The organism is Alcaligenes sp. CHO6 (assembly GCF_037120595.1).
GTDB classification, from domain to species: Bacteria; Pseudomonadota; Gammaproteobacteria; order Burkholderiales; family Burkholderiaceae_B; genus Alcaligenes; species Alcaligenes ammonioxydans.
Map to the genome: position 1 here is coordinate 443,482 of NZ_JBANCI010000001.1, position 113,538 is coordinate 557,019.

Genomic DNA, 113,538 nt, shown 5'->3' on the forward strand with positions numbered 1-113,538 from the left:
GCCCGTCAATGCCAACACGGCCGAGAGCGCGAGACCGACCGTGGCGGTCGCAGCCGCAACAACTTGGATGGAGTCCCGTCCACGCGTCAACTTTTCGATACCTACGCCGATTGCTACGGGCACGCCCAACACCACGGCGAGCGCTGCGGCAACCAGTAGAGCCAGCACCTTAAGCGCGAAAGGAAGTACTTTGCCCAGCAGCGCCAGGACAAGGCACAGGATGAAAAAACCAAGGATGATTTGTAGCATATGTGACTTCTTACTGTAGCTTCGTCAAAGCGTGGGAGCGGACGAGTTGGTGATGAGTTTGTTGATCAGCGTCCGTTGCTCCAAGAACGTGACCTCGCGTCGCTGCAGATCAGTGCGCATCCGCTCGAGCTCCTTCTGTTCCTGCGCCTGCTTTCGGACACCCGCATGACGCTCGTCCTGTCGTTGCTGTAGCCGTACATTCAATGCCGCTTCGCGATTGTCCAAGTCTTCCCGGACCTGCGCTTCGATAGCGCCGCCGAGCTGGGCGCGGCGCTGTTCCCACTCCCGTTGAAACTCGGCCAAATCACTTTTGTAGCGCACGAATGCCTGATCCAGTGCGTTGCGATACTCGCGCTCCAGCGCCCGCTCTTCGTCGTAGGAAGGGCGGGTTCTCTGATTGAACTCTGGCCGGGAGACACTCTTGCGCAATGCTTCGATACGAGTGCGATACGCCTCGCGCAACGCGGCGTTTTGGTCATCTAGTTCCTTTTGATATGCATTTCTTTTTTGCCAGTTCTCGAGCTGAAGCGCACGGTCGGCTTCATTTATTCTCTGCGATACTAGCAACGACATGTTTATGCGATCCATGCGTAGTGTTTGTTGCTCCTGAGCTAGTGCCTGATCGGTATGGCTGGCAGCATCCTCGGCCTCTCGCTCCGCCTTCCACTTCTGCGACCTCGCGTTGTACAGGCGCTGGGCCTCCAACAACTGATCTTGTTGCAGAACTAGGTCCTGCTGCGCCGCTTTCAAGAACGTCTCGAAACGGGGCGTTCCGACGACTATGCGTTCGGCCGGAAATTCGGATAGCGCCTTGCCGTCAGCGACAGCAAGTACGCGGCCATAGCCGAAATCTGTATCCCAACCTTTGGTTCGCAACGCGGCGAGAGCACGTCCTTTGATGACGTGATAGCTGTTTTTATGCTCGCTACGCGTCACGATGGTTTGACCGGAAAGTGTGCCCAGTTCTCGATACAGGTCCTCGGTCGCGGCGATTTGGGCGGTATAGTGATAGCTCCAGTGGTCGGCTGCCCAATTGATGACTTCCCATTCGTCGATTTGGAAGCGCTCGACGTGCCAACCTGCAGGCAAGGCTTTGCCGAGCTCCGCCCGCATATCGGGACCGTAGTCTCCGCAGGCGGACAGCGCGGCCGTTATCCCTAATAGGGCAAGCCATCGCTGCAGCCTGCGGCGTGCTCGTCGTTCAGTCATTCATGCCCCTCTCGTCCGTTTTAAGTTACGGATCATACCCCAAGATGCACCAAACGTATCTATTAGTATCTAAATTAAAACAACCGGTTTTGATGCTTTCCTGAACGTGCAATGTGGCACCGGGATGTCATGACTCAAATCTTGCTAAACAAATGTGCTCGTAGACTGCATCTGTCTGAGGCCTTTATCGCACAGTCATTGCATCCATTAATTTCTTTTCAGCCATGTTTAGCACCCACACATTCAATATCCCAGCTCTGGGTCACCATTTATGTTGCCGCGCAAGGTCTAGAGGGCCGCAGTTTTAGGATCGACGGACCAAAACTGTCAATGAAATCGCTATCGCCAATCGACCGTTCATAGCTGATTCTAGCCAAAGCCGGATGGCCGAATTCGGCCTTGGACTCAACCGGTCAATGCAACAGATTGATGAAATCGTTCTGCTGGCGTTTCGTAGTTCATGTCGTTAGGCGTAGAGTTTGCATGCTTGGCGGGCAAAGTTTTATTGTGCTGCAAGGGCCCACTTCACCCCTAAGAGTTTCAGCACTACGGGTAATTATCCTTCATACATTCGGCCGTACTGGGCCTGCATGCTTCGCTTGCCAGGGCCGTATTGCGGCCTAGTTAGTGTGCTGCGCACAAAAGGCGCTCGCCGCGCGGCTGTGGTGCGTCCTCTCATCACTGGGCTACCGCGAATCTGGTCTCGTCAGTCCGTCGCCCCAACAACGCCGACCGTACCACTCCAGGCCCGCACTCCAAGGGCTTTCGCGGCATAAACCGCTCGCTTCGCTCCCTATTTATTCCACGATCCCTTTCCGTTTGTCCTTGCATGGTTCGGCACAGCAAGGGCGACGAACTAACGAGACCGGCGGCACACACCGCAAGCCGACATGTAGAACGCAACACATATCTACAAATCGGGCTCGGAATCTTCGATCCCGGTCAGCGGTAAATCCTTGGAATGTTTATAGGGGTGATTCATGCCAGCACAGAAAACTCGGCTTAAGGGGTACAGCGTAACCGTGAAAGACGGTGATGAAATTACCGAAATTCACTATGTAGTCAATCCAAATGGAACTGTTCTTTCTAGTTCTGGCCATGACTGGCAAGACTCTCGTTTCGGTCCAAAAAACAGTGACGATTGGGGCCAGTCATCAACCTTGCCCGAATGCGCTGTGTTCGTTGGGTTTTTCTATATACACATTGCATAAAGAAGCCCCTGTTCGGGTACGACCGAAGCAGGGGCAGGCATCACACAACCTTGAAGGAGTTCACGTAATGCAAGTTGATCTTATCAAATTAGCCCAGGAGTGGCGAGAGGCCCATGCGACCGCAACACCCTTTCGTTTACCAGCGTTGACCGTTGCCCAGTTGGGACGATTGTCCGCGCTTCTTTCTGAGTCATTGCCTGTAGCTGGCAATTCGACTGTTCATTGATTCAGAGGGAGTAAGCACCATGAAACATAAGGCTATTGAGCTCGACCCGCGCAAACTGATCGTTTCGGAGCAGTATCAAGCTCGCAAAACTGCAAGTCAGACACCGTTGCCTCAACTGGCTGACTCGATTGCGGCTATCGGCTTGCTTCATGCCCTGGCTGTGGTCAAAAGCAAAAAACGTGGTTTCCATGAGGTTATTGCAGGGGGACGGCGTTTGCAGGCAATCCATCATTTGTTGGACGATGGGCGTTGGCCGGAAGGGCAGTTAGTCGCTGGCAATCTCTACGATGAAGAAAATGCCCTGCTTGTGTCGATTACTGAGAACGTGCAGCGTGAGCAGATGCACCCGGCAGACGAGTTTGAAGCGTTCGCTGAACTGATTAGTCAAGGTAAAACCATTGAAGATGTGGCTGCCGCATTCGGTGTCACGGCAACCGTTGTGCGACGTCGCTTGCAGTTGGGTCTAGTGGCGCCAATATTGATGCAGGCATATCGTGACAATGAATTGCCACTGGATGCGTTGATGGCGTATGCAATGACGGACAATCAAGAGCGTCAAGTGCAGGTGTATTCCAATCTGGATATGTGGGACAGAAAAAATCCCCGTGTTATCCGCAGCATGATTGAAGAGGCCATGAAAGCGAATCACCGGCTTGTGCATTTTATCGGCCTAGACACTTATCAAGCGGCTGGCGGCGGCGTTACGCGAGATTTGTTTGCCGATGAAAATGACCTGAACGGCATCTATTTAACTGATAGAGCGTTAGTCGATCAACTGGCGCTCAGCAAGTTGCAAGAAACAGCGGCTAGTTTGACAACAGAGGGTTGGGCTTGGGCAGAAGTGACGCTTGATACTGAGCCAGTCAGCAGTCGCTATGGTCGTGTTTATCCAGAGCCGGTTGATCTGACTCCGGAGCAGCAGGCGACGGTTGCCAAGTTGCAAACCCAAGAAAAATTGCTGATGCATGACATAGCGATTCTTGAAGACGAGGAAGAAAAGGCTGATGAAGATGAATGGGAAGCATTGAATCAGCAGCTTGACGAGCTGCAAGAGCAAATCCGCGCGGTTGAAGACCAGTGTGAAGCCTATACCGACAGCCAGAAAAAAGTAGCAGGTTGCATTGTTCGTCTGGATTATCAAGGTGTACTGGACATAGTTGAAGGCTTGATTCGTCCAGAAGATCGTGCGCAAGTTCAGGAGCAGCAACAAGACGCTGAGGGAGTAGGGCGTGTTTCCCTGCCAGCAGTGAAGACCCGCCCAACGCATTCTGAACGCTTAGTACGCCAGTTGACTGCTAACAAAACGGCCATTGTGCAAGCCGCCCTGGCCAACAATCCTAATGTGGCTTTGGCTGTACTGGTCGCTCAACTGGCGCGTCGTCATTATGGCGCTGGCTATTACCGTCACGGTGGTTTTGGTTTGGGTATTTCGACCAGTTGCGAGCCCTTGGCAGCAGACGCGCCAGACTTTCAGGAGAGCCGCGCTGGTCAAGAGTTAGCGCGTACCGAACAGCATTGGGGTGATGTGATTACTCCAGGTAGCGATGGTGGCGAATTGGCCTGGGCGCTGAGCCAGGATACCGAGACACTGCTTGAACTCTTGGCCTACTTGGTGGCGACCACTGTACAGGGTATCCAGCACCAAGAGTCCAGCAAGGCGAACGCGCTTGATCAACTGGCCGAATTGTTGAACATCCAGATGCCTGAGTGGTGGCGTGCTACGGGGGAAGCCTACTTAAGCCACGTTTCAAAAGACCGGTTGGTGGAAGTGGTATCAGAAGGGGCTTCGCCCGAGCAAGCCGCACCATTGGTGCGGATGAAGAAAAAAGAGGCGATTGACGCGGCAGAGAAAGCTCTTGCAGGGACTGATTGGCTCCCATCAATTATGGTGATTAAACAAAATTGATTACAGGAGATGCTACCCCACTATGGGGTAGCACCTGGGCGATGAAACAGCTTATCTAAGTTCTTACCGCTTTATTTTTAACTGCTTAAAGGAAGGGATATGACTTTTGATGATTTTGCCGATCAAGTTGAAAGCCACTTTAAAAGCCTTGGTTGGACTGAAATTCAGGTGGCTGAATTTATTTGGTCCCGACTTGAGGTTACAGTTAAGGGTTGAGTTCAGCCATCAGCAGTCATTCAATCATCGGTCGTAGCACTACTCTCAACAAGCTTTTATCCCAAAAATTTTGGTTTGCCTAAGAAGTTTGCTTGTGATTGCTTACTCTCAAAATTGCAGATAGATTCATTTTTATAAGAACAACGAACATTTTTTTGTTGTCGTATAAATCTAGTTATGCCGCAAGGAGGCTTCATGCTCGCTCCATCTAGTATTATTGATGAAGTCGTAGGATGCGCAGAGTGGGCAGATCGCCTGGTTCGTGCAGACTTAATCAATGGATTTGTAGTCACTGAAAACGACTACACATCGAATTTTACCGGCGCGCTCCGTCGCGAGATCAATAGCAGGGCTATTCCAGATTTGGTGGCGCACACGCAAGTTCTTACACCTGCAGTTGAACGCAGTACCGGAACGGACGCCTGTATAATTTTCCGCAATAGAGATATCTTCAAAGTGGGCCTTTTTGAAGCAAAGTGGCCACGCTTAAGCACTCACGCGAACTGCTGGGATTCGCTGCAAAAAAGCACCGGAAAATCTCACTTTGATAGTCAGCTAAATCGACAAAACGCCCTCTCTGGATCAGCAGTCTGGGAGATGTTCTACTCGGAAGAGCCTTATGGCCCTAATCCGTACTTCCCAGAGTACGGTTCATCATGTGTTTGGCACGCAGACGCTTTCGCCATTTCGTCTGCAAGAACTCAGACAGCGCCATGGGCTGACACCGAGTTAACGACTTTACTGGCAGCCCAGAAGCAAGGTATAGGTGAGGTAGTTCGTTCTATTTGCGAGTGCCGCAAAGGCCAGCCGCTCCCTGTAGGGGGGATGCAGAACCATCTAACGGAGCTAGGAATCAAGGGCAAGGTTCTTGTCATTAACCTTTCTAATTTGCAGGGCTAACGGCATAACAATTTATGCAAGCCGACGCGGCTCAACTCAGGCGTTATCAAATGACTGCAAGGAGTCGAACTGCGACATTCATGATCTGACACATGCTGTCGGGTTAAATTGAAACCTATACAAATCAAACGATTGCGCCAGCTATCGAAGCGGCGCGGTCAGCCATCATTGCCTGAGCTGATCGCGGGGCATAGCAGGCATCCCGCTTGGCGTATCAATGTGCCTGGGCGAGAGGATGTCTATATGCGTAGCCCATATTCCACGGGCGATGGCTATGTGATCCTTGTGGACGCGCTCAAGTTTAATATTGGATGGCTACAGGCAGGACCAGGGCTGGACGACTCATGTAAGTTGCGTCGCTATATGCCTGCAGACTATAAGTTTCATGAAGCCGTCATTGGGTTCAAGCATGGCATTGAAAATCCGGTTCCGCTTGCTGAGGTGAGTTATCTGGAATGGGGGAGTCGTGCTGGTATTCGATTTACCAATGGGATGACTCGTTCGTTTTGGCTACTGGCCCATGATGCTCCAGCCTTTCCCATCTTTACGGGCTGCCATTACAGCATTGATAAAATTCATGAAATAGCCGGTCTAGCAGAGCCAATGCCAGTCATGATGATATAGTTTTTATATCATATGGTTTTGTATACCATCGAAAGTGAGCCGTTTAGCCTAACCAATCTGGTTAGATGAGTGTGCCCACCAAGCGGGCCAAGCTCTACTCCGCCGCATGCGGCTCCACTGAACCCCTACGGGTTTCAGCCCTTCGGGTAACGATCCTTCACACCTTCGACCCTATAGGGTCAGCGGGCTGCGCTTGCTAAGGCTCCGGCGTGGAAAGAACGATGGACTGAGAAAACTAAAGGTAACTGTCCTACCTGGTGGTTCACATTGGTGTATGGGGTCAGGACGAATAGGAAGGGAGCGGTATTCGCGAGAAAGCGCACTACACAATTCGTACTTATGTAAATGCGTTATAAAAAACAGCCCCCATCCTTGTAGATCCGAAAAACTAGTTCAGTGTTTTTCGCTCTAGTAGTTCAACGGTTCTTTTTCCGTTCTGGTAGATCCCAGAAAGTACGAACCAGAAGCCACCGATGATTGCGCCAGTCACGATTCCAGCGATCGTTCCGAGTATAGGCATCATAAATGTGCCAATAATTGCCATAATTACCACGAGTGCGATCATCAGCCAATCATTAATTTTAATTAGAAAATTAGCCACCATATACCCTTTTTAAAAAAAAACGGAAAAATCATTATAAACATTTCTCCTTTTTTGTTTTTTGAATGTATTTTGGCCCTTCGGGTAGTGGGCTCTCACTTTTCCGACCCTACTGGATCTCCGCGATTTGCTCGCTAGGACTGTGGGTTTGACGGCTCTGGCAGCGTTGTTTCGATTTGCTGCCTGTCTTCGGTGGTGTTGCTGGTCTCTGGCAGCTCTCTTAACGACATCGTCTCTAATCCCACGGTGGGCTGTCTTGCTGTTTCGGCGATTGTGCCACGCAGTTCTCGCAATCAAGGACTGCGTGCCGCTGAGGCGGCCCTTGCGGCCAAAGGCCGTGGCTAACGCCATGCTTGATTGCTGCGCTGCTGCATGGCCCTAGGAGGCCGGGCAATACCGCCCTGCACTTAGGAGCAATAACAAATGGCACAGACAGCACCAATGATCGCAACCGAAGTTACCGGTATCGCAAAAGATCACTTCACAGTTCAGCTTTTTGGCGAACAGCATTTTTGGTACGCAGAGTCATATGTGTATACATGGATGCGCAAATTGTGCGACAAATACAACGGCGGTATGTGGAGGTTTTTCAAAACTTCAAACGGTGCCATGTTTATGGCTCCGGACTCGTCTGAAATCATGCATCTAACCTGGGCGATAAACTGGTCCGACGAACGCATCAGTGCAGGAGCAGCTGGTATCGTGGCTACGCTCTTCGCCCTAAATACACTGATTAATGCAGGGGGTAACGAGGGACTAATTGAACGGTACTACGCGCTAAGTGAGTTCGCTGCAGATCATCATGAAAGCTCTGCGATCTTTCGGCTAATTGACTGATCATTAAGCGGCCGCCGAGCCTGGCGGCCATTGTTGGCCTGCCACGAGTAGGCCAGTTTCTTTTGCTTCGCCGGTTCAGCTATGAAGTCTCGAGCAATTTCAAGTAATTAGCGTACTTATGGTAAGGCATTGCTGTAGGTCATGCCAGCCAAGTTAGTGTGCTGCGCACAGAAGGCGCTCGCCGCGCGGCTGTGTTGCGTCCTCTCATTACTGGGCTACCGCGAATCCGATCTCGTCAGTTCGTCGCCCCAACAACGCCGACCGTACCACTCCAGGCCCGCACTCCAAGGGCTTTCGCGGCATAAACCGCTCGCTTCGCTCCCTATTTATTCCACGATCCCTTTCCGTTTGTCCTTGCATGGTTCGGCACGGCAAGGGCGACGAACTAACGAGACCGGCGGCATACACCGCAAGCCGAAATGTAGAACGCAATACATATCTACAAATCGGGCTCGCAATCTTCGATCCCGGTCAGCGGTAAATTCTTTTGTGAGTTGATTTTTTGGGAGCAGTCATCATGGCATCGGTAAACAAAGTGATTTTGGTGGGAAACCTTGGACGTGACCCCGAAGTACGCTATAGCGCGGAAGGGGCTGCTATCTGCAATATTTCCATTGCCACGACTTCGCAGTGGAAAGACCGTACCTCGGGCGAGAAGCGCGAGGAAACGGAATGGCATCGTGTCGTGTTCTACAACCGTTTGGCTGAAATTGCGGGTGAGTACCTGCGTAAAGGCCGTCCCGTCTACGTAGAAGGTCGTTTGCGTACCCGTAAATGGACGGGTCAGGACGGGCAAGAACGTTTCACTACGGAAATTATCGCCGAGGAAATGCAGATGCTTGGTGGTGGGCGTGGTAGTGAGGACGTCAGCGGAGCGCCTGAGCCACAACCGCAAGGCAAGCCAGCAGGCAAACGTCCAGCTAAGCAAGCGGGCAAGAAAGCAAAGCCCGAGGCACCGCCAGCATCGGATAATTTGGCGGATATGACAGACGATATTCCGTTCTGAGATACATACTGTTCTGGCGGTCGCTAGGGATTACAAGGCCCTGCTCTTACAGGGCTTTGTTTTGCGTTTGTGTAGGCATAGGTGTATATTAATTGTATGGAAATACATGGACTTGACTGGGATGATGGCAACTGGCCCAAGTGCGGCAAGCACGGTGTTACTCGCGAGGAAATTGAGCAGGTTTTCTTGGGTGGCCCTGCTGTTATGCCCGATCCATTTCCTGATGAGCCGCGCATGAGGGCTATCGGAAAAACTGTTGCTGGCCGGTATGTGTTTTTGGTGTTTATGTTTCGCAAGGTAGGTAGCCAAACTAAATTGCGACCCATCAGCGCACGTTTCATGCATCAGAAGGAGATCGATCATTATGAACAGAAAACGTAAGCCTCTACCATCGTTACGCAGTGATGCGGAAGCCGAAAAATTTGTGACAGATGCTGATCTGTCGGAATACGATTTGTCCGGCTTCAAGCCAATGAAGTTTGAATTCGCCAAGAAGGAAGCAGCGTTGAACATGCGTATTCCATCCGCGCTCTTATCTGCGGTGAAAGCCAAGGCAGCTAGCAAGGGTATTCCCTATACTCGTTATGTTCGGATGCTGCTGGAAAACGATATTTCACATTCTCGCTAGTCACACGTTCTCGCTAGGCAACAAAGGCCACCACTCGGTGGCCTTTGTTGCTTTTATCGCCCGGTTGGGCTTAGCGGTCTAGTTCCGGCCCGTCTGACTTGATCTCCAAATCCCGCTGATTCATGTTTACTAGACTTTGCTCGTAAGCTGGTTTCCAGAGCTGTTCAGCACGCTCAAAATCGGCATCAGGCACTTCAAAGCCATCAATGTCTCTTGCAAAGCGTAGATCACTTATATGAATTTCAAGTCCTCTGATGTAGCCTTCGACTACATCAGGATCTTTCAGATCCTCAGCGCCCAGTTCTTGAGCATTTTCACCTGCTTCTAAGCCACGCATATAGGCTTCAAATTCCGCTGTTTCTTCGAGATGGTTAGAGACGGAGGGTTCAAAGCTTTGCTGCTCCTCTCTTTCATGGTCATGGTCGATAGACGTGAGTCGCTCTAATGACACACTGGCTTCAAACGCTTTTGTATTGATGTGCTCACGCTCAGCCGGTTTTCGCTGGAGTCCCAGCTTGATCATCACGTCACGAAATAATCGGGGACCATTCAAGACACGTGTTCGCTTTTGCTGTTCAGCAGCACGCGACTTTTCAGCTTGTCCCCGCCGCTCAAAATCATCTATTGATTTGTGCTTGGTACTGTCATCCTTGTTGTTGAATTTCTGTTCCATCGTTGTGAATCTCCTATTACGCGCAGTTTTTGAACTGCATGGTGAAGCCTTCACCAGAGTGATGAAGGCGTGACAATCTGGCCGTGCTGTCTAATAGCAGCGGCTAAGTCGGAGTGGGTGGGATAGCGTGAATTTCCCCGGCGTAGCCGGGGCCCCATTAGGGTGACGCCGCCTGGTCTGGGGACCAGGCAAGAGACCAAAAGTCCCTCAATGAGCTGGCGCTCTTTGTGGCCCTTAAGGTCTCACACAGGACGCACCCCTGCGGGGGTGCCGAAAGCCGCATGAATGCGGGCTTTCAAGAGGTTGGCTACTTTAGGCAGTGTGGAACAAATAGAGCAACAGAATCATCAGTAAGCCAGTAAATACACCATTTCAATGGGGTACAGATGTGGTGCTTTGACGTGTAGACATGAGCTAAGAACAAGCCAATTACCAGTTTATGGACAATCGTTAGACTATTAGCACCCACTGACTGGACAAGTAATAGACAAATCATGGTCTATCAATAGACAGATCATTGACAAACCCTTGGCAATAAATTGTCAAACTCTTCAAATCTCCAGCTCGGCATGCTGTTTCTCTGGTTTCGTGTGGTCAAGTGTGTGTGACTTGGCCTTGTTGCGGGTGGCCAGCAAGTCATGAGCCAGCCCTTTGTAGGCCTTTCGATTGACTGCCTTGGGGAGCGACGTGGCGTTATCCGTGAAGACGGTGACCTCATGCCGTTCACGTGAAATGCTCACGTAATAAGTGTCCTGGGCGGTCGTGCGCGAAAAACTTTCTGCGTTGTAGAACACGCGATCGCAGGTCAGTCCCTGGGCACTGTGGGCCGTCGTTGCGTAGGCATGATCCAGGTGCAAGGGTTGATCAGCAGACAAGGTGACGGCTCGGCCATTGGCGGCAATGGTCACCGAGTCCTCGGCAATACCGAGCACTTCGTAGCGTTCGCCGTTGGCCAGGTCGAGCTCGGCATTGTTGCGAGTGACCCGAACCATGTCACCCACAGACACTTCAGCGGTGTGCTGATGGTAGACCGATAAGGTACTCATCGTTTTCGGGATCACTTCAATGGGTTGAGCTTCCTGGCCAGGATCGGGGCGCAGGGGTAAAACGATCAGCCTATCGGTGGCGCGGTTGCATTCGACCACCTCATACAGTTGGCCACGTTTCATCCCGTTCTTGTAATCGCGCTCGGGCTGGACGATATCACCGATTGTGTAGTACTTGGCGCAGCGGCGCTCAGCTCGGGTAGTGTCGTGTCGGGTGAGCAGGCGGTATGGCCGTCCTTTGCCGCTCAGACCTCGAAGCTCATGCACGCGTTGATTCAAGGCCTGACGAGAGTGGTTGGTCCCAGTGACAATAAGCGTATTGGCTTGTGCGGTATCGGACAAGTTGACGTACTCACGTGCGATGGCTTCATAGCGAGGACTGCTATCGCGTATCTGGGTGCCGTCATCCCTTTTTGTGATGCGATCATCAATCTGAACGACATGATCTTCCAGGACTTTGAGCGATGCGCTGGCTTTGCCAACAGCAGCCAGTTCGACCGCTTGTTTAAGCGTGTTACTTTTCTGGCGCTGAATATCACCCATGAGGGCGGTTTTCATGCCTTGCTCTTGCAGCAGTGCAAACGCTCGACCGGCCTCGACAGCCTTTGTCTGGCCAGTGTCCCCGAGCAACACGATGCGAGCACCACTGGGCTGCAATCGGTGTAGCAACTTTTGCATCTCACGCACTGGAATAACCCCCGCCTCGTCAATGACGACGACCGTTTTTCCCCCCAGCTTGCTGTCCAGGCGTTCGGTCTCGGTGGCCGTTGTCATTGAGGCGACCGTGTTCGCTTCAATGCCGTCCTGGCGCAGATTGGCGACCTGTGCACCGTAAGGAGCCAGGGCGATCATGCGATATCCACGTGCCTCTAATAAAGCCTTGGTTTCTTGTAGTGCGAATGATTTTCCCGTTCCGGCCAATCCTTGCACACCCACTACCTGGTCTTGGCCTGACAGCATCAGTTCGATGGCATTGTGTTGGCCAGGAGTGAGGGTGGTGTCGGCTAACTCTGCGTGTAATTGATCACGTGCGAGCACCGGCGTTACCTTGTCACGTCCCGCGTGCATCATGGATACGATATCGCGTTCACTGCGCAATGCCGTCTGGGTCGCAAAGAGTGGTTCGGTGGGTGTTAGCCGACCGACATCAATGGCTTTATCAACTTGCTGCAGGGCTATTTCTTGAGTGATCCCTCGCAATTGGACAAGCTCTTGCGCCCAAGCCTGACGGGTGCGCGGTTTAGCTTCATGGTTAGAGCTACTAAGGTAATGGAAGGCCCTGGCCACCAGCTTGTTTTGCTCGACCAATCGGTTTAAAGACTGCCGCAATTGTTCTGCACTAACAGCACCTTCCCCATGGAGTAGTGCGTGACTGAGCAATGCGGACTGGCTCATAACGGTTTCGCGTTCTGCCAAGTGTTTGATGGCCCAGATCATTGCGGTATCGGCAATGCGCTGACGCGCTTCGGGCTCAGGTGAGTGACGTGTCAGGCTGGCCAGATCCTTGGCGCGTTCTTTGGAGGCGTGCAGATTGCTTTGGAAGTCGATGCCAATGTCCTTGGCCTGTGTTGTCCAGTCCGCTTGAAGCTGGTCGCGGGTGAACTCCTGGGTTTTGGCCTTGCGTGTGGCTAGAACAGCCATCTGACGTTGCGCATGAGAGGCGGTGTGACCGTCCATGCCCACATCGGCTAGGCGCTGGTGCATTTGCGCACTGCGCTTACTAAAGTGCTCGATCTGGTCACGTGAGATATGTGCCAGTTCGATGTGATTCTTTTCAAAGCGCAGATCGTAGCCGATGGCTGTTAACTCTTTGGCCAATTCAGCCATGTAGATCGAGTCCAGGAGCGGGCGGGACTGAACCAGTAAATCATTATTCAGCGCGGCCCAACTGCCGTCCTTGCGCTGGGTCAGATTCAAGATGACGGCATGGGTGTGAAGCTGTGGATCTGGTGGGGAATTATCCGTGGCTCTGGCCGTTTCGTGTCGAAATTTACTGATGATCAAATTGCCGGTGTTTTCCACTTGCGATTTACCACGGATGGTTTGGCGTGACTGCGCGAAATGCTGCTCTGCATAGGCCAATGCACGTTCCACAGCGCGGTCATGTGCGAGAATGATGCGCTCATCACCACCGATCAAGGCTTGCAATGAAACACTTTTGGGCGCGGAGATCGTCAGATCCAGGCCTGAGCGGGCCTGTGAGTCGTGACGAATGCTGTTGCCCGCATTGACACCATGGCCGAACTCACCGCGCAACATCGCATGAAAACGTTTAGTATCGACCACGCCGGATGCGCCAAGCATCTCGGCGCCCTTGCCTTGCCAGATGGCGGCCTGGCCGTCACGGCTGTAGTAGTCATCGGCCTGGTCGCCATAGTAGTGTGAATGCTTGGCGGCCCCAGAGCGATGTAAAACCTCTTTGGTAATCATGATGTGTTTCCTACTGACAAGACAAGGGAAGGACGTTACTAAGCGGCAGCCGTGTCTTGTGTTGAACGTGGAATACGTTTGAGTTGACTCGATTCAATGAACGGCTCAATGACTTGAGGAAAGGGTTCAAACTGCAACTTGAACCGTGAAATCGGGTACTTACCGGCAAAAGCGACATAGCCGCTTAAGTCATCAAAGGCTTGAATCTGCGCAGCAGTGACCACCCGCTCTGTGACCGGCGTATTTTGATCATTGGTATTGCGATCACCCACGGAGCGAGAGACGCTGTATTTATGACGCTCTACTTCATGCTCGCCCAGGCTCTTGCTCAGATCCTCAGCCGTTTCATGGTCAGTGCGAGACCCGCCCAGTACCAGCAGGTTACGAAAACTGGCGCGAATCGTTTGAGCCTTCTTCTCGCCGTAGATGTAGTCCAGTTGGGACGTGCTTTGCAGGCCAGCGACGATACGCAAGCCTTTTTTACGGCCCTTGGTTAGCCCATCCTCCAATGAGGGAAGGGCATCCAGGCTGGCCAACTCATCGATATACAACCACCAGCGTCGTTTTGCATCTTCGGGTAATGACAGGACAGCCGTAATGAACACATCAGCCCAAGAGGAGACCAATGGTTTCATTGCAGTCACCATGTCTTCGCGCCAGTTGATGAACAAATTCCCACCGTTGGGATCGTCAATCCAGTCACGAATAGAGAATGAGCCGGATTTCATGCTGGTGTGCTCGGACAGCTTGTTCGACAGGACAAAACGAGCACTTGAAAGGGCTTTACTGGCCTCAGATGAACCGACAAACAGCGATTCAGCCAATGTGCCTTCCAGGTAGCTCTTGAGCTTGGCAGGGTCTTCAATCGTACATAGCCGAAATAGCTCATCGATATCTGCCCTGTCAGGCGTGACGGTATAGAGCTTTTTAGCGGTCTCGCGTAGCAATAGACGTCCGTAATCGTTCCATTCTTCTGCACTCTTGTCTTGGCTCATTGGCACCATTGAATGGGACAGCCGTTTCCAATCGTACTCAGCTCGAATTTCATTGAAGAATGCCCAGCCAGGTGAGCGAGCATCGTACGGATTGAGGATGATGTCGCCTGGCTTCCAAAACTTGCTGAGCAAATCGCCATCGGGGTCGATCACAAACATTCGGTCCCCACGCTTTCTCACGGACTTGGCCATTCTGCGTAGCACCACGGATTTACCACTGCCAGTAGCCCCTCCGATAAGGGTATGAAGGTTTTCAACTTTGACGGGCATCGGCACAGAAGCCACATCCACCTGTCGGTTTACTCGGTCTGTGCATTGCGAACGTAGCTTGGCAATAGGGACGACTTTCGTGCCCCGGATATGACGTGTGAAACGGTCGCCTTCAAAGCCCGCCGTGCGTTTAAACATTTTGCTCAGCGCAATGACGCCAACCAATGACAAGGCGAATCCAATGGCAGGGGGGATATAGAGAACGGGGTACTGAGCTGTTGCCGTCAGTAGATGCCAGGCTGTGCGGGCATCCCAATGATTAACCGCAATCCCGCTGGCCAAACTCGCGGCTGTGATCCATGCCAGAAGCGGGAATGCAGTAATCATCAAAACTGACAAGCGTCGTCTCGTAATCGGTGACATAAAAAATCCTTGAAAAAACACGCCCAGGGGATTAGCTCCAGGGCGTGGGGTACAGACGTTTTTATGAAGCAAGAAAACGCAACAAGAGGGTGGTGACTCCAGCTCCCGCACTGGTCCCAACGACCAATGCCAGGATGGTCATCTTGCGTGCTGAGATATGTGCAAATCTTGCATATCGAGAGGTGTCCGCACTGATCAGCTTCAACTCAGCGCGAATAGGTGACAGGCTGCTTTGCACGTTGTGTACGACTTGATCAGTTAGATCCATGCTGGCGCGATCGAGCACGGCCCCTAGTGTGTTTGCCAAGTCCTCGGGCAAGGCTTGTAACTGCGCATTGGCAGCGGAAAAGGCTTCAATACCGGCCAGTAGCGCGGTGGCGGTTTCACGCAGTTTGTCGTTGACGCGTTCTGTGCGTTCGATCAGCCTCGCCACATCACCCAGAGTCTCCTGGTACAACAGATCCAACTTTGTCCGCGCTGTTTTTTCCTCACTCATGCGAAGCCCCGTTGGTGGCAGGTAGCAGCTCCTCGAATAAGGCCTGAAATGCACGGTGAAGCTGACGATCTACCGGGCGAGCTAGTGCTTTTAACGCATGCATATCCGACAGGTGAGAGATGCGTTTGCGGTCTTTCGGGTCCGCTTCACGCAACTGCTGGCGGTAGTCGGTCTGATCGGCAAGTATCGATGCGATGGTTGTGCGTTTATCGGCCAGAAGCTCGAACACTTCATTCTCGAAAATGACGGCATTGGGATTGGCGATGAATTCACCGGTTTTCTTGGCGTAAGTCAGTAGCGCCAGAAACTCTTCATCCACATCGCTTTCTACACGATTGAACAACACGCGAATGCGATGTGCAGGCACCCCTAGACCGCTCAAGGCGGCAACGGTCTTGATGGTTTCTCGCTGCGCTTTGCCCGTTGGGACGACTGGTAACACGAATTGGTCAATTTCTTCGTGGGACAAGTCGTAACGCAACATATGCGCCAAAAACTCTTCAATATTTGATGCCCCGACGTCTACGATGGCGTCGTCCAGGGTGAGCAAATCACGGAACAATTTGCCAAATTGCACCCCGCGTAGCTGGTCTACATCCAGTCCAAGATCGCCCGCCGTTTCATTGGTCGATTCGATAGCGAAAATCTGTGCATGATTCAAGCGCGGGGCCAGCAGGTGAGATGCCACGACGGTTTTACCGACCGAGCCGGTGTAGTTCAAAACAGCGATTTTCATGATGGTGTTCCTTCAGGTTGTGAATGTGAATCAATGGGTTTAAGAGGATTTAGGCCCGGCACGCATAGCGCGGCCTTCCTCTCGCAGCGCATCCAGGTCAACGTTTATCTCGCGGAATTTGTGCAAGTCAGCGGGTGATTCGATGGAATTGGGACGGCCTTGCACCGCTTCGGTGCGAAGGACCGGAGTGGTTGACGTGATAGGCGGTGCTGCCACGCTATGGGAGGGCTGGGTCAAAATTGGAGCCTCGGTTGTGGATGTGTGAGGTTTCTTAGACTGACGCAGGCGCCATAAGGCTTTAGAAAAAAAGGAATGCGAAATCGGGATTCCTGCCGCGTTCAAATCTTCGACGACCGCGGCATATGACGAGCCGTTGGCCAGCCGCATTTCGATGATCGGCAGCAGTAAACGAACGCGTGCTGTGACCGTGGCTCGCGGGTCAGCATCGGCTAATGCTCGACGAAATTGCTCGACGAATTGGTCAACTTGCATGGGTTGGGTTCCTGGTTGTGCTGGAAAGCAAATGCCACTTTCCACGTTGAAGACAGAAGCGCGGCAGCGCCGCGCAGGGGGAGCCGCGCCCGGATACGGGCGTGGGGGGCAAAGCCCACGGGGAAGGGTCGAGGCCGCAGTCCGACCTTGGGCGGACTGGACAGGGAACCCGGCAGGGGTTCCGCGGCCAAGGGGTACATCCATCCCCGCCCGTCAGGGTGGGGACCAATGTTTTTTGGGGGTCTACCTTTCCCCCACGCCACCAGCGTGGGGGACTGACGTGATACGAACTTCGATTACAGCGTCAGGCGTTGCTGGCAGAGAAAGTGGGCAAGAGATGAATGTTTCTGAAATGTAACTTTTTTTGAATGTAGCCATGGAGTTATCCACAGCCCTATATGGTAGAAAGAAGGTAGAAAGAAGGTAGAGGTGTAACAGAGGCTCTGAAACCCGCATGGATAAAGGCGTTCAGAAATGTAACCGCGACGCTATTACGATAAAGCGCGATGCTATTACGATAAAGCGCGACGCTATTACGATGGGGCGCGATGCTATTACGATGCTTTGAATGAGTTACCCACAGGCCTATTTCGGCGACAAAATGGCAGGCAAGCGCGATGCTATTACGATGTTAGAGGGCTAATTAAGATTAGCTTTTAGGCTGATTGAGGTTCATCACTGACCCGATTCCAGACTGCCTGTTCCACCCCGCGTCGACTTGTTTCGATACGCGGTGAAAGGATGAGTCCGAGTTCGGCCAACTCATTGATTGCTCGCTCCAGAGCTGGTTTGAAATCACGCATCCGGCCAGTGTACTGGGCGCGTTCTTTGAGAATTTGCAGGCTATAACGCTGTTCCACATCCTTTGAGGTGCCAATCAAGCGTTGTAGGCTTTTGGACAGCGCATAGCGCATGTTTAACCGGGTATTCCAATCGATCAAAGTAAATTCACGGTTGCCAAAAATCTGCGTCCAGCGTGGGTCTACATATAGCGTGTATTCATTGAGCTCATCGTCATAATCAAAGCCACCTAACATGGCTAGGACTCGACTAGAAGGATGGTTGCCAAAGCTGTATTTCAAGATTCCGTTAGGTCTTGTTGCCTCGATCGATAGTGTGAATCGAGCCAAGTCTTTCATCGTATTGTGCAGCCATTGATAGCTAGCGCCACTCGTGTTTCTGCCGAGCACCCGTAAAAAATCAGCACGATTGGCTACGGGACGTTGGCCAGATGGGCATGTGATTTGCAGATACATTGCATGCATCCATACATCGGCATGATCCTCGCACAACTGTTTGCCAGAGCCTTTGATCACAACTCGTTCGTTGCGTAGGAACTCAACGTCATCGTGCATTTTGCGATGGCCTCGCGCTATGGGTGCGAAAACGCTACTACGCGCGATGTAGTTGGGCATCGCCCGTGTGTATTCGTTGATTCCGGGTATGAAAATACGTTTGAAGACGGGCTTGTCCGGTTCGCAGGTGGCTGCCGTCGCCTGAGTTTGCTTGGCTGTTTCCGTCAAGCGATGTAAAGCCGTATTCAGTCGTTGATTGGCGCGTTGGTTTGGCAAAGACATGATGGTCCTGATGGCATATAGGCACAGGACGGCCTTGTCGATGAGGTGCGCCCCGGTGCCGTTCAATAAGACAACCGCCGCATGCGAACAACGCATGAGGCGGTCATTGGATTAACAAAGGGGGAAACGATGTCGTTTAGCGATACGTTGCGAACTCGTTGTTCAGTTTGAGACTACGACGCGGTTGAAGACCTGGTAGCCCATGTTCCTCAAAGAACTCTCGTCGGGCGCGTAGCCATTCTTTGTAGCGCCAACCGTACCGCTCATCCCACGGGTAGCTGGCATCAATGTCGGATGCGATTTGCTCCAGGTTTTTTCGTTCCGCTCGGCCGTCGTTGTAGACCTCGGCCATCAAGTTGTAGGAATAGACGGCGAAGCCAATGCCTTCATAGGGTTCATTCATATCGATTTCCTCCAATCAGGGGCTCAGGTCTCGACGGCGTGGTTGATAGAAAATCTCACGTAGTTTGAAACGATCAAAAAACAAGACGATATCGACTGTATTTCGCAGGAAGGCCTGTATGGTCGCCAGATCTAGCTGGCCGCCAGTCGGCGATTGTTTGATCAATGAGGCCAGGCGGTCGTAGGTGTCCAGTGAGCTATTTGCGTGTGTCGTTGAAATGGATCCTGGGTGCCCCGTATTGAGAGCAACCAAATACTCCCAGGCTTCACCACCACGTAATTCGGCCAGAAATATCCTGTCAGGTGATAGGCGCATACATGCCGCAACACAGTCGGTCGCTGTCACCCGGCCGTTGCTACCGCCATAGAGCATGTGTACCAAGTTTCTGTGGTTGGGGAGGATGAGTTCATGGACATCCTCAATCGTGATGATGCGTTCCTCTAGTGGCACACGTTCTATTAAGGAGCGGGCAAAGGTTGTTTTCCCAGAGCCGGTCTTGCCCGCAACGATGATGTTGCGGCGAGCCTGAACTGCCTCATGCAGAAAACGTGCAATTTGACCTTCGTTTTTTAGTTGAAGTAGGAGGTGATCAGTCGGTGTAAGACCGCCTTCGTCGAGTAGATCCAGGCTGTCACAAACTTCATTGAAAGCGCCTTCTGCTTCCAGCTCATCCAGTGTTTTGACTAGCTGGGTGTGCTTGCGGATATTAATTGCCATGGTGTTATCCAGGCATCCCGGAGTTTGTACGATTTGTCCCCGTTCTCCGTCAGGCAGTATGACCGACATGATGGGGGCTGGTGCCAAGCCGTTATACACAGACAGTGAGAGCGATAGACCCTCTAAGCTAGATAAGGTCAAAGGCATGCACTCGTGCTCATGCCAGGCTCCGTGCTGACGCACAAATACGGAGTAGGGGCGCACAATCGCAAGTTCTGAAATAGTGGGGTCTTTAAGATACGGTTCGAGTGGCCGTAAGGCTGCCCGAACCGCAATCCCTCGGTCCACACTATTGACGGTAATTGGTGGGTTTGAGGTCATAAACTTTACTGAAGTCCAAGTCGCGGGCGACCATGATTCCGACTCGTTCGCCCTGGTTCTTATACAAGGTGGGGGAAATATCCAGTGAGTGCTCCAAAATCTTGGCAACGACTTCTTGGCCACCCTCACGGGTGTTATCAAACCTGATATTTCCGTCTCCCTTGTTTCCTTGGTTAGAGGCCCAATTGCCTAAGTCGCCCAGGAGACTGAGCAAAATGGCATTGCCCAAGCGATCCCAAAAGTGGTGATCAATGGCGCCGTCAACGCCCGCCTCACCCAATGGGCCTGTCCCAGGGGAGCCGAGGTTAAGAATGACGCCACTGGGTGTTTCAAGGCGGTGCCATGTCACAAATGCACGTGGTTGACCCTGTTCGATGCCACCGCTTTGATAACCAACAAACTTGGTTCCAGCATCAATAAGGACGACTTTCCCGTTCGCACTCATGACGTTTTGGGTAGCGTTGCAGGTCAGCATTCCTGCCTGCGCGGTAACTAATCGAGTTTGCATGACGCAATCGATCATCGTGCCTTGGGTAATCAAGAAATTACGATTCCCTAGTTGTCCCGCCACAGAAGGAGCAAGCTCTAACGGGCGTAACTGACTCGCTAATGGACCGGCATCATCTTGAGCCGTTACCGAGGTCCCGACGTTCTGTTGTGTGTGCTGTTGCCCCTGTTCATTGTTCTGAGCGCGTAGCGGACTGCGTAGCCGTCGAGCATCAACACCATTGATCAGGTTGGGAATCATGGGCAACGTGATAGCGCCAGTTTGCTCTTGGGATGATGTATCAGCCGTAGAGGTATCTGGCTTAGACGCAGGTGTAGGAGTTGGCTGCGCCTTTAGCTCAGGTAATCGAAGCAGGTTGCTGATGCCACTGGTGGTAGGGTCTGCATTCTCAACAGGGGCTTCAGCACGAGTGCCTGTCATGTTCCAGATGACGATTGCAATGATGCAGATACCGATCACGAGGCAGAGCCACAGAAAGCCACGGGCACCCGGAGGCAAGGGGCGACGCGTACTTCCGGTGTCGCTTGGCCCCCGATCATCAACGTCATGTGAGTTGGTTTGGTTGAGGCTCATTTCAAATACTCCTCCGTTTTGAAAATGTGAGTCAAACCACGGCTCTGTGCTTGCCAGGCATCCGCATTGCTATCGATGAGCAATATGTTCCCAGGCCGAATGGTGGTGGTTGCGGCGTATGCTTGCCCCTGCTCATTGACTGGTTGGACGATTGGCAGACGGTTTGAGCTGAAGGTCATGAGCGTTTTGCCGTCCTTTTGTTCTATGTGTTCGGGGCCCAGTTCAAAAGCTTGCGGATCGTAAGCCGGTTGAGCCGGATAGGCGGTGGCGGCAGGGCCAGCAGAAGAGGAGGGCAGGGAAAGCGGTTTAACACCATGGACGATACGCTCGACAGAGGGAGAGGCTGTTCCTGTATGTGGCTTTGTAGGTGTTTGTTTAAATGCGGCGTTATGGATTGCGACTACATTGCCTCCGAGCCGAATATGCCAACGTGCGCTAGTGCGATGTAGCACCATCGTTCTGTGATCGGCCATGTGGTAATTCGTGAGCACTTCTTGGCCATCTTCAGTGACTCGATAAATGGCGGGGATTTCGGCGGTTGGTGCAAACTGCATCCAGGTTTGATAGCCGTCATCCCAGGCGTGTATCGGGGCCAAATCAAGGTCGCCACTCTTAGAATATGCTTGCCAGTTCACTGGAAGACCTACTTGAGAAAATGCGGCTTGAACGGTTTGTTCATGCTGCTGTTGGCGCGCTTCTATCGCTTCACTGTCGGGATAGCGCATGATCAATTTATAGAGGGCCTGTTTTGTCTCCCGCTCGTTGTGGTACTCGATTCGGAAGGTATAGTTCCGGCGGTCAGTGACTACGATCAAGTTGGTATCAGCTTGATCAACCACAGGCTTGAGAAACAGATGATTGGTGTATTCGGTAAATTCATAGGCTTCACTGTCACCGAAGACATGAAAGAGATAGTTTTCGCCTTCTTCTAACTCGATCATTGTTCCCACACCGATCACGGAATCGAGCTGGGTGACATTGTGAGGGTCGTAGTTGGCGTAGCGTATCCGGTGGTCAGTGCCTGCTTGTTTGGGCAGATCTAGGGCGAGTGCAGGCGTAGCGACCAGGCACGCCAGTGCCACCGCAAATGCCGTTTTGGCAAATCGGTTCATGGGTACTCCTTCAAAGGGGGTTAACGTGAAAGGTCTGCGGCTAAGTCGTAGCGGATAACTTGAAAGCCGAGAGGGTTGCGTCGAGCAACCGATTCGCTTAAGGGCACCTGGAGGTATTCGTATGCGACGGTGGCAATCTGGTGATGCTCTTTTTCATTGCGGCCGGAGCTGACGTCCCGTTGAGCGGTACTAAATCGAACCGTAGCGGTTTGATTGGCGCCCATCGTGATCGAGTGAACTTCAACATCCAGATTTGAAAGCTGGCCAAGTCGCTCAGTAGGAGCGTTAGGACCCTCAAATCGCTTGCCGTATTGGGCCTGTATGGGCGGTGAAGAAAGCAGAGCGCAGGTGTCAAACTGCGCTTGGATGGTGTACCAGTTATAGCCTTCGCAATTAAGGACGTAGGTATTCAGAAAATACTTGTCGATGCGTTCACCATAACTTTCAGGGGTATCGCCCAGGCTTGTGATGTGTTCAATGGCACCGGTTGTGTCATTGACACGGATGATGTGCGGTTTTGCTGGCTCTTTCAAAGGGGTTAAGCCTGCTACGGCAACGACGCCTGCAAATGCCAAAACGCCAAGAAAAATATTGAGTCGATGAGCTCGACGACGACTCGAAATCAGTTCGGTCTTCAAGTCACGTTCCAGCCCCCGGCTCTTTTCCAGCTCTTCAGCGACGTCGATGGTTCGGAGCTTTTTACTCATGGCTACCTCCGCTGGACAGAGGGGCCGTGAGATTGACCGGGACTCGTGGCGAGTCAGCTGGTTGTGGTGGGGCTGGCGGCGTAAAGGCGCAACCAGCCATCACGGCGGCTAAAGCCACCGCGGCAAGTTGTATTTTCATCGGGAATGACTCCTGGCCCAGCTATGTGGACTGTTGGGCTTTATGGAAGAGTTGAGGAGGAAATGGGTGGTGCTGTAGCGCGGTTAAGGATTTATTAGCGAATCAACTTCCGAATCAAGCTACCAGCGCGCATGGCATTCATGGCCCCGCGACCCGCGCTGCCAAGGCCAAATTGGGCGCCGAAGCCGCTGGAAAGACTTTGGGCAAGTCCAGGCAACATAACGATGATGACAATCGTGGCAATCCCCACGAGAAAGTATCCAGCGATCAATGAAAGAAGTGATGTGTCTCCCTCGGTCAGTAGCCGTATGAGCATGGCTATGTACGAGAGGGTTAGCTCTAGCAAAATAGACATGATCAGTGCGCCTAGTAATGCCAGGATCACAAAGTTAAGAGCCTGTGACACCCAACTATCAAATAGCCGTTCCGTGCGCTCAAAGGCTAATGCGGCTATGAAAAATGGCCCGGCTGCTACCACTAAGGCCATACCAACTTTGACGACAATCATCAGCACCGCTACAGAGGCACTAATTATCGCGGTGACTACCGTTAAGAACCCTGCATAAATGCTGACTAAGATGTTCTTACTGCTTGGATACCATCTTGATTCTGTCTGCTCCATGGTGGCCGCGGCTGAGTCGGTCCTTGCCCGAAGGGTGTCGATACTGTCGGAGAAGGTATTGCCGCCTGCCACGATACCGGCAACATCGTCAGGCAAGGAGATCATGACATCGACAATATTAGTCTGATAGAAACCACCGGCTGTTGCGACTCCGGCAATGAGTGCCACTCGCATTGCTTTCCACATCAGTTCAGTGACAGTCATGTTTCCATAGCCACGCATAATGGCCATGTTGTAGAACAGAAATTGCAGGGTTAGCCCAACGACAATGATTGGAGCCAAGGCCCGGGCGAGTTGCTCAATGGGTGTCGCTATAGCGGTATTCAAAACGACATCCACTTGCCTCATCAACCACTCGCCGATCCGGTTAATGTTGGCTGGCTCGGATATCCTGTTTGCATCAAAAGCCATAATGATCCCCAGTTATGGAGTTGCTTGTCTGTTTCTGCCGCCAAACCAGCCCCCGTAGACGACATTGCCGCGCTCCTCCAGCAGTGCCGATTCGGCAGCAAACTGTTGTTCCGCCAGTTGAATACGGGTTTGGTCTGCCTGAATGTTCGCTTGCTCAATCGCAATGCGAGCTTGCAACTCTGCGATTTCCTTCGGGTTAGTTGTTTGATTGATTTGGGCCTGGAGGCCATCAATCGTCTCAAGTCGTTTCGTCATCGCGTTGTACGCCTGTTCAGACATGGCCTTTTTTGTCGCCGCAATGCGTACAGATCGCTCACGAAGCGCCTTAGAGTCCTGTTGGAAGTTCACCGGTGCATTGACGTCTTCAGCTATGGCGCTGATAGAGCTTGAAAGCGTCGAGTTCTGGCCATCCAGGCGATTGAGGAGCGCAGAGGCATCACTAGGTAGTGAATCCCGCATCATTCGCCGAACATCGGCATTCTCAAGAACATAGCCAAAGCCCGAGGAGTGGGTTAGTGCTTGAACTTGTGCTTGCGCCTGTTGGAGCTGAGCACGCGCCGTCTCCAGTTGATCCAACAAGGCGTTGAGTTGGGGGATTGAGTTCACATCCAGTGTAGGAATGCCACCGGCTGAGTAGCTGGGCGATACAAGTGAAAAGGCAAGGCAAAGCCCTGCTGCAAGCGCAGAAATGCTTTTCATAATTGCTCCGAGGGATACATGGATACGCCAGGACGGCGCAAAGAGATGGCCAGTAAAAACTGGCCACTAAAGGGGGGGCTAGAGGATTGGATTAAGTCTAGTGATTGCTGGCTGCTTTGTATTGATCCGCTGTCACTCTTTTGAATGTGATGGTTTCATCATCAACATCACTTAATGAATCATTGTCGTCACTGTATTTGACTTGCTTTTTCTCTCCTATTGTCAAAATCCCGTTTCCTTTGTATACCCCTTTTTCAATATCTCTTGAAAATCGACCGAAATTAAGTTGGTTGATATTGACAAGAAAGTCACTGCCATCAGGTTTGATATGCATGGAAACAGGGCGTTTGTCGCTGTTTTGGAGCCAGTATCCTGCGAATTTTTCTTCTTTTGTTTGGCAGCCAGTAATTAGGCTGATTGCAATTAGGCCGGAAACAAATATAAATTTTCGTTTATTCACACTGGGCTCCATTAAATTAATATTGGATTTAATTAACCTCACAATAATAGCTAAGAAATTAATCTTTACGCTATTACGTTAATGATCAATCAGCTCGACGGTTTCCTCACCTTTACGAGCTTGTTCGGCCCGGTCGACGTAAAGGGGCAACCATGTGGCTGGGTCATCGCCAACCTCGGCAATCACCTGTTTAGCAATGGTGGCCATGTCGGGGCTACCGGAAAAAACCAAAAGTGCTTCAGGGCATGTAGATAGATCCAACCCGGCGACCGTGACGCTGGAGCCCTGTTTGACGACGAATTGACGGCTTTTTTCTCCAAGTTGTTTCACTAGCTCAAACTCTCTAGCGCTTAGCCCAAAGTCCTTCATATAGGTTTCGCGCTTTGCTCGTGGGTTTGGAAGGAAAATGAGGGTTCCGGCCTGTTGGATAATCGAAGGTCCGACCGGGTTTTCTGCAATGGCTTCTGGTTCCTGGGTGGAGAACGCCAGCACACCGTTCTTTTTACGGATGGTCCTAACCGCGTCCTGCATGTCATCCTGGTAGTGCTTGTCTTTCAAAGGATGTTGGCACTCATCCACCAAATTGATTATCCGTCGACCGTCATGCAGAGCCTGGCTGCGATGTCGTATGTACATCGTCGCTGCGCCGCGAACATGCTCATCATCTAGGATTTCTGTAAGGTCAAAACCAAAAATGGGATTGTGTCCTTCAGGCACCTCCAGATTTAGCCTGTCTGTCGGGTTATCGAAGACCCAGCCATATTCACCGTCACGCCTCCATGGCAAGAGGCGCTTATGCAGGGTGAGCTGCTGTCCTTCTTCCTGGTAGTAGTCAGGTAGATACTGGAGAAGGGTATGGATACCTCGATCTTCTTTGTCAATTTCCAGGATTAGCATTTCCACTGCTTTCGCAATGTCTTTTGCTTCCTTGGTAGAGACCGTTTCACCCCGAAGTCCGGCTAGGTGCGCCACCAATTGGCGCATGAAGGCCATGTTTTTGGGTGTCGGGTCCAGTTGGAAAGGCTGCCAGCCAGTCGGTAAACCCAAACGGAGAGTGAAGTATTGCCCACGCAGGGCCAATACAAGTACATGGAGTCCTTCATCTTTGTCCAAGATAAGCGCCGTTGCACCAAACTTCTGTGCTTGAGTGAGCAATACCCCTTGCAGCACTGTTTTGCCGGTCCCGGTGTATCCAATGATCAAGGTGTTGCCGGGTCGTCGTTGGCCAGTCTCGTCGACCTCTTCAAGTGATACGTGGTAGTTGAAGAAGAAGGGCGCACCTACAACTGACTTAAACATCGTTACGGCAGGCCCCCACGGGTTGCCGGTTGCTTTTCCAGAGAGCTGGTTATGGAAGCTGTTGAAGCAAAGGAAATTCTCGCTCGTGATAGCTACGGGACGCGTTCGCCAACTCCAATTCGCTGGCAATTGCGACCAGAAACCAGCCTCCAGGGCTTTTTCAAGTGGCTTAACAACTAAACCGCGATCGGCGAATCTTGCTCTCATATCGGACATGGAGCGGCGCAGAGAATCAGCGTCCTCTCCCCAGATCAACATGGTTGCGTGATGGTCACCCAGCCCAAGGTCTCCAGTCTCGATCTTTTCGATCACTTTCTTTAACTGCTTGACTTGACCCGGTGCATCATCATTGGAGTCCTGAAGGAGTTTCTTGTGCTTTTTGACGAGCTTTTTAGCGGCCGAGTTGGTAAAGCTACCCCAAGATTGAGTGATGACATACTCATAAGGGCTGGACAAGATAGAGTCCAAGTGGCCGGGCCGTACTTGTCCCGGCTTGCGAAACAACTCCAGCATTCCAAATTTTCGTGTCCTGGTAAGGGTTCTGATTTCACCTAGTTCGCCATAGCGCGAGAATACGGGTCGCGCAGACGGCAAACTGTCCCACAGGTAGCCATCCGTCACTGGCACTGCATGCCATTCACCAGAGAGCAGGAATCCAAAAAATTCACCTGGCTCACTAAACGCATACCCATTTCGATCCACAATTTTCAGAACTTCAGCGTCATAGCGATGCAGCCCAGCAAGAATGGCGCGAACAGCCCCTTTCAGATCCTCAATGGATTCGGTTTGCCATGCCTTTAGACGTTCAGGAGATGCTTTTTCAAGCGATGCCATCACGCCCAGTAATTCATCTGCTACGGGATGAATAGAGACGGTCAGGTAGAGCTCGTTGACCTTCAAAGCATTTCTGTCATTGAAGGTTGCTCGATAGGAGTCATCGAACTGCCGGGCGAAGACTTGTGAGAATTGGCTGTTTGGGTATTCAGTCACGTAGCGACCGACGATATGCGTATATAAGCCCAGCTTGCCGAGTGGCAAACCACGAAGGACGTTATGCAAGGCTTCAAGCCAGTCATTTTGATCTTCCAGGCTGGCGGCCATGGCGGAGCGGCCGCTGACCTTGATGACCGCCAGGTACTCATTGCCTTTGTCCGCAATAATTTCGTCAGTAACGTGGTGTGAGTACGGTACGTAATGTGATACCGGACGCTCCTTCAAAGTCAGCGCGTTCATTACTTACTCCTTTATTTGTGGCGCCAGGGTCGGCGCGCTGAGAATGAGGTTGGGGTGTAGCTGGAACCATTCCAAAAACTTTTATTGCGGTTTTTGAGTCGTGTCTTCAGCTCCAACCCCCAGATCTCGAAGGCTTTGTCATCAGATTTTGTAATCCAGGCCAGCCATGGGATTACAAAGATCAAGGTGGCCCACATGTACAGACCGATGAACATGGCCAAGATGGCGACAGAGGACAAAGTGCCGAGGAAGACCATGGTGGGGACTCCCATGAATGTTGGCTTCCTACCTAAACCGTTAAACACGAGATAGTGAAAAGGCTTTAGTTCAGTTTCGTCATCGTCGTAGTTGTCTGGGTTGTTTGCCATGTCTTAACCTCTCCAGAGCAGCGCCACGATTTCGATAACTGAGCCTGCGCCAATAACGCCAATAGCCCAGCGTGTGGCATCTTCTTTACGCATGACCTCAGCGGAGTACAGGACCCAGATCACCAGACCGGCAATCACGCAGGCGATGGGCAAAATAATGATAAGAGCGTCACGGAGCGCTTCCAGTGTCGTTTTTGCTTTATTCAAGCCCCCAATCGCTTGGGCATAGGCCATATTGGTGGTCAGCATTGCCACAATGGCCGACTGGTAAACATGGCGCACGACATGGTTTTGCGCTAAACGGGTCAGGTATTGCTTAACAAACATGCATAGCTCCTTGGCCTGGTGTCAGAAAACACCGGGCATTTTGGTTAAGAAAAGGGATGTGTTTGCCCGAATGGGCACTGATAAAAATCTGGTGGCTGGCACTTGGGCCATAAGCAAAGAGGTGCTGCCTCTCTGAGCTCTCTGTCCTCGTCAACTCGATCCTAGGGAACTTGGGCTACGAGCCGTCGGCTCTTCGTCCCTGTCTTCGGAAATAGCGTGAGGTTGCTCCTGCTGCATTAAGGGGGCTTGTTCCCGCTTGACGCGGCTGTGGGCCGCACTAACCCCTCGATCCGCTTGTCGCTGGAGAGTGCTTGGAGTAGTTAGGCAGAGAGTTGTACTAATACTGCTGGCGTGACTTCGTTTGGTTCAGGAGGTGCTGAAGCTTTTCCCTCAGAACTCTTGAAGCCGTCGGTGATTTTGTTTCCTGTAAAGCCATCCGGCTTCCCTGCTCTTTGGGGTCGGGGCTGCTTAGGTTCTGCTGTTACGACTACAGCGTCATTTTTGATGGCTTTGATCGCTGGTATCTTCACCCCAGCCTGCGCCAGGACTTTCCCGACATATCCATTGCTGAAGCCTCGCTCGAAGTTGCCTGTGTTGTAGCAAGATAAGGCCGAACGTAAAGCCCGTTGCTCATCGGTTGTTTGCCGTAAGGATCGCTGATAACAGTCCGTCAGCACTTTTTGAGCAGCTTGCAAATTAGTGCAGGGATCAAAGACTGTTTCTGTCGTCAATCCAAGCCAAGACCAGTTCCGAACATTGATCTGACCAAGACCTGCATCAAAATCAATGCCACGATCAATGAGATCGTTAGCAATTTGTGCGGCTTGTTCGTAGTCAGTTGGTTGTTTGTCCAGTCGTTTACCTTTGTTTATGCCAATGGCATATACCTGGGCCTTAGATTCATGGCGTACCAGGGCCGATAACGTCGTTTCATGAATGTTGGGCGCACATGTGGCGGCCAAAAGCGCGAATTCTGCTAGCACGGCTCTCTCTCAATGGTTGTTCCCAGTGCCTGCGGTGTCGTCGATATTGCGACGAGGATCTTCAAACGAGTAGTGCCAATTGTTGGCCCAGCTACCAGTATGTTCAGCATCCCATTTTGATTGGGCTGATACGTAGCCTCTGGCCGGAACCCAATAGCCCCCACGATTTGGATCACCGACGTACTTAATGCTCAAGTCGTATGTCCATTCATGATCGTTGTAGACAACGCAGTAGCTGGGCAATTTAGTTAGGGTGACTGTCTTGATAAGGGACAAGTCCCGAATAGCGGGTATGTTCAGATAATTAGAGCCCACCATCCGGTAGCGGTAGATGTCTTGCCCATATGTCGCATTGAGATAGTCAGGATCGCATTTGCCTGCTCCGCGAGAGATGGCATCCATACGTGCCGACATGCCGGGTTCAGATGCAACTGGGCACATACTTAGGAAAAAACGTCTAGCGTCTACAGTGGCCTCCCAGTCGAGCATGCCTTTGGCGTATTTGCGAATGTCAAAGTAATGATCGAGAGAGGCGGCGCATTCGCCTGGTTGCAGACTGCTGGATAAGCATAGGACGGCTTCACAAGCCAATCCGGGAAGTCCAGTCAAGACTTCGGACGATTGAGCATAAGAGGTGGACGCGCAGGCCAACGCCAGCGCACCCAATGAAATGGGGAGCTGTTTCATGATTATTCCAAATGGATAGAAGACGATGGCGCTGGGCCACAGAACGACTGGAAGGGAGAGGGCGGAAGGGGAGATGCCCTTCTTTTGTATTACTGCGGGTTGGTTGACGGGGTGGGAAGCAGGTAGCGTTCACGCGACTCACCTGCGGCTTCAGCTGCTTTCATCCAGCCTGGGGTACGGCCTCTGCCTGACCAAGTTGCACCGCTTGGGTGTTTGTATTTGACTGTGGGCGAGGCATTTGGCTTAACACCTGGATGGCGAAAGGCCTGTGCAATCTCGTCCATGGTTAGGTCGTTGTCCCGCATGGTTCGTACGATGTCAGCAAGTACATTCTGGCGGGTCTTGCGTTTGATAACTTCCGCTTTACGCTGAAGGCGGGAAATTTCTGCGTTGATTTCTGAAACGGTCTTGAGGTCATTGATCATGATGATCCTTGTTGTTGTGTTAACGAGTGAGCCATCTCCAGAGTGACGAGCAAAACTTGGTGACGACGGCAATCATAAAAACCCACATGAATAGGTGTGCAAGAAAGGCGATCGCTTGCAAGATCCAACTCCCGCCAGACTCAGGGATAGAGTTCCAGGCAGAAAGAACAATAAGTGTTGCGACTACTCCGAGGATGAAGGCACGACCACTTGATTGTTGCTTGCCTTCTTTAGGTGCGGGTTCCATATGACATCTCCGAGTGAGCTGGCATGTATCCCATGGTCAGCATGTTTTTGTGTACCTGGCTGACTTGTTCGGGTTGGATCAAGGTCCGCAGCAGTATCAGGGTTTCCATTTGAGTGGCTGGCGAGTGTTGATCCAGTAGATTCTCTAGAGCATGGCGCAGTGACGCCAGCTCTGATTGCATGGATTGAGAAGTGGTCAGCAGTTGGCGGGCATATTCTGATGAAGATAGCCCGGCTAAGGCCGCTGCTTCGCTTAGGTGTTGGCGTTGCGATGGCGTTATGCGTAAGCGCAACAGTTCCGACAGAGGTTCTGCCATAGGCTGCTCCTGATAGTGAAAAGGGTGAGAAATGACGCGCTCATGACAGGAGTCATGTGGAAAGGCGCGCCAACTGGTGATTGTTAGGGGGTTCAATTCCCCCCGACTCCACCAAGAAATCCTGAAAAACCAATGACTTAGCGGTCATTGGTTTTTTCTTTTTGGGGCTGTTTTAGCATGGGCTGGGCACGATCATCAGATGACCTTTTTAATAGCAGATCCAGCAATGGCGGGACTGAATGCTTGTTCGGCCCTGGACTCTGTCCCAATGTCCGCGTCCGGCATCCATCTTCCATAAATTCTGGCGATCATTGTTCAGTCACTGCTGCCCATCTGACTGAGCACCCACAACGGGTGCTCACCCGCCGACAGCATCATGGAAGCATAGGTGTGGCGGGTTTGGTAAGGGCACCTGTAACGCCCATCTGCTTTTTTCAGAATTGATACCCACACTTTCCGAAACTGCTGGTCGCCAGTCCAGCGTGGCCAATTCTACGGCAGCCCTGGTTTTTCAGTGCGCTCGACCCCGTAGACGCCCCGGTGTCGGTCTATATAGGCATTTACTTCTTGAGCTCGCGGTCGAGTGCCGCCTGGTCAATAAAAGCGCTGGCCGACTCCAATAACTTGTTGGTCCGGCGTAGCGCCCTGTTTTCGCGCTCCATGCCTTCCTGCGTTCGCGTTCGCTGCTGGTCATGCCATCACGCCTGCCGCTGTCGATCTCGCTGCGCTTGACCTAATCGAGCAAAGCGGACGGTACGCAACCGATGTTCGGCGCAATAGACTCAACACCCGCCCACAGCGACGGGTACTCACCACGGTGTGCTCCTGTACCAAGCGCACGACACGCTCACGGACTTCAGGGGGAGCTTGTTCGTGCCCCATTCCCTCGACGCTTGGAGCCTACTCTAAACCTGGGGCGATTCATTTCATGCGATGGAAAAGCCCGTAAGTTTCCAAAGGCTTAAGCGCTCGATAAACCTGCGTTGGGGCCGTTTGGACATGTTCCCGCAGTTTGTCTAGGAGGGCATCAGCGATTAAGAGTGCGTCTGACTGCTCCAATGTCATAACGACTCGTTGCTGATTGATGATAGGTTGTATCCCAAGTACACATCATTATATAAACATTATGTTATAACGTAGCAATTATGAGGCGAAGTTATGTTCTCACAGGGATATAAACGGACATTAAGTAGGTGGACGAGGAAAAAAATTGCGGATAGAAAGTTATTGTTCAGACGAAGCGGCCCAGAGGTGGCTAAAATTCAAAGAATAACGTTTTGAATAAAAACTCTTTCTACGGCTTATGTTGAATGGATTCATGATTTCGATTTGAAGATATGCCAGTCAGTGCACATGCCTTAGCGCCGACACGTTCAATAGCAAAACGATATTTTTCATTAAACGGATAGCAGCATGATATTCGTAATGCGTTGTTATATCGAGAGTTAGGTGAATATAATGCGCCTGGAGTAAGGCAAATATTTTCTTTAAGCATCTCGATATGTAGCTCAACGGTATCTATATTTCCAGGTATTTCTACCCAGAAAACAAATCCACCTTGTGGTTTTGTGGTGCGGGTTCCTGCAGGGAAATAGTTCGCTATTAGCGATTGTGCTTGAGCCATATTTTGTTGGTAGCGTTTACGTAGTTTTCGCAAATGATGATCGTAGCCACCAGATTCTAAAAATAAGGCGATGGTCTCGCACAGTAACCTAGACTCGGTCATTGAAAGCTGGTTTTTAAGACGCTGTACTTCTTGATTGAAGCGTCCAGCGCAGATCCAACCAATTCGGAAGTCTGGGGCTAGGGTTTTAGTGAAACTTGAGCAAAAAATAATCCAGCCATCGGAATCAAATGCCTTAACCGCTGGTAAGGTTTGATCAAAATGAAGTTCACAATACAGCCCATCTTCAATAAGAGGAACCTGATATTTGTTCACTAATTTGGCCAACTGTTGCTTGGATTTGAGAGGCATGCTGCAACCAAGAGGATTGTGCAAATTAGGCATGCAGACAATGGCCTGAATTTTATGGTCCTTCATTAATAACTCTAAAGCTGTAAGGTCTAAGCCGGTCTCAGAATCCGTGGGAACTTCAATTACATTCAATCCTAATGTGGCTAATAAAGGTATTAAATAAAAATAAGTAGGGGACTCTAGGGCAACGCAATCACCAGATTTGGTGGTTGCCAAGAGCGCCAAATGCAATGCATCTATACAACCGTGTGTAATAGTGATTTCGGTGATATCAGTAATAGCACCAACATCGAGCATCCGTCTGGCTATCTGGTGTCGTAAATTTAAGCTACCAGGTGGCAATGCGTACTCACAAATCATATTGTGTTGGCGCCGGACGATCTGACTCATGATTCTACTCAGCTTTTCACTTGGATAAAACTCAGAGTCATGCTTTGGGCAGGCTAGAGAAATATTTGTGAAAGCTGGATTTTGTTGAGTGGCAAAAGTCGTTTCAATTAGCTGCAATACGCCTTGAGTAGGAGGTGCGCTGGCACTTTCTATAGGAAACGTTTGTTTAAGGCGAGGGACTTGTTCACGTACATAAAAACCTGATTGTGGCCGTGCCTGTATCAGTCCTTGGTCTTCTAAATGGCGGTATGCGGCAACAACAGTGTTGGCACTAACTGAGTAAGTTTTTGCGGTTTGCCTTACCGACGGAAGTCTTGAGCCGGCTTTAAAAGTTCCTGAGCTAATCGCCTGGTTTAGCTTATTACTCAACGTCAAATACAGTGATTCATCCATAGAATACTTCCTGTAAATATAGGGTTGTATAGGCACGCTCGGCCATTTTTTTGACTTCCGGTCTATCTATAGTCAACTGTAACCATAACAATAGCCTAGCACTGCTGCTATATCAACTAAAAAATTTAGATTAATCTTAGGTGGATGGATATAAACAAAACTGTTTAGGAAAAATTCATTTTTATTATGTTTATCTAAATAATGATTGGGTAGAAAAGTATTAAGGGCTGGCTATGACTGAGTTGCTAAACTATGTGGGAAATACTCCAATTATAAAAATAGAAAATATATTTAATCCAGATAGAGCTGGTGTTTATGTAAAGTTAGAAGAGTTCAATCCTGGTGGGAGTATTAAATCTAGACCTGGAGTGCATATGGTATTAGATGCACAAGAAAAAAAATTATTAACGAAAGACAAAATAATTCTGGAGCCGACAGGTGGTAATACTGGTTTGGGAATTACTATTGCCGCTATAGCTTTGGGGTATAAAGTTAATTTAGTAATTCCTGATAACTTCAGTAAAGAGAAAATAAAAAATTTAGAAAGTTATGGGGCCAAAATTATATTGTCTGATCACAATACTGGGCCAGGGTCGCATGTTAGGCTGGCGAGAGAAATATTGAATTCTGATAATAATTATATTTCTCTAGATCAGTTCTCTAATCCAGCTAATCCTTTGTCGCATTATTTGACTACCGGGCCAGAAATTATAAATCAATTGAAAGTGCGTAAAGTGGATGCTTTTGTCGCTGGAATTGGAACTGGCGGAACTTTAATGGGAGTGGGTAGGTATTTAAAAGGGATTAGTTCGGACACAAAGGTAATAGGTGTTCAACCCAGTGGATGTGATTTTAAAAATAATATTTTTATTCAACATAAGATTGAAGCTATAGCGGTGGGTTTTATTCCTCCAATAGTAAATTTTAATCTTATTGATCATATGATAAATGTTGATTTCAATGAGGTAATGGAATTGAGGAGTTGGTTAAGTAAAAATAAAGGTATTTTTGTAGGTGTGTCATCAGGAGCAAATATTCTTGCTTCTCTTAAAGAGGCTAAAAAGTATAAAAAAGGAAAGATTGTTGTTACTGTTGCCCCTGATAGTGGTAGGAGCTATATAGGCTATGAGTAAATGTAAAAATATGCCTATGCTTGCTATTTCAGATGAGGAGATAATTCTTTCAAAAGTGGTTGGGGTGTTAAGTAGATATAGTATTTATTATTTGAAAAGGAGTGAGATTCTTGATTTATGTTCAATGTTAATTATGGATATGAACGCGTTTCTTGAGAAAGATCCATCTGCAAATAATGATTATAGATTTCTTTTGCTGTCTTATTCGTCATTTGATGCGGTGATTGGATACCGGATATCAAATTATATTTTATTTAATTACGGAAAGGTTATCGAAGCAAAAAAAATATCGGAATATTTTAAGGTTAGAACAGGGATTGAGATACATCCAGCAGCCAGTATAGGTCATAGTTTCGTGATTGATCACGGGGTTGGTGCGGTAATTGGAGAAACTTGCGTTATTGGAGATAATTGTTATTTTTTACAGCAAGTTATTTTAGGCTCTTCTCATATTGCATTTAACGAAAAAAAAAGCCGCCACCCTATTGTTGGGAATAATGTTGAAATTGGAGGGTTTGCTCGAATTTTTGGTAAGGTCCGTATTGGCAATAATGTCAAAATTTCACCTCACTCTATAATTAGAGCTGATATTCCTGATAACTGTTCAGTAGTAATGGAAAGTAATGAGCAGAAAATAATTTTGAGAAATTAATGAAAAGTCGTTCGTTTTTTTTAACTATTTTTTTTGTTTCATGTCTGGCGACCGGAGGGATATTTGTAAAATTAAGTGATTTGGGGCCTGTTGCAACTGGGTTTTATAGGGTTCTATTTAGCATTCCAATATTGTATCCATTACTTAAGTTTGAAAAAGGAAATCATTTATCTATAAGAGATAAGTCGTTGATATTTGTTGCTGGTATGTTCCTGGCAGGAGATTTAATTTTATGGAATATTTCTTTTCATTATACAACGGTAGCTAACGCAAACTTATTGGCTAACTTAGTTCCATTTACTATTGTTCCGGCTGCTTATTTTATTTATAAAGAAAAAATTTCTCGTAATTTTTTAATTAGTTTGCTGGTTACATTAATTGGGTTAGTGGTTTTGATAGAAGGGAAGGGGGATTTATCGAACGGTAGCTTATATGGTGATATGTTAGCGTTCGCTACATCTATTTTCTATGCTATTTTTTTGCTTATTGTTTATAAGGTCAGAGAAAAGGCAAGTGCTATTCAGGTAATGTATTACAGTGCATACGGATCTATAGTGGTACTTCTTATAAGTAGCCTTCTCATGGAAGGAGTTTCCTATCCTAATGATTTTGAAGCTTTGTGGCCATTGTTGGGTTTGGCCATATTTTCTCAGATATTAGGGCAAGGCGGTCTTAGCTATGTTTTAGGTGGTATATCTGTCAACTTAGCTGCTGTTCTCGTTCTGATGCAGCCTGTAATTTCAGCGATTTTATCTTATTTTATTTTTTATGAAACATTAACTGCACAAGAAATGTTTGGAATTTTTATTGTATTGACAGGTATTTTTTTAGTAAAAAAAGAAGGTTAAAAGATATTGAAAGGTAAATAATGCGTACAACAATCAAGCGTTATTATGAAAAGCCAGAAGAATTAGAATGTAAGGCTAGAATAGTGGGTATCTATGATTTAGCAATTGAGCTTGATCAAACTATAGCGTACCCGGAGGGTGGGGGGCAAGAAAGTGATCATGGCAAGATTCGATTGATTGAGAACCCTAATATAGCTATCGAATTTAATGATGCTCAAATTTGTGATGCTATACCTATTTTTATTGATGGGTTTTCAGGTATAAAAACTGGTGGAATAATATTGCATAAAGTTGAAAATAGGGATGGGTTAATTAATTTTAACGTTGGTGATGAGGTTTTGTTGAGAATTGATCGTGATCGTAGAAGAAAAATGTCTTTAAACCATAGCGCAGCGCATATTTTGTACTGGGCTATTGATCTATGTCGTCCTGGGGTAGTTGGAAATACGATTGGTTGCCACATTAAAACTGATGGTGCCAGATTAGATTTTTTGGTTGAAGACCGTTTCAATCAAGAGGAAATAAATAAGATTGAAGAGCTTGCTAATGAATTAATCAGAGGGGGATGTTCGATAACGATGAGTTCACGAGAGGACTATCCGGATGCCCGTTATTGGGAATGTAATGGATATGTAATACCGTGTGGCGGGACGCATGTAAAAAATACTAACGAGCTGCCTCTGCTGAAAGTGCAGAGGAAGAATATTGGTAAAGGTAAAGAAAGATTGATTTTAGAGCCTATAAGCCAATCTTCTTAAATGAGTTTTCTTCTCTGGTTTCATATGAATCACTCCAGGAGTCGAGGAGCTGTTTGGTTAAAATACGGCCTTCACCGGCACAGCGCGCTAGAGTGGGTACGGTGATAGAGTTTCTTCAGCGCGCTTGACGATGGCTCCGCTCGACCCCGTAGACGCCCCGGTGTCGGTCTATATAGGCATTTACTTCTTGAGCTCGCGGTCGAGTGCCGCCTGGTCAATAAAAGCGCTGGCCGACTCCAATAACTTGTTGGTCCGGCGTAGCGCCCTGTTTTCGCGCTCCATGCCTTCCTGCGTTCGCGTTCGCTGCTGGTCATGCCATCACGCCTGCCGCTGTCGATCTCGCTGCGCTTGACCTAATCGAGCAAAGCGGACGGTACGCAACCGATGTTCGGCGCAATAGACTCAACACCCGCCCACAGCGACGGGTACTCACCACGGTGTGCTCCTGTACCAAGCGCACGACACGCTCACGGACTTCAGGGGGAGCTTGTTCGTGCCCCATTCCCTCGAAGCTTGGAGCCTACTCTAAACCTGGGGCGATTCAACAGGGCGAATGAGAGCCTGTTTGTGATGCTCCGTGGTCCAAGCCTCGCATCATTTTTCCCGAACCCGGGATTTACAGCGTCATAATGGCCTCTTTAACGACAATAAAAGAGGAGCACAAGATGGCACGTTGGGTGTTTTATTCCGCAGCAGGTACCTGTGCGCTGGCAACACACATTGCCTTGTATGAGGCAGGTGCGGATGTCGAGGTGGTCAAGCTGGATTTCGCGGCTAATCAGCAGCAAAGCCCGGAGTTTTTGCGTATCAACCCCAAGGGGCGTGTCCCGGCGCTGGTGACTGAACAGGGGACATTGACTGAAACTCCGGCTTTGCTGGCCTTTGTGGCACAACGCTTTCCGCAGGCACAGTTGGCGCCTCTGGACGACCCTTTTGCTTTTGCTCGTTTGCAGGAGCTCAACAGTTATCTGGCATCGACGGTGCATGTCGCCCATGCACACAAGCGCCGGGGTGCCCGCTGGGCCGATGATCCCGCGGCCCACGAGGCCATGCGCCTTAAGGTTCCACAAAATATGACGGCGTGTGCTGCCTTTCTGGAGTCCCTTATTGTTGGACCTTGGGTGATGGGCGAGCAATTTACCGTTTCCGATGGCTATCTTTACACCGTGGGGAGCTGGCTTGAAGGCGATGAGGTGGAGATGAGCAGATTCCCCAGGCTGGTAGCCTATCTTCAGCGGGTTGGCGAGCGTGAGGCTGTGCGCAGAGCCGTGGCCGAGGCGGCGGCCTGAAGGCGTCGTGCTGGATCGAGCGTGCCGCGCACGACCAGACTGGGGCCGATCAGATCAGATCGGGATGGATCCGATCCGTCCTTGATCAGTCCTGTACAGGGCCTAAAGAGCTGCTGGCGGCGTTTTGCAGCGCGGCACCTATATTACGCAAGGTGTCAGACCGGATCGCGGCATGCTGCCAGTACAGGGGGACATCCAGCCAAAGGCCCGGGGCGACCAAGGCCAGTTCCCGGGCTGCCAGAGCGTCGCAAACCATGGAGTCCGGGGCCAGGCACCAGCCCAGCCCCAAGGCTGCTGCCTTCACAAAGCCGGTCGAGGTGGGCAGATAGTGGATGGGGGGGGCAAGCGTCACATCGGTGATCTGACGTATAAAACGCCATTGCAACTCGTCTTTGCGATTAAAGACAATCATGGGGGCTTGAGCCAGTGAGTCTGCCTGTGCCCCTTGACTAAAGTGTCGGCTGACAAAGGCCGCCGAGGCAATGGCCTGATAACGCATGATGCCCAAAGCCTGAACCTCACAGCCTTGCAAGGGTGTGGGCTCGGCAGTGACCGCGCCCAGCACAGAGCCATTTCGTATCAGCTCCAGCGTATGGTCCTGGTCATCAACCCGTACATCAAACAAGTAGCCGTGTGCCTGACTGAGCTGGGCCAGAGCTTGAAGGAACCAGGTGTCCAGTGAATCGCTGTTGACCGCAATAGCGATGGGGCGGTTCGTTCCATTTTTCTCGGGCAGGAAATCGGCGAGGGCCTCTGCTTCCAGAGCCTGCATGGGACGGACACGACGCAGCAGCAGTTCGCCTGCCGGTGTGGGGCGACAAGGCGGTTGGCGCATGACCAGAACCTGCCCCAGCCTGTCTTCCAGTGCCTTGATCCGTTGTGAGACGGCAGAGCTCGTGATGTGCAGCCTACGTCCAGCTGCCTCGAAACTGCCTTCCTCCAGGACTGCTGTAAAGGCTCTTAGCTGTGGGTGCAGTAAATCCATGACAAGTCCGGAGTGATTAGTTTTGCTTAACTATGTAAAGAATAATTAGCTTTTCTTAATAGCTAAAGGATAGCACTATAAGGCGGTTTTCAAGTTCCGCGAGGGGAGCGGTATGTTTTTCTCTGTTGCAGCGACGGGTTTTTTGAGCGGAGCTGGCCTGATTATCGCTATTGGCTCTCAAAATGCCTTCGTGTTGCGGCAAGGTCTGGAGCGTCGCCATGTGGGTCTGGTGGTCGGTATTTGTGCGCTGGCTGATATTGTCCTGATTCTGGGAGGCGTTGCTGGTATTGGTACCTTGGTGCATGGGTGGCCAGGTCTGTTGCAAGTTCTGCGTTGGGGGGCCGCAGTCTTTCTGGCCTGGTATGGATGGAGGGCCGCCCAGCGGGCCTGGGCGGGCACGGGCAGTTTGCTAGCCGGTCAGGGAAGCGAGCGCAATCGCCGCCGTATAGTGCTAATGTGTCTGGCGTTTACTTTTTTGAATCCCCACGTTTATCTGGATACGATGGTGCTGTTGGGTAGCTTGTCCATGCCCTATCCGGGTCATTTGCAATGGGCGTTTGCCTTGGGCGCCTGTGCCGCCAGCCTGTGCTGGTTCCTGGCCCTGGGCTATGGGGCACGTTTGCTGCAGCCGGTTTTTCGTCAGTCCTTTGCTTGGCGAGTACTGGACGCCTGTATTGCGTTTTTTATGTGGGCCTTGTGCGCTTTATTGCTGTTGCGGCCGTTGTGAGAGTGAGCCAGGTTCTGCCCAGGCCCGATCTTTTTGTGGAACTCAAGAGTGGGGCTGCATCGTGGGACAGCTTTCTGAGATTCGATCGGCCCTGGCAAATGGTGTCCCCCGTCAAACAGACGTGCGGACGAGTCTGATGCAGACACCTTGCCTCCCACCCTGAGATGGTCGAGAGGGGGGAGATGGCCGAGGTGTCTACCGTTCGCGCCGAGAGGTCGGGATGGGGTTTGCTGCCCTGCATTGCCCGGCCTCTATTCACCCTGGGGAAGCTGGGCTACCACCTTGATCTCGAACTGAAAACCCGATAGCCAGGGCACGCCGAGGCCGGTCAGGGCCGGGTAGGGCGCATCACCCCAGTAATCTGGCAAGACTTTCCACAAGGTGTCCAGATTCTTCTCGGGGTCGACCAGAAAGAGGGTCACGTCCAGCACATGCGCGAAGGTGCAGCCAGCGGCCGCCAATACGGCACGCAGGTTCTCGAAGGCCAGACGCATCTGTTGTTCCAGATCGGGTTCGGGCGTGCCATCTGGATGGCTGCCCACCTGCCCTGATACAAACAAAAAGCCATTGCAGCGCACCGCAGGCGAATAATGAGCACGTTCATACAAGGCGTGGCGCTCAGAAGGAAATACGGCTTGGCGTAAGGGAGTCATTCGGGGTTCCTCTACCGGCTTGAGTGGGTGAAGTTGATCAAGTCATTTACTGTAGGCGTTGGGCGTGGGCGGATAAACCCTGGATGACGAACCACACTGTTTCTATAATCAAAACAATGACCACTACGCTTTGGAGATAATGCGTGGACCGTTTTGAAGCGATGCGCACCTTCGCCAAGGTGGTGGAAACCGGCAGCTTTACCAAAGCGGCTCAGGCCTTGCATATCAGCCGGACACGGGCCACGCATCTGGTGCAGCAACTGGAGGCCCACTTGCGGGTGAGTCTGCTCAATCGCACGACGCGCAAGGTCAGTCTGACCAGCGCAGGCGCCTTGTACGTGGAGCGCGTGCAGCAACTGCTGACTGACCTGGACAATACAGAACGGGATCTGGCGCACGTCTTGGCCTTGCCTGCCGGGCGTTTGCGAGTCGATGTGCCCAGCCCGTTGGCCAGTCGCGTGCTGGTGCCTGCCTTACCGTCTTTTTATCAGCGTTACCCTGATATTCAACTGGATATGGGGGTGGGTGATAAAGCTGTGGATCTACTCGATGAGAGTGTGGATTGCGTGGTTCGAGGTGGCCCGATTCAGGATCAGGCTTTAGTAGCCAGGCGAGTGGGGAGCTTGCGTCTGGCGATATATGCCGCCCCGGCGTACCTGAAGCGGTGTGGGACGCCAGTCCATCCTACCGAACTGGATAGCTCGCAGCATTCGGTGGTGGGCTATCTTTGGGAGCATCAGAACAAACCGTTTCCGTATGCCTTGCGTCGTCACAAGGAAAGCGTAGTTGTGCGGGGATGTAGCGGGTTGGCTGTCAACGATGGCAATGCCTATCTGGCAGCGGGTGAGGCTGGTCTGGGACTGGTTTGTCTGCCCGACTATCTGGCTAATGCAGCTGTGCAGGAAAACCGCTTGGTAGCCTTGTTTGCTGACTGGAGCATGGACCCCATGCCTTTGCATGTGGCGTTTCACCGTAACAAGCATACGAATGTGCGCTTGCGGGCGTTTATTGAGTGGGTTGGGGAACTGCTCGCGCCGCTCTCTTGAAAGCCGCAGCGGCGCATATCCAGGCAGGGGCGCTGCCGCTCCTGGGGTTGCGCCCGAATCGAGTGCGGTTGCTGATGCGTTTTTCCTGAATTGAAGTGGCTTATAAAAAAACCAAGGATGGGTCATCCTTGGTTTTTGGGCGAGTTCTCGCTTAGGAGGCGTCGGTACTGTCTACAGCGGCCAGCGGGGTTTGAGAAAACTCGGGGCGTTCCGTGCCGTGCTTGATCCGATACTCTTTCAGGAACTTGGCGATGCGGTTGATTGCCTCGCGCAAGTCGGGCTCGTGCGGCAAAAAGACCATGCGAAAGTGGTCGGGGTGGGGCCAGTTAAAGCCGGTACCCTGAACCAGCATGACGCGAGTGGCTTCGAGCAGTTGCAGGAAAAATTGACGATCATCCTTGATGGGATAAATTTCGGGGTCCAGACGGGGGAACATATACAAGGCAGCGTGAGGCATGACGCAGCTGACTCCCGGAATGGCCGTAATCAGCTCATAGGCCAGATCGCGCTGACGACGCAGACGGCCGCCTTCGCAAACCAGGTCATTAATGCTCTGGTAGCCGCCCAGCGCAGTCTGGATAGCCCATTGGCCGGGAACGTTGGCACACAGCTTCATATTGGCCAGCATGCTCAGGCCTTCGATGTAGTCGGCACCGGCTTTCTTGTCCCCGGAGATCACCAGCCAGCCGGCGCGGTAACCACAGGCGCGGTAACTCTTGGACAGGGAGTTGAAGGTCAGTGTCAGTACGTCGGAGGACAGGCTGGCCATGGCGGTGTGCTTCATGTCGTCGAACAGGACCTTGTCGTAGACTTCGTCCGCCAGCAGCACCAGATTGAACTCGCGTGCAATGTCCACCAGGGCTTGCAAGACCGAATCAGGGTAGAGCACGCCAGTGGGGTTGTTGGGGTTGATGACCACCAGGCCTTTGGTCCGCGGCGTGATTTTGGCGCGGATGTCGTTCAGGTCCGGAATCCAGCCATTGGATTCGTCGCACAGATAATGAACGGGTGTGCCGCCTGACAGGCTGGTGACAGCCGTCCATAAGGGATAGTCGGGCATGGGCAGAAGCAGCTCGTCCCCATCGTCCAGCAGCGCGTTGGTCGCCATGGCGATCAACTCCGAAGCGCCATTGCCCAGGTAAATATCTTCCAGCGTCACGCCCTTGATGCCCTGTTGCTGGGTGTAGTGCATGACGGCTTTGCGCGCGGCAAAAATACCTTTGCTGTCCGAGTAACCCGCCGAGTTGGGCAGGTTACGAATCATATCGAGCTGGATCTCTTCCGGGGCATCAAAACCGAACACCGCCAGATTGCCGATATTCAGTTTGATCAGTTGCTGGCCCTCGTCTTCCATTTGCTTGGCCCGGTCCATGATGGGGCCGCGAATATCGTACAAAACATTCGCCAATTTGCTCGATTTCTTGATGCTGTTCATGATGCTAGTAAACGGATTCCATGTGTGCTGCTGATGATCGGTGGCTGCCCGGAGCAGATCCTTATCCCGATGCCGGTTCAATGCCTTGCCTGTTCCGCCGGGGGCGGTGGGGCGGGTGCGGGGCTATGTCTGCAAGATGGCGTGTCATAGTCCGGCCAGCCTTATACCTTACCGCATGCGTGGGCCTGTCTTGTGCGCATCATCCTTAAAATTTGGCATTGTCGAGTTTTGGCGACACTCTGGAGGCAAAAAGTTTCCTGTTGGGGGGGGCAATGCCGAGCTTGGCGAGCCGGGGCGGCCGTGCCAAGGAAAAAGAGGGGGCCTGACGCTGGCACCGTGGAATCGTCTTTGTTATTGGGCTTGTTTTTGATGGAGTCAAACATTAAGATTCGATATCAAACTATTTGATATCGAATTATGAAACTGGACGCCAAATACCAAGCTCTGCTCTCTCATGCCCGGCAGCAAAAGGGCATCAACATTCAGGGTATGGAGCTCTGTTTTCAGCTCTTGTCTTTATCGGCCCGGATTGATCGGGATTGTGCGGCCTTGCTGGCCCCTCACGGTTTGAGCGAAGCGCGTTTCGTGCTGCTGTTTTTATTGGAAAACGCCCCCGAGGGCATGGCCTCCCACCGATTGGCCGAGCGGGCCGGAATTACGCGGGCAACGGTGACAACCCTGGTGGATGGCTTGCTGAAAGCGGGTTTGGTGCAGCGTTTTGCAGCCCAAGCGGATCGACGTTCTGTCATGGTGAAACTCAGTCCCCAAGGTGCTGAACTGGCGAAACAGCTGGTGGCAACCCACGCCCGCTGGATTGGTCAGTTGTTCAGCCATTTGTCGGCGGCGGAGTGCGTCCAGCTTGGGGCCCTGTTGAGCAAGGCAGCGGGTGGAGAGCAGGCATCATGAACACAGAAAATCGCATTGGCTATGCCAAAGTGGCGGATATACCGGCTGAGGTTCTCCAGGCTTTATCAACAGGAGAAATGTCGGCCGCTACCCTCACCGAGTCCTTGGCTATTGATCAGCGGGTGTTGGCGGCCGTGGTATTTCCTGAACTCGATGAGCACGCGGTCCGGCATATTCAGTCGCTGGCCCAGCTGGGCATACTCAAACGCATGAAAGGCCTGGGCGAGTATCTGTGGCAACGCTACGGCGAATGGGCCTGGAAGCGCTGCCTGGGTCATCGCGCCGATGTGGTGCGAGGTTGGGCCTGTTTTATGGTGGGCGCGCGTGAATCGCTAAGCGTGCCGGAACGTCTGGAGGCGTTGCGTCCCTTGGCGGACGATCCACACTTTGGAGTACGCGAATGGGCCTGGATGGCGTTGCGTCCCCACTTGGTAGCCGAGCTGGACCTATCGATCCAAACCTTGCAACGGTGGGCGCACGAGGACTCAGCGTATTTACGCCGTTTTGCCTGTGAAGCCCTGCGCCCCCGAGGGGTGTGGTGCGCACATATCGCCGTTCTGAAAAAGGAGCCAGAGCGTATGTTGCCCATCCTGCAGGTGTTGCACCGGGATGATAGCGTCTATGTGCAAGACTCGGTCGCCAACTACCTGAACGATGCGGCCAAGGACCAGCCGCAGTGGGTAAGGTCGTTATGCGCTCAATGGCAGACGCAGTCGCCGCAGGATAAGGCTGTGCAGCGCGTGTGCAAACGGGCGCTGCGCAGCGTGTCCTGAAAAGGGAAAGGGTTGCGGTCGGTCTTAAGGGGCGCGCAGGGTAATCAAGGTGATTTCTGATGCGCGTCCCAGGCGTAGCGGAAAGCCGGCCCATAGTCCCGCTCCGTAACTGACATACAGTTGCATGTTACCGACTTGATACAGTCCACCTACATAGCCGTCATTGGCCATCTGCACGATCTTGTGCATGCCCAGAATATGACCGCCGTGCGTATGGCCGGACAGTTGCAAGGCCACGCCTGCCGCAGCACTTGTTTTGGCGGTGTCTGGTCGATGGCCCAGCATAATGATGGGCATGCCAGCCGGAATACCGGCCACGGCAGCACCGACATCCGGCATGGGCTGCCCGTGCACCGCAGCCGACTTGTCGGTAATCCCCGCCAAGGCAAAGGCTGCGCCATTTCGCTGAATAATGCTGTGCTCGTTCAACAGCAAACGTAGCCCCAGACTCTTGAAATGCGCTATCCAGGGCTGGTACTGAGTGTAGTACTCGTGGTTACCGGCAATGACCCAGACTCCCTGAGGGGCTGACAAAGCGTGCAAGGGAGCCACATCGTCCCGACGTGCATCGACAGTGCCATCGACCAGATCCCCGGTAATGGCAATCAGATCTGGATTCAAGGCCTGTGTCTTTTCCACGATCGCCTCAATCCAAGGACCTTGCAGCAGGCGGCTGGCGTGCAGATCCGTTAGTTGAACGATCCGGAAACCATCCAGATCGGGTGGCAAGTCCTTAATGGTCACCTCGACCGTTTTCACCTCGGGTACTTGCACGGCTTGCCACACTGCTAGTGCGGACAAACTCAGCGCCGTGATACCCAGAGCGGCGCGCAGTGTTGGCGAGCGCAGCATTACCAGGCCAAGTGGCTTGTAAAGAACACGCATCAGCAGGCCGGTCAGATCCGTGAACAGGGTCAGGCTGGCGGCCAGCAGGACACTGCCAAATGCCCAGCCCAGGACCATGATAAGGGCGGCAGGGATCTCCGGCGAGGCGCGCGTGCCCCAGAACAGAGCAACCGTATAGTGATGCAGGGTGGCGGCCAGCGCCAACGCGCTGAGCAGATATTTGATCCAGGGCCGAAGTTTCAGAGGTTTGATCAATCGCCAGGCGACGTACAGGGCAAAACAGAGAGCAGCGACTTGAAACACAAGGTTATTCCAAAAAGAAACCGAGGCCGCGCAGACCGCGCGGCTGTAAAGAGGGGCCGTACAGAGCGACAGCACGTGCATGATGCCAGAGCTCAGCCTTTCCGGGCCGAATGCTCGCATAAAAAAATGTGGACATGCTTGATTACGTTTCGAGAAATCGATTCGCACATGCCTTGTGCAAAGCCTCTAGGCTCTTTTAAGACTGCCCGCTTGGTCAGGGTAGCGGTCCCGAGTGACAAGTGCCTTGTTCCGTCAGGAGCAAAGATCGTTTGCCAGCCTCTGGCCAGTTATGCGAACGCGTGGGCGTAGCAATGGTCATGCCATGCAGACCGGCTAAGGCCGCTTCTGAAGGAAGAGGTTTGTTATGTGATTCGATTGGAGGACATATGGTGACGAAAAAATCAGCGGCGACGAACAATCAGGACTCCCTGGGTCAGGGAGGGGAGTTGCATCAGGCGGGCCATACCGCCTTGACCAGCAATCATGGCATGCCGATTTCGGATAATCAGAACTCCCTGCGCCTGGGGGCTCGCGGTCCTACTTTGCTGGAAGATTTTGTCCTGCGAGAGAAAATATTTCATTTCGATCACGAACGCATTCCAGAGCGCATCGTGCATGCTCGTGGCACGGGGGCGCATGGCTATTTTGAGTGTACGCAGGCGATTCCGGAGCTGACCCAGGCCTGTGTGTTTCAAAAGGAAGGGCATCGGGTGCCGGTGTTTTGCCGCTTTTCAACCGTAGCGGGTTCCAAGGGGTCCAAGGACACGCCGCGTGACGTGCGTGGTTTTGCGGTCAAGTTCTATACCGAACAGGGCAACTGGGATCTGGTCGGCAACAATATGCCCGTGTTCTTTATTCAGGATGCCATCAAGTTTCCGGACCTGATTCATGCCGTCAAGCCCGAGGCTGACCGCGGTTTTCCCCAGGCGGCCTCTGCCCATGACACGTTCTGGGACTTTGTCTCGCTGATGCCCGAATCGTTACATACGGTGATGTGGCTGATGTCGGATCGCGCCTTGCCTCGTTCCTTTCGCATGATGCAGGGTTTTGGCGTACACACCTTCCGTTTCGTGAATGCGCAGGGCAAGTCGCATTTTGTGAAGTTTCACTGGAAACCCAAGCAGGGATTGCAGTCGACCTTGTGGGATGAGGCCGTCAAGATTTCAGGTGCGGATTCGGACTACCTGCGACGTGATTTATACGAAGCCATTCAAAGCGGCGCTTTTCCGGAGTGGGAGCTGGGCGTGCAGGTGTTTGATCAAGAGTGGGCGGACCGGCAGGATTACGATGTGCTGGACGCCACCAAGCTGATCCCCGAGGAGAGTGTACCCGTCAAGATTGTGGGCCGTATGGTGCTCGATCGCTACCCCGACAATTTCTTTGCAGAAACCGAACAGGTTGCTTTCCTGCCTTCCAACGTGATTCCCGGCATCGACTTTACCGACGATCCTTTGTTGCAGGGCCGACTGTTTTCTTACCTGGATACCCAGAAATCTCGACTGGGAACAGTCAACTTCCATCAGATCCCGATTAATGCGCCACGTTGCCCCTTTAGCAATATGCAGCGCGACGGCATGATGCAAATGCAGGTTCCCAAAGGCCGTGCGACCTATGAGCCCAACAGTCTGGATGAGGTCGGTGAGCCGGGTGGACCTCGTGCCCAGGCTCAGGGGTTTCGCAGCTTTCCCAGTACCGTGGAGGACGGGGCGAAACTGCGTGTCCGGGCAGAGTCGTTCGCTGATCATTACAGCCAGGCACGCCTGTTTTACCGTTCCCAGACGGAGGTGGAGCAGGAGCATCTGATTGCGGGCCTGGTCTTTGAGCTGTCCAAGGTCCAGCTCAATCATGTTCGCCTGCGCGTGCTCTCGCATATGCGGATCATTGATGAGGATCTGGCCAAGCGGGCTGCCCAGGGCTTGGGCCTGACGCTGCCGGCAGCGGCCAAACCAGCCCGCCCGCCAGTAGACATGCCACCGTCCAAGGCTTTGTCGATACTGGCTCAAAAGCCACCCGTCGCAGGCCGGATGCTGGGCATTTTGCTGACGGATGGAGCTGACAAGGAATTGCTGCAGATGCTGCTGACCGGTGCGCAGGAGGCGGGAGTGGCGGTCAAGCTGATTGCGCCTCAGGTAGGAGGCGTGACGCTGTCAGACGGGACGGCGCTGGCTGCCGATGAGAAGATTGCTGGGGCACCGTCGGTCCTGTTTGATGCGGTGGCCTTGTTGCTGGGACAGGGACAGGCCTTGAAACTGTGTACCAACAAGGCGGCGGTTGATTTCGTGGCCGATGCTTATGGTCACCTCAAAGCCATCGGTCACGATGGGGGGGCGCAGCCTTTGCTGGATCGGGCAGGCGTGTCGGCAGACAAGGGGGTATTCGTGATCAAGACGGGAGAAGACCTGCTTGGCAAGGTAGCCACGCGTTTCTGGGAGCGCCGTCATCAGGTCGATGGAATGGCCTGATAGCGGGGAAAAGGGGCGCTTTCGAGCGCCCCTTTTCCTATTTTCCTAGTAACGCCAGCTCAGACCCAGCACCGGACCGGACAGGTGTGCATCAAAGACTTGGCCGGATCGGCGGTAGTTCACATCCAGCATCTTGTATCCGGCCGTCAATGAAAAGTTCTCTGACAGATCGTAGTTCAGGGTCAGGGTGGCCTGATAGCTCAGACGTGAGCCCACGTTAAATCCGCCCACGTGAATTTGCGCCTGCGTGGAGAGCTCCGGGTTGAAACGATAAAACGCGCGCAGTCCCACCATGGGGTCTACCCAGTTGAAGCTTTCCTGATGGTGACGGCTTCGGCCCGCGATGCGCAGGTGGGCACGGCTGCGGATGTCCCAGAAGGAAAAGCCGGCCAGTGCGTCCAGGCTGGCTTGCTCGGAATCATAGAAGCGATAGCCGCCTTGCAGGGTTCCCATAAAGAGACGCGTGTCCATCGTTCCTTCTGCCGCACCCACCAAGGGCAGCCCGCCCACCACTTCACTTTCACGGGTGTTCACATAAAGCAGGTCGCTGTTGAGCACATAGCGGTCGCGACGCAACCAGGTATTGAGAAAAGCAGCTGCGCGCAGACTGTGCCATACATCCGAGAACGACTTTTCAATATCCAGTGAAGGGGCGCGTTTGAAGGGAGAGCTCTCTCCAGACAGGCCGGTGATCCAGGCGTAAGGGGTGATCTGCACGGCGTAGCGGGATGAGGGGGGGCTATCGTGCAGGGGTTCTGGTTGCTGGGCGTTCACCTGGGTATGAAGCAGGGCGGCCAGGAGCAAGGCAGCCAAGTGTTCATAGCGCAAATGAGTGGGTGTCCATGTCATTGTTCTGAGGCCCTTTTTAGCGGTAAGCAGTGACGGCGCACTGGCGCCTGCCGTGTTTCTTTCGGTATGCTGGACAAGTCGATCACCAATTTGTGGAGAGCGTGTCATGCATGTGTTTTACCTTAGCAAGCAAGATATTGATAAGTTGTTGCCCTTGGTGCAAGCGGCGTTACAAGCTGATCGTGGTGGACAAGTCGGCTTCACGAATGAGGAGTTGGCCTTGCGTTCAGCGCTGGAAAAGCTGCCTGACCCCAAATTGTCCGAACTCTTGGCCGGCGCGTTGGTGGACCCAGGCCGCAGTGCAGTTGGCCTGGCTGATGAGGATTATCGGGAAAATCTGCTGGCCTTGGAGACGTTTGACAGCACCTATGTCCTGGCTCAGTTAATGGATAACTATGCACGCTTGCCTGGTTTTTTTAACTGTCTGGAGTTTTAGTCCGATGCGCAAAAATGGCCCTTTGAAGGGCCATTTTTTTGGGGAGGCTCTTTATGACCGTGTTGACGCTGTCAGCCTGCGTGACTCCGTTTGCGACCCTGTTTTTGTCGGACCCGTACCACAAGCACCCATGTCGCTTGACGTGGCGCCGTAATCCTGTTTTTGTTACGTCCATGTCCAATGTGTCGACTGTGGAAGCAGTCTGTTCTTTGTTTCATTGGTTGGGCGGCTCGCCGTCTCTGGAGAAAAAGATGTTGTTAAACAAATGTCGTCGTACCTTGGTGGCGTGTGCGCTTGGTCTGGCTTTGGCGCCGGCAGTTTCCCAGGCCTGTACTCGCGCTGTTTTTCTGGGTGACAACGGGCAGGTGATTACGGGCCGTTCCATGGACTGGAAAAGGGACGTCGGGACCAACCTCTGGATCTTTCCGCGTGGTGCCAAGCGTACTGGAGAGGCTGGGCCGGCTTCCATTGAATGGACATCAAAGTATGGCAGTGTGATTGCCTCTGGCTACGATATTGCATCGACCGACGGCGCCAATGAAAAGGGCCTGAACGTCAATCTCTTGTGGTTGCCGGAGTCGCAGTTTCCCACCCCGGCAAAGGGCGACAAGACCTTGAGCTTGTCTTTGTGGGGGCAGTATGTGCTGGATAATTTCGCAACGGTGGCAGAGGCAGTCGCTGCGCTGGAGAAAACCCCCTTTGTTGTGCTGACCGACTCCCTGCCCGACGAGGATCGTCTGGCGACCTTGCATCTGTCGATGTCGGATGCCTCTGGTGACAGCGCAATTATCGAATATATCGATGGCAAGCAGCGCATTCATCACAGTCGCCAATATCAGGTCATGACCAACTCGCCCACCTTTGACAAGCAATTGGCGATCCGGGATTACTGGCAGGACGTGGGAGGGCTTAATTTGTTGCCCGGAACGAGTCGGGCGGCCGATCGCTTTGCACGCGCGTCGTTTTACATCAATGCAGTGCCGCGCAATCTGAGCGATGACAAAGCGGTTGCCAGTGTCTTGAGCGTGATTCGCAATGCCTCGACGCCTTACGGTATGACGGTTCCCGATCAGCCGAATAACTCATCGACCCGCTGGCGCACGGTGTTCGACCACCAACGCAGCTTGTATTATTTTGACTCGGTTCTGTCGCCTGGCGCTTTCTGGCTGGATATGAAGAAGGTGGATTTCTCCGCCGAAACTGGCAAGGTGATGAAGCTGGATCTGGGGCCTGAGCAAAGCACGGTTTACATGGGTGAAGTGCTGGAGCATTTCAAGCCTTCCCAGCCTTTCCGTTTTCTGTCCGTGAAAGCACCTGCTATTTAAGACGGTTGGACACAGACTTCTGTGTCCAGCTGAGTAGGCGGCACTAGAAAAAAGGGGTAGGGCATGTAGGACATGAAAACGAGTCATGTTCAGCTGTTATGCTATGCCCCGTCTTGATTTGTTAAAGCTGTTGTTGAATGACCTACGTAGTAACGCAAGCCTGTATTCAGTGCAAGTACACCGATTGTGTGACGGTGTGCCCCATGGACTGTTTTTTTGAAGGCCCCAATTTTCTTGTTATTCACCCTGATGAGTGCATTGATTGCTCCATCTGTGTGGCAGAGTGCCCAGTGGGGGCGATTGTCAGTGATCAGGATGTCACGCCCGAGCAGCAGGTGTATGTGGAACTGAACCGCAGCTTGAGCGCACATCCAGCCTGGAGGCGCATCACTGAACAAAAAGCGCCGTTGCCAGACCATGAGTATTGGGCAAGCCAGCCCGACAAGTTGGCGCTATTGAAAAAAGACTAATCGGCGTGCGAACGCCCGGGGGAGCGCTGAAAGTACCAGACCGCCAGCGCAGCCATTGCCAGTAGCACAGTACAACTGGCCAGCACGGCGACATAGCCTCGGTCGAAGGCATCGCGAGCCAACTCCGCCAATCCGAAGGCCTGCTCTTGTGGCAGGTTCTCCGTTATCAACAGGGCCTGATCCAGGCTGTCGTAGGCCAGGGGATGAGCGCTCAATGTCTCGGGCAAGATCAGGCTGGCGCTATAAACGAACGACAGCAGGCTGCCCATGAGGGTCACGCCCAAGGCGCCGCCCAGTTCATACGACATTTCTTCGACAGAGGCCACCATCCCGGCACGTGAGGGGGGCACACTTTGCATGATGGTGCTGGAGGCGGCAGTCATGGCCGCGCCTATACCCAGACCCAGCATGACCAGGCTGATTACCTGCAAAAACTGGGCACTGTTGTGCCAGAGCAGGTAAGCCGCCATGCCTGCCGCTGCCAGGCTTAGGGAGCCGATCAGCAGACGCTTGCTGCCAATAACCATCAGCAAACGACCTGCCAGGGGACCGGCCAGGAAGGCGGCCAATGGCAAGGGAATAATGGCCAGACCCGCCTGCAGCGGCGAGAAGCCCAGTACCAGTTGGAGGCGTTGGCTAAAAACGAGCTCCATGCCAATCAGGGCGGCCGAAGCGCTCAGGGCGGACAGAACAGCCGTACTGAGCGTGGCATTTTTGAACAGGGCAAAATCCAGCAAAGGAAAGGGACTGCGATTTTGCTGCCGGACAAACCAGCCCAGAAAGAGGACGCCGACCACCAGGGCTCCCGCTGTCAGTCCCCAATCGGTATAGAGCTTGCCCATTTCCTTGATCGCCAAGGTACTGGCAACCAGCCCCACCATAATCAGCACGGAACCTTTGATATCCCAGGGTCGGGAACTGTCCGGCGTGGAACGCGGCACCAGCAGCCAGCCCATGGGCAGGGCGATCAGTACGATAGGGACGTTGATCAGAAAGACCGAGCCCCACCAGAAGTGCTCCAGCAGAAAGCCCCCCAGGACCGGTCCAAAGGCCGCGCCGCCCGAGGCGATGGAGGACCACACACCAAAGGCCACTGCGCGTTCACGCTCATCGTGAAAAGTGATGCGAATCAATGACAACGTGGCGGGCATCATCATGGCGGCAGCCACGCCCAGAAATGCCCGTGCCGCGATCAGAAAGGCCGGGTTGGGGGAATAGGCCGCTGCTACCGAGGCCACTCCAAACATGGCCAGACCAGACAGAAACAGGCGCTTATGGCCGAGACGATCTCCCAGCGTGCCCATGCCAAGCAGCAGGCCAGAGACGACCAGCGCGTAACTGTTAATGATCCAGAGCTTGTCGGAGGCCGACGCCTGCAGGTCATGGGTCAGCCGGGGAAGGGCGGTGTAGAGCACCGTCATGTCCACCACAATCAACAAGAGTGCCGCCGATACAATGGCCAGAATCAGCCAGCGACGGCCGGGGGACAAGGGAACGGGTGAGAGGTGACGGTGAGTCGGACTGTGCAGCATAACAACGCAAAGGAGTGGCAAAACCCGTATGATCCATCAATATTATCAACCGACAAAGTTGATTAGCATCGATGGAATAGATACATGGACTGGACACTGGAACGTATTCGACACTTTGTGGCCGTAGCAGAGACGGGCTCCATGACGCAGGCGGCCAAAGACCTGGGCAAGGTGCAATCAGCGGTCAGCACCTCTATCGCCTTACTGGAGGCAGACCTGAATCTGGCCCTGTTTGACCGTTCGCGCAGAACCTTGAGCCTGACCGTTCCGGGTGAAATCATGCTGTTGGAGGCCAAAGCGCTGCTGCGTCAGGCCGACGTGCTGAACCGGCGTGCGCTGGATTTGTCGCAGGGGCAATCTGCCCGGCTGGAGATCAGCCTGGATGAGGCCTTGCCCCAGGAGCCCCTGCGCCTATTGCTCAAGGAGCTGGCAGAACGTTGGCCGGGCTTGGAGTTGACGATCTGGAATGGCACCGCCTCTGAAGTGATCGACTACATGAATGAGGGGCGCTCGGATGTAGCGCTTCAATTTGATCGCGGCGCTGACGTGACATCCTTTGCGCAACGGTATATTGGGGCTGTCCCTCAGGCAATCTGCGTGTCGCGAACTCATCTCTTGGCGGGTCAGGACCAGGTCAGCCGCAAAGAGCTGACTGCGCACAGACAGTTGCTGATTCACATTGAAGGCATGGAGCAGACGGTCGTCAGTCCCAGCGTCTGGCGTTCAGACAGCTTTTACGTGATTGCCGATATGGTGGCGGATGGTCTGGGCTGGGCGATATTGCCGCTTAATATTGCCGAGTATGAAAACCTGCGCAACAAACTGGCGCAATTGCATTGCCAGGAGATGATGCTGCCCCCCTTGCCAGTGCGAATGTTGTGGCGGCAAGGGCAATCTTTGCCGCCTGCGGCCCTGTGGATGCAGCAGCGCCTGTCGGAGCTGCTGCCGTAGTTTTGCCTAGCAGGTGGCCGAGTGGCTGGGGTGGGAAAGTTGACCCGTGGCCCAGCGTTGTACGCCGTCCCAGATATCGTTGGCATGATGAACGGTCAGATCCGCCTGCCAGGTACCGATGCTGTCGTCACCTGCGCAATAGCCGTAGGCAGCAATCATGGTTGCCATGCCGGCAGCCCGGCCTGCCTGAATGTCACGTAGATCATCGCCTACATACAGACAGTCTGCAGGTGCGAAGCCGGCCTTGCTGGCGGCATGCAGCAAGGGCTCCGGGTGCGGCTTGGTGTGTTGCGTGGTGTCGCCACCTACTGTGACTGCGCAAGTCTCTTCCAAGCCCAGATGACGAATCAGGGGCAGAGCCAGGTATTCGAGCTTGTTGGTGACAATACCCCAGGTATAGCCAGCTTGTTCTAGCTGGCTGAGCATGGGAGCCACACCGTCGAACAAATAGGTCAGCTCCGTCATGTGATCGTGGTAATCCTGCAAAAACTGTGCCCTCAGTTGCGCATAGTCCGGATGATCGGTGTTGATATCCAGTGCTACCTTGAGCAGACCACGGGCGCCGTGCGAGGCGTAGGGTCGCAGGGCATCGTACGGCAGTTCAGGCAGGCCTCGTTCCTTGCGCATGCGATTGGCGGTAGCCGCCAGATCGGGAGCAGAGTCGGCCAGGGTGCCGTCAAAATCGAATAGAACCAGTTTATTCATAAGGGCTTAGCGTTGGCGGCGGCTGGCCAGCAGGTAATTGACGGAGGTGTCGTCCGACAGACGATAGTGCTCGGTAATCGGGTTGTATTCCAGGCCTTTCAGGGCCAGTGCGTCCAGGCCGCTGCGACGGGCCGAGGAAATCAGTTCGCTGGGCTTGATGAAACCTTCGTAGCTGTGCGTGCCTTTGGGGATCAGGCGCAGCAGGTATTCGGCCCCCACGATGGCAAACAGAAAAGATTTGGGATTGCGGTTAAGGGTCGAGAAAAACACCCAGCCACCGGGTTTGACCAGCTTGGCGCAGGCCGCAATGATGGAGCCGGGGTCTGGGACATGTTCCAGCATTTCCATGCAGGTGACAACGTCAAAGCGGCCAGGATGCTGATCGGCCATGTCTTCAGCGCTGATCATCTCGTACTTGACCGGCACACCCGACTCCAGGCTGTGCAGACGGGCAATTTTCAAGGAACGCTCAGCCAGATCAATGCCGGTGACTTCGGCGCCCGACTGGGCCAGGCTTTCGGACAGAATCCCGCCTCCACAACCGACATCCAATACCTGTTTGCCAGCCAGGGAGCCGGTGTAGGACAGAATCCAGTCCAGACGCAAAGGGTTGATGGCGTGCAGCGGTTTGAATTCGCTGTCAGGGTCCCACCAGCGAGATGCCAGTGCACTGAATTTATCGATCTCTGCCGGATCGACATTGACGTTAGTGACGGTGGAAGCGGTCATGGCTCATCCAAAAAAATTAAGGCCCCGCAAAAGCGGAGCCTTAATTGTAGCCTTAGCTACAGAAATACGTGGTGCAGCAAGAATTACTTGCGGTTGCCCACGATTTCGATTTCTACGCGACGGTTTTGAGCGCGGCCTTCGCGGGTCTTGTTGGACGCCACGGGGTTAGCTTCGCCCTTGCCTTCGGTGTAGATACGGTCAGCAGGAACGCCCTTGTTGACCAGGTATGCTTTAACAGCATTGGCACGACGCTCGGACAACTTCAGGTTGTAAGCTTCGGTGCCGATCGAGTCAGTGTAACCGGTAGCAATCAGGGTTTCCAGATCGATGGACTGAACAGTGTCAGCCACTTGATCCAGAACCTGGCGACCTTCTGGCTTGATGGTGGATTTATCAAAGTCGAAGAAAGTGTCAGCGTTCAGAGTCACTTTAGTGACGGTAGGAGCGACGACAGGAGCTTCGGGGGCTTGGGCAACGGGCACACCGTCACAACCTGGAATACCCGTAGCAGGGGTCCAGAAGTTGTTGCGCCAGCACAGTTCGTTGGTGCCGTTTTTCCAAACGTCGCCAAACGGGTTGCGCCAGTTGTTAACTTCGCCGGACTCTTGTGCGGAAACTGCACCGGTAGCCGATGCGGCGGCAATGGCGAGTACAAGTGCGATTTTGGAGGGTTTGTTCATATTTCTCCTCGTTGAGCTGATGCTGTTAAGTGACCGCAGCGAACCCCTGCCGCTGATTAACGGAACCAGTATAGCAATCCTTTGCACGGAACAAAGACTTGCTTGCGCTGGGTTTCATGCGTGTTAGGTCGAATCTTAAGACATTTCGGCCACATGCGTGAGGGGGACGGGGAACGATTCGCGAACTTGCGTGGAATTAGGCTTGTTCTTTCCTGTTATTGTTGGTTTTAGGCAACAGGATAAGGGCTGGCCGGATGAGCGGATCGGTGGCCGATACGATTCATGAATGACGGTTTTTTGATGATTCACCGCTTTCAATCGCTGATCGCCGGGCCTGTCGCCGCGCCACGCTGCGTCCCCCTATGTGAAAGTGCTAGAATTTCCTCTTGTCCGTTTACGGCTGGCTTACTGCTTAACCCATATCTATAAAGAATTGACCTATGGATTCCTTTGCCAAGGAGACGCTTCCCGTTTCGCTTGAAGAGGAGATGCGCCGCAGCTACCTCGATTACGCCATGAGCGTGATTGTGGGCCGTGCTCTTCCCGACGTGCGAGATGGTTTGAAGCCCGTGCATCGACGTGTTCTGTTCGCCATGCATGAACTCAATAACGACTGGAATCGTGCCTATAAGAAGTCGGCTCGTATCGTCGGTGACGTGATCGGTAAGTACCACCCGCATGGTGACTTTGCCGTCTATGCCACTATCGTGCGTCTGGCGCAGGACTTTTCCATGCGCTACACCCTGGTCGATGGGCAGGGCAACTTCGGTTCCATCGACGGCGATAACGCCGCGGCCATGCGTTACACCGAAATCCGCCTGGCCAAGATTGCTCACGAGTTGCTGGCTGATATTGACCAGGAAACCGTGGATTTCGTGCCCAACTACGATGGCAGCGAAAAAGAGCCGGCCCTGTTGCCTTCCCGCCTGCCCAATCTGCTGGTTAACGGCAGCTCCGGCATTGCCGTGGGCATGGCGACCAATATTCCGCCGCATAACCTGGCCGAAGTGGTCAACGGCTGTCTGTACTGCCTGAGTCATCCCGAGTGCACAGTAGATGAACTGATTGAATACATACCGGCTCCTGACTTTCCGACCGGCGCCATCATCTACGGCATGTCCGGCGTGCGCGAAGGCTACCGTACGGGCCGTGGCCGCGTCATCATGCGCGCCAGCACGCACTTTGAAGACATGGAAAAGGGCAACCGTCAGGCCATCGTGGTCGACGCCATTCCTTATCAGGTCAACAAGAAGTCGCTGCAGGAACGCATTGCCGAACTGGTCAATGAAAAGCGCATCGAGGGTATCTCCGATATTCGCGACGAGTCTGACAAGGACGGGATGCGCCTGGTGATCGAGCTCAAGCGTGGCGAAGTGCCGGAAGTGGTGCTGAACAATCTCTACAAGAATACGCAGCTGCAAGAAACCTTCGGGATGAACATGGTGGCCCTGGTCGATGGCCAGCCCCGTTTGCTCAACCTGAAGCAGTTGGTGGATTACTTCCTGAGCCACCGCCGTGAGGTGGTCACACGTCGTACCGTATTTCAGTTGCGTAAGGCACGCGAGCGCGGCCATGTGCTGGAAGGCCTGGCTGTGGCCCTGGCCAATATTGATGAGTTCATTGCAATCATCAAGGCCGCCCCGACTCCTCCGGTCGCGCGCGTCGAACTGATGGCTCGCTCCTGGGATTCCGGTCTGGTGCGCGAGATGCTGGCGCGAGCCGACACCAGCGCCATTGTGGGTGGCCGGCAGGCTTATCGTCCTGATGATCTGGGCGACGAGTTCGGCATGAGCTCGGACGGCCTGTATCGTCTGAGTGACGTGCAAGCTCAGGAAATCCTGAACATGCGCTTGCAGCGCTTGACGGGCCTGGAGCAGGACAAGATTGTTCAGGAATACCGTGAGGTCATGGACAAGATTTCTGATCTGCTGGACATTTTGTCCAACCCCACCCGTGTGTCCGCCATCATTGGCGACGAGCTGATCGCGGTGCGTGACGAGTTCTCGGCCACCGGCAAGGACGTTCGTCGTTCGCAAATCGAACACAACGCCACCGAGCTGGATACCGAAGACTTGATTACCCCTATGGATATGGTGGTTACGCTCTCGCATACCGGCTATATCAAGAGCCAGCCGCTGTCCGAATACCGGGCACAGCGTCGTGGTGGCCGTGGCAAGCAAGCTACCGCCATGAAAGAGGACGACTGGATCGACAAGCTGTTCATCGCCAACACGCACGATTACCTGCTGTGCTTTTCCAATCGGGGCCGTGTGTACTGGCTCAAGGTCTGGGAAGTGCCTCAAGGTTCGCGCAACTCGCGTGGCCGTCCCATCGTCAATATGTTCCCTCTGGAAGAGGGCGAGAAGATCAACGTGGTGCTGTCCGTCAAGGAATTCAGCGAAGATCAGTTCGTGTTCATGGCGACCTCGCGCGGCACGGTCAAGAAGACCCCGCTGTCCGACTTCTCCAACCCTCGCAAGGCCGGCATCATTGCTGTGGGCCTAGACGAGGGCGACTACCTGATCGGTGCTCAACTGACCGACGGTGTTCATGACGTCATGTTGTTCTCCGATGCAGGCAAGGCGGTCCGCTTTGATGAAGGCGATGTGCGCCCAATGGGCCGTGCGGCTCGCGGTGTGCGCGGCATGACGCTGGAAGAGGGCCAGTCTGTGATCGCCTTGCTGGTGGCCGAAGACGAAACCCAATCCGTGCTGACTGCCACCCAGAACGGTTTCGGCAAGCGCACCCCGATTGGCGAATACACCCGTCACGGCCGTGGCACCAAGGGCATGATTGCCATCCAGACCTCGGCTCGTAACGGCAAGGTTGTGGGTGCCGTGCTGGTCCGTGAAACCGACGAAATCATGCTGATTACCAATGCGGGTGTGCTGGTCCGTACTCGTGTGGCGGAAATTCGCGAGATGGGTCGAGCCACTCAGGGTGTCACCTTGATCAGCGTGGATGACGACAGCGAACTCTCTGGTGTGTATCGCGTGGTGGAGACCGATGACGAGGTGGACGCCGAACTGGCCGATCAGGCTGAGCAGGCGCAGGCTCCAGACAGTCTTGAGCAGGATAATCAATCTGATGCCGCCCAAGACCAGGCGGACTCTTCCGGCGAGGAAAACGAGTAATGCGTGTATGGAATTTTTCGGCGGGCCCCTCGATGCTGCCGTTGGAAGTGCTGGAGCAAGCCGCCGCTGAAATGACGGACTGGCATGGCACGGGCATGTCCATCATGGAGATGAGTCACCGCAGCAAGGACTATATGGGCGTGCGCGACGAGGCGGAAGCCGATTTGCGTGCCCTGTTGTCCGTGCCGGATGACTTTGCGGTGCTGTTTGTTCAGGGCGGGGCGCAGGGCCAGAATGGCCTTCTGCCCTTGAACCTGATCCAGCGCAATGGCAGTGGCAAGGCTGACTACGTGCTGTCGGGCAGCTGGTCAGTCAAGTCCTGCGAGGAGGCCCAGCGCTATGGCGACATTCATGTTGCCGGCACCAGTGGGCAGGCCTGGCAGGATCAAGGCAAAGAGTGGGCTCCCTGGACCTGGTTCCCTGAGCCCTCTCAATGGGATGTGCGCCCCGATGCCGCTTACTTGCACGTCTGTACCAATGAAACCATTGGTGGCGTGGAGTTCAACGATATTCCCAAGCTGGATGTGCCCGTTGTTGCTGACGTGTCCTCCAATATCTTGTCCTGCCCGATTGATTTCTCGCGTGTGTCCGTCGCCTATGCCGGCGCGCAAAAAAATGCAGGCATGTCGGGCATCGCCCTGATGATGATACGCAAGGACTTGCTGGGGCACGCCATGGATCTGTGCCCGTCGGCGTTCAACTACGCCAATATTGAAAAGCAGCAGTCCATGTTCAACACGCCGCCCACCTACTCGATCTATATGGCGGGCCTGATGTTCAAGTGGCTGGAGCGCCAGGGCGGCGTAGCTGCCATGCAGGCGCGTAATGCAGCCAAGGCTCAAGCCCTGTACGGTTTTCTGGATGCCTCCGAGTTCTACACCAACACCGTGCATCCTGCGTACCGCTCACGCATGAATGTTCCGTTCCTGTTGCGTGATCAGTCTTTGGATTCCCTGTTTCTGGAACAGGCCACGGCCGCGGGTTTGACGTCCCTGAAAGGACACAAGAGCGTGGGCGGCATGCGTGCCTCGATCTATAACGCCATGCCGCTGGAGGGCGTGCTGGCACTTATCGAATTCATGACTGATTTTGAACGACGGAATGGCTAATACCTTAACTGAGCGCCTGCTCCCTTGGCGCAATCGTATTGATGAGCTGGATCGCCAGATCCTGGAGTTGCTTAACGAGCGTGCTCGTGCGGCTTTGGAAGTGGGCAAGATCAAGCAGGACTTCAATACCGAGGAAGTCATCCTCAAGCCCGAGCGCGAAGCCCGTATTGTGCGTCGTCTGCAGTCTGAAAACGGTGGGCCTTTTACGTCCGCTGCGGTCGAGGCCGTATGGGGACAGATCATCTCTGCCTGCCGGGGCCTGGAAAGCGTATTGCGCGTGGCCTATCTGGGGCCCCAAGGCTCTTTTTCGGAACAGGCTGCCTATGAGCATTTCGGTCATGCTCTGGACGGCCTGCAATGCGACTCCTTTGATGAGGTGTTTCGCAGTGTGGAGGTCGGTCAGGCGGAGGTAGGCATGGTGCCGGTTGAGAACTCCACCGAAGGCGCCGTGAATCGCACGCTGGATCTGTTGCTGAACTCGCCCCTGCGTGTTTTGGGTGAGCGCTCGATTCGCGTCCACCACAATTTGCTGACCAAAAGCGGCACGATGGAAGGTGTGACGCGCGTCATGGCGCACCCCCAGGCTTTGGCCCAGTGTCAGAACTGGCTGCAAAAGCACTATCCGCAGCTTTTGCGCGAGGCAGCCTCCAGCAATGCCGAGGCCGCCCGCATTGCGTCCAGCGATCCTACCGTGGCCGCGATTGCCGGTAATACCGCCGTCACTGCCTGGAATCTGGGTGTCGTGGAGGCGGGCATTCAGGACGATCCGCATAACCGCACGCGTTTCCTGGCAATTGGCAACATCGAGTCCTTGCCCAGCGGCAATGACAAGACCAGTATCATTCTGGCCGTACCCAACCGTGCAGGCGCCGTTTACGACATGCTCTCTCCCCTGGCCGTGCATGGGGTGTCCATGACCCGCCTGGAGTCGCGTCCTGCCCGGACAGGCCAGTGGGAATATTATTTTTACGTAGATCTCATTGGTCATCGCGACGAGCCTGCCATGGCTGCTGCGCTGGCAGAGCTGAAGAAACAAGTCGCTTTTTTCAAAATTCTGGGCTCATACCCTGTAAACGACTTTTAAGCATCCAAGACACGACGGGTCTGGGCGGGGAAGCGTTCCCGCCCACGGTCAGCTTGCCCTGATAGGGGGGGCGGCTTGTTTTAACAAGGCATGGGACCGGCTGTGTCATTAGGGCATAACGATACAAAATACCGAGCTTGCAGGTCGCCTCGCTCTTTCGTCGATGGTCGCGCAATAGTCTGGCAGTATCTGCATTGACACCCGGTTTTCCAGCGGCATTGCACGTAATACGCCAAGCATGGACGGTCTGGGAGGGAACGTAATTAATCATGATAGCGTCATCAGAAACTATGGCGTCTGCGCCTTTGGTTCCGGTGCTGGCAGTTGTTGGGGTCGGTTTGATCGGCGGCTCCCTGGCATTGGCACTCAAACGCTACGGAGCGGTAGGCAAAGTGCTGGGCGTCGGTCGACAGCTCAAAAGCCTGCGGCGAGCCCAGGAACTGGGCTTGATCGATGAGGTCGCCACGCTGGAGCAGGCCGCTCAACAAGCGGATTTGATCATGTTGGCCACGCCTATCGGTGCAATGGCTTCGGTGTTGAAAACGCTGCGCCCCCATTTGCGTGACAGCACCTTGATTAGCGATGCGGGCAGCACCAAAGCGGATGTGGTTCGCGTGGCGCGTGACGCGCTGGGCGATCGTATTGGACAATTTGTTCCTGGTCATCCGATTGCCGGTGCGGAAACGGTAGGCCCCGAGGCAGCCCGTGCCGATCTGTACGATGGTCGCAACGTTATTCTGACACCTCTGGAAGAGAACCCAGCCAGTGCGCGCGAGCGTTTGATCGCTGTCTGGGAAGCCTGCGGAGCGCGGGTCATGCTGATGGACCCGGCTACGCATGATGAGGTGCTGGCCTCGGTCAGCCATGTGCCGCACTTTCTGTCCTCGGTTTTTATGTGGCAGGTTGCCTCCAGCGCCAACTCGGACCAACGCTTTGCCTTGGCCGGGACGGGTTTTCGCGACTTCACCCGTATCGCTGCGGGCTCGGCCGAAGTGTGGCGCGATATTTTTCTGAGCAATCGCCAGGCCGTTCTGGGCCAACTGCAAGAAGTACGTCAGGCCCTGGATCAGGCTGAACAGGCTTTGCAGGATCAGGACGGCCAGGCTTTATACGAATTTTTAGAGCGTGCTGCCTTGGCGCGCCGTTTTTGGGCAAGTAGGAGTGGTTTGCAATGAGCCAGAGCGACAGTCTTGTTTTGAATCCCGTCAGCCGTGCGTGTGGCGAGCTGCAATTGCCGGGGTCCAAGAGCATTTCCAATCGGGCCCTGTTGTTGGCCGCGTTGGCTCAGGGGCAAACGCGACTGGAAGGCTTGCTGCATTCGGACGACACCCGCGTCATGATGGCCGCGTTGCAGCAAATGGGCGTGACCGTACAGGACCTGGGTCAGGGCGTGGTGGTGATCGACGGCGGAGCGCCGTTTGCGCATCGCGACGCCGATCTGTTTTTGGGTAATGCCGGTACGGCGTTCCGCTCCTTGACCGCGGCCTTGGGCCTGATGGGAGGGCGCTTCAATCTGAGCGGCATTGCCCGTATGCATGAGCGTCCTATCGGGGATCTGGTCGATGCGCTGCGCAGTCTGGGTGCAGATGTGCAGTATCTGGGAGCGGAGGGTTATCCACCCCTGGCAATCGGGGAATTGGCCCAGGTGGATCAACAGCGCGTGTCGGTGAAAGGCTCGGTGTCCAGTCAGTTCCTGACCGCACTGCTGATGGCTGCGCCTTTGTTGACGGCTCGTACTGCTCAGCCCTTGCGCATCGAGGTCGAAGGGGAGCTGATATCCCAGCCTTATATCCACATAACGCTGGCCATGATGGCGCGTTTTGGTGTGCAGGTCGAGCGGGAGGGCTGGAGCAGCTTTACTGTGCCAGCCGATGCTGCCTATCTCAGCCCCGGCACGTACTCGGTGGAAGGAGACGCGTCATCTGCGTCGTACTTCATCGCGCTGGGGACAATCGGCGGTGGCCCGCTACGTATTCAGGGGGCGGGCAGCGACAGTCTTCAAGGCGATATTCAGTTTGCCGATGTGGCAGAGGCGATGGGCGCCCGTATTGAGCGTCATGCCAATGAGTTGATTGTCTCCGGTCTGTGTGTGGCGCGCGGCGACAAGCTCAAGGCGTTCGATCTGGATTTCAATCACATACCGGACGCGGCCATGACGGCCGCGGCCATGGCCATGTTTGCGGATGGTCCTTGTACCTTGCGCAATATTGCCAGCTGGCGCGTGAAGGAAACGGACCGTATTGACGCGATGCAGGCCGAGCTGCGCAAGCTCGGTGCCCGAGTAGAGTCAGGCCCAGACTGGTTGACCGTGCATCCCATTGCGGCAGATCAATGGCGTTCGGCCCGCATCGCGACGTATGATGATCACCGCATTGCCATGTGTTTTTCACTGGCCAGCTTCGGCCCGGTGGCGGTCACCATTCTGGACCCCGCCTGCGTCAGCAAGACATTTCCCGATTATTTTTCTGTTTTTGAACACTTGGTGCAGGCATGACAGCGCAGAGCATTCCCGTCATTACCATTGATGGCCCGACCGCCTCAGGGAAGGGGACGATTGCTTCCCTGGTCGCGCAGCGCTTGGGCTGGCACACGCTTGACAGTGGTGCCTTGTATCGCTTGACAGCGCTGTCTTGCCTGCGTCGCGGCGTAGATGTGCAGGATCAGGCGCAGGTCCAGCAGGCCGCCCAGAATCTGAATGTCCGTTTTGACTACCCCCAGATTTACATGGACGGTGAGGATGTCACGGACGCCATTCGCCAGGAAGAGGTGGGTAATCTGGCTTCCCGGGTGGCGGCCCTGCCGCTGGTGCGTGAGGCGCTTTTGCAACGTCAGCGGGATTTTCGCGTCGCTCCTGGACTGGTGGGCGATGGACGCGATATGGGCACCGTGGTGTTTCCGGACGCACCCTTAAAGATATTTTTGCTGGCAGACGCGCAGGTGCGTGCCCAAAGACGCTGTAAACAGTTGAGCGAAAAGGGTATTTCTGCTAATCTTACGAGTCTTTTGGCGGACTTGCGTGAGCGCGACGAGCGAGATCGTTCCCGAACTCATGCGCCGCTTGTGCCTGCGCCGGGTGCCCACATCGTGGATTCTTCCCAGCTCAGCATTCAGGAAGTTGTAGATAAAGTGCTCGACCTCTGGTCGGGCATCGCGGTCCCGACAGCCTAATCCCGTGCTGATCGGGCTTTGTTCACTCCACCGGGTTCTGCCTGGTGTGTTTTTTTTAACGGCCATTTTGGCTGACGGATTGATTTAATGTCCACTAACCTTCACACAGACGCAACGGGCGGCGAAAGCTTTGCCGATTTGTTTGCAGAAAGCATTAAAAACCAAGACCTCAAAAGCGGCGAAGTTATCTCCGCCGAGGTTCTGCGTATTGACCACAACTACGTGCTGGTCAATGCTGGCCTGAAGTCCGAGGCACTGATTCCTCTGGAAGAGTTCCTGAACGATCAGGGCGAACTGGAAGTTCAGGCAGGTGACTTCGTTTCCGTGGCTATCGATGCCTTTGAAAACGGCTACGGCGACACCATTCTGTCCCGCGACCGCGCCAAGCGTCTGTCGGCCTGGTTGTCCCTCGAGCAAGCGCTTGAGTCCGGCGAACTGGTCAACGGTACCATCACCGGTAAGGTCAAGGGTGGCCTGACGGTCATGACCAACGGCATCCGTGCATTCTTGCCCGGTTCGCTGGTTGATCTGCGCCCTGTCAAAGACACCACGCCATACGAAGGCAAGACCCTGGAATTCAAGGTCATCAAGCTCGATCGCAAGCGTAACAACGTTGTGTTGTCGCGTCGCGCCGTGCTGGAAGCCTCCATGGGCGAAGAGCGTCAGAAACTGCTGGAAACTCTGTCCGAAGGCGCTATCGTCAAAGGTATCGTCAAGAACATCACCGATTACGGTGCGTTCGTTGATCTGGGCGGCATCGACGGTCTGCTGCACATCACCGACATGGCCTGGCGCCGTGTCCGTCACCCATCCGAAGTTCTGCAGGTGGGTCAGGAAATCGAAGCCAAGGTTCTCAAGTTCGATCAGGAAAAGAGCCGCGTCTCCCTGGGCGTCAAGCAACTGGGCGAAGATCCCTGGATCGGTCTGGCACGTCGCTACCCACAAAACACCCGTCTGTTCGGCAAGGTGACCAACCTGACCGATTACGGTGCATTTGTTGAAGTGGAAGACGGTATCGAAGGTCTGGTTCACGTATCCGAAATGGATTGGACCAACAAGAACGTTGACCCACGCAAGGTTGTGACCTTGGGTGAAGAAGTCGAAGTCATGGTTCTGGAAATCGACGAAGATCGTCGTCGCATCTCCTTGGGCATGAAGCAGTGCCGTGCCAACCCATGGGAAGATTTCGCCATCAACTTCAAGCGCGGCGACAAGGTTCGCGGTGGCATCAAGTCCATCACCGACTTCGGCGTGTTTGTTGGTCTGCCAGGCGGCATCGATGGTCTGGTTCACCTGTCCGACCTGTCCTGGTCCGAGACGGGCGAAGAAGCCGTTCGCAACTTCAAGAAGGGTGACGAAGTTGACGCCGTGGTTCTGGGCATCGACACCGACAAAGAGCGCATCTCCCTGGGTATCAAACAGCTGGAAGGCGATCCGTTCAACAACTTCGTGGCTACCTACGACAAGGGCGCCGTGGTGAGCGGTGTTGTCAAATCGGTCGAGCCTAAGGGTGCTGTTGTAACGCTGTCGCTGGACGTTGAGGGCTACCTGCGTGCCTCCGAGATCTCCTCGGGCCGTGTGGAAGATGCCACCACCGCACTGAAAGAAGGTCAGGAAATCGAAACCATGATCTTGAGCGTGGATCGCAAGACCCGTTCGATTCAGTTGTCCATCAAGGCACGTGATACCGCCGAAACCGCTCAATCCATGGCCCGTCTGACCGAAGCCAGCGCTTCGTCCGGTACGACCAACCTGGGTGCTCTGCTGCGTGCCAAGCTGGACCAGCAGCAACGTGACGACGGTTAATCAGCGTGACAAAGTCTGAGCTGATCGCGTTGTTGGCCAGCCGCTATCCGCAGCTGGCTCTGCGCGATATGGATTTCGCCGTGAAAACGGTTTTGGATTCGATGACCCAGGCTCTGGCCAGTGGTCAGCGGATCGAAATCCGAGGGTTTGGCAGCTTTTCGCTTTCTACCCGCTCGCCGCGGGTAGGGCGCAATCCCAAATCCGGTGAAAAAGTGATGGTGCCTGGTAAACAGGTGCCACACTTTAAGGCCGGCAAGGAATTGCGTGAGCGAGTCGATTCTGTCTTTCTTGAGCAAGAGCACATCGAGGCAGATGACCAGTCCTCTGCCTTCGAGCAGCTCAATGCGAGAGTCCGTCACGGTTAAGACCTACTTGCACACTGATGACACAGGCCCTTTACAGGGCCTGTTTTGCGTGTGCGCTAAATTCCGCTTGCACGTACAATCAGACATTATAAAAACACTGTTGGAGCCCTAAAAATGCGCTATCTAGTCTGGGTATTGCGTCTGCTCGTTTTTGTGATCGTGCTGCTGTTCGCACTAAAAAACACCGAACCGGTGCAAGTCAGCTTTTTTGCCGAGCATATTATTCAAGACGTTCCCTTGATCGTCGTGATGCTGGCCGCGTTTATTTTAGGCTTGGTGTTGGGGCTGCTGCTGATGGTCGGTGCCGTGATGCGTCGCCGTCGCGAGGTCAACCGCCTGCGACGCGAAATGGATCGTCTGCAAGACAGGCTGGAACAGGCACAGCCTTCGCCTGGGAACACGGCGGCCGCTGTTGCGCCTGAGACCGTCGCCCCTCTGGCGCCTTTGTAAGCCCTTGGAGTAAACAGTGGATTTTGAAACCTGGTGGTTGGTTTTTGTACCCCTTCTTTTTGGCTTGGGCTGGGTCGCGGCGCGGGTGGATTTTCGGCAAATGATGTCCGAAACCCGCAGCTTGCCCGACTCGTACTTCAAGGGCTTGAACTTTCTGCTCAATGAAGAGCCGGATCGTGCCATTGATGCGTTTGTGGAAGTGGCCAAGCTGGACCCTGAAACCACCGAACTTCACTTTGCGTTGGGCAGTCTGTTTCGTCGCCGCGGCGAGATGGAGCGCGCCATCCGTGTGCATCAAAGTCTGCTGTCGCGCGCTGACTTGCCGGTGGCCGATCGTGAAAACGCACAATTTCAGATCGCCCAGGATTTCTTGAAGGCCGGTATGCTGGATCGGGCCGAAGCGGCGTTTGAGGCAGTACGTGAGACGCGCTTTGCTATTCCTGCCATGCGCGCCCTGATTCGCATTTACGAGTCCGAGCACGATTGGCCGCGGGCGATTGAGGCCGTGCGTCGTTTGCGGGCGCTGGTCGACGAGCCGGTCCCCCAACTGGTGCATTACCAGTGTGAGCAGGCTGAAGGCGCTTTGCAGGGCAAGCAGCCGGACTTTGACCGGGCTGCAAAAGCCTTGGATGAGGCGGAAAACGCCATCCGAAAATTGGGAACGGGGCAAGGCATGTATGCTTCCCAGGCGCGGGTTGCGGGTTTGCGTGCGCGTCTGGCTCGCATGCAAGGGCAAAACGAGCAGGAGCGGGCTTATCTGGTGTCCATTTTGAGCAGCGCCCCGGAGTATGTGGGCTTGTATGCGACCGAGTTACTGGACAGTTACCGTAAACTGGGACGGGCCGAAGAGGGGGTTGCCATGCTGCGCAGCCACTATCAGCAGCATCCCAGCCTGGATATTTTCAATGTGTTGTTCCGTGTTTTGCGTGAGCAGGAAGGCCACTTGCAGGCATGGGCCTTTGCCCGGGATGCGCTGCGAGCCCATCCATCCTTGCTGGGACTGGACAAGATGCTGGAAGTCGAGCTTCAGGATCAAGGTCAGGACAAAGAAGGAGGCGACGGGGGGCAAGCAGTTGGTGTGGACCAGATCATTGCGGGGGCCGATTTAAGCCTGTTGCGCTCTTTGATCCATCGGCATACTCAGCGCCTGGACCGTTATTCATGCAGTTCTTGCGGCTTTGAGGCGCGCCATTTCTACTGGCAATGTCCCGGTTGTAATTCCTGGGAGACCTATGCTCCTCGACGTCTTGAGGAGCTGAAATGATGAGCTTCCCAGCGCAAGCTGTTGCCGCCAGCCGTGTGCTGGTGGTGGGGGATGTCATGCTGGACCGCTATTGGTTTGGTGACGTGGACCGTATTTCTCCCGAAGCGCCAGTTCCTGTGGTCAAGATGGGACGGGTCGAGGATCGCCTTGGCGGCGCGGCCAACGTTGCCCGCAATATTGCGGCTTTGGGGGCACAGGCCAGCTTGCTGGGTGTAATCGGACAGGACGAGGCTGGCAGGACGGTGCAGGAACTGGCCAAAGCGGACCACGTGCAGGCTCATTGGGTGCAGGACCCGGTCATGCCCACTTCCTTGAAGTTACGCGTTCTGGGTCGGCAGCAGCAATTGCTGCGGGTGGATTTTGAAGAAAGTCCCGCCCTCTCTGCGCTGGATCAGTTGCAGCAAACCATGAGTGATTTGCTGGACCAGCATCAGGTGTTGGTCTTGTCGGACTACGCAAAAGGCGCGTTGGCGCAGGTGGAAAGCTTGATCGCCCTGGCGCGATCGAAGAATATCCCCGTTCTGGTTGATCCCAAGGGCAAAACGTACGAACGCTATCAAGGGGCCACAATCCTGACGCCAAACCGTTCGGAAATGCAAGAAGCGGTAGGTGCCTGGAAAGATGAGGATGATTTGATGCGACGCGCTCAGGACCTGCGTCGCAAACTGAATCTGGAGTGTTTGCTGATTACGCGCTCCGAACAAGGCATGACCTTGTTCACCGAACAAGGACGTGAGCACGTAGAGGCACAGGCCCAAGAGGTGTTTGATGTCTCGGGTGCTGGGGACACGGTATTGGCAACCTTGGCAGTGATGCGTGCCGCTGGCCTGGACTGGTTGCAAGCCATGCGTTGGGCGAATCGCGCGGGAGGTATCGTGGTCGGAAAATTGGGTACGTCGATTGTGACGGCAAAGGAATTGGCATGATTGTAGTGACCGGTGGCGCTGGTTTTATTGGCAGCAATTTGGTGAAAGGCCTTAACCAGCAGGGGATAAGCGACATTCTGGTCGTGGATGACCTGAGCGATGGCGACAAGTTCGTCAATCTGGTTCAGGGTCAGATTGCCGACTACATGGATAAGGATGATTTTCGTGCCCGCTTGGCGCGTGACGAGTTCTCCAATATCGAAGCCGTGCTGCATCAGGGAGCCTGCTCGGACACTACCGAGCGCAATGGCCAGTTCATGATGGACAATAACTACCGGGTAACCCTGGAGATCTTTGAATACTGTCAGGCCAAGCGCATCCCGTTGTTATATGCCTCCTCAGCGGCGGTTTATGGTGCCGGTCCGCTGTATGCCGAAGACCTGAGCAACGAAGCGCCGTTGAATGTCTACGGATACTCCAAGTTCCTGTTCGACCAGGTGTTGCGCCGCCATCTGGACAGCCTGCGCGCACCTGTGGTGGGATTGCGTTACTTTAATGTCTATGGTCCGCAAGAGCAGCATAAAGGCCGGATGGCCTCGGTGGCCTACCATAATATGCTTCAGTACCGCCGCGACGGTCATGTCCTCTTGTTTGGCGGCTGGGACGGGTATGTGAATGGCGGCCAGCAGCGCGACTTCGTTTTTATTGACGATGTCGTGTCGGTGAATCTGCATTTTCTCGGGCAGGACAAGCAGTCGGGTGTCTTCAATTGTGGTTCGGGTCGCGCCCAACCTTTCAATGATGTGGCACAAACGGTCGTCAACACCTTGCGCGAGCACGACGGCTTGCCAGCGCTTGAGCTGGAGGATCTGGTATCGCAGCAGTTTCTGCAGTACATACCCTTCCCGGATGATTTGAAGGGGCGCTATCAAAGCCATACTCAGGCAGACTTGACCCAGTTGCGCGCGGCTGGCTATGACAAACCTTTCCATGATGTGCAGACTGGCGTGGCCGAATACGTGCGTCGTTTATTGCAATCGGGTGCGCTGCGCTAAGCAGGCCAGGATGACGGTGTCCATGCGGACTGCCACGCATGGCTAAAAGCGGTTTGCGGGCCGATTTTTCCTTTCCATTGGCAGCACCATAAAGGCTTCTTTCCAAGGAGCCTTTATTATGTGTATTCCGCTCAATGTATTTCCCGTGTTCCATGGTCGTACGCGCCAGCAGCCCAGTTGGCGCAGTAGCGTGCTGCGTGTGTTAGTTGCGCTGTGGATGTTGGGTCCCTGGGGCCTGGCGGTCGCGCTGGATCTCAATACGGCCAATGCCCAGGAGCTGCAACAAATCAAAGGCATAGGTCCCCGCACGGCTGAACTGATCCTGGAGGAGCGCCAGCGCGGTGGGCCTTTTGACTCCTTGCAGGACTTGGCCGATCGGGTCAAGGGAATAGGCGCAAAAAAAATTATCACGATGGAGCAGTCAGGTCTGAAAGTGGAGACCGGCAAAGCCGCGGGCAAGGCGCTTGCCAATAAGACCGATGCGGATATACGAAGAAAGCCGTAGCTCTGGGCGTAGACTCGTTTTAAGCTAGTAGTTTGTTTAGTCTGCAGGGGCAGCCAGTGTGAGCTGGCTGCTGTTTTGCGCAAGGTAAGAGATTTATTGATGAAAAACTATCCCACCATTGAAGATACCGTCGGTCAGACCCCTCTGGTACGGTTGCAACGCATACCAGGTGAGTTCGGACAGGCGCGCGGTAACGTCTTGTTGGCCAAGCTGGAGGGCAATAACCCGGCAGGTTCGGTGAAAGATCGCGCTGCCCGCTCCATGATTCAGCAGGCCGAGCGCCGCGGTGATATCAAGCCGGGGGACACCTTGATCGAGGCCACCAGCGGCAACACCGGGATTGCCCTTGCCATGATTGCGGCCGTTCGTGGCTACAAGATGATTTTGATCATGCCCGATAATCTGTCGCTGGAGCGTCGTGCCTCCATGACGGCTTACGGGGCCCAGCTGATTCTGACACCCGCCGATCAAGGAGGTATGGAATACGCTCGTGATCTGGCTTTGAAGATGCAGGCCCAGGGGCAGGGCAAGGTGCTGGATCAGTTTGCCAATAAGGATAATCCGGACGCGCACATACACAGTACTGGCCCGGAGATCTGGCAGCAGACAGATGGCCAGGTTACGCACTTTGTCAGTGCCATGGGGACCACAGGCACCATCATGGGAGTCGGCAATTATTTGCGCAGCCAAAATAGCGGCATTGTCGTGGTGGGGGCGCAGCCTGCGCCGGGAGCGCAAATTGCGGGCATTCGTAAGTGGCCGGAGCAGTATCTGCCCAAGATCTACGACCCCTCCAAGGTGGATATGTTCGAGGAAATCGGCCAGCAGGAGGCCGAAGTCATGACACGCCGTATGGCGGCCGAAGAGGGGATCTGTGCCGGTATTTCGTCTGGCGGCGCGCTGGTGGCGGCCATGCGCGTGGCCCAGCGCGTGCAAAACGCCACCATCGTTTTTATAGTGTGCGATCGTGGCGACCGCTATTTGTCCACTGGTATCTTCAATTAATTAGGGTTGCCGTAACCCATCTGCCAGGCCAGTTCGGACGCCAGGTCGGCAACCGAGCTGGCATAAAAATAGCTGCGGTTGTAATGGGTAATGGCAAAGAAGTTGGGCGTGCCCAGACGGTATTCAGTGGTATTGCGGGGCTCGTCCACCAGGTTGACTACCCCTAGTTTGGCCTGCTGCCACAGGCCCGTGTTCTGGGCTTGGCCTTTGACACTGGCCCCGGCATGGTGCAGTTGCGCCCAGTTCAGCTTGGGGTAAATGCCGCCATCGACCATCTCTTTATTGGCCGTGCTCAGCGCCACCGGGGCAAAAACTGGCAGTCCTGGCTCCCAGCCATGGGCACGCAGGAAATTGGCGATCGAGGCCATGGCGTCGGCCGGATTGTTGCGCAAATCTATACGGCCATCGCCGTCTCCGTCCACGGCGTAACGTATCAGGCTGCCAGGCATGAATTGGGACATTCCCATCGCGCCGGCAAACGAGCCCTGGGCAATCCGTGCATCCAGTTCACCTTGATGATGCAGTTCGATCAGATCCGCCAGTTGATCCCGAAACAGTTGGCCGCGCTCGGGCCGACTGTTGTCCGGATAAGCGAAGCCTAGTGTAAACAGGGCGTCCAGTACCTTGAAGTCCCCCATGATTTTTCCGTAGACGGTTTCCACGCCCAAAATAGCGACAATAATGGAAGGCGGTACACCGTAGTCCTGGGCGATTCTGTCCAGTGTCAGACGATGCTTCTGCCAGAACTGAACCCCCCCTTGAATGCGTGCCGGATCGACATTGCGCTGCCGGTAGGTGACCCAGCTGCGCTTGATGCGCCCTTTGGTGGGGCGCATTAATTTAGCCGCGGTTTCGTTATATTGAGCCTGCTGCAGCAGATCGATAACCAAATCCTGGGGGATGTTGCGTGCGAATGCTACCTCTTGCGCATAGGCGGCGATATCCTCGTTTAATTGACCGTTTAATTGAAAAAACTGCGTCCGCCCGGAACGGGACTGGCCGGCCTGAATTGACCTCGGTTCGGGCAGAGCCTTGATGGTGATGGCAGCTGTTGCTGGGGATGGGGCTTGAAAGGTCGCGTTGTTGCTGGGTTTGGTGTCCGAAGACGGGGGCTGGGAAGTGGGGGTGGCGCAGCCGGCAGTGCTCAGCGCGATCAGTACTGCTTGCAAAATTCGAGTGGGTCTGAACATAATCCATCCTCATGGAGACACTATATTTTATCCATCCATCATGCCATTTGCATGAGATGGGGAGATGGCATCCGGAAAGTCCGCAGCGACTCGATGCCATAAACGATCAACTGCTCTCGAGCGGTCTGGCATCCTATCTGGCCCAGCGACAAGCCCGGCTGGCGACGGATGAGGATATCTTGCGAGTCCATGACCGCGCCTATTTGCAAAAACTCAAAGAACAGGTGCCGCGTCAGGGCTATTTCAATATAGACCCCGATACCTTGATGAATCCTCATACCCTGGAAGCGGCCTATGCAGCCGCTGGTGCGGGCCTGGACGCCGTCGACGGGGTCATGACCGAGGACGCGACTGGGGCATTTTGTGCCGTTCGCCCTCCCGGGCACCATGCCGAGCGGGCGCGGGCCATGGGGTTTTGCTTTTTCAACAATATCGCTGTTGCCGCGGCGTATGCGATGGAGAAGTATGATCTCAAGCGTGTGTTGATTGTGGATTTCGACGTACACCACGGCAATGGCACCGAGCAGATTTTTGCCGGTGATGAGCGCGTTCTGATGTGCAGTTTCTTTCAGTCGCCATTTTTTCCTGATTCCTTTCAGGACCCGGCAGCGCAAAACATGGTAAATATACCGGTTGAGGCCTACACCAAGTCTGCTCAGATTATCGATCTGTTCAAACAAGTTTGCTTGCCCCGCATCGAGGCATTTGCCCCAGAGATCGTCTTTTTTTCGGCAGGCTTTGACGCTCACCGTGAAGATGAGATGGGGCAGCTCAGTTTGGTTGAGGCCGATTATGCGGAATTGACCGCGATGGTTGTCCGGGCTTGTGCGCCTAGTGCCGGCCATCGTCTGGTCAGCATGCTGGAAGGGGGGTACGATCCCTCGTCCCTGGGACGCAGCGTGGTGGCTCATATCAAGGCACTCGCCGGGCTTTAGGCGAGCGGCCTCGGGCTTTGGAATTCTTCCCGAGCCCTATTTCAACAGAACAATTTTTTAATTAAGACTGCACTGGAGAACATTACATGAAGGTGTTAGTACCCGTGAAACGCGTAGTTGACTATAACGTCAAGGTGCGCGTGAAATCCGACCAAACCGGGGTGGACATTGCCAATGTGAAAATGTCCATGAACCCTTTTGATGAAATCGCCGTCGAAGAGGCCACCCGCCTCAAAGAAAGCGGTGCTGCCACTGAGGTTATCGCCGTCTCTTGCGGTGTGGCGCAAAGCCAGGAAACCTTGCGTACGGCCCTGGCTATCGGTGCTGATCGGGCCACTCTGGTGCAAACCGATGCAGAACTGCAGCCCCTGGCTGTGGCCAAGTTGATCAAAGCCGTCGTGGACAAGGAGCAGCCTCAGCTTGTGATCCTGGGTAAACAGGCCATTGACGACGATGCCAACCAGACCGGCCAGATGCTGGCCGCCTTGCTGGACTGGCCTCAAGCCACCTTTGCCAGCAAAGTGGAGGTGGCGGGCGATAGCGTTTTGGTCACGCGTGAAGTGGACGGTGGTCTGGAAACGCTAAAGCTCAGTCTGCCTGCCGTGATCACGACGGACCTGCGCTTGAACGAGCCTCGTTACGTGACACTTCCCAACATCATGAAGGCCAAGAAAAAGCCTTTGGAGACCCTGACACCCGAAGAGCTGGGTATTGATGTGACGCCCCGGATCAAGACTCTGAAAGTGACCGAGCCCCCAGCGCGGGCCGCTGGCATCATGGTGCCCGATGTGGCTACGCTGGTCGAGAAACTGAAGAACGAAGCGAAGGTGATTTAAATGGCTATCCTTGTTATTGCCGAGCACGACAATCAGCAGCTCAAGGCTGCAACACTCAATGCCCTGGCTGCCGCTCAGAAGATCGGTGGCGATATTCATGTTCTGGTTGCCGGTCATCAGGCCGCCGGTGTTGCTCAGGCGGCTGCCCAAGCCCAGGGGGTCAGCAAAGTGCTGTTGGCCGATGGCCCAGCGCTGGCTGAAGGCCTGGCAGAAAACGTGGCTGCCCAGGTGTTGGGCATCGCCTCCAACTACAGCCATATTCTGTTCCCGGCAACGGCCTCGGGCAAGAATATCGCCCCTCGTGTGGCGGCCAAGCTGGATGTGGGCCAACTGTCGGATATTTTGTCCGTTGAGTCCGCTGATACCTTCACCCGCCCCATTTACGCAGGCAATGCGGTGGCAACCGTTCAGTCCGGCGACGCTGTCAAAGTCATTACGGTGCGTACCACGGCCTTTGATGCAGTGGCCGCTGAAGGTGGCAGTGCTGCTGTCGAGGAATTGACGGCGGTGGCTGACTCGGGACGTTCTGCATTTGTCAGCCGTGAAGTTGCCAAGAGCGATCGCCCTGAACTGGCCGGTGCCAGTGTGGTGGTGTCGGGTGGCCGCGGTTTGGGTAGTGCCGAGAACTTCAAATTGCTGGACGGTCTTGCAGACAAGCTGGGTGCGGCATTGGGGGCATCTCGTGCCGCCGTCGACGCCGGCTATGCCCCTAATGACTGGCAAGTGGGACAGACGGGCAAGATCGTCGCCCCTCAGCTTTATGTGGCAGTCGGTATTTCGGGCGCCATCCAGCACCTGGCTGGCATGAAGGACTCCAAGGTCATTGTGGCGATCAATAAAGACCCTGAGGCGCCGATTTTCGGTGTGGCCGACTACGGTCTGGTTGCAGACCTGTTCGAAGCGGTGCCTGAGTTGGAAAAAGCGCTCTAAGCGCCTATCGGCCTGCTGGATTTTTTTCCAGCAGGCTTTTTTCAGTGCGTATATTCCCAGGGGACTGCTTGCCGTGTCGGTCCTTTTCGTTTCTGTGTAGGAGTGTTCATGACGTATCGTGTACCCACCCAAGACATCCGCTTTGCTCTGACAGAGCTGGCTGATCTGCCTGGTGTGCTGGAATTGCCTGGCTTTGAGGATTTCTCGGCCGAGTTGATCGATGCCATTATTGATGAGAACGCCCGTTTCGTTGAGCAGGAAGTAGCGCCGTTGAACCGCGCCGGAGATCAGAATGGCGCCAAGTGGAATGACGGTGTGGTCACGACGACACCCGGGTTTAAGAAAGCCTTTGAGGAATTTGCAAAAGCCGGTTGGCAAGGACTGCAGCACGAAGCCGAGCTGGGCGGGCAAGGTCTGCCCAAGCTGATCGGTGCTGTGGCGTGTGAAAATATCAACGCTGCCAACCTGGCCTTTTCTTTGTGCCCTTTGCTGACCGATGGGGTGATTGAGGCCGTGTCCATGGTGGGCTCGGACGAGCAAAAAACCCGCTTCCTGCCCGCCTTGCTTGAAGGCCGCTGGACCGGGACCATGAACTTGACTGAGCCCCAGGCCGGTTCCGATCTGGCCCAGGTGGCCAGCCGTGCGGTTCCTCAGGATGATGGTAGCTACCGCATCAGCGGCCAAAAGATTTTCATCACCTACGGTGAACATGATATGGCCGAAAACATCATTCATCTGGTGTTGGCTCGTACCCCGGATGCACCGGCCGGTGTGAAGGGGATTTCGCTATTTATCGTGCCCAAGTTCCTGGTGAACGAAGATGGGTCTTTGGGTGCCCGCAACGACGTCTGGTGTGCCTCGCTGGAGCACAAGCTGGGTATCCATGGCAGTCCGACTGCCGTGCTGCTGTATGGGTCCGGTAAAGGCGAGGTGGGCGAGGGCGCGGTCGGCTACCTGGTGGGCAAGGAAAACGAAGGCCTGAAGTACATGTTCATCATGATGAATGCCGCCCGTTATGCGGTAGGTGTGCAGGGTATTGCCGTGGCCGAGCGCGCCCTGCAGCAGGCTATCGGGTATGCCAATGATCGTGTCCAGGGTGCCCCCTTGAGCGGTGGCAAGGCGGTTTCAATTGCCCATCACCCGGATGTCCAGCGCATGTTGATGCAAATGCGTGCGCTGACCGAGGGATCGCGCGCGTTGGCTTATTTTGCCGCTGGCGTCAATGACAAGGCGCGCCATAGCGCGGACGAAAACGCTCGCAAGCGGTATCAGGCCCTCTATGAGTTCCTGGTACCCGTGGTCAAGGGGTTTAGCACCGAGATGTCTCTTGAGGTGACCTCCCTGGGAGTACAGGTGCATGGTGGTATGGGCTTCATCGAGGAAACCGGCGCAGCTCAGCATTACCGTGACTCCCGCATTTTGCCCATCTACGAGGGGACGACCGCCATTCAGGCCAACGACTTTATCGGTCGCAAGGTGTTGCGTGATGCGGGTGCGGTTATTCAGGGCCTGGCCCCTGAACTGGGTGCCACCGTGGCCAAGCTGCGTGAGCGCGCCGCCCAGGATGGCGAACACAAAGCGGCGTTGACACTGATCGCAGATCGGCTGGAAGCCGGGGTGAAAAGTGTGGAGCAGGCTGCCACCTTTACCTTGATGAATGCGCAAAAAGATCTGGCTGCCGTTTTCCTGGGCAGTGTGCCCTTCCTGATGCTGTCCGGTTATGTGTTGACTGGCTGGCAGATGGCCCGTGCCGCGTTAGCGGCCGAGAAGGCATTGAGTGAGGGCAATCAGGACCCATTCCTGCGCCGCAAGCTGTCTACCAGCGTGTTTTTTGCCAGCCACTTGCTGCCGCGCGCGACGGCTCTGGCGCATTCCGTGGCGGATGGGGCGCACTTGACCCCCTACCTGTCGCCCGAGCTGCTGTAAGCTCTCAAGGCGTGCAGTGCAAGGCCCGTTTAGCCGCTTTGGCTATCGGGCCTTTTTAGGTATATTGATATGACTTTTAATTATTTGAAGCGCTGTCTTTATACTGACAAAATCATCTGACTAGTCCTGATTATTCAAGTCGGTGATCCCTTGATCGCCACTGCATTTAGAAAGAGGAACATAATGGCTACACTTCGTCTGGGCGACCTGGCCCCTGATTTTGAACAAAAATCCTCCGTTGGCACTATCAAGTTTCACGAGTTCCTGGGTGATAGCTGGGGCGTCTTGTTCTCCCACCCAGCCGACTTCACGCCGGTTTGCACGACCGAATTGGGCTACACCGCCAAGCTGGCCGACGAATTTGCCAAGCGCAACGTGAAGGTGATTGCTGTCTCCGTGGATGATGTGGATTCCCACGGCAAGTGGATTGACGACATCAACGAAACTCAACACACCACGGTGAACTTCCCCATCCTGGCCGATGCTGACCGTAAGGTATCGGATCTGTACGACATGATTCACCCCAACGCCAGCACCACGGTGACGGTTCGTTCGGTGTTCATCATTGACCCGGCCAAGAAAGTCCGTCTGATCATTACTTACCCTGCCAGCACGGGCCGTAACTTCAACGAAATCCTGCGCGTAATTGACTCTCTGCAATTGACTGACAGCCACAGCGTGGCCACTCCGGTTAACTGGGAAGATGGCGACGACGTGATTATCGTTCCAAGCCTGAAAGACCCCGAAGTGTTAAAGCAGAAGTTCCCCAAGGGCTACACCGAGATCCGTCCTTACCTGCGTGTGACGCCTCAGCCCAACAAGTAAATATTGCGCTTAGGTTCCGACAAAAAGCCCTCGTGCCATTGCGGCACGAGGGCTTTTTTGTGGGTCTTGCAGGAAGAGTTGCCGCACAGAACGACTGTGTAAAGTGCTGGGTTAGCGTGGCTTGCGAGCCCCGAAAACTCGTGGGAGAGGTATGGCAGGATTGGTAGTGAATGGGCTGTGACTGGCGCCAGGACCAGGTTTCAGCTGCTCAGTGGGGCAGGCGCAACATCACTGCAAGCGCTGATTGCACTAAAGGCTGGTTTTAAGTACAGTACTGTATAAGAAAACAGTAAACGGAGTTAGCCATGTCCCGTCCAAGCCGTCATTACCGTCCTCAAGCCACTCCTCGTTTCCGGGGCCCAGTACGCTCCGCGGCTTCGTCCAGCCCGTTCACCCAGCCTTTGTCGTTCAAGGCCAAGGTGATGGATGTGTGTTTGGTTGCCGTGTGGGGTGCCAGTATTCCCGGCTTGCTGTGGTTGGGCAGCATGGGTGGGTTTTAAGGCCACGCCCGTGTGCTGCTCCAAGGGGCGATCAGGGCACCAGCTGTGTCCAGTCGTTTGACAGGAAGCGGTCGCGGGCCAGTTTTTCGGCCTGTTCCAGTGTCGATGTATCCAGTGTGCTGGTTTTGAGGGCCGTTTTTTTACGAAAAGCATCCAGCATGGCCTTAATCACCGCTTCACGGCTCATGCCCGTTTGACTGCGGATAGGGTCCACCCGTTTTTTGGCACTGGTGGTGCCTTTGTCAGACAGTTTTTCCTTGCCGATGCGCAGGACTTCCAGCATTTTGTCGGCATCAATGTCGTAGGCCATGGTCACATGGTGCAAAACCGCATTGCCACGGCGTGCCTGGGCTGCGCCACCGATTTTTCCGCCTGCGCTGGTGATATCGTTTAGGGGCTGGTACCAGGCATCAATGCCAATGTCGCGCAGGGCCTCAATCACCCAGGAATCCAGAAACTCGTAGGATTCTTGAAACGTCATGCCGGCAACAAACTGCTTGGGCACGCTTAAAGAGTAGGTAATGGTGTTGCCCGGTTCGATGAACATGGCGCCCCCTCCGCTGATGCGCCGTACGACTCGAATGCCATGACGGGTTGCAGCCTCAGCTTCAATTTCATTGCGCAGGGACTGGAATCGTCCGATGACAACCGCAGCTTCTTGCCACTCCCAGATGCGCAGGGTAGGGGCGCGGGTGCCCTCGCTGACTTCCTGGGTAATGATTTCATCCAATGCCATGTGCAGAGCAGCAGGCTGCGGCTCCATATGGATCAGTTCCCAGGGCAATTCGTTCCAACCTGTCATGCCAGGGCCCTCCGCACGACTACGCCAATAGCCTGTGGGTCCAGACCGAACATTTCAACCTCGGCAGGCAGAGCGCGGCTGACGTAAGCGGCAATTTCTTCGGCACTGCTGTTGACGGACAGGCCTTGCAAGGCCTGATTGATCAGACCCAATGCTTCGGGGGGTTCCAGAAAAAAGTCGCCGCTCAGTCGTGCTTGTTCGATCATATTGTCTTTGACATCCAGATCGACCACGACCAGCTTGCCGCCAGGAACTTTGTATTCAGCATGCATAGACGGTGTGTCCTTTGATAGGCGCGGACCCTTTTGGGCAAAAGGGAGGGCTAAGCGAGTAAGCAATCGCTCGTGCTGCGTTTAATACAGGGGCAGGATGCCCAAAGTGTCGTATTTTAGCGTAGTTAAACGCGCAGGGACGCATGGGCACGCTGTCAAAAAATTTGGTCATTCACAATATTTACTGGTAGAATCGTGGGCTAATCATTTTTCATCCTCTGTCAGCGCGATTCTTATAATGTGTGCGGCTGATACGATGGTTTTGGAGTCAATCGTGGATTTGATCGCTATTCTTGAGCAAGAAGAAATCCAGCGCCTGACCGGTGGCAAACTGCCTCCCGAGTTCGGTCCTGGTGACACCGTTGTGGTGAACGTAAACGTGGTTGAAGGTACGCGCAAGCGTGTCCAGGCTTACGAAGGCGTGGTTATTGGCCGTCGCAACCGTGGTCTGAATTCTTCCTTCATCGTTCGCAAGATTTCTTCTGGCGAAGCCGTTGAGCGTACATTCCAGCTGTATTCCCCTCAGATCGCCAGCATCGAAGTCAAGCGTCGTGGCGCTGTTCGTCGTGCTAAACTGTACTATCTGCGCGATCGCTCGGGTAAAGCCGCTCGCATCAAAGAAAAACTCGTTCGTCGTTCGGGCAATTAATTTCCCAGCGAACAGCGATGCAAAGGCACCCAGGCGGGTGCCTTTGTTTTTATGTGGGATCACATACCAGTTCTTATGGATAAGCCTCGTATCAGGCCCGTTATCGTTCCTGGATTCGACCCTCGCAGCCAACCCCTGGTTGCATTAGACCCTTTGCCTGATTTGCCTGCGCAAGCCCAGCAATTGGATTTTCTGCGTAGCGCTTTTTCCCAGCCCATACAGTGGCAGGTCGAGCCTTTATTTCGCAGTTCGTTTTATCCCGAGTTTTTGCCCGGTTCCATGAATGTGCGCTCCGCCGTCTGTATTGGCGTGATGCAGCGACCCGAGGGGCCTACCGTCATTTTTACGCGCCGGGCCATGCACCTGCACAACCATGCCGGGCAGATCAGTTTTCCTGGGGGGCGTATTGAGGCCTCGGACCTGGGGCCGGTGGAAGCCGCCTTGCGTGAAACCCAGGAAGAGATCGGTATTGAGCCGCGCTTTGTGCGTTATCTAGGCCAGCATCCCATTTTTGTCACCAGCACCCAGTTTGCGATGCGTCCTGTTATTGGTGAGCTGCAAGAGGGCTTTCAGGTGCTGCCTGACAGTTCCGAGGTCGCCGAAGTCTTTGAGGTGCCCCTGTCAGTCCTGCTGGACCCGCAGCGTCATCAATTGCATCATGCGGATTTGCCCGACGGGGCGGGTCGCTATTACTTTTCGATTCCGTGGGGGCCTTATTTTATTTGGGGCGCCACCGCGGTCTTGATTCGCAATCTCTACCACCATCTGTCCGCCGCCTGGGTGCAATTGTCTGCCGGCGGGGATACGCGCGCCACAGGTCTGTAGTCAGGCTGGGCGGTCGATCGCTCCGACGCCGAATCCCGCTTTCACAAAACAGCGCGTTTTGCCTCTCCCCCTTGTTCTTTTAGTAGCGGGGTTTGTTTTCGTGTTCGGCCAGCAAGCGCTGGTACAGCGCGTGACGCTCAGGGTGAATGCTGCCCGCCTCGATGGCCGCCAGCACGCCACAGCCTGGCTCATGCCTGTGGGTGCAGTTATAAAAGCGGCAGGATTCCACGGCTTTGCGAAAGTCGGGGAAGCCGTGAGCAATATCTTCTTGCGTCATATGCGACAGGCCAAAGGCCTGGAAGCCGGGGCTGTCGATCAGGTCGCCGCTATTGGGCAGGTGATAGAGACGGGTGCTGGTGGTCGTGTGCCGACCTGCCCCCAAGGCTTGCGAGTATTCCTGGGTCAGTGCGCCTGCATCCGGAACCAGGGCATTGAGCAATGTGGATTTGCCCATGCCACTCTGACCGAGCAGTAGCGTGCGTTTGTTCGCCAGCCAGGGAGCCAGTGCTTCCCGGGTCTGTTCGGGTTCCAAGGCCACCATTTCTAAAATAGGCACCCCCAGCGCGGCAATCGGAGCCAGTTTGCGTCGGGCGCGCTCCAGATGCGTGCCCAGGTCCGCCTTGTTCAAGATAATGACCGGATCAATATCCACGCTCCAGGCGGCAACCAGCGCTCGCCCCAGCAGGTCTTCGGAATAGGCGGGTTCGGGCGCCACCACGATCAGGAGCTGATCGATATTGGCGGCAAATTGCTTGGTACGGAAGTCGTCAGAGCGATACAGCAAATTGCGCCGCTCCTGTACCTGCTCAATGGAGCCTTCGCCTTTGGCCTGCATCATGACATCGACCTGGTCGCCCACCGCAATCCCCGCTTTTTTTCCACGCGGGAAGCATTTGATGGTTTGGCCATCGGGCAGCTCGACAAAGTAGTGGCGACCGTGGGCGGCGGTCACCAGACCGCTAATGGTTGTGGATGTCATGCCAGGCTTTTCAGGTGTCGAATGCGATCAATCGCGTTGGGGTGGCTGTCGTAGAAGGCAGAGTGTAGCGGATCAGGTGTCAGCGTTGCAGCATTGTCGTTATAGAGCTTGAGCAAGGCGCTGATCAAGTCCTGGGCACCACTGTGCTGGGCCGCAAAATGGTCGGCCTGATATTCGTCACGGCGTGAGAGCAGGGTGCTCAAAGGACCCATCCAGAAGGTAAAGGTGGGCACCACCATAAAGAACAGGATCAGAGCCAGCGCATCATTGGGGCGGCCTAGTTGAGGGATGACACCCAGGCCGGTGTAAAAGCCCACTTTGCCCCAGGCCCAGCCTGCCAGCAGGAAAAAGACCAGCGATGTCAGCACACTGATCAAGAGGCGGCGTTGTATATGCCGATGCTTGAAGTGGCCCAGTTCATGCGCCAGCACGGCCTCGACTTCTTCGGGCTGGAGTTTGTTGAGCAAGGTGTCAAAAAACACGATACGTTTTTGGCGCCCTAGCCCGGTGAAGTACGCATTGCCGTGGGCGGAGCGGCGCGAGCCATCCATTACGTACAAGCCACTGGTCTGGAAGCCACAACGTTGCGCCAAAGCGTTGATGCGATCCCGCAGGCCGGCATCTTCCAGTGGTTTAAACGTGTTGAAGAGCGGGGCGATAACACGCGGGTACAACCATAGCACCAGTAGATTGAAGGCCAGCCACAAGCCCCAGCCATACCACGGCCAGGAGGGTCCGGCCCAATCCATCAGGCTGAGCAGGGCGGCGCACAGGGGTGTGCCCAGCACCAAGATGATGAGCAGTGTTTTGGCGGTATCCGCAAAAAACAAGGCAGGTGTCATGCGGTTAAAGCCAAAGCGCGCCTCCAGTACGAACTTGCGATACCAGGCAAAGGGCAGGCCGACCAGACCCATAATCGCCAGCACGGCGCCAATCAGGGCAAGCTGCCGCAGCAGTTCGTGGCTGATCCAGTGGCCCAGGGTGATATCCAGCCATTGCAAGCCACCCAGCAAGGTAAAGCCCAGCAACACCAGGGCTTCCACCAAGCGTTCGCTCAAGCCCAGCCGTGTGCGTGCAATGGTGTAACGCGCCGCGCGCTGATGACTATGCAGGCCGATGCGTTCGGAAAACTCGGCAGGCACCTCGTTCTGATGTCGATAAACGTGCCGGATCTGCCGCAGACCGAGATAAAAGCGCAGCAAAACGTCTGCCAGCAGAAAGATAATGAACAACAAAGTCAGCATGGAGGCGGCTATATGTAAAATGGGCGTTTTGAGGAATGATTATATGGCGGTTCACACACAGCGTCTGGTCTGGCTCGATATGGAGATGACAGGACTGGACCCGGACAAAGAGCGCATTATCGAAGTTGCGGTCGTGGTAACAGAAGCAGACTTGACCCTGGTAGCCGAAGGCCCGGTTCTGGTGGTTCATCAAAGCAACACATTGCTCGATGGCATGGACGCCTGGAACAAGGGGACACATGGCCGCAGTGGCCTGATCGACAAGGTCAAAGCGTCGACCCTGACTGAAGCGCAGGCCGAGGATCAGTTGCTGGAGTTTCTGAAAGAGCATGTACCAGCGGGCAAGTCGCCCCTGTGTGGCAACACCATCAGCCAGGACCGTCGTTTCATGTACCGCTACATGCCCCGCCTGGAGGCCTTCTTCCATTATCGCAATCTGGATGTCAGCACCTTGAAAGAGCTGGCTCTGCGTTGGAAACCCGACGTCGTTAAAAGTTTCGTCAAGCAAAGCCGCCACGAAGCCTTGGCCGACATTTACGAGTCCATCGACGAACTTAAACACTACCGCGAGCATTTCATCCGCCTGTAAACACAGCGCGCCGGTCAAGGCGCAAGCGCGTTAAGCGCGTCTGCCAGGGCAGGCAAGGGCATGCGGGCGGGACCAAAACCGAGGGCAGCGATTTATCGCACCTCGGTTTTTTTACGTCTAAGTATTTACCCTTAAAGTATCCGTTTCCGGGTTATATGATACGGTTTTGCGATTGACATCACATTTTTCGTATTAAATAATGAAGTGTATATGGTTTGCGTCAAAACAAAATTTTGTTGAACGCTTTCAGTACTCTTACCGGGGATGGTCATGTATGCACAACTTGTAGAGACAGGCGTCAAGCAGGTCCGGGATATCGAGCAGATGTCCGACGAAGAGCGTCGGTTTCAAGAGCGCATCGATGAGGGTGTCCGCATCGAAGCTAGGGACTGGATGCCCGAAGCCTATCGCAAAACCCTGGTGCGCCAGATTTCTCAGCACGCGCACTCCGAGGTTGTCGGGATGCTGCCCGAAGGCAACTGGATTACCCGCGCTCCTTCGCTCAAGCGTAAAGCGATCTTGATGGCCAAGGTGCAGGACGAGGCCGGTCACGGTCTGTATCTGTATAGCGCTGCCGAAACACTGGGTGTCAGCCGTGACAAACTGGTCGATGACCTGTTGTCGGGCAAAGCCAAGTACTCCAGCATTTTTAATTACCCCACCCTGAATTGGGCCGACATCGGCATGATCGGCTGGCTGGTTGACGGCTCGGCCATCATTAACCAGATTCCCTTGTGCCGCTGCTCTTACGGTCCTTACGCCCGTGCCATGGTGCGGGTATGCAAGGAAGAGTCTTTCCACCAGCGCCAGGGTTACGATCTTTTGATCCAGATGTGCCTGCATGGCACCCCGGAACAGAAGGCCATGGCGCAGGACTCCATCAACCGTTGGTGGTGGCCCGCGCTAATGATGTTCGGCCCCTCCGATGCAGACTCCACCAACAGCGCCCAGTCCATGCAGTGGAAGATCAAGCTGTTCTCGAATGATGAGTTGCGCCAGAAAATGGTGGATCAGACTGTGCCGCAGGCCGAGTATCTGGGCCTGACCATTCCTGATCCTGATCTGCGCTGGAACGAAGAGCGCGGCCACTACGACTTTGGCGAGATTGACTGGGATGAGTTCTGGGCGGTGATCAAGGGCAATGGCCCCTGTAATCGTGAACGACTCCAGGCCCGGGTGGACGCCCACGAAAACGGCGCGTGGTTCCGTCAGGCACTGGATGCCCATGCCCAGAAGCAGGAAGCCATCCGCAAGGTGGCCTGATCCCTAAGGCCAGGAAACCGTGACGGTTTCTGATCCGATCCGATTCGCAGTCCGCGCAGTAAGAGCGCGGCTGCACAGCAAGGAATTTTCAGTTATGAGCAAGAACGATTGGCCCCTGTGGGAAGTTTTCATTCGCAGCCAGCATGGTTTGGCTCACAAGCATGTAGGCAGCCTGCACGCGCCGGATGCCGAAATGGCCATTAACAATGCGCGTGATGTCTATACCCGCCGTAATGAAGGCGTGAGCATCTGGGTGGTGCGTGCTGCCGATATCGCGGCCTCCAGTCCGGGTGACAAAGGGCCGCTGTTTGAGCCCTCCAACACCAAGGTCTACCGTCACCCTACCTTTTTCCCCATGCCTGACGGCATCAATATGTAGGAATCGGTATGGACAAAGCCCTGTTTTCCTACGCCCTACGCATGGGCGATTCCACCCTGGTGCTGGCTCAGCGTCTGGGTGAGTGGACTGGACATGGCCCGGCTCTGGAAGAAGAGCTGGCCTGTGCCAATACCGCCCTGGACCTGTTGGGTCAGGCCCGCATGTGGCTGACGCTGGCCGGCGAGACCGAAGGCCAAGGCCGCGACGAAGATCGTCTGGCCTATCATCGTGACGCTCACGAGTACACCAACTATCTGTTGGTCGAACGTGAGAACGGTCACTATGGCGATACCTTGGCGCGTCAGTTTCTCTTTGATGCCTGGCACTGTTTCTTGCTGGAGCAGTTGCTGCAATCCACCGATGAGCAGATTCGGGCCATCGCCCAGAAAGCGCACAAGGAAGTGCTGTACCACTTGCGCCGCTCGACCGATCTGATCGTGCGTCTGGGTGATGGTACTGCCGAGAGCCACAAGCGCATGCAAAAAGCGATAGATGATGCCTGGTTCTATCTGGGTGAACTGTTCCTGGATGATGAGGTCACCCAGGAGCTGGCTCAGCGTCAGGCCGTGCCCTTGATGGCCAGCCTGTGGCAGCCCTGCCTGGAGTACATCCGGACCGCCCTGGAGCGCGCTACCTTGCGTTGTCCAGCCGAACAGGATGCCCAGCACAAGGCATACCGTGGCGGCCCGCAAGGCCGTCATACGGAAGCGTTAGGGTATCTGCTGGCGGAAATGCAGCATCTGCCACGTATGTACCCCGACGCCACCTGGTGATCGTCATGACACAGACCTGGAGCACCGAGCAAGTCATGCAGATACTGGCCACGGTTCCAGATCCGGAGATCCCCGTGATCTCCTTGCTGGACCTGGGCATTGTGCGTGACGTGAACTGGGAGGAGGGCGTGTGCGTGGTCACCATCACACCGACGTACTCTGGTTGTCCGGCGATGTACGAGATGAGCCACTCGATTGAGCAAGCCTTGCAGCAGGCCGGCATCGAGCAGGTTCGAGTCGATACGAAGTTGTCGCCGGCCTGGACGACCGATTGGATGAGTGAGCAAGGCAAGCTGGCCCTGCGTGATTACGGTATCGCTCCCCCGGCCCAAAGTGCAGTTGATATTTCTGGTTTGCTGCGCCAGCCCGAGGCGCCCGTGGTGGCCTGTCCTCAGTGTGGCTCCACGCATACACGGGTCATCAGCCAGTTTGGCTCGACGCCGTGCAAGGCGCTGTACCGCTGCATCAGCTGTGGCGAACCATTCGATTACTTTAAGGCGCATTAGTCCTATGAGTCAGTTTTATTCTCTTCCTGTGGCATCGGTCTCGCGCAGCACCCGCGATGCTGTGGTGGTAGCTTTTGATGTGCCCGACAATTTGCAGGATGTGTTTCAGTTTCGCCCCGGTCAGTATCTGACCCTGCGCACCCATCTGGACGGCCAGGAACTGCGCCGCTCCTACTCGATCTGTGCCGCTCCGCACGACCGCTTGCTGCGGGTGGCGATCAAGCGCGTCAATGATGGTGCTTTCTCTACCTGGGCCAACAGCCATCTGCAGGCAGGTGCTTCGCTGGAGGTCATGCCTCCTGATGGCAACTTCACCGTAGATTTTGACTCCAGCAACGCGCACCGTTATGTTGCCTTTGCGGTGGGGAGCGGTATCACCCCCATTCTGTCGCTGGTCAAGACCGCGTTGGATACCGAGCCCAATTCCACCTTCACGCTGTTTTTCGGTAACCGCGCCTCTTCGGCCATCATGTTTCGCGAAGAGATCGAGGACCTGAAAAACACCTATATGGAACGTTTCTCCATCGTGTATATCATGAGCCGGGAAACGCAGGATATTGATCTGTTCAACGGTCGCCTGGACGGTGAGAAAGTCCGCCAGCTGATGCAGCAATGGTTCGATCCGGCCAGTGTGGATGTGGCCTTTGTGTGCGGTCCCCAGGACATGAGCGAGCAGGTGGTGGCCGCCTTGCAGGAAAACGGTCTGCAAAAATCCCAGATCAAGTTCGAGCTGTTTGGCGCTCCCAAAGGGCCACGTGCGCTGCGTACAGGTGAGGAGTCGCGCAAGGCACCGGGCAAGGAAGAGTGCGAGCTGACCGTGATTCAGGATGGCATCACACGCAACCTGACCATCAGCAAGAGCAACAGCAGCATTTTGGATGCAGCGCTCGAGCAAGGTCTGGAATTGCCGTATTCCTGTAAAGGTGGTGTTTGCTCCACCTGCCGTTGCAAGGTGGTAGAGGGCGAAGTGGACATGGATGCCAACTTTGCGCTGGAAGATTACGAAGTAGCCCGCGGTTTCGTGCTCAGTTGCCAAAGCTTTCCGGTAACCGACCGGGTAGTGATTGACTTCGATCAGGAAACCTAAGACCGCCAAAAATAGCGGTTTTCCAAGAATCTGGACGCCAGCTTCCCAGCTTGGCGTCCTACTAGTTTCAGGAGCACATTGTATGGCAGCAGATTTTTTCAAAACGCATCAGGCGACGCTGGATCAGGCTTTGAGCAGCATCCTAGCGCGCAATTTCTGGAGCGCTTATCCTGAAAATCCCAGCCCGCGCGCTTACGGTGAAACCGCGGCTCAGGAAGGTCAGGCTGCATTTGAAGCCTACCGCGACAAAGCCTTTCCCTTGACGCTGGAAGGCGCCCAAGGAGAAGTGGGTAATGAGCGCTCGCCTTTTGGTTTTGATCTGGGCATCCGTTACCCCAAAGTCCCCGTGGATCAGTTGGTGGCCCAGTCGCAACTGGCGCTGGACAGCTGGCGCGATGCGGGCCCGCAGGCCTGGGTGGGCATTTGTCTGGAAATTCTGCATCGCTTGAACCAGCGCAGCTTCGAGATTGCTCATGCCGTGCAGCACACGACGGGCCAGGGTTTCATGATGGCCTTCCAGGCCGGTGGCCCTCACGCTCAGGAACGTGCGCTGGAAGCCGTGGCCTACGCCTGGCAGGAAATGTCCCGCATCCCCGGTCTGGTTGACTGGATCAAGCCCCAGGGCAAGCATGATCCCATCCAGATGAAGAAACAGTTCAAAGTTGTGCCCCGTGGCATTGGTCTGGTCATTGGTTGCTCCACCTTCCCGACCTGGAATGGTTACCCTGGCCTGTTTGCTTCCTTGGCCACCGGCAACACCGTGATTGTGAAGCCGCATCCTGGCGCGATCCTGCCTCTGGCCATTACCGTGGCTGTCGCGCGCGAAGTGCTGGCCGAGGCCGGTTTCAATCCCAACGTGGTCTTGCTGGCGGCTCACGAGCCTTCGGAAGATACGGCACAGCAATTGGCCATGAACAAGGCCGTCAAGCTGATCGACTTTACCGGCAGTAGCCAAAACGGCAACTGGCTGGAAGCAAATGCGCGCCACGCGTTGGTCTACACCGAAAAAGCCGGTGTGAACCAGGTCATTATTGATTCGGTTGACGATTTCAAGGCGGTTGCCCGCAATCTGGCTTTCTCCTTTGCCCTGTATTCCGGCCAGATGTGTACTGCTCCTCAAAACATCTACGTGCCTCGTGACGGTATCCGCACGGCTGATGGTGTGATGAGTTTTGACGAAGTGGCTCAAGGTCTGGCCCAGGCCGTACAAAAACTGGTGTCCGATCCGGCCCGCGCCGTTGAAATTACCGGTGCTGTGCAAAACGAAGCCTGCGCACAGCGTATCGATCAGGCGCGCCAGCTGGGCATGCCTATCCTGGCTGACAGCCAGACACTGGAGCACCCTGCATTTCCCGGTGCCCGCGTACGCACACCTCTGATCTTGCAGGCCCGTGTGGACCAGCCCGAGATTCAGCAAGAATGGTTTGGCCCCATCGTATTTGTGGTGCAAACCGATTCGACCGAGCAAAGCATTGAAGTGGCAGGACGCAACGTGATCGAGCACGGCGCACTGACCTTGTCGGCGTACAGCACCGATGATGCCGTGACTGCCCAGATCCAGCGCATGGCCGAGCGTTCCGGTGTGTCCCTGTCCCTGAACCTGACCGGCGCCGTGTTCATTAATCAGACCGCAGCCTACAGCGACTTCCATGGTACGGGCGCCAACCCGGCTGCCAACGCCTCTCTGTCGGACTCGGCCTATGTGGCTAACCGTTTCCGTGTCGTTCAGACCCGCTGGCATTTCTAAAGGAGGATGGCCAGGTGACTGACCAAAGTATTCAATTTCAACTGGAAAACGGCGTAGCACGCATTACCTTGAATCGTCCCGACAAGCTCAACAGCTTCACGGCCGACATGCACGGTGAGCTGGCTCAGGCTCTGGACAAGGTGGAACAGTGCGCCGATTTGCGTGTGCTGATTCTGACCGGTAATGGACGCGGCTTTTGCGCCGGCCAGGACCTGTCCGAGCGTCAGATGAGCGCTGGCGATGCCCCCGTCGATCTGGGTGCAACCATTGAGAAATTCTACGCACCGCTGGTGCGTCGTCTGCGCGCATTGGCTGCGCCGGTGGTAGTGGGGGTCAACGGCGTGGCTGCGGGTGCTGGAGCGAACCTGGCTCTGGCGGGCGATATTGTGATTGCCGCCCGTTCGGCCAGCTTCATCCAGCCTTTCTGCCGTCTTGGCTTGTTGCCGGACACCGGCGGTACATTCTTCTTGCCGCGTCTGGTGGGCACCGCCCGCGCCATGGGTCTGTCTTTGCTGGGCGACAAGCTCTCGGCCGAACAGGCTGCACAGTGGGGGCTGATCTGGGAATGCGTGGACGATGAGGCTTTCCAGGCTCGTCTGAACGAGCTGGCCGCTCATTTTGCCCAGGCGCCGACCAAAGGTCTGGCTTACGCCAAGAAAGCGATTTATGCCAGTGATGCCCATTCGCTTGATCAACAGTTGGATCTGGAACGCGATTTGATGCGTGAACTGGGTGCCTCCGAAGATTATCGTGAGGGTGTTAATGCATTCCTGGGCAAACGTGCCCCCCAATTTAAAGGAAAGTAATGCAAAGCAACGCAATGGCTGTTGAAGACCCCCAGGCACTGGCTCAGCAGGTCAGTGACCATATGTTTGGCAATGACCAGGCATCTCAGGCTTTGGGCCTGAGCCTGGATAGCGTCGCACCGGGCAGGGCGGACATGAGCATGACGGTACGTGCCGACATGCTCAACGGCCACAAGACCTGTCACGGTGGTTTCATTTTTGCGTTGGCCGACAGCACCTTTGCGTTTGCCTGCAATTCCCGCAATGCACCGACCGTTGCGTCGGGTTGCACCATCGATTACCTGGCGCCTGCCTTTGAAGGGGATGTCCTGACTGCTCGTGCGGTTGAGGCTTCCCTGGCAGGCCGCACCGGTGTGTATGACATCGAGGTGGTCAACCAGAACAACAAGCGCATTGCCTTGTTCCGTGGACGCTCGTACCGGCTCAATGGCACGGTATTGGGCGGAATTGAAAAAAAATAATCTTTGACGATACATACCCTGTGGACCCGGGGGGGTCGGACGTACCACACCAGCGGCAGGGCAGGAGTACACCATGACAGCAATTAAAGAACAGGTTGGCCGCGATGCCATCGAGCATGCAAGTGTTGACGAGATCCGCAACTTGCAGCTGGAACGTCTGAAGTGGACGTTGCGGCATGCTTACGAGAATGTGCCGCACTATCGGCAGAAATTTGATGAAGCGGGCGTGCACCCCGACGATTTGAAGCAGTTGTCGGATATTTCCAAGTTTCCCTTCACGACCAAGCAGGATCTGCGTGACAACTACCCCTTCAAAATGTTTGCGGTTCCTCGCGAACAGGTAGCACGCGTGCACGCGTCCAGTGGCACAACGGGCAAGCCCACCGTGGTTGGCTACACGGCCAAGGACATCTCCACCTGGGCAGACCTGTTTGCCCGTTCCATGTGGGCAGCTGGCGCCCGTCCTGGCGACATTGCCCATGTGGCCTACGGCTATGGTCTGTTCACAGGCGGCCTGGGTGCCCACTACGGTGCTGAGCGTCTGGGATGCACGGTGGTTCCCATGTCCGGTGGTCAGACTGAAAAGCAGGTTCAACTGATTCAGGACTTCCGTCCCGACGTGATTCTGGTCACGCCTTCCTACTTCTGCAATATCGTGGAAGAGATCGAGCGTCAGGGCATGGACCCACGCGATACTTCCTTGCGCATCGGTATTTTTGGCGCTGAACCCTGGACAGGGCAGATGCGTCTGGATATTGAGCAGCGTGCCGGTATCGATGCTGTGGATATTTATGGTCTGTCCGAGGTAATGGGGCCTGGCGTGGCCATGGAATGTGTGGAAAGCAAGGACGGTCCAGTGGTCTGGGAAGACCATTTCTACCCGGAAATCATCAACCCTGAAACCGGCGAGCCCGTGGCCGAGGGTGAGAGCGGAGAACTGGTCTTTACCTCGCTGAGCAAGGAAGCCATGCCGGTCATTCGCTACCGTACTCGTGACCTGACCCAGTTGCTGCCACCTACCTCGCGCAGCATGCGCCGGATCGGCAAGATCACGGGCCGCAGCGACGATATGGTGATTGTGCGTGGTGTGAACCTGTTCCCGACGCAGGTCGAGGAGCTGGTTCTGAAGATGCCCGAGCTGGCTGCCCAGTACCAACTGGTCTTGAGTCGTAATGGCAATATGGACGAGCTGGAAATTCTGGTGGAGGTTCGCCCGGAGTTCAATCACTTAAATGATGCCGAGCGTGAGCAAATGGCCCGCCGCCTGAGCCACTCCATCAAGACCTTTATTGGTGTGAGTGCACGTATTCGCGTGCAGTCCTCGGGTATGGTCGAGCGTACGGTAACGGGTAAAGCCAAGCGCGTGATCGACAAGCGCGCGTTTTAGGCACGATTGCGTCCGGACTCCACAACGGCTCTGCTCTGGCAGGGCCGTTTTTGTATTCGGCGCTCTCACGGTATCATTGCAAGCTAGTAGGCGGCTCACGCCGTTTTCGTATTTTTTTTCTGATCACATCATGCCCCCAATACAGCCAGGTTTGATTGCCGGCATTGGCACCGACCTGATTCGTGTGGAACGGATCGAGCGCGCCCTGGCTCGTCACGGCGATCGTTTTGTAAAACGCATCCTGGGCGAGCAGGAGCAGCAGGTCTATGCCCGCCGTCAGGCGCGCGACCCGGTAAGGGGACTGCGCTATCTGGCAACCCGCTTTGCGGCTAAAGAAGCTTTTTCCAAAGCGGTCGGGTTGGGCATGCGCATGCCCATGGCGTGGTCGCGCATGCAAACCCTGAATGCGCCCGGTGGGCGTCCGATGGTGCGCTTGTCTGCGGACCTGCAAAGCTGGTTTGACGCCCGTTTCGGGGCGGTTCATATTTCCCTGACTGATGAATCCGATATGGCCATGGCCTTTGTGGTGCTGGAAGTCAAAGCGCCGGCCATTTCTTCCTTATCCTTAGCTGAGTCTGATACTAAATGAGTTCTTCCCCACAAGCAGTACTGCCACCGGGCCCGGTCATGGTCGATGTGCAGGGCACGGTTCTGACGGACCACGAGCGCGAGCGCCTGCGCCATCCGCTGGTCGGTGGCGTGATTCTGTTTAGCCGCAACTTTGAAAACCGTGCGCAACTGACCGCCCTGTGCCAGTCGATTCACGAGGCGCGTAACGAGCCCTTGCTGATTGCGGTGGATCACGAGGGGGGGCGGGTGCAGCGTTTCCGCGAGGATGGCTTTACCACGCTGCCCGCCATGAGCCAGTTGGGCCAGCTCTGGACGCGTGATGCCGTCAAGGCGGCGGCAGTTGCTGCCGATACGGGCTATGTGCTGGCTGCCGAGCTGCGCGCCTGTGGTGTGGATATGAGCTTTACGCCGGTGCTGGATCTGGACTGGGGAGTCAGCAAGGTTATTGGCGATCGGTCTTTCCATCGCAATCCGCGGGCAGTGTCCATGTTGGCCGCTGGCTTGATCCGTGGTTTGAACAAGGCCGGTATGGCTGCCTGCGGCAAGCACTTTCCCGGTCATGGCGGCGTAGAGGCGGATTCGCACCACGAGATTCCCGTGGACGACCGTACACTGGAAGAGATTCTGGACGAGGATGCTGCCCCTTACGGTTGGCTTGGCACCTTGCAGTTGCCCTCCGTAATGCCTGCACACGTGATCTATTCCAAAGTAGACCCGCTGCCAGCCGGCTTCTCGCCATACTGGATTCAGCGTGTGCTGCGCAAGGCCCTGGCCTATGACGGCGTCATTTTTTCCGACGACCTGACCATGGAAGGCGCCACCGTTGTGGGCGACATCCTGGCACGCGCTCAAGCGGCCTTGGGGGCGGGCTGCGACATGGTGCTGGTCTGCAATCGTCCTGATCTGGCCGACGACTTGCTCTCGCGCCTGGATTTCACGATTTCCGAGGAATCGCAAAACCGCATTCGTCGTCTCATGCCTAGCACGTCCGCTTTGGATTGGGACGCCTTGCAAGCGGATGAACACTATCAATATGCCCGCGGACTTCAATCTAAAATCCTATCTGTCTGATTTACCGAATTTGCCGGGCGTATACCGGCATCTCGATGAACAGGGCGAGGTACTGTATGTGGGCAAGGCGCGGGATCTCAAGCGTCGTGTCAGCTCGTACTTTCAAAAAACGCTGAGCAGTCCCCGCATTGCCCATATGGTGGCGCGTGTCGCGCGCATCGAGGTGACTGTTACCCGCAGCGAGGCCGAGGCCTTGCTGCTGGAAAACAACCTCATCAAGCGTCTGCGGCCACGCTACAACATTCTTTTCCGGGATGACAAGTCCTACCCCTACCTGATGATCAGCGCGCACCAGGCGCCTCGTATTGCCTATTACCGGGGCAGTACCAGCGGGAAGGGCCATTTCTTTGGCCCTTATCCCAACTCCTGGGCGGTGCGTGAAACCATTCAGATCCTGCAAAAGGTGTTTCGGTTGCGCACCTGTGAGGACAGCGTCTACGCCAATCGCAGTCGCCCCTGTCTGCTGCATCAGATCGGGCGCTGTTCGGCGCCGTGCGTCAATCTGATCTCGCCTGAGCAGTATCAGCGGGATGTGCAGCGCGCCATCAGCTTTCTGGATGGTCACACCACGCAAATCCTGAGTGAGTTGCAAGAGCGCATGATGCAGGCCTCGGACTCGCTGGATTTTGAGCAGGCCGCGATTTTGCGCGACCAGATGAAAGCCTTGTCAGCCGTGTTGCAGCAGCAAAGCATGGAGCAGGTGGGCAAGGAAGATGTCGACGTTATTGTGGTCCTCAATGCCGGGGGCAAGTTCTGTGTGAACCTGGCCATGGTGCGCGGGGGCCGTCATCTGGGAGATCGTGCCTTTTTCCCTACCCAGATCAACGATGACACCCCAAGCGAGGTGCTTGCGGCCTTTATCGCCCAGCACTACCTGGAACGTCGCATGCCACCCGTGCTGGTTTGCTCGCACGCCCTGCCTGATCCTGATCTGATGCCTTTGCTGGCGGAGCAAACCGGTGTGAAGGCGCGCATTGTGGTGCGCCCTCAAGGCGTGCGCAAGATCTGGCTGGAACAGGCAACGAAGAATGCCGGCCTGGCGCTTGCCCGGGTCTTGAGCGAATCGACGGCCCGTGCGGATCGTACCCGGGCTCTGGCTGAAGTATTGCAACTGGACCTGGATGAGGCCCAGCTCGATGCGTTGCACATCGAATGCTTTGACATCAGCCATACGGCTGGGGAGGCCACGCAGGCCTCGTGTGTGGTTTATAAGCACCACGAAATGCAGAACTCCCTTTATCGTCGCTACAACATTGCCGGCATCACCCCCGGTGATGATTACGCAGCCATGCGCCAAGTACTGAACCGACGGTTCTCGCGGGTTGCCGAAGGTCTGGCGCCTTTGCCCGACATTGTCCTGATCGACGGTGGCAAAGGGCAGGTAGAGATCGCCCGGCAGGTCTTTGTCGAATTGGGCCTGGATATTCATGTTCTGGTTGGTGTGGCCAAGGGAGAAAAGCGTAAAGTAGGTCTGGAGACCCTGGTGTTTGCCGATGATCGACCGCCTGTGGCCCTGGGCGTGGAGTCAGCTGCCTTGATGCTGGTTGCCCAGGTGCGTGACGAGGCCCACCGCTTTGCGATTACGGGCATGCGCGCTCAGCGTGCCAAAACGCGCAACGTGTCGCGTCTGGAGGATATTGATGGGATTGGCGCCAAGCGTCGCCAGCGTCTGCTGGCTCGCTTTGGGGGCTTTAGTGGCGTTGCCGATGCCAGTATCGATGAGCTTAGTGCGGTTGATGGAATATCCACGGAGCTGGCCGAACGTATTTATCATGCTTTACGATAGGCGAGAGCCTTTGTTGTTTTAAATTAGGTTGGTACCCAAGCTATGCCTTTAAATCTGCCCATTGCCCTGACGTGGCTTCGTATCGTCCTGATTCCCCTGATCGTTGCCCTGTTTTATTTGCCGGAACACTGGCTGAGCATCGAAACGCGCGATCTGTGGGCAGCGGCTGTCTTTGTCGTTGCCGCTGCGACCGACTGGTTCGACGGCTGGCTGGCGCGACGCTGGAACCAGACGTCCTCGTTTGGCGCCTTTCTGGACCCGGTTGCCGACAAACTGATGGTCAGCGCCGCCTTGCTGGTGTTACTGGATCTGGGGCGAGTGGACGCCTTTATCGCGCTGATTATTATCGGTCGTGAAATTACCATTTCTGCCTTGCGGGAGTGGATGGCCAAGATTGGCGCCAGCGGCAGTGTAGCGGTTCATCGCTTGGGTAAATTCAAAACCGCCGCGCAAATGGTTGCCATTCCCTGCCTGTTGTACTGGTCGCCTGTTATGGGGCTGCCTACACGGATCATCGGGCAAGCTCTTATTATCGTTGCAGCGGTCCTGACGGTCTGGTCCATGTGCTACTACCTGCAAAAAGCCTGGCCTGAGATCAAGAAAAAGCAGCTGTGAGACAAATGACTAACTCATCGACAAGGACGCTGGCCGGGGCGGGACCGGACGGGTCGCAGGACTGGCAGGTCATTGGCGTGATCGGTATCGCGCACGCCAGTTCGCACTTTTTTCAACTTATCTTGCCCACGCTGTACATTTCCCTGGGGCAAGAGTTCGGTTATGACTTTCTGAAGTTGGGAGGTTTGGTCACCGCTTTTTATCTGGTGTCCTGTTTTGGGCAGGCCTCTTCGGGTTTTCTGGTTGACCGGATCGGGGCCTTGCCGGTGCTGAAAGTAGGCCTGTCCTGCTTTGTAGCGGCCGCCTTGTTGATCGGAACGGCCAATGGCTATGGCATGCTGTTGGCGGCTGCCCTGATTGGCGGGGTGGGCAATGCGGTTTTTCACCCGGTGGATTACTCCATTCTCAATCACCGTGTCAGCCCGGCGCGTTTGGGCCATGCCTTCAGTGCTCACGGTTTGACAGGTAACCTGGGCTGGGCCTTGACGCCGGTCTTTATCACCACGCTGACCATTTACTTCAACTGGCGTGTTGCCGTGCTGTCGGCGGCCGCTCTGATTGCGGCTGTTTTGGTGCTTGTTCTGGTAAACCGGGATGCACTGGCTGGACGCACCGCCTCCGGGTCGATGCCGGCGCGTCCACCAAGCAAGGAGTCGGTCTGGACCACGCTGTCTACGTTGTTGTCCCGTTCCTCTTTATGGGGCGCGTTCCTGTTCTTTGCCTTTGCCACGGCGGCCATGGCAGTCGTGCAGAATTACACCATCCCCATGCTGCACACCACCTACGGTATCGATAAGGTCGTGGCGGGTACGGCCTTGTCCGGTTTTATGCTGGCGTCTGCCGCAGGCATGTTTGTGGGCGGTTTTATTGCTTCTACCACGCCACGCTCTGAGCTGATTGTATTTGTGTCCCTGTGCGTGTCGGGTGGGCTGCTTTTGGTGCTGGGCGCAGGCTGGGTGATGCCATCGATGGCTCTGTTTTTTGTGGGGGCAGCCGGGTTTTGCTCGGGTATTGCTTCGCCTTCGCGCGATATGCTGATACGGCGCGTTACGCCCAAGGGGGCGACTGGGGCTGTATACGGCCTGGTGTATTCGGGCATGGACGTGGGCTCGTCCTTGGCGCCGGTGGGTTTTGGATTGATGCTGGATGTGGGTCTGACGCAGGCCCCTTGGTATGGGGCGGCCATCGGATACTGGACTGCGGCGGGCCTGGCCGTCTATGTGGCGTCCACCGTCACCCGATCGACTAAAGCGAAAGCCTGACGGTATCCTTTGCCGCTTGGCTCGAGACCGCTTGATAACAAACCCCAAAAGCGTATCGCATTTTGGGGTTTCTTTTTTGTCAGAAAGCAGGGGGTGCCCCCTGGAAGGTGCACAGGTCAGCGGGAGGTGCGCCTGCCAGTTGCAACCTTACTGACGTGCCAGCCGTGGCTCTTGCACGCTATCTGCATGGCTGCTGCGCCAGGGATTGATGTCGAGCCCCCCACGCCGCGTGTAACGGGCATACACCAGCAAACGTTCGGGTTGGCAGCTTTGCCAGATATCGCTGTAAAGACGCTCCACACAATGCTCATGAAATTCCGTGTGGCGGCGCAGCGAAACGATATAGCGTAAAAGAGAGGCGGGGTCGATTTGAGGGCCTGTATAACGCACTTGGACGCTGCCCCAGTCCGGCTGGCCCGTGACGGGACAGTTGGATTTGAGTAAATCCGAAACCAGCGACTCGGTCACGAGCGGGGCGTCAGGCAAGCAGGCCAATAAACCGCTTTGTGGCGTGTAGTCCTGGATGCTGATATCGAGCTCATCAATGCTCCGACCTTCCAGTTGGGCGATGGTCTGACCGCTCAGAGCGCTCAAGGGCCATAGTGTCACCTGGACAGGGGCGCCGGCTATGGCGCTCAGATCCTGCTCCATGCGTCCAGCGAGACTGTCGCTGTCCTGCACGACTTCATCATTAAATGAGTTCAGATAGAGCTTGAAGGATTTGGACTCGATAATGCGCGGGCTGTTCCAGGGGATGACAAAGCGGGCCAGGGCGACCACGGGTTTGCCCTTGGGGTTGAGCCAGGAGACCTCGTAACCGTTCCAGATATCAGCGCCATACCATTGTTCAGGTAGCTCAAGGGCCTGACGATTAAGCGAGCGCTCGATACCAAACAGGACGTTGGGATCGTAACGTGTGGGATAAACCACATCGTGTCCGAGCGGCGAATCTTTAAGTGGGGAGGTGTTGCTCATGGGCAGGTGCTGCAGAAATAAAACAGGAAACCGGTGCAGCGAACACGCATTCACCGGAAGGCATACAGGCGATTATCCCACATTGTGAAATCCTTGTCTCAGTATGCAAAAAACGACTGTCGCGGTGCACAGTTTTTTATTTCATAAGCAGATAATGCATTTCATATCTCGAAATTAATTATTTATGTATATGATTTAAAACAAAAAAATAATTACTCTTATATAAGATAGAAAACATAGTTGCGGTGCAACATTTGGGTAGACTGTAGTCATCCTGTTCAATCTAGTTCACTGTTAAATCCATCGTAGGAGTTCACCATGAATGCACGAGAAACTGAGATCCGTAATTTGCAAAAACGCTGGGCTGAAGACCCGCGCTGGCAAGGTATCAAGCGTGGTTACACCGCTGAGGAAGTGATTCGTTTGCGTGGCTCTCTGGTTGAGGAGCACACTTTGGCACGGCGTGGCGCAGAGCGTCTGTGGCAGTCCATTAATCAGGAACCCTTTGTGAACGCATTGGGTGCACTGACGGGTAACCAGGCCATGCAACAGGTCAAGGCCGGCTTGAAAGCGATTTACTTGTCGGGCTGGCAGGTGGCGGGCGACGCCAACAGCGCTGGTGAAATGTACCCCGACCAATCGCTGTACCCCGTGAATTCGGTGCCCTCGGTGGTGCGTCGCATCAATAACTCTCTGGCCCGTTGCGATCAGATTCAGTGGATGGAGGGTGTGAACCCGGGCGATGAGGGTTACATCGATTACTTCGCTCCTATTGTGGCCGACGCTGAAGCGGGTTTTGGCGGCGTGCTCAATGCCTTTGAGCTGATGAAGGCCATGATTGTGGCGGGTGCGGCAGGTGTTCACTTTGAGGACCAACTGGCATCAGCCAAGAAATGCGGCCACTTGGGTGGCAAGGTATTGGTGCCTACGCGTGAAGCGGTGTCCAAGCTGGTCGCGGCCCGTCTGGCGGCAGACGTCCTGGACGTTCCCACCATTCTGGTTGCTCGTACCGATGCGGACGCAGCAGACCTGATCACCAGCGATGTGGATGAATACGATCGCCCCTTCATTCTGGAAGAACGCACAGTGGAAGGCTTCTACCGTACTCGTGCCGGTCTGGATCAAGCTATTGCCCGTGGTCTGGCTTACGCTCCTTACGCAGACCTGGTCTGGTGCGAAACTTCTACGCCGGATCTGGAATACGCTCGTCGCTTTGCGGAAGCTATCCACCGTCAGTTCCCTGGCAAGCTGCTGTCCTACAACTGCTCGCCATCGTTCAACTGGAAAAAGAACCTGGACGATGCCACGATCGCCAAATTCCAGCGCGAGCTGGGTGCCATGGGTTACAAGTTCCAGTTCATCACGCTGGCTGGTTTCCACGCACTGAACTACGGCATGTTCGAACTGGCCCACGGCTACGCCCGCAACCAGATGAGCGCTTTCGTTCAACTGCAGGAAAAAGAGTTCGCGGCTGCACCATTGGGCTTTACCGCTGTGAAGCACCAGCGTGAAGTGGGGACGGGTTACTTTGATGCTGTCACTCAGACAGTGGAAGCCGGTAAGTCCTCGACTACGGCTCTGGCCGGCTCTACCGAAGCCGAACAGTTTGCCGCTTCCGAGGCATAAGCAGGACGGGAAAGGGTAGATAGCCCCTTTTCCGATAGCAGGCAGCCCACCGCACGCTCCAGTCGGTGGGCTGCTTTTTTTTGCCCATGTCATTTTGCTTAAAAGCTACATATTTCAAATATAAAATTTGTGGGCGGTGCGCTTAAGAAAGTGGGGGATTGGATGACTCATTGTCTGTCAGAGACTGTGCGGGGAAGCCGGTCTGAAAAGGCTTGCCGAGCGATTGTCCGTTTAAGATTGAGGACTCAATAGTCAGTGAATTGATTGGTATTCTCAAAGTACGCTACTTTTGTCATGAAAGTCTTGATAATCAAGGCGTTTTCCTAGTGCAAGACATGGTAGACTTTGGCCGCGCAAGCGATTTATGAAGGGACCTGAAAAGTGAGCTTTGCGTCCAGGCGCGCATAAAAAAAAGGCTGCCAATGAGCAGCCTTGAAAGCATTGAACAGTTAGCGCCGCGTTGGGGGGGGTAACGGCCTGAACAAGATGCATAGGGACAACGATAAAGGATCGAAGCAAAGTCGTATTGATTTAAATCAAGAATGAAGAAATATCAGTGGCTTATAGTCCATCCATGCGCGCATATTCGATTTTTTCTCTCCCCAAGCCGCTCACTGACGAGCAGCGATCACATCGGCGTCATACATTGGCCCGTCTAGGCCTGTCGTGGCTGGCAGCCATGCAGGTGATGATGTTTGCGTTTCCGGGCTACATGCGTTCCTTCAGCACCCGAGCTGAGGATATTGAATCCCTGTCGCAGGTCATTGTGCTCATGAACTGGGCCGGGCTGTGTCTGACCATGCCGGTGGTGCTGTACTGTTCCTGGCCGATTCTAAAAGGCGCGTTCAAAAGCCTGTCTGAGGGTCGCGTCGGTATGGATGTACCCGTGGCGCTGGGGATTGTGGGCGCGTTCCTGCCCAGTGTGTACAACACCTGGATGCAGCAAGGCGAGGTGTATTACGACTCGGTCACGATGTTCGTGGCCTTTTTGTTGACGGCCCGCTATCTGGAGCTTTGCGCACGCCAGTCGGTGACCCAGTCCGCGTCCCACGATCTGATAGAACGTTTTCGCCAGACAGTGACAGGGCATGCGAATACCTTGGCATTCTGGTTTGTCAGTATTCAACTGGTGTTGGCTGCTGCATTCGGTCTGGTCTGGTACTGGATAGACCCCTCGCACGTTGTGCCTGTGGTGGTCGCCATGTTGGTCATGAGCTGTCCCTGTGCCATGTCCATGTCCGTGCCGTCGGCCGTCGCCTCGGCACATGCCAGTTTGCTGGCCCGACCCGCTCAGAATGAATTTGAAGTTGTGCAGTTGACCCAGCAAACCGGTCGCATCGCCCGTCAAAATCTCTATGGTTCCATTGCCTGGCATTTACTGATGACACCGCTGGCTGCCATGGGCATTGTGGCTCCCTGGCTGGCGGCTGTCAGCATGCTGGTATCGTCGTTGGCCGTAGCGGCCAACTCCTGGCGTATCTACCGCAGCCGCACCCGCATGGTGCCTGCCCAGTGGACAGGCCCGGCGGCAAGGCAGGGCTGATATGTTTGGCTCTTTGCTGGTCCTGATCCCCATCTCCATCTTTCTGGTCGTTGTCATTGGTATTTCATTCTGGTGGGCTATTTTTGCCGGTCAGTTTGAGGATACCGGCAATGCGGCGGACTCCATCTTGCTCGATGATGACTCCACAGCGAGTCCTGCAGGGACAGAGCGCCCACCAGATACCTGACCTCCCGTTTTTAGTCCTGCAAATGGTCGGCGACACACAGTCTGCGGGGCGGAAACACGTGTGAGTGCGTGCTTTCCGAAGTTTTTTGATAAGCATCAAGTAGCGGATTACCGACTTGCTGGATCATGTATCTTGTTGTCGCTTGTATTAACAATGTTTGTTTAGGGGAAGCAAATGGGCACTTCCGATGCAGTCGGAAATAACGCCGAAGTCTTCAATTACGGGATTGTCAGGCAATTCGCCATCATGACCGTATTTTGGGGCGTCATCGGCATGGCAATAGGTCTTTTTATTGCCTTGCAGTTGATTTGGCCAGAACTCAATTTCGACACACCGTGGCTTAGTTTTGGGCGTCTGCGCCCATTGCATACGAACGCTGTGATTTTCGCCTTTGGTGGGACGGGCTTGTTTGCCACTTCCTACTATGTGGTACAGCGTACCTGTCAGGCCCGTTTGTTTTGCGACAAGCTGGCTGCCTTTACCTTCTGGGGTTGGCAAGCCGTGCTGGTGGCAGCGGTCATCACCCTGCCTATGGGGTACACCAGCTCCAAAGAGTACGCCGAACTGGAGTGGCCCATCGACATCCTGATCACGCTGGTCTGGGTGGCGTATGCCATTGTGTTCTTTGGCACGATCGTCAAGCGCCGGGTGCGTCACATTTATGTGGCCAACTGGTTTTTCGGTTCTTACATCGTCACGATCGCTGTTCTGCACATTTTCAACAACCTGGAGTTGCCCGTCAGCTTCATGAAGTCCTACTCGGCTTACGCCGGTGTGCAGGATGCCATGGTTCAGTGGTGGTACGGCCATAATGCCGTGGGCTTTTTCTTGACCACGTCCTTTCTGGGCATGATGTACTACTTCATCCCCAAACAGGCTAACCGTCCCATTTATTCTTACCGTCTGTCTATCGTTCACTTCTGGGCGCTGGGCTTTACCTACATGTGGGCCGGTCCTCACCACCTGCTGTATACCTCCCTGCCAGATTGGACACAGTCCCTGGGCATGGCGTTTTCCCTGATTTTGCTGGCTCCCTCCTGGGGCGGCATGATCAACGGCATCATGACCTTGTCGGGCGCCTGGCACAAGCTGCGTACCGACGCGATTCTGAAATTCATGGTGGTGGCTTTGTCCTTCTACGGCATGTCCACGTTTGAAGGTTCCATGATGGCAATCCGTACGGTGAACGCGCTGTCGCATTACACCGACTGGACCGTGGGCCACGTGCACTCCGGCGCGCTGGGCTGGGTAGCCATGATTACCTTCGGCTCCCTGTACTACCTGATTCCGCGCCTGTACGGTCGCACTGAAATGGCTCGTCCTCGTTTGATCGACCTGCACTTCTGGCTGGCGACTCTGGGCGTGGTGCTGTATATCGCCGCCATGTGGATTGCTGGCGTGATGCAGGGCCTGATGTGGCGTGCAACCGGGGTGGACGGCACCTTGACCTACAGCTTTGTGGAAGTGGTGAAGGCAACCTACCCCTTCTACGCGATCCGGGCCTTGGGCGGCGCCTTCTTTGTGGCTGGTATCTTGCTGATGTCCTGGAACGTGTTCCTGACCGTTCGTGCAGGTCAGAAAAATATCAATCCTGTTGTGCCTCTGAAAAATCCGGATGCCCGTGACCCAGCGCTGGTGGGCCCAACCACCTTGCTGGCCTAAGGAGTAAATCATGGCTAATGACACTAATAAGCGCTTTTCGCACGCCACGATCGAGAGAAATACCGGGCTGCTGATCATCCTGAGTATTTTGGTGATTTCCTTCGCGGGTCTGGTGCAGATCGTTCCTTTGTTCTTTCAACACTCGACGACGCAGCCCACTGAAGGGATTGAGCCCTACGAGCCTTTGCGACTGATGGGGCGTGACATCTACATCCGTGAAGGGTGTGTGGGCTGTCACTCGCAGCAAATCCGCATGCTGCAATCCGAAGTGCAGCGTTACGGTCCCTATTCGCTGGCAGGGGAGTCCGTCTACGACCACCCCTTCCTGTGGGGTTCCAAACGTACCGGTCCTGATCTGGCTCGCGTCGGTCAGCGCTACAGCGATGAGTGGCACCGCATCCACCTGCGCAATCCACGCAATGTAGTTAAAGAGTCCAATATGCCTGCCTACCCATGGCTGCAGAAAAACTCGGTGGAAGGTGCAAATATCCAGGACCGCATGAAGGTGCTGCGCACCTTGGGCGTGCCCTACACGCAAGAACAAATTGATGCCGCTCCCGAGCAGCTGGTAGGCAAGACCGAAGAAGACGCGGTTGTCGCCTATCTGCAGGGCCTGGGCGTGGCCAGTCGCGACGCAGCTGCCAAGGCTGTGGAGCAGGGGAGCTTCTAAATGGTAGCCATCATCAACGGTGTCATGACTGTTTTGGCGATGGCGACCTTCCTTGGAATTTGCTGGTGGGCGTTCTCTCGGGGACGCCGCCAGGCCAACGAAGAAGCCGCGCTTCTGCCTTTCGCCTTGCCCGACGAGGGAAGCAACGATAAAAACCCTGGGGGTTCCGAATGAGTGACTTTTTTAATAATGGCTGGAGCCTCTGGATTTCCGGCATTGCCTTGCTTGGCATCATATTTTGTTTGTGGTTGCTGTTTACCCAGCGTGCATTTCTGGGCAAAACAGTCGATGTAGAAGAGACCGGTCACGTCTGGGACGGTGATCTGACAGAGCTCAATACACCGGTGCCTCGCTGGTGGACCGTGATGTACATCGCTCTGTGTGTGTTTGCTCTGGGTTATCTGGTGCTGTATCCCGGCCTGGGCAGTTTCAAGGGCACGCTGGGCTTTACCGCGGGCCAGCAGGTCAAACAGCAACAGGCCGAGATCAATGCTCGCTTGGAGCCGGTTTATGCCCGTTACCGTGACATGCCCATCGAAGAGATCGCTCGCGATCAGGAAGCCCGGGAAATCGGCCAGCGCCTGTTTCTGAACAACTGCGCCCAATGCCACGGATCGGATGCCCAAGGTTCCCCCAGCTTTCCCAACCTGGCCAACAAAGCCTGGTTGTGGGGCGGTGAACCCGAGCAGATTCTGCACACCATTACGGAAGGCCGTACCGGCATGATGCCGCCACAAGCCCAGTTCACTCCTGCTGAAGCCTCGGATGTGGCCCAGTACGTGCGCTCCTTGTCTGGCCTGGCAGCAGATCCTTTGCGGCTGGTCGCTGGCAAACGCGTGTATGACAGTGCATGTTTTGCCTGTCACGGCGCTGATGGCAAGGGCAACACCTTGTTGGGCGCCCCTGACCTGACTGATGACTACTGGCTGTATGGCAGTTCCGAAGCCACGATTGTGCAGACAGTCTTGCAGGGCCGCACCAACCAGATGCCGGCACAAAAGGGCACACTGACTCCCGAGCAGATTCGTTTGTTGGCCGGTTGGGTCTGGGGTTTGTCCAATAATGCCGAGCCTGCCCAGGCCAACTAATGTGTTTTAAATTGATCTGACGCCTTCAGGACTTGCAATGAGTAGCGATTCTTCCCAACCCGGCGCTGATAACGCGCAGGGAAATGTGCCCAAGTGGCAACCTCCACGTAACACCAAGGGAGCGGGTGGAACCTCTCCGCAAGTCGAGAAGGCGCTGGTCGATGTACGCAGTAAAATCTATCCACGATCCGTCAAGGGCGTTTTCGCCCGCTGGCGGATCTGGATGGTGTATTTCACGCAGATCATTTTCTATGGTCTGCCCTGGTTGGAATGGCATGGGCGTCAGGCTGTGCTGTTTGACCTGCTGGAGCGCAAGTTCTACATTTTTGGCATGATTCTGTGGCCTCAGGACGTGATCTACCTGACGGTGCTGCTCCTGATATCGGCCTTTTCCCTGTTTCTTTTCACCGCCATGGCAGGCCGCCTGTTCTGTGGCTACGCCTGTCCGCAAACGGTCTACACTGAAATTTTCATGTGGGTCGAGCGCAAGGTGGAAGGGGATCGCCTGGCACGTATCCGCTTGGATGAGCAAGCCTGGAATGCCAGAAAATTACGTCTCAAAGCAACCAAGCACTTTTTGTGGATTGTGATTGCTTTGTGGACCGGCTTTACCTTCATCGGCTATTTTGCGCCTATCCGCGAGCTCGGTGGCGAGCTGATCAATCTGTCTCTGGGGCCCTGGCAGTGGTTCTGGCTGTTGTTCTACGCCTTTGCCACCTGGGGTAACGCGGGTTTCATGCGTGAGGCGGTCTGCAAGTACATGTGCCCCTATGCACGCTTTCAAAGCGCCATGGTGGACAGCGATACCTTTGTGGTGACCTACGACTTCGTGCGGGGTGAAACCCGCGGCGGACGATCTCGCAAGATTGACCACAAAGAAGCCGGCATGGGCGACTGTGTGGACTGCAGCCTTTGTGTCCAGGTCTGTCCGACCGGCATTGATATCCGGGACGGGCTGCAGTACATGTGCATTGGCTGTGGTGCCTGTGTGGACGTCTGTGATCAGGTGATGGACAAGATGGGGTATGAGAAGGGCCTGATCCGCTATACCTCCGAGCGGGCCATCAAAGAGCGCATGACCCAGTCTCAGGTACGCCGTCGGATGCTGCGCCCGCGTGTGGTGTCGTACATTCTGATTCTGGCCGTAATCTGTGGCGCCTTTGTCTATACCCTGGCCACGCGCACGCCGATGCGGGTTGACGTCATTCGTGATCGCGGTGCCCTGGGCCGTGAAGTGCCGGGGGGCATGATTGAGAACGTGTTCCGTCTGCAGGTGATCAATACCTCGGAAGAGGCTATGGAGCTGCAGTTATCCGTTACCGGGCTGGAAGGGGCGCGCATTCACTTGACCGAGAATGGCCAGGATCATATCCGGGTGGCACCTGCTGGCAATAGACTGCTGCCTGTCGTGGTGCAAGTCCCAATTAGTAGTGCCAAGCCGGGCCTGTATGATATTTCCATTCAGGCGGTGGGCGAGCACGAGGATGGCCGCAAGACGTACGTGACCGAACGCAGTAGTTTTTACATTCCTCAGTAATTTTATAAAGAGCAAAACATGGACGAATCAAAGGACAGTGGACCCTGGTGGCGTGAGCCGTGGCCCTGGTTGTTGATGGCGGGGCCGGCTCTGGCTATCGTGGGCTGCGTCATTACGATTGTGCTGGCCTTCCAGAATTTCAGTAATCAAGGCATTACCGATGGCGGGGTCAAGCAGGGTCTGGTTGTCAGCAAGGTAGAGTCTGCCCCCGAGCAGCACTAAATGTAGTCGTTTCACCGTTACGCTAGGGTTGAGAGAAGTATGTTTCCGTTCAAGAAGGGGGTACGAATGACCATCCGATCGTTGATGTGGATACTGTGGCCTTCATTCCTGGTTGCCGGGGTGCTCAGTGCAATCGTGTTTGCTTTGGTGGACCCGTTGGACATCGTTGTGCTTGGACATATGCAAGTAGATCGACTGGCCTTTTATACGGTGGCGTTTTTCCTGTTCTGGCTGGCTGCCGCAGTGGCCTGTGCGCTTAGTTTGTACATGTCCTCCGGTTCGCCTGCGGCATTGGCTGAACCGGCAGATAGTCTGGACTGACCCAAGCTCTGGTCTGGCCATAAAAAAAGCACATGCTAAACAGCATGTGCTTTTTTTTTGGGCTTGTTGTCTGGGAACGCGTGCAGGTCGCGCAAGCCTGTCAGGGGCGGCTTACCTGCTTTGCAGTGGAGCCGTCCGGCTTAATCGCATTCGGTGCCGGCCAGCGTGCGCAGGGCAGCCAGATCGAGCAGGTGAACTTCACGTTGGGAAATTTTCAGCAGGCCTTCACGCGCAAAGCGTGAGAACAGGCGGCTGACCGTTTCCAGTGTCAAGCCCAGGAAATTGCCAATTTCTTCGCGGCTCATGCGCAAAATGAATTCGTAGGGGGAGTAGCCAAGCAGCGACAAGCGCTGGGACAGGTTCAGCAAGAAAGCAGCCAGACGCTGCTCGGAACGCAGTCCGGCGAGCGTCAACATCAACTGATGGGCGCGGTTGATTTCCTTGCTCATCAGGCGACGGAATTGTTGCTGCAAGATGGGCAACTGGGCAGAGAGGCGGTCCAGATCATCCAGACGAATGACGCAGACTTCGCTGTCTTCCAAAGCGATGGCATGGGACACATGGCGATTTTCAACCAGGCTGTCCATGCCCAGGATTTCCCCTGGTAACAAAAAGCCCGTAATCTGGATGTGGCCGGTGGAATCTTCCAATTGCATCTTGATTGAGCCAGAGCGCAACCCATAGATTCCTTCGACCGAGTCGGCCAGCCGGAACAGCACGCCGCCTTTCGGGATGCGGATGCGCTCCTTGACCAGTTCGTCCAGCCGCTCCATTTCGTGCTTAGGCATCCCAAGAGGCAGACATACCTCATTGAGCATACAGCTGGAGCAGCGTATGGAGTCAGCAGTAACCGAGATACGTTTTTGCATAAGGAATAATGTCAGATGGCGAAACGCTAAATCTTTGAGTCAAATCAAGTGTAATTGTAGCTTTTTATTGGTTGTTATTCCCGTTAATCCTTAATATGTTTAGTTCTTAAGGCTCGCGGTGCGCAGTAAGCCGCTAGGGACGCCGTGTATGGCGCACTCAGTCTGCCTTTGCCGGGTTGTTGTTTAAAAGCGATCCAAACACTTGAATACTTGGTTTTTGTCCTTATCTTCAATTCATCCTGTTATTTGTTGCGAGATCTGGGCAAACAGTATTGAGTAACTGTTTGCTTTAGCTTATCGCATATTTTCTCAAGTGAAAATTCTATGCGAATCGATAAATTGACAACGAAGTTTCAACAGGCTCTGGCCGATGCGCAGAGCCTGGCTGTTCGCGAAGATAACCCTTACCTCGAACCGGCTCACGTGCTGGTTGCCTTGTTGGCGGATGCGGACTCGGGCACGGGCAGCTTGCTGGCCCGTGCGGGGGTGGCCATTCCCCGTCTGGAAAATGAACTCAATCGTCTGATTTCCAACTTGCCCAAGGTGCAAGGGGCGGAGGGGCAGCAGCAGCTCAGTTCCGCCTTGCAGGCTGCCTTGGCCAAAACCGACAAGGAAGCCGCGCAGCGGGGCGATACCTATATCGCCAGCGAGCTGTTCTTGTTGGCCCTGGCCGATGATAAAGGCGAGACCGGTCGCGCCCTGCGCGATGCCGGTCTGCAGCGCCGTGCGCTTGAAGCGGCCATCGAGGCCGTGCGCGGTGGCAGCAATGTGAATGACGCTGAAGGGGACAGCAACCGGGAAGCGCTGGAAAAGTATACGACTGACCTGACCGAGCGGGCCCGCCTGGGCAAGCTGGACCCGGTGATTGGTCGTGACGACGAAATTCGTCGCACCATCCAGATTCTGCAGCGTCGTACCAAGAACAATCCGGTACTGATTGGTGAGCCCGGGGTGGGCAAGACGGCGATTGTGGAAGGTCTGGCCCAGCGTATCGTGAACAATGAAGTGCCCGAGACCCTGAAGGGCAAGCGTGTCCTGGTGCTGGACCTGGCTGCCTTGCTGGCTGGTGCCAAATATCGTGGTGAGTTTGAGGAACGCCTGAAAGCGGTCTTGAAAGAGCTGTCCAAGGATGATGGCAAAACCATTGTCTTCATTGACGAGCTGCACACCATGGTGGGCGCGGGCAAGGCGGAAGGCGCCATGGACGCGGGCAATATGCTCAAGCCTGCTCTGTCACGGGGCGAGCTGCATTGCATTGGCGCCACGACCTTGAACGAGTACCGCCAGTACATCGAGAAAGACGCCGCCCTGGAGCGTCGCTTCCAGAAAGTGCTGGTCAACGAACCCGATATGGAGTCCACCATTGCGATCCTGCGCGGTTTGCAGGAGCGCTACGAACTGCACCACGGTGTGGCGATTACTGACCCGGCCATTGTGGCGGCGGCCGAGCTGTCGCAGCGTTACATTACGGATCGCTTCCTGCCCGATAAGGCTATCGACCTGATTGACGAGGCGGCAGCCCGCATTCGTATGGAGATCGACTCCAAACCCGAGGTCATGGACAAGCTGGATCGCCGCATCATTCAGTTGAAGATCGAACGCGAAGCAGTTATCAAGGATACAGACGAGGCGTCGCAACGTCGCTTGCAGGCCATCAACGATGAGATGGAAAAGCTGCAGCGCGAGTACAACGACTATGAGGAGGTCTGGAAAGCTGAAAAAGCAGCGGTCCAGGGTTCGCAAGTCGTTAAAGAGGAAATCGAGAAGGTGCGTGCCGAAATGGCCGAGCTGCAACGCAAGGGTCAGTTCGACAAATTGGCCGAGCTGCAATATGGCAAGCTGCCCGAGCTGGAAGAGCGCCTGAAAGCGGCTGAAGCCAATATGGACAAGGCCGATCAGGACAAGCCGCGCCTGTTGCGTACGCAGGTCGGTGCCGAGGAAATCGCGGAAGTGGTTTCGCGTGCAACCGGTATTCCTGTGTCCAAGATGATGCAGGGCGAGCGTGAAAAGCTCTTGCAGATGGAAGACTACCTGCATAAGCGTGTGGTCGGTCAGGGTGAAGCAGTACGGTTGGTGTCGGATGCCATCCGTCGCTCGCGTGCGGGTCTGTCTGATCCGTCCCGCCCATATGGTTCCTTCCTGTTCCTGGGGCCAACTGGTGTGGGTAAGACCGAGTTGACCAAGGCATTGGCCAACTTCCTCTTTGACTCCGAGGATCACATGATTCGTATCGATATGAGCGAATTCATGGAGAAACACTCGGTGGCCCGCTTGATCGGTGCGCCTCCTGGCTACGTGGGCTATGAGGAGGGCGGTTACCTGACCGAGGCCGTGCGTCGCAAACCTTATTCGGTGATTTTGCTGGACGAGGTAGAGAAAGCACACCCCGACGTCTTTAACGTGCTCTTGCAGGTGCTGGACGATGGTCGTTTGACCGATGGCCAGGGCCGTACGGTGGACTTCCGCAACACGGTGATCATCATGACTTCGAACCTGGGTTCGCAGCATATTCAGCGTTTGTCGGGTGAGCCGTACGATGTGATCAAGGAAGTGGTGTGGGAGGAAGTGAAACAGCATTTCCGTCCTGAATTCCTGAACCGCATTGACGAGGTGGTCGTGTTCCACGGTCTGGAGGCAGAGCACATTGAGTCTATTGCGCGCATCCAGCTCGAGCGTTTGGATCAGCGTTTGGCTCAGCGTGACATGCATCTGGAAGTCAGTGATGCTGCCTTGGCGCAATTGGCCAAGGCCGGATTTGACCCCGTGTTTGGCGCACGTCCGTTGAAGCGTGCTATTCAACAGCACATTGAAAATCCGGTGGCACGCCTGATTCTGGAAGGCCGATTTGGTCCTAAAGATGTGGTGCCTGTGGACTGGAAGGATGGCGAGTTCACATTTACGCGCAGCATCCAGTAAAGCAGCATGTGGCTGTGCTGGTAGGAATCAGGCTGTATCACCGCCAGCCAGAGTGCAAAAGAAAAGCGCCTTAGGTAACTAAGGCGCTTTTTCCTTGGGTGCCCCGTTCGCAGATACACTGGTGAGAACAGATTGAGCGGATCCCTGACAGAGCGGTTCGGTCGCCATCCTCGTATCGGCTCTGGGGGCCGAACCGACGAACGGACACTTGCACAATCGCTGTTCAAGCTCGGGGAAGCTGTTTGGGTGCCAACTTCTTTACTGTGCGCGTGTCCGGAGGGACTTGTTCGATCAAGCGGACTTTGGAGCAGCCGCCGGGGGAGGCGTCAGGTCCAGTTCATCCTTGCCATAGAACTTCACGCCGATCTCGATGCGCGGGCGGCCCTGGGATCGACGGTGGCGGTTGGTGTCCCGCAGCGAATACACACAGCCGCAGTATTCCTGTTGATAGAAGTTCTCGCGCTTGCTGATTTCCAGCATGCGTTGCGAGCCGCCGCCTTTGCGCCAGTTATAAGTCCAGTACTTCATCTCCGGGTAACGGGCTGCGGCCCGTTCGCCGCAATCGTTGATCTGGTTCATGTCTTTCCAGCGCGAAATGCCCAAGACGCTGGAAATAACGTCGTAGCCATGCTCATGGGCGTACAGGGCCGTGCGCTCAAAACGCATGTCAAAGCAGACCGTGCAGCGCTCGCCACGCTCAGGCGCGTGTTCCAGGCCACGTACGCGTTCAAACCAGTTGTCCACGTCGTAGTCGGCGTCAATGAACTCGATGCCGTGCTGCTGGGCAAAGCGGATATTTTCCTGTTTGCGCAACTCGTACTCGCGCACGGGGTGAATATTGGGGTTGTAGAAGAAAACGGTGTATTCGATCCCTGAGGCGTGCAGTGCCTCCATGACCTCGCCTGAACAGGGGGCACAGCAAGAATGCAACAGCAGTTTCTCGCGTTTTTCCGGCAGGGTTAAAACGGGGCGATTGAGCTGAGTGGACATGAATCTGAATCCGGGAAAAACGGCGTGCCGAGTCGGCCGCACAATAAATCGATGTGCCTATTGTAGATTCTTGGCAATATTTAGTGAAATCAATCTGTTGCCTTAGTACCCCAGTACTTCGTCCCAGAGTCGGGTGACCGCTTGTCGCTCCCGAGTCAGCTCGGTGAGGGGGACACGCGCTTTTTCCGCTCCCTCCAGGCGCAGGGCGTGCTGGCGGCGGCGCAACGCGCGATAGGCATCGGCCACGTCCTGGGCGTGGTCCACGGCAATCAGACCAGCTTGCGCAGCTATGCCCAGCAAGGCGATATTGCCCAGATTTTCCAGCAGCCTGGGGTGTTCACGGCTATAGCACAGCACCAGATACTGGGTGATGAACTCCACGTCCACCATGCCACCACGGTCGTGCT

112 protein-coding genes, 1 tRNA gene, 2 pseudogenes and 2 other annotated features (2 of these 117 cut by a window edge) are annotated in these 113,538 nt (G+C 54.7%); of the genes and pseudogenes, 70 read left to right on the forward strand and 45 right to left on the reverse strand.

Annotated features, from left to right (window positions below):
* Positions 1-249, reverse strand: the start of a protein-coding gene (locus V6936_RS02010; RefSeq protein ID WP_336579296.1) for a hypothetical protein. Its footprint begins 2,295 nt before the window's first position; 249 of the gene's 2,544 nt are visible here — the first part of the coding sequence; it begins with the start codon at positions 247-249; its stop codon lies beyond the left edge, outside the window.
* A 24-nt stretch (positions 250-273) separates the two neighbouring features.
* On the reverse strand, positions 274-1,458 hold the full coding sequence (locus tag V6936_RS02015) for a hypothetical protein (protein WP_336579297.1): 1,185 nt from the start codon (positions 1,456-1,458) through the stop codon (positions 274-276).
* Between the two features lie 1,456 nt (positions 1,459-2,914).
* On the opposite strand from V6936_RS02015, the gene V6936_RS02020 reads away from it, so the two are divergent.
* From V6936_RS02020 to V6936_RS02050, 7 genes are all read left to right on the forward strand, one after another.
* Positions 2,915-4,801 (forward strand): ParB/RepB/Spo0J family partition protein, encoded by a 1,887-nt coding sequence (locus V6936_RS02020; RefSeq protein WP_336579298.1) that lies wholly within the window; start codon positions 2,915-2,917, stop codon positions 4,799-4,801.
* Positions 4,802-5,212: 411 nt separating this feature from the next.
* The gene (locus V6936_RS02025; RefSeq protein ID WP_336579299.1) at positions 5,213-5,917 is read left to right on the forward strand and encodes a hypothetical protein; all 705 of its coding nucleotides are present in this window, start codon (positions 5,213-5,215) and stop codon (positions 5,915-5,917) included.
* 243 nt (positions 5,918-6,160) lie between these two features.
* Positions 6,161-6,541: a plasmid fertility inhibition factor family protein gene (locus V6936_RS02030; RefSeq protein WP_336579300.1), complete on the forward strand. Its 381-nt coding sequence runs from the start codon at positions 6,161-6,163 to the stop codon at positions 6,539-6,541.
* A 1,024-nt stretch (positions 6,542-7,565) separates the two neighbouring features.
* On the forward strand, positions 7,566-7,979 hold the full coding sequence (locus V6936_RS02035; RefSeq protein WP_336579301.1) for an antirestriction protein: 414 nt from the start codon (positions 7,566-7,568) through the stop codon (positions 7,977-7,979).
* A gap of 517 nt (positions 7,980-8,496) precedes the next feature.
* Positions 8,497-8,985 (forward strand): single-stranded DNA-binding protein, encoded by a 489-nt coding sequence (gene ssb / locus V6936_RS02040; RefSeq protein WP_336579302.1) that lies wholly within the window; start codon positions 8,497-8,499, stop codon positions 8,983-8,985.
* 96 nt (positions 8,986-9,081) lie between these two features.
* Positions 9,082-9,366: a BrnT family toxin gene (locus tag V6936_RS02045; RefSeq protein ID WP_094197173.1), complete on the forward strand. Its 285-nt coding sequence runs from the start codon at positions 9,082-9,084 to the stop codon at positions 9,364-9,366.
* Positions 9,350-9,613: a BrnA antitoxin family protein gene (locus tag V6936_RS02050; RefSeq protein ID WP_094197172.1), complete on the forward strand. Its 264-nt coding sequence runs from the start codon at positions 9,350-9,352 to the stop codon at positions 9,611-9,613. Before V6936_RS02045 ends, V6936_RS02050 begins: the two co-directional genes overlap by 17 nt.
* 70 nt (positions 9,614-9,683) lie before the next feature.
* On the opposite strand, the gene V6936_RS02055 is transcribed toward V6936_RS02050, so the two are convergent.
* From V6936_RS02055 to V6936_RS02160, 22 genes are all read right to left on the reverse strand, one after another.
* Positions 9,684-10,286, reverse strand: a complete 603-nt coding sequence (locus V6936_RS02055) for a hypothetical protein (protein WP_336579303.1) — start codon at positions 10,284-10,286, stop codon at positions 9,684-9,686.
* A gap of 551 nt (positions 10,287-10,837) precedes the next feature.
* Positions 10,838-13,762, reverse strand: a complete 2,925-nt coding sequence (gene mobF, locus V6936_RS02060; RefSeq protein ID WP_336579305.1) for a MobF family relaxase — start codon at positions 13,760-13,762, stop codon at positions 10,838-10,840.
* 38 nt (positions 13,763-13,800) lie between these two features.
* Entirely contained in the window at positions 13,801-15,390 is a 1,590-nt protein-coding gene (locus tag V6936_RS02065; RefSeq protein ID WP_336579307.1) for a helicase HerA-like domain-containing protein, read from the reverse strand.
* A 61-nt stretch (positions 15,391-15,451) separates the two neighbouring features.
* Positions 15,452-15,886 (reverse strand): hypothetical protein, encoded by a 435-nt coding sequence (locus V6936_RS02070; protein ID WP_336579308.1) that lies wholly within the window; start codon positions 15,884-15,886, stop codon positions 15,452-15,454.
* Positions 15,879-16,622, reverse strand: coding sequence for a StbB family protein (stbB, locus tag V6936_RS02075; protein ID WP_125276614.1), 744 nt, complete (start codon positions 16,620-16,622; stop codon positions 15,879-15,881). The genes V6936_RS02070 and stbB overlap by 8 nt, the downstream gene beginning before the upstream one ends.
* A 39-nt stretch (positions 16,623-16,661) precedes the next feature.
* Positions 16,662-17,114 carry a hypothetical protein gene (locus V6936_RS02080; protein WP_336579309.1) on the reverse strand — a complete coding sequence of 151 codons (453 nt, stop codon included), beginning with the start codon at positions 17,112-17,114 and terminating at the stop codon, positions 16,662-16,664.
* Between the two features lie 656 nt (positions 17,115-17,770).
* On the reverse strand, positions 17,771-18,691 hold the full coding sequence (locus V6936_RS02085) for a TrfA (RefSeq protein WP_336579310.1): 921 nt from the start codon (positions 18,689-18,691) through the stop codon (positions 17,771-17,773).
* A 136-nt stretch (positions 18,692-18,827) separates the two neighbouring features.
* On the reverse strand, positions 18,828-19,094 hold the full coding sequence (locus V6936_RS02090) for a hypothetical protein (protein WP_336579311.1): 267 nt from the start codon (positions 19,092-19,094) through the stop codon (positions 18,828-18,830).
* A gap of 15 nt (positions 19,095-19,109) precedes the next feature.
* Entirely contained in the window at positions 19,110-20,132 is a 1,023-nt protein-coding gene (gene virB11, locus V6936_RS02095; RefSeq protein WP_336579312.1) for a P-type DNA transfer ATPase VirB11, read from the reverse strand.
* Positions 20,101-21,213 (reverse strand): type IV secretion system protein VirB10, encoded by a 1,113-nt coding sequence (virB10, locus tag V6936_RS02100; RefSeq protein ID WP_336579313.1) that lies wholly within the window; start codon positions 21,211-21,213, stop codon positions 20,101-20,103. The genes virB11 and virB10 overlap by 32 nt, the downstream gene beginning before the upstream one ends.
* Entirely contained in the window at positions 21,210-22,325 is a 1,116-nt protein-coding gene (locus tag V6936_RS02105) for a TrbG/VirB9 family P-type conjugative transfer protein (protein WP_336579314.1), read from the reverse strand. The genes virB10 and V6936_RS02105 overlap by 4 nt, the downstream gene beginning before the upstream one ends.
* 20 nt (positions 22,326-22,345) lie before the next feature.
* Complete coding sequence (locus V6936_RS02110; protein WP_336579315.1) at positions 22,346-23,032, reverse strand: virB8 family protein; 687 nt, start codon at positions 23,030-23,032, stop codon at positions 22,346-22,348.
* A 233-nt stretch (positions 23,033-23,265) separates the two neighbouring features.
* Positions 23,266-24,204: a type IV secretion system protein gene (locus V6936_RS02115; protein WP_249459638.1), complete on the reverse strand. Its 939-nt coding sequence runs from the start codon at positions 24,202-24,204 to the stop codon at positions 23,266-23,268.
* Between the two features lie 12 nt (positions 24,205-24,216).
* A complete protein-coding gene (locus V6936_RS02120) occupies positions 24,217-24,903 on the reverse strand; it encodes a type IV secretion system protein (RefSeq protein WP_336579316.1) in 687 nt (228 codons plus the stop codon).
* 97 nt (positions 24,904-25,000) lie between these two features.
* Entirely contained in the window at positions 25,001-25,363 is a 363-nt protein-coding gene (locus V6936_RS02125) for a hypothetical protein (protein WP_249459635.1), read from the reverse strand.
* A gap of 78 nt (positions 25,364-25,441) precedes the next feature.
* Positions 25,442-27,895, reverse strand: coding sequence for a VirB4 family type IV secretion/conjugal transfer ATPase (locus V6936_RS02130; RefSeq protein ID WP_336579317.1), 2,454 nt, complete (start codon positions 27,893-27,895; stop codon positions 25,442-25,444).
* 11 nt (positions 27,896-27,906) lie between these two features.
* Positions 27,907-28,263: a type IV secretion system protein VirB3 gene (locus V6936_RS02135; RefSeq protein WP_336579318.1), complete on the reverse strand. Its 357-nt coding sequence runs from the start codon at positions 28,261-28,263 to the stop codon at positions 27,907-27,909.
* Positions 28,264-28,266: 3 nt separating this feature from the next.
* Positions 28,267-28,590 carry a conjugal transfer protein gene (locus V6936_RS02140; RefSeq protein ID WP_336579319.1) on the reverse strand — a complete coding sequence of 108 codons (324 nt, stop codon included), beginning with the start codon at positions 28,588-28,590 and terminating at the stop codon, positions 28,267-28,269.
* A gap of 320 nt (positions 28,591-28,910) precedes the next feature.
* Complete coding sequence (locus tag V6936_RS02145) at positions 28,911-29,573, reverse strand: lytic transglycosylase domain-containing protein (protein WP_336579320.1); 663 nt, start codon at positions 29,571-29,573, stop codon at positions 28,911-28,913.
* Between the two features lie 9 nt (positions 29,574-29,582).
* Positions 29,583-30,260, reverse strand: coding sequence for a TrbM/KikA/MpfK family conjugal transfer protein (locus V6936_RS02150; protein WP_336579321.1), 678 nt, complete (start codon positions 30,258-30,260; stop codon positions 29,583-29,585).
* Positions 30,261-30,349: 89 nt separating this feature from the next.
* On the reverse strand, positions 30,350-30,685 hold the full coding sequence (locus V6936_RS02155) for an H-NS histone family protein (protein WP_336579322.1): 336 nt from the start codon (positions 30,683-30,685) through the stop codon (positions 30,350-30,352).
* Positions 30,686-30,915: 230 nt separating this feature from the next.
* The gene (locus tag V6936_RS02160) at positions 30,916-31,248 is read right to left on the reverse strand and encodes a plasmid mobilization protein (RefSeq protein WP_336579323.1); all 333 of its coding nucleotides are present in this window, start codon (positions 31,246-31,248) and stop codon (positions 30,916-30,918) included.
* Positions 31,249-31,296: 48 nt separating this feature from the next.
* Here V6936_RS02160 and V6936_RS02165 point away from each other — a divergent pair.
* Positions 31,297-31,362 (forward strand) — tRNA-Leu (locus V6936_RS02165).
* 381 nt (positions 31,363-31,743) lie between these two features.
* Positions 31,744-31,854: a sequence feature (AL1L pseudoknot), on the reverse strand.
* Here the strand turns inward: V6936_RS02165 and V6936_RS02170 are convergent.
* Together V6936_RS02170 and V6936_RS02175 are read right to left on the reverse strand one after the other, a co-directional pair.
* A pseudogene (locus V6936_RS02170) lies at positions 31,768-32,130 on the reverse strand (IS3 family transposase); the annotation flags it as partial. It overlaps the preceding feature by 87 nt.
* A gap of 412 nt (positions 32,131-32,542) precedes the next feature.
* Entirely contained in the window at positions 32,543-34,006 is a 1,464-nt protein-coding gene (locus V6936_RS02175) for an aminotransferase-like domain-containing protein (RefSeq protein ID WP_240208550.1), read from the reverse strand.
* Between the two features lie 233 nt (positions 34,007-34,239).
* Here V6936_RS02175 and V6936_RS02180 point away from each other — a divergent pair, with 233 nt between their 5' ends.
* Genes V6936_RS02180 through V6936_RS02195 form a run of 4 tightly spaced genes read left to right on the forward strand, consistent with a single transcriptional unit; the run spans position 34,240 to position 37,397 of the window.
* Positions 34,240-35,139 (forward strand): PLP-dependent cysteine synthase family protein, encoded by a 900-nt coding sequence (locus V6936_RS02180; RefSeq protein ID WP_336579324.1) that lies wholly within the window; start codon positions 34,240-34,242, stop codon positions 35,137-35,139.
* Positions 35,132-35,791, forward strand: a complete 660-nt coding sequence (locus tag V6936_RS02185; RefSeq protein ID WP_336579325.1) for a serine O-acetyltransferase — start codon at positions 35,132-35,134, stop codon at positions 35,789-35,791. Before V6936_RS02180 ends, V6936_RS02185 begins: the two co-directional genes overlap by 8 nt.
* Positions 35,791-36,639 (forward strand): DMT family transporter, encoded by an 849-nt coding sequence (locus tag V6936_RS02190; protein WP_039944133.1) that lies wholly within the window; start codon positions 35,791-35,793, stop codon positions 36,637-36,639. Before V6936_RS02185 ends, V6936_RS02190 begins: the two co-directional genes overlap by 1 nt.
* Positions 36,640-36,659: 20 nt before the next feature.
* Positions 36,660-37,397 carry an alanyl-tRNA editing protein gene (locus tag V6936_RS02195; RefSeq protein ID WP_240208556.1) on the forward strand — a complete coding sequence of 246 codons (738 nt, stop codon included), beginning with the start codon at positions 36,660-36,662 and terminating at the stop codon, positions 37,395-37,397.
* A gap of 99 nt (positions 37,398-37,496) precedes the next feature.
* Positions 37,497-37,623 (reverse strand) — a sequence feature (AL1L pseudoknot).
* Here V6936_RS02195 and V6936_RS02200 read toward each other — a convergent pair.
* Positions 37,537-37,899, reverse strand: a pseudogene (locus V6936_RS02200) (IS3 family transposase); the annotation flags it as partial. Its footprint overlaps the feature before it by 87 nt.
* A gap of 163 nt (positions 37,900-38,062) precedes the next feature.
* Between V6936_RS02200 and V6936_RS02205 the strand changes: the two are divergent.
* Positions 38,063-38,686 carry a glutathione S-transferase family protein gene (locus V6936_RS02205; RefSeq protein ID WP_003799093.1) on the forward strand — a complete coding sequence of 208 codons (624 nt, stop codon included), beginning with the start codon at positions 38,063-38,065 and terminating at the stop codon, positions 38,684-38,686.
* Positions 38,687-38,771: 85 nt separating this feature from the next.
* Here the strand turns inward: V6936_RS02205 and V6936_RS02210 are convergent, their stop codons facing one another.
* On the reverse strand, positions 38,772-39,671 hold the full coding sequence (locus V6936_RS02210) for a LysR family transcriptional regulator ArgP (protein WP_240208557.1): 900 nt from the start codon (positions 39,669-39,671) through the stop codon (positions 38,772-38,774).
* Between the two features lie 112 nt (positions 39,672-39,783).
* Here V6936_RS02210 and V6936_RS02215 point away from each other — a divergent pair, with 112 nt between their 5' ends.
* Positions 39,784-40,398, forward strand: coding sequence for a LysE/ArgO family amino acid transporter (locus tag V6936_RS02215; protein WP_240208558.1), 615 nt, complete (start codon positions 39,784-39,786; stop codon positions 40,396-40,398).
* 251 nt (positions 40,399-40,649) lie between these two features.
* On the opposite strand, the gene V6936_RS02220 is transcribed toward V6936_RS02215, so the two are convergent.
* The gene (locus tag V6936_RS02220) at positions 40,650-41,051 is read right to left on the reverse strand and encodes a RidA family protein (protein ID WP_003799101.1); all 402 of its coding nucleotides are present in this window, start codon (positions 41,049-41,051) and stop codon (positions 40,650-40,652) included.
* Positions 41,052-41,194: 143 nt separating this feature from the next.
* Between V6936_RS02220 and V6936_RS02225 the strand changes: the two genes are divergently transcribed.
* On the forward strand, positions 41,195-42,097 hold the full coding sequence (locus V6936_RS02225; protein WP_003799103.1) for a LysR family transcriptional regulator: 903 nt from the start codon (positions 41,195-41,197) through the stop codon (positions 42,095-42,097).
* A 151-nt stretch (positions 42,098-42,248) separates the two neighbouring features.
* Here the strand turns inward: V6936_RS02225 and V6936_RS02230 are convergent, their stop codons facing one another.
* Entirely contained in the window at positions 42,249-43,532 is a 1,284-nt protein-coding gene (locus V6936_RS02230) for a pyridoxal phosphate-dependent aminotransferase (protein WP_003799106.1), read from the reverse strand.
* Positions 43,533-43,949: 417 nt separating this feature from the next.
* Here V6936_RS02230 and V6936_RS02235 point away from each other — a divergent pair, with 417 nt between their 5' ends.
* Positions 43,950-44,438, forward strand: a complete 489-nt coding sequence (locus tag V6936_RS02235) for a MarR family winged helix-turn-helix transcriptional regulator (RefSeq protein WP_003799107.1) — start codon at positions 43,950-43,952, stop codon at positions 44,436-44,438.
* Positions 44,435-45,211 carry a HEAT repeat domain-containing protein gene (locus V6936_RS02240; RefSeq protein ID WP_240208559.1) on the forward strand — a complete coding sequence of 259 codons (777 nt, stop codon included), beginning with the start codon at positions 44,435-44,437 and terminating at the stop codon, positions 45,209-45,211. Before V6936_RS02235 ends, V6936_RS02240 begins: the two co-directional genes overlap by 4 nt.
* Before the next feature lie 24 nt (positions 45,212-45,235).
* Here the strand turns inward: V6936_RS02240 and V6936_RS02245 are convergent, their stop codons facing one another.
* On the reverse strand, positions 45,236-46,360 hold the full coding sequence (locus tag V6936_RS02245) for a metallophosphoesterase (RefSeq protein ID WP_131070696.1): 1,125 nt from the start codon (positions 46,358-46,360) through the stop codon (positions 45,236-45,238).
* A gap of 386 nt (positions 46,361-46,746) precedes the next feature.
* Between V6936_RS02245 and V6936_RS02250 the strand changes: the two genes are divergently transcribed.
* The gene (locus V6936_RS02250) at positions 46,747-48,822 is read left to right on the forward strand and encodes a catalase (protein ID WP_003799113.1); all 2,076 of its coding nucleotides are present in this window, start codon (positions 46,747-46,749) and stop codon (positions 48,820-48,822) included.
* Positions 48,823-48,867: 45 nt separating this feature from the next.
* On the opposite strand, the gene V6936_RS02255 is transcribed toward V6936_RS02250, so the two are convergent.
* Positions 48,868-49,671, reverse strand: coding sequence for a hypothetical protein (locus tag V6936_RS02255; RefSeq protein ID WP_039942887.1), 804 nt, complete (start codon positions 49,669-49,671; stop codon positions 48,868-48,870).
* A gap of 106 nt (positions 49,672-49,777) precedes the next feature.
* Here V6936_RS02255 and V6936_RS02260 point away from each other — a divergent pair, with 106 nt between their 5' ends.
* The 3 genes from V6936_RS02260 (at position 49,778) to fdxA (ending at position 51,902) form a co-directional block, all read left to right on the forward strand.
* Complete coding sequence (locus V6936_RS02260) at positions 49,778-50,107, forward strand: hypothetical protein (RefSeq protein ID WP_003799117.1); 330 nt, start codon at positions 49,778-49,780, stop codon at positions 50,105-50,107.
* A gap of 251 nt (positions 50,108-50,358) precedes the next feature.
* A complete protein-coding gene (locus V6936_RS02265) occupies positions 50,359-51,432 on the forward strand; it encodes a linear amide C-N hydrolase (protein WP_003799119.1) in 1,074 nt (357 codons plus the stop codon).
* A 137-nt stretch (positions 51,433-51,569) separates the two neighbouring features.
* On the forward strand, positions 51,570-51,902 hold the full coding sequence (fdxA, locus tag V6936_RS02270) for a ferredoxin FdxA (RefSeq protein WP_219234928.1): 333 nt from the start codon (positions 51,570-51,572) through the stop codon (positions 51,900-51,902).
* Here the strand turns inward: fdxA and V6936_RS02275 are convergent.
* Positions 51,899-53,434 (reverse strand): MFS transporter, encoded by a 1,536-nt coding sequence (locus V6936_RS02275; protein WP_131070694.1) that lies wholly within the window; start codon positions 53,432-53,434, stop codon positions 51,899-51,901. The two genes, fdxA and V6936_RS02275, sit on opposite strands and share 4 nt — an antisense overlap.
* Positions 53,435-53,518: 84 nt before the next feature.
* On the opposite strand from V6936_RS02275, the gene V6936_RS02280 reads away from it, so the two are divergent.
* Positions 53,519-54,385: a LysR family transcriptional regulator gene (locus V6936_RS02280; protein WP_131070693.1), complete on the forward strand. Its 867-nt coding sequence runs from the start codon at positions 53,519-53,521 to the stop codon at positions 54,383-54,385.
* A 6-nt stretch (positions 54,386-54,391) separates the two neighbouring features.
* On the opposite strand, the gene gph is transcribed toward V6936_RS02280, so the two are convergent.
* The 3 genes from gph to ompA all read right to left on the reverse strand — a co-directional run bounded on the left by gph (position 54,392) and on the right by ompA (position 56,499).
* Entirely contained in the window at positions 54,392-55,090 is a 699-nt protein-coding gene (gene gph, locus V6936_RS02285) for a phosphoglycolate phosphatase (protein ID WP_219234927.1), read from the reverse strand.
* A gap of 6 nt (positions 55,091-55,096) precedes the next feature.
* Positions 55,097-55,819 carry a bifunctional 2-polyprenyl-6-hydroxyphenol methylase/3-demethylubiquinol 3-O-methyltransferase UbiG gene (gene ubiG / locus V6936_RS02290; protein WP_003799127.1) on the reverse strand — a complete coding sequence of 241 codons (723 nt, stop codon included), beginning with the start codon at positions 55,817-55,819 and terminating at the stop codon, positions 55,097-55,099.
* Positions 55,820-55,902: 83 nt separating this feature from the next.
* Positions 55,903-56,499 carry an outer membrane protein OmpA gene (gene ompA / locus V6936_RS02295; RefSeq protein WP_003799131.1) on the reverse strand — a complete coding sequence of 199 codons (597 nt, stop codon included), beginning with the start codon at positions 56,497-56,499 and terminating at the stop codon, positions 55,903-55,905.
* A 440-nt stretch (positions 56,500-56,939) separates the two neighbouring features.
* Between ompA and gyrA the strand changes: the two genes are divergently transcribed.
* From gyrA to cysM, 14 genes are all read left to right on the forward strand, one after another.
* The gene (gene gyrA / locus V6936_RS02300; RefSeq protein WP_131070691.1) at positions 56,940-59,633 is read left to right on the forward strand and encodes a DNA gyrase subunit A; all 2,694 of its coding nucleotides are present in this window, start codon (positions 56,940-56,942) and stop codon (positions 59,631-59,633) included.
* On the forward strand, positions 59,633-60,742 hold the full coding sequence (serC, locus tag V6936_RS02305) for a 3-phosphoserine/phosphohydroxythreonine transaminase (protein WP_003799135.1): 1,110 nt from the start codon (positions 59,633-59,635) through the stop codon (positions 60,740-60,742). Before gyrA ends, serC begins: the two co-directional genes overlap by 1 nt.
* On the forward strand, positions 60,735-61,826 hold the full coding sequence (gene pheA / locus V6936_RS02310; RefSeq protein ID WP_003799136.1) for a prephenate dehydratase: 1,092 nt from the start codon (positions 60,735-60,737) through the stop codon (positions 61,824-61,826). The genes serC and pheA overlap by 8 nt, the downstream gene beginning before the upstream one ends.
* A 290-nt stretch (positions 61,827-62,116) precedes the next feature.
* Positions 62,117-63,001, forward strand: coding sequence for a prephenate dehydrogenase (locus tag V6936_RS02315; protein ID WP_003799138.1), 885 nt, complete (start codon positions 62,117-62,119; stop codon positions 62,999-63,001).
* Positions 62,998-64,320 carry a 3-phosphoshikimate 1-carboxyvinyltransferase gene (gene aroA / locus V6936_RS02320; protein WP_131070689.1) on the forward strand — a complete coding sequence of 441 codons (1,323 nt, stop codon included), beginning with the start codon at positions 62,998-63,000 and terminating at the stop codon, positions 64,318-64,320. Before V6936_RS02315 ends, aroA begins: the two co-directional genes overlap by 4 nt.
* The gene (gene cmk, locus V6936_RS02325; RefSeq protein WP_003799142.1) at positions 64,317-64,994 is read left to right on the forward strand and encodes a (d)CMP kinase; all 678 of its coding nucleotides are present in this window, start codon (positions 64,317-64,319) and stop codon (positions 64,992-64,994) included. The genes aroA and cmk overlap by 4 nt, the downstream gene beginning before the upstream one ends.
* Positions 64,995-65,081: 87 nt before the next feature.
* Positions 65,082-66,800 carry a 30S ribosomal protein S1 gene (rpsA, locus tag V6936_RS02330; protein ID WP_003799144.1) on the forward strand — a complete coding sequence of 573 codons (1,719 nt, stop codon included), beginning with the start codon at positions 65,082-65,084 and terminating at the stop codon, positions 66,798-66,800.
* 5 nt (positions 66,801-66,805) lie between these two features.
* The gene (locus V6936_RS02335; RefSeq protein WP_003799146.1) at positions 66,806-67,165 is read left to right on the forward strand and encodes an integration host factor subunit beta; all 360 of its coding nucleotides are present in this window, start codon (positions 66,806-66,808) and stop codon (positions 67,163-67,165) included.
* Between the two features lie 114 nt (positions 67,166-67,279).
* Positions 67,280-67,615, forward strand: a complete 336-nt coding sequence (locus V6936_RS02340; RefSeq protein WP_003799149.1) for a LapA family protein — start codon at positions 67,280-67,282, stop codon at positions 67,613-67,615.
* A gap of 16 nt (positions 67,616-67,631) precedes the next feature.
* Entirely contained in the window at positions 67,632-68,879 is a 1,248-nt protein-coding gene (lapB, locus tag V6936_RS02345) for a lipopolysaccharide assembly protein LapB (RefSeq protein WP_003799150.1), read from the forward strand.
* Complete coding sequence (gene rfaE1, locus V6936_RS02350; protein WP_100214761.1) at positions 68,876-69,805, forward strand: D-glycero-beta-D-manno-heptose-7-phosphate kinase; 930 nt, start codon at positions 68,876-68,878, stop codon at positions 69,803-69,805. Before lapB ends, rfaE1 begins: the two co-directional genes overlap by 4 nt.
* Positions 69,802-70,800, forward strand: coding sequence for an ADP-glyceromanno-heptose 6-epimerase (gene rfaD / locus V6936_RS02355; RefSeq protein WP_003799154.1), 999 nt, complete (start codon positions 69,802-69,804; stop codon positions 70,798-70,800). Before rfaE1 ends, rfaD begins: the two co-directional genes overlap by 4 nt.
* Positions 70,801-70,918: 118 nt before the next feature.
* Positions 70,919-71,305: a ComEA family DNA-binding protein gene (locus V6936_RS02360; protein WP_003799156.1), complete on the forward strand. Its 387-nt coding sequence runs from the start codon at positions 70,919-70,921 to the stop codon at positions 71,303-71,305.
* Between the two features lie 99 nt (positions 71,306-71,404).
* Positions 71,405-72,310 carry a cysteine synthase CysM gene (gene cysM / locus V6936_RS02365; protein ID WP_240208564.1) on the forward strand — a complete coding sequence of 302 codons (906 nt, stop codon included), beginning with the start codon at positions 71,405-71,407 and terminating at the stop codon, positions 72,308-72,310.
* Here cysM and mltB read toward each other — a convergent pair.
* Complete coding sequence (mltB, locus tag V6936_RS02370) at positions 72,307-73,500, reverse strand: lytic murein transglycosylase B (RefSeq protein ID WP_131070688.1); 1,194 nt, start codon at positions 73,498-73,500, stop codon at positions 72,307-72,309. The genes cysM and mltB overlap by 4 nt on opposite strands.
* Positions 73,501-73,511: 11 nt before the next feature.
* Here mltB and V6936_RS02375 point away from each other — a divergent pair, with 11 nt between their 5' ends.
* From V6936_RS02375 to V6936_RS02400, 6 genes are all read left to right on the forward strand, one after another.
* Complete coding sequence (locus V6936_RS02375; protein ID WP_301605859.1) at positions 73,512-74,435, forward strand: histone deacetylase family protein; 924 nt, start codon at positions 73,512-73,514, stop codon at positions 74,433-74,435.
* An 86-nt stretch (positions 74,436-74,521) separates the two neighbouring features.
* Positions 74,522-75,271, forward strand: a complete 750-nt coding sequence (locus V6936_RS02380) for an electron transfer flavoprotein subunit beta/FixA family protein (RefSeq protein WP_003799165.1) — start codon at positions 74,522-74,524, stop codon at positions 75,269-75,271.
* Positions 75,272-76,201: an electron transfer flavoprotein subunit alpha/FixB family protein gene (locus V6936_RS02385; RefSeq protein ID WP_003799166.1), complete on the forward strand. Its 930-nt coding sequence runs from the start codon at positions 75,272-75,274 to the stop codon at positions 76,199-76,201.
* 108 nt (positions 76,202-76,309) lie between these two features.
* Complete coding sequence (locus V6936_RS02390; protein WP_003799168.1) at positions 76,310-78,127, forward strand: acyl-CoA dehydrogenase; 1,818 nt, start codon at positions 76,310-76,312, stop codon at positions 78,125-78,127.
* Positions 78,128-78,310: 183 nt separating this feature from the next.
* Complete coding sequence (locus tag V6936_RS02395) at positions 78,311-78,952, forward strand: peroxiredoxin (RefSeq protein WP_003799170.1); 642 nt, start codon at positions 78,311-78,313, stop codon at positions 78,950-78,952.
* Positions 78,953-79,257: 305 nt separating this feature from the next.
* Positions 79,258-79,452 carry a hypothetical protein gene (locus tag V6936_RS02400; RefSeq protein ID WP_003799172.1) on the forward strand — a complete coding sequence of 65 codons (195 nt, stop codon included), beginning with the start codon at positions 79,258-79,260 and terminating at the stop codon, positions 79,450-79,452.
* A 31-nt stretch (positions 79,453-79,483) separates the two neighbouring features.
* Here V6936_RS02400 and V6936_RS02405 read toward each other — a convergent pair whose 3' ends face one another.
* Both V6936_RS02405 and V6936_RS02410 read right to left on the reverse strand, forming a co-directional pair.
* Entirely contained in the window at positions 79,484-80,254 is a 771-nt protein-coding gene (locus tag V6936_RS02405) for a lipoate--protein ligase family protein (protein WP_003799173.1), read from the reverse strand.
* Positions 80,251-80,526, reverse strand: a complete 276-nt coding sequence (locus tag V6936_RS02410) for a lipoate protein ligase C-terminal domain-containing protein (protein WP_003799175.1) — start codon at positions 80,524-80,526, stop codon at positions 80,251-80,253. Before V6936_RS02410 ends, V6936_RS02405 begins: the two co-directional genes overlap by 4 nt.
* A gap of 274 nt (positions 80,527-80,800) precedes the next feature.
* Between V6936_RS02410 and rplS the strand changes: the two genes are divergently transcribed.
* Together rplS and V6936_RS02420 are read left to right on the forward strand one after the other, a co-directional pair.
* Complete coding sequence (gene rplS, locus V6936_RS02415) at positions 80,801-81,175, forward strand: 50S ribosomal protein L19 (protein WP_003799181.1); 375 nt, start codon at positions 80,801-80,803, stop codon at positions 81,173-81,175.
* A gap of 153 nt (positions 81,176-81,328) precedes the next feature.
* Complete coding sequence (locus V6936_RS02420; RefSeq protein WP_003799183.1) at positions 81,329-82,000, forward strand: NUDIX hydrolase; 672 nt, start codon at positions 81,329-81,331, stop codon at positions 81,998-82,000.
* 79 nt (positions 82,001-82,079) lie between these two features.
* Here V6936_RS02420 and rsgA read toward each other — a convergent pair whose 3' ends face one another.
* Both rsgA and V6936_RS02430 read right to left on the reverse strand, forming a co-directional pair.
* On the reverse strand, positions 82,080-82,979 hold the full coding sequence (gene rsgA / locus V6936_RS02425) for a ribosome small subunit-dependent GTPase A (RefSeq protein ID WP_003799185.1): 900 nt from the start codon (positions 82,977-82,979) through the stop codon (positions 82,080-82,082).
* Positions 82,976-84,223 carry a M48 family metallopeptidase gene (locus V6936_RS02430; protein ID WP_336579328.1) on the reverse strand — a complete coding sequence of 416 codons (1,248 nt, stop codon included), beginning with the start codon at positions 84,221-84,223 and terminating at the stop codon, positions 82,976-82,978. The genes rsgA and V6936_RS02430 overlap by 4 nt, the downstream gene beginning before the upstream one ends.
* 43 nt (positions 84,224-84,266) lie before the next feature.
* Between V6936_RS02430 and orn the strand changes: the two genes are divergently transcribed.
* The 15 genes from orn (at position 84,267) to V6936_RS02505 (ending at position 98,525) form a co-directional block, all read left to right on the forward strand.
* On the forward strand, positions 84,267-84,812 hold the full coding sequence (gene orn / locus V6936_RS02435; protein ID WP_003799188.1) for an oligoribonuclease: 546 nt from the start codon (positions 84,267-84,269) through the stop codon (positions 84,810-84,812).
* Positions 84,813-85,082: 270 nt separating this feature from the next.
* Positions 85,083-86,075 (forward strand): 1,2-phenylacetyl-CoA epoxidase subunit PaaA, encoded by a 993-nt coding sequence (gene paaA / locus V6936_RS02440; protein ID WP_336579329.1) that lies wholly within the window; start codon positions 85,083-85,085, stop codon positions 86,073-86,075.
* A 94-nt stretch (positions 86,076-86,169) separates the two neighbouring features.
* A complete protein-coding gene (gene paaB, locus V6936_RS02445) occupies positions 86,170-86,454 on the forward strand; it encodes a 1,2-phenylacetyl-CoA epoxidase subunit PaaB (protein WP_003799192.1) in 285 nt (94 codons plus the stop codon).
* An 8-nt stretch (positions 86,455-86,462) separates the two neighbouring features.
* Entirely contained in the window at positions 86,463-87,227 is a 765-nt protein-coding gene (paaC, locus tag V6936_RS02450; RefSeq protein WP_003799193.1) for a 1,2-phenylacetyl-CoA epoxidase subunit PaaC, read from the forward strand.
* 5 nt (positions 87,228-87,232) lie between these two features.
* Positions 87,233-87,733, forward strand: coding sequence for a 1,2-phenylacetyl-CoA epoxidase subunit PaaD (gene paaD, locus V6936_RS02455; protein WP_003799195.1), 501 nt, complete (start codon positions 87,233-87,235; stop codon positions 87,731-87,733).
* Between the two features lie 4 nt (positions 87,734-87,737).
* Positions 87,738-88,820: a 1,2-phenylacetyl-CoA epoxidase subunit PaaE gene (paaE, locus tag V6936_RS02460; protein WP_336579330.1), complete on the forward strand. Its 1,083-nt coding sequence runs from the start codon at positions 87,738-87,740 to the stop codon at positions 88,818-88,820.
* 82 nt (positions 88,821-88,902) lie between these two features.
* Positions 88,903-90,567 (forward strand): phenylacetic acid degradation protein PaaN, encoded by a 1,665-nt coding sequence (gene paaN, locus V6936_RS02465; RefSeq protein WP_059318831.1) that lies wholly within the window; start codon positions 88,903-88,905, stop codon positions 90,565-90,567.
* A gap of 14 nt (positions 90,568-90,581) precedes the next feature.
* Positions 90,582-91,373 (forward strand): 2-(1,2-epoxy-1,2-dihydrophenyl)acetyl-CoA isomerase PaaG, encoded by a 792-nt coding sequence (gene paaG / locus V6936_RS02470; protein WP_003799200.1) that lies wholly within the window; start codon positions 90,582-90,584, stop codon positions 91,371-91,373.
* A complete protein-coding gene (gene paaI, locus V6936_RS02475) occupies positions 91,373-91,834 on the forward strand; it encodes a hydroxyphenylacetyl-CoA thioesterase PaaI (protein ID WP_003799201.1) in 462 nt (153 codons plus the stop codon). Before paaG ends, paaI begins: the two co-directional genes overlap by 1 nt.
* A gap of 73 nt (positions 91,835-91,907) precedes the next feature.
* Entirely contained in the window at positions 91,908-93,221 is a 1,314-nt protein-coding gene (gene paaK / locus V6936_RS02480; protein WP_003799203.1) for a phenylacetate--CoA ligase PaaK, read from the forward strand.
* 130 nt (positions 93,222-93,351) lie between these two features.
* Positions 93,352-93,810 (forward strand): holo-ACP synthase, encoded by a 459-nt coding sequence (gene acpS, locus V6936_RS02485; RefSeq protein WP_240208571.1) that lies wholly within the window; start codon positions 93,352-93,354, stop codon positions 93,808-93,810.
* Entirely contained in the window at positions 93,807-94,862 is a 1,056-nt protein-coding gene (nagZ, locus tag V6936_RS02490) for a beta-N-acetylhexosaminidase (RefSeq protein ID WP_336579331.1), read from the forward strand. Before acpS ends, nagZ begins: the two co-directional genes overlap by 4 nt.
* Positions 94,825-96,648, forward strand: coding sequence for an excinuclease ABC subunit UvrC (uvrC, locus tag V6936_RS02495; protein ID WP_003799209.1), 1,824 nt, complete (start codon positions 94,825-94,827; stop codon positions 96,646-96,648). The genes nagZ and uvrC overlap by 38 nt, the downstream gene beginning before the upstream one ends.
* Positions 96,649-96,690: 42 nt before the next feature.
* The gene (gene pgsA, locus V6936_RS02500) at positions 96,691-97,263 is read left to right on the forward strand and encodes a CDP-diacylglycerol--glycerol-3-phosphate 3-phosphatidyltransferase (protein ID WP_003799212.1); all 573 of its coding nucleotides are present in this window, start codon (positions 96,691-96,693) and stop codon (positions 97,261-97,263) included.
* A gap of 5 nt (positions 97,264-97,268) precedes the next feature.
* Positions 97,269-98,525, forward strand: coding sequence for an MFS transporter (locus tag V6936_RS02505; protein ID WP_131070680.1), 1,257 nt, complete (start codon positions 97,269-97,271; stop codon positions 98,523-98,525).
* Positions 98,526-98,672: 147 nt separating this feature from the next.
* Here V6936_RS02505 and queF read toward each other — a convergent pair whose 3' ends face one another.
* Positions 98,673-99,500 carry an NADPH-dependent 7-cyano-7-deazaguanine reductase QueF gene (queF, locus tag V6936_RS02510; RefSeq protein ID WP_003799215.1) on the reverse strand — a complete coding sequence of 276 codons (828 nt, stop codon included), beginning with the start codon at positions 99,498-99,500 and terminating at the stop codon, positions 98,673-98,675.
* A 318-nt stretch (positions 99,501-99,818) separates the two neighbouring features.
* Between queF and aceA the strand changes: the two genes are divergently transcribed.
* The 10 genes from aceA (at position 99,819) to V6936_RS02560 (ending at position 108,356) form a co-directional block, all read left to right on the forward strand.
* Positions 99,819-101,126 carry an isocitrate lyase gene (gene aceA, locus V6936_RS02515; RefSeq protein ID WP_003799217.1) on the forward strand — a complete coding sequence of 436 codons (1,308 nt, stop codon included), beginning with the start codon at positions 99,819-99,821 and terminating at the stop codon, positions 101,124-101,126.
* A 574-nt stretch (positions 101,127-101,700) separates the two neighbouring features.
* A complete protein-coding gene (locus V6936_RS02520; protein ID WP_051010383.1) occupies positions 101,701-102,669 on the forward strand; it encodes a hypothetical protein in 969 nt (322 codons plus the stop codon).
* 1 nt (position 102,670) lies between these two features.
* Complete coding sequence (gene ccoS / locus V6936_RS02525) at positions 102,671-102,856, forward strand: cbb3-type cytochrome oxidase assembly protein CcoS (RefSeq protein ID WP_003799221.1); 186 nt, start codon at positions 102,671-102,673, stop codon at positions 102,854-102,856.
* A gap of 174 nt (positions 102,857-103,030) precedes the next feature.
* Positions 103,031-104,518, forward strand: a complete 1,488-nt coding sequence (ccoN, locus tag V6936_RS02530; RefSeq protein WP_003799224.1) for a cytochrome-c oxidase, cbb3-type subunit I — start codon at positions 103,031-103,033, stop codon at positions 104,516-104,518.
* Between the two features lie 10 nt (positions 104,519-104,528).
* On the forward strand, positions 104,529-105,188 hold the full coding sequence (ccoO, locus tag V6936_RS02535) for a cytochrome-c oxidase, cbb3-type subunit II (protein WP_003799225.1): 660 nt from the start codon (positions 104,529-104,531) through the stop codon (positions 105,186-105,188).
* A complete protein-coding gene (locus V6936_RS02540; RefSeq protein WP_003799228.1) occupies positions 105,189-105,362 on the forward strand; it encodes a CcoQ/FixQ family Cbb3-type cytochrome c oxidase assembly chaperone in 174 nt (57 codons plus the stop codon). It abuts the gene before it with no gap.
* A complete protein-coding gene (ccoP, locus tag V6936_RS02545) occupies positions 105,359-106,276 on the forward strand; it encodes a cytochrome-c oxidase, cbb3-type subunit III (RefSeq protein WP_336579332.1) in 918 nt (305 codons plus the stop codon). The genes V6936_RS02540 and ccoP overlap by 4 nt, the downstream gene beginning before the upstream one ends.
* A gap of 37 nt (positions 106,277-106,313) precedes the next feature.
* Positions 106,314-107,813: a cytochrome c oxidase accessory protein CcoG gene (gene ccoG, locus V6936_RS02550; protein ID WP_003799232.1), complete on the forward strand. Its 1,500-nt coding sequence runs from the start codon at positions 106,314-106,316 to the stop codon at positions 107,811-107,813.
* Positions 107,814-107,831: 18 nt separating this feature from the next.
* A complete protein-coding gene (locus V6936_RS02555; RefSeq protein WP_003799234.1) occupies positions 107,832-108,035 on the forward strand; it encodes a FixH family protein in 204 nt (67 codons plus the stop codon).
* A gap of 66 nt (positions 108,036-108,101) precedes the next feature.
* Positions 108,102-108,356: a hypothetical protein gene (locus V6936_RS02560; protein ID WP_003799236.1), complete on the forward strand. Its 255-nt coding sequence runs from the start codon at positions 108,102-108,104 to the stop codon at positions 108,354-108,356.
* Between the two features lie 140 nt (positions 108,357-108,496).
* Here the strand turns inward: V6936_RS02560 and V6936_RS02565 are convergent, their stop codons facing one another.
* On the reverse strand, positions 108,497-109,225 hold the full coding sequence (locus V6936_RS02565) for a helix-turn-helix domain-containing protein (RefSeq protein WP_003799238.1): 729 nt from the start codon (positions 109,223-109,225) through the stop codon (positions 108,497-108,499).
* A 324-nt stretch (positions 109,226-109,549) separates the two neighbouring features.
* Here V6936_RS02565 and clpB point away from each other — a divergent pair, with 324 nt between their 5' ends.
* A complete protein-coding gene (clpB, locus tag V6936_RS02570; RefSeq protein WP_003799240.1) occupies positions 109,550-112,141 on the forward strand; it encodes an ATP-dependent chaperone ClpB in 2,592 nt (863 codons plus the stop codon).
* Positions 112,142-112,432: 291 nt separating this feature from the next.
* Here clpB and V6936_RS02575 read toward each other — a convergent pair whose 3' ends face one another.
* Together V6936_RS02575 and glnE are read right to left on the reverse strand one after the other, a co-directional pair.
* Positions 112,433-113,131 (reverse strand): epoxyqueuosine reductase QueH, encoded by a 699-nt coding sequence (locus V6936_RS02575; protein ID WP_003799242.1) that lies wholly within the window; start codon positions 113,129-113,131, stop codon positions 112,433-112,435.
* A gap of 102 nt (positions 113,132-113,233) precedes the next feature.
* Positions 113,234-113,538, reverse strand: the 3' portion of a protein-coding gene (gene glnE / locus V6936_RS02580) for a bifunctional [glutamate--ammonia ligase]-adenylyl-L-tyrosine phosphorylase/[glutamate--ammonia-ligase] adenylyltransferase (protein WP_003799245.1). The gene runs 2,449 nt beyond the window's last position; only the last 305 of its 2,754 coding nucleotides appear in the window; its start codon lies off the right edge, out of view; the stop codon is at positions 113,234-113,236.

Excerpts from the sequence above, each read along its gene's own strand:
- V6936_RS02015 (WP_336579297.1), bottom strand. The coding sequence starts at position 1,458 with ATGACTGAACGACGAGCACGCCGCAGGCTGCAGCGATGGCTTGCCCTA.
- V6936_RS02020 (WP_336579298.1), top strand. The coding sequence starts at position 2,915 with ATGAAACATAAGGCTATTGAGCTCGACCCGCGCAAACTGATCGTTTCG.
- V6936_RS02025 (WP_336579299.1), top strand. The coding sequence starts at position 5,213 with ATGCTCGCTCCATCTAGTATTATTGATGAAGTCGTAGGATGCGCAGAG.
- V6936_RS02030 (WP_336579300.1), top strand. The coding sequence starts at position 6,161 with ATGCGTAGCCCATATTCCACGGGCGATGGCTATGTGATCCTTGTGGAC.
- V6936_RS02035 (WP_336579301.1), top strand. The coding sequence starts at position 7,566 with ATGGCACAGACAGCACCAATGATCGCAACCGAAGTTACCGGTATCGCA.
- ssb (WP_336579302.1), top strand. The coding sequence starts at position 8,497 with ATGGCATCGGTAAACAAAGTGATTTTGGTGGGAAACCTTGGACGTGAC.
- V6936_RS02045 (WP_094197173.1), top strand. The coding sequence starts at position 9,082 with ATGGAAATACATGGACTTGACTGGGATGATGGCAACTGGCCCAAGTGC.
- V6936_RS02050 (WP_094197172.1), top strand. The coding sequence starts at position 9,350 with ATGAACAGAAAACGTAAGCCTCTACCATCGTTACGCAGTGATGCGGAA.
- V6936_RS02055 (WP_336579303.1), bottom strand. The coding sequence starts at position 10,286 with ATGGAACAGAAATTCAACAACAAGGATGACAGTACCAAGCACAAATCA.
- mobF (WP_336579305.1), bottom strand. The coding sequence starts at position 13,762 with ATGATTACCAAAGAGGTTTTACATCGCTCTGGGGCCGCCAAGCATTCA.
- V6936_RS02065 (WP_336579307.1), bottom strand. The coding sequence starts at position 15,390 with ATGTCACCGATTACGAGACGACGCTTGTCAGTTTTGATGATTACTGCA.
- V6936_RS02070 (WP_336579308.1), bottom strand. The coding sequence starts at position 15,886 with ATGAGTGAGGAAAAAACAGCGCGGACAAAGTTGGATCTGTTGTACCAG.
- stbB (WP_125276614.1), bottom strand. The coding sequence starts at position 16,622 with ATGAAAATCGCTGTTTTGAACTACACCGGCTCGGTCGGTAAAACCGTC.
- V6936_RS02080 (WP_336579309.1), bottom strand. The coding sequence starts at position 17,114 with ATGCAAGTTGACCAATTCGTCGAGCAATTTCGTCGAGCATTAGCCGAT.
- V6936_RS02085 (WP_336579310.1), bottom strand. The coding sequence starts at position 18,691 with ATGTCTTTGCCAAACCAACGCGCCAATCAACGACTGAATACGGCTTTA.
- V6936_RS02090 (WP_336579311.1), bottom strand. The coding sequence starts at position 19,094 with ATGAATGAACCCTATGAAGGCATTGGCTTCGCCGTCTATTCCTACAAC.
- virB11 (WP_336579312.1), bottom strand. The coding sequence starts at position 20,132 with ATGACCTCAAACCCACCAATTACCGTCAATAGTGTGGACCGAGGGATT.
- virB10 (WP_336579313.1), bottom strand. The coding sequence starts at position 21,213 with ATGAGCCTCAACCAAACCAACTCACATGACGTTGATGATCGGGGGCCA.
- V6936_RS02105 (WP_336579314.1), bottom strand. The coding sequence starts at position 22,325 with ATGAACCGATTTGCCAAAACGGCATTTGCGGTGGCACTGGCGTGCCTG.
- V6936_RS02110 (WP_336579315.1), bottom strand. The coding sequence starts at position 23,032 with ATGAGTAAAAAGCTCCGAACCATCGACGTCGCTGAAGAGCTGGAAAAG.
- V6936_RS02115 (WP_249459638.1), bottom strand. The coding sequence starts at position 24,204 with ATGGCTTTTGATGCAAACAGGATATCCGAGCCAGCCAACATTAACCGG.
- V6936_RS02120 (WP_336579316.1), bottom strand. The coding sequence starts at position 24,903 with ATGAAAAGCATTTCTGCGCTTGCAGCAGGGCTTTGCCTTGCCTTTTCA.
- V6936_RS02130 (WP_336579317.1), bottom strand. The coding sequence starts at position 27,895 with ATGAACGCGCTGACTTTGAAGGAGCGTCCGGTATCACATTACGTACCG.
- V6936_RS02135 (WP_336579318.1), bottom strand. The coding sequence starts at position 28,263 with ATGGCAAACAACCCAGACAACTACGACGATGACGAAACTGAACTAAAG.
- V6936_RS02140 (WP_336579319.1), bottom strand. The coding sequence starts at position 28,590 with ATGTTTGTTAAGCAATACCTGACCCGTTTAGCGCAAAACCATGTCGTG.
- V6936_RS02150 (WP_336579321.1), bottom strand. The coding sequence starts at position 30,260 with ATGAAACAGCTCCCCATTTCATTGGGTGCGCTGGCGTTGGCCTGCGCG.
- V6936_RS02155 (WP_336579322.1), bottom strand. The coding sequence starts at position 30,685 with ATGATCAATGACCTCAAGACCGTTTCAGAAATCAACGCAGAAATTTCC.
- V6936_RS02160 (WP_336579323.1), bottom strand. The coding sequence starts at position 31,248 with ATGGCAGAACCTCTGTCGGAACTGTTGCGCTTACGCATAACGCCATCG.
- V6936_RS02175 (WP_240208550.1), bottom strand. The coding sequence starts at position 34,006 with ATGGATGAATCACTGTATTTGACGTTGAGTAATAAGCTAAACCAGGCG.
- V6936_RS02180 (WP_336579324.1), top strand. The coding sequence starts at position 34,240 with ATGACTGAGTTGCTAAACTATGTGGGAAATACTCCAATTATAAAAATA.
- V6936_RS02185 (WP_336579325.1), top strand. The coding sequence starts at position 35,132 with ATGAGTAAATGTAAAAATATGCCTATGCTTGCTATTTCAGATGAGGAG.
- V6936_RS02190 (WP_039944133.1), top strand. The coding sequence starts at position 35,791 with ATGAAAAGTCGTTCGTTTTTTTTAACTATTTTTTTTGTTTCATGTCTG.
- V6936_RS02195 (WP_240208556.1), top strand. The coding sequence starts at position 36,660 with ATGCGTACAACAATCAAGCGTTATTATGAAAAGCCAGAAGAATTAGAA.
- V6936_RS02205 (WP_003799093.1), top strand. The coding sequence starts at position 38,063 with ATGGCACGTTGGGTGTTTTATTCCGCAGCAGGTACCTGTGCGCTGGCA.
- V6936_RS02210 (WP_240208557.1), bottom strand. The coding sequence starts at position 39,671 with ATGGATTTACTGCACCCACAGCTAAGAGCCTTTACAGCAGTCCTGGAG.
- V6936_RS02215 (WP_240208558.1), top strand. The coding sequence starts at position 39,784 with ATGTTTTTCTCTGTTGCAGCGACGGGTTTTTTGAGCGGAGCTGGCCTG.
- V6936_RS02220 (WP_003799101.1), bottom strand. The coding sequence starts at position 41,051 with ATGACTCCCTTACGCCAAGCCGTATTTCCTTCTGAGCGCCACGCCTTG.
- V6936_RS02230 (WP_003799106.1), bottom strand. The coding sequence starts at position 43,532 with ATGAACAGCATCAAGAAATCGAGCAAATTGGCGAATGTTTTGTACGAT.
- V6936_RS02235 (WP_003799107.1), top strand. The coding sequence starts at position 43,950 with ATGAAACTGGACGCCAAATACCAAGCTCTGCTCTCTCATGCCCGGCAG.
- V6936_RS02240 (WP_240208559.1), top strand. The coding sequence starts at position 44,435 with ATGAACACAGAAAATCGCATTGGCTATGCCAAAGTGGCGGATATACCG.
- V6936_RS02250 (WP_003799113.1), top strand. The coding sequence starts at position 46,747 with ATGGTGACGAAAAAATCAGCGGCGACGAACAATCAGGACTCCCTGGGT.
- V6936_RS02255 (WP_039942887.1), bottom strand. The coding sequence starts at position 49,671 with ATGACATGGACACCCACTCATTTGCGCTATGAACACTTGGCTGCCTTG.
- V6936_RS02260 (WP_003799117.1), top strand. The coding sequence starts at position 49,778 with ATGCATGTGTTTTACCTTAGCAAGCAAGATATTGATAAGTTGTTGCCC.
- V6936_RS02265 (WP_003799119.1), top strand. The coding sequence starts at position 50,359 with ATGTTGTTAAACAAATGTCGTCGTACCTTGGTGGCGTGTGCGCTTGGT.
- fdxA (WP_219234928.1), top strand. The coding sequence starts at position 51,570 with ATGACCTACGTAGTAACGCAAGCCTGTATTCAGTGCAAGTACACCGAT.
- V6936_RS02275 (WP_131070694.1), bottom strand. The coding sequence starts at position 53,434 with ATGCTGCACAGTCCGACTCACCGTCACCTCTCACCCGTTCCCTTGTCC.
- V6936_RS02280 (WP_131070693.1), top strand. The coding sequence starts at position 53,519 with ATGGACTGGACACTGGAACGTATTCGACACTTTGTGGCCGTAGCAGAG.
- gph (WP_219234927.1), bottom strand. The coding sequence starts at position 55,090 with ATGAATAAACTGGTTCTATTCGATTTTGACGGCACCCTGGCCGACTCT.
- ubiG (WP_003799127.1), bottom strand. The coding sequence starts at position 55,819 with ATGACCGCTTCCACCGTCACTAACGTCAATGTCGATCCGGCAGAGATC.
- ompA (WP_003799131.1), bottom strand. The coding sequence starts at position 56,499 with ATGAACAAACCCTCCAAAATCGCACTTGTACTCGCCATTGCCGCCGCA.
- gyrA (WP_131070691.1), top strand. The coding sequence starts at position 56,940 with ATGGATTCCTTTGCCAAGGAGACGCTTCCCGTTTCGCTTGAAGAGGAG.
- serC (WP_003799135.1), top strand. The coding sequence starts at position 59,633 with ATGCGTGTATGGAATTTTTCGGCGGGCCCCTCGATGCTGCCGTTGGAA.
- pheA (WP_003799136.1), top strand. The coding sequence starts at position 60,735 with ATGGCTAATACCTTAACTGAGCGCCTGCTCCCTTGGCGCAATCGTATT.
- V6936_RS02315 (WP_003799138.1), top strand. The coding sequence starts at position 62,117 with ATGGCGTCTGCGCCTTTGGTTCCGGTGCTGGCAGTTGTTGGGGTCGGT.
- aroA (WP_131070689.1), top strand. The coding sequence starts at position 62,998 with ATGAGCCAGAGCGACAGTCTTGTTTTGAATCCCGTCAGCCGTGCGTGT.
- cmk (WP_003799142.1), top strand. The coding sequence starts at position 64,317 with ATGACAGCGCAGAGCATTCCCGTCATTACCATTGATGGCCCGACCGCC.
- rpsA (WP_003799144.1), top strand. The coding sequence starts at position 65,082 with ATGTCCACTAACCTTCACACAGACGCAACGGGCGGCGAAAGCTTTGCC.
- V6936_RS02340 (WP_003799149.1), top strand. The coding sequence starts at position 67,280 with ATGCGCTATCTAGTCTGGGTATTGCGTCTGCTCGTTTTTGTGATCGTG.
- rfaE1 (WP_100214761.1), top strand. The coding sequence starts at position 68,876 with ATGATGAGCTTCCCAGCGCAAGCTGTTGCCGCCAGCCGTGTGCTGGTG.
- rfaD (WP_003799154.1), top strand. The coding sequence starts at position 69,802 with ATGATTGTAGTGACCGGTGGCGCTGGTTTTATTGGCAGCAATTTGGTG.
- V6936_RS02360 (WP_003799156.1), top strand. The coding sequence starts at position 70,919 with ATGTGTATTCCGCTCAATGTATTTCCCGTGTTCCATGGTCGTACGCGC.
- cysM (WP_240208564.1), top strand. The coding sequence starts at position 71,405 with ATGAAAAACTATCCCACCATTGAAGATACCGTCGGTCAGACCCCTCTG.
- mltB (WP_131070688.1), bottom strand. The coding sequence starts at position 73,500 with ATGTTCAGACCCACTCGAATTTTGCAAGCAGTACTGATCGCGCTGAGC.
- V6936_RS02375 (WP_301605859.1), top strand. The coding sequence starts at position 73,512 with ATGGAGACACTATATTTTATCCATCCATCATGCCATTTGCATGAGATG.
- V6936_RS02380 (WP_003799165.1), top strand. The coding sequence starts at position 74,522 with ATGAAGGTGTTAGTACCCGTGAAACGCGTAGTTGACTATAACGTCAAG.
- V6936_RS02385 (WP_003799166.1), top strand. The coding sequence starts at position 75,272 with ATGGCTATCCTTGTTATTGCCGAGCACGACAATCAGCAGCTCAAGGCT.
- V6936_RS02390 (WP_003799168.1), top strand. The coding sequence starts at position 76,310 with ATGACGTATCGTGTACCCACCCAAGACATCCGCTTTGCTCTGACAGAG.
- V6936_RS02395 (WP_003799170.1), top strand. The coding sequence starts at position 78,311 with ATGGCTACACTTCGTCTGGGCGACCTGGCCCCTGATTTTGAACAAAAA.
- V6936_RS02400 (WP_003799172.1), top strand. The coding sequence starts at position 79,258 with ATGTCCCGTCCAAGCCGTCATTACCGTCCTCAAGCCACTCCTCGTTTC.
- V6936_RS02405 (WP_003799173.1), bottom strand. The coding sequence starts at position 80,254 with ATGACAGGTTGGAACGAATTGCCCTGGGAACTGATCCATATGGAGCCG.
- V6936_RS02410 (WP_003799175.1), bottom strand. The coding sequence starts at position 80,526 with ATGCATGCTGAATACAAAGTTCCTGGCGGCAAGCTGGTCGTGGTCGAT.
- rsgA (WP_003799185.1), bottom strand. The coding sequence starts at position 82,979 with ATGACATCCACAACCATTAGCGGTCTGGTGACCGCCGCCCACGGTCGC.
- V6936_RS02430 (WP_336579328.1), bottom strand. The coding sequence starts at position 84,223 with ATGCTGACTTTGTTGTTCATTATCTTTCTGCTGGCAGACGTTTTGCTG.
- orn (WP_003799188.1), top strand. The coding sequence starts at position 84,267 with ATGGCGGTTCACACACAGCGTCTGGTCTGGCTCGATATGGAGATGACA.
- paaA (WP_336579329.1), top strand. The coding sequence starts at position 85,083 with ATGTATGCACAACTTGTAGAGACAGGCGTCAAGCAGGTCCGGGATATC.
- paaB (WP_003799192.1), top strand. The coding sequence starts at position 86,170 with ATGAGCAAGAACGATTGGCCCCTGTGGGAAGTTTTCATTCGCAGCCAG.
- paaC (WP_003799193.1), top strand. The coding sequence starts at position 86,463 with ATGGACAAAGCCCTGTTTTCCTACGCCCTACGCATGGGCGATTCCACC.
- paaD (WP_003799195.1), top strand. The coding sequence starts at position 87,233 with ATGACACAGACCTGGAGCACCGAGCAAGTCATGCAGATACTGGCCACG.
- paaE (WP_336579330.1), top strand. The coding sequence starts at position 87,738 with ATGAGTCAGTTTTATTCTCTTCCTGTGGCATCGGTCTCGCGCAGCACC.
- paaN (WP_059318831.1), top strand. The coding sequence starts at position 88,903 with ATGGCAGCAGATTTTTTCAAAACGCATCAGGCGACGCTGGATCAGGCT.
- paaI (WP_003799201.1), top strand. The coding sequence starts at position 91,373 with ATGCAAAGCAACGCAATGGCTGTTGAAGACCCCCAGGCACTGGCTCAG.
- paaK (WP_003799203.1), top strand. The coding sequence starts at position 91,908 with ATGACAGCAATTAAAGAACAGGTTGGCCGCGATGCCATCGAGCATGCA.
- acpS (WP_240208571.1), top strand. The coding sequence starts at position 93,352 with ATGCCCCCAATACAGCCAGGTTTGATTGCCGGCATTGGCACCGACCTG.
- nagZ (WP_336579331.1), top strand. The coding sequence starts at position 93,807 with ATGAGTTCTTCCCCACAAGCAGTACTGCCACCGGGCCCGGTCATGGTC.
- uvrC (WP_003799209.1), top strand. The coding sequence starts at position 94,825 with ATGCCCGCGGACTTCAATCTAAAATCCTATCTGTCTGATTTACCGAAT.
- pgsA (WP_003799212.1), top strand. The coding sequence starts at position 96,691 with ATGCCTTTAAATCTGCCCATTGCCCTGACGTGGCTTCGTATCGTCCTG.
- V6936_RS02505 (WP_131070680.1), top strand. The coding sequence starts at position 97,269 with ATGACTAACTCATCGACAAGGACGCTGGCCGGGGCGGGACCGGACGGG.
- queF (WP_003799215.1), bottom strand. The coding sequence starts at position 99,500 with ATGAGCAACACCTCCCCACTTAAAGATTCGCCGCTCGGACACGATGTG.
- aceA (WP_003799217.1), top strand. The coding sequence starts at position 99,819 with ATGAATGCACGAGAAACTGAGATCCGTAATTTGCAAAAACGCTGGGCT.
- V6936_RS02520 (WP_051010383.1), top strand. The coding sequence starts at position 101,701 with ATGCGCGCATATTCGATTTTTTCTCTCCCCAAGCCGCTCACTGACGAG.
- ccoS (WP_003799221.1), top strand. The coding sequence starts at position 102,671 with ATGTTTGGCTCTTTGCTGGTCCTGATCCCCATCTCCATCTTTCTGGTC.
- ccoN (WP_003799224.1), top strand. The coding sequence starts at position 103,031 with ATGGGCACTTCCGATGCAGTCGGAAATAACGCCGAAGTCTTCAATTAC.
- ccoO (WP_003799225.1), top strand. The coding sequence starts at position 104,529 with ATGGCTAATGACACTAATAAGCGCTTTTCGCACGCCACGATCGAGAGA.
- V6936_RS02540 (WP_003799228.1), top strand. The coding sequence starts at position 105,189 with ATGGTAGCCATCATCAACGGTGTCATGACTGTTTTGGCGATGGCGACC.
- ccoP (WP_336579332.1), top strand. The coding sequence starts at position 105,359 with ATGAGTGACTTTTTTAATAATGGCTGGAGCCTCTGGATTTCCGGCATT.
- ccoG (WP_003799232.1), top strand. The coding sequence starts at position 106,314 with ATGAGTAGCGATTCTTCCCAACCCGGCGCTGATAACGCGCAGGGAAAT.
- V6936_RS02555 (WP_003799234.1), top strand. The coding sequence starts at position 107,832 with ATGGACGAATCAAAGGACAGTGGACCCTGGTGGCGTGAGCCGTGGCCC.
- V6936_RS02560 (WP_003799236.1), top strand. The coding sequence starts at position 108,102 with ATGACCATCCGATCGTTGATGTGGATACTGTGGCCTTCATTCCTGGTT.
- V6936_RS02565 (WP_003799238.1), bottom strand. The coding sequence starts at position 109,225 with ATGCAAAAACGTATCTCGGTTACTGCTGACTCCATACGCTGCTCCAGC.
- clpB (WP_003799240.1), top strand. The coding sequence starts at position 109,550 with ATGCGAATCGATAAATTGACAACGAAGTTTCAACAGGCTCTGGCCGAT.
- V6936_RS02575 (WP_003799242.1), bottom strand. The coding sequence starts at position 113,131 with ATGTCCACTCAGCTCAATCGCCCCGTTTTAACCCTGCCGGAAAAACGC.